Raw genomic sequence first — 111,820 nt, 5'->3', positions numbered from 1 at the left:
TGCAGCGGCGCGGGCAGTGCGGCCAGCAGCGCCGGCAGGGGCTCGGGCGGCGGCGCGTCGGTGGGCTCGGCCGACGGGGCGGCTTCGAAGTGCTCGGCCAGCCGCCATTGCCACAGGCGGCCCAGCCAGGCCAGCTCGCGGTCGATCTGGTCGCTGCTCATGGCGCGCTCCAGTCCACCTGCAGCGGCTGGGCCATCCAGGGCAGGCGGATCCATGCCAGGCCCCAGGGCAGGCGCGACAGCAGCAGGTCGAAGGCCTCGGGCAGCGGCCGCAGCAGCCAGCCCTCGCCCTGGCGCGAGAGCAGGCCGGGCCGCTGCAGAAAGCTGGTGCGCAGGCTGTCGACGCCGGTGCGGCCCAGCGCGCCCCAGTGGTCGATCGCCGCCGCCAGCAGCGCCTGCACCTCGGCCTGCTCCTGCGGGGTGGGTGGGCACAGCGGCAGCGGCCAGCCCAGATCGGGCGGGCAGCCCAGCAACAGCTTGACCACCGGCAACGCCCACTCGCCGTCCTCGGCCGGTGCCTCCGGGGCCTGGGCCAGCGCGCGCAGCAGGCCGCCGGCCCGCGCCAACGCCAGTGGGTCCCAGGCCTGGTCCGGGCGCGCCGGTGTGGGCACGTCACAGGCCCGCAACAGCGCCGGCACCCACGGGTGCAGCAGCACCAGGCCGGCCAGCGGCACCATCCAGCCCGGCTCGGCGCGGGGCTGCACGGCGCGGGCCAGCGGCCGGGCGGTGGGGGCGGTGTCGACCCCGGGCGGCGGGGCGGCGGGTGGGGGTGCGTTGCGGGGACGGTCCGGTGGGGTCGGCGTGCCGGCGAAGCCCTCCGGCCACAGGGCCTGGGCCAGCGCCGCGATGGACGGCGTCGTCGGGGCCACTGCGGACGGCCCTGCCGCGACGCCGCCGCCCGGCCCGGCGCTGTGCCAGGCCAGCCACAGCGCCTGCAGCGGGCCGCGCCGCGCCTGCGGCACCGAGGGCTGGGCCAGCCAACGGGCCAGGGCCGCGGGGGAGGGCGTCGATCCTTCGTGCACCGCGGCCGTGGCGGCGGTGACCGCCTGCTGGGCCTGCCACCAGGCCTCGCGCGCGGGCCCGGGCCACAGCGCCCACCAGCGCTGCCACCAGCCCAGCAGCAGGGTGGGATCGGTGGGCGGCGGCGCTGCGCGCCAGACGAGGCCGTCCTGCGCCAGCGCCTCGGCGGCGGCCTGCAGGCGCGGGCGCAGCGCCTCGGGCGCCAGGCCGCCCAGGGCCCAGGGCAGGTGGCCGGTGGCCAGGTAGTCGAGCAGCGCCTGGGCCGGCAACAGGGCGACGGTGTCGGCGGCCGCCTCGCCTGCGGGCGCTGCGCCACCCGGCCCGGCGGCCGCGGCGCTGCGCCGCAGGCCGTGCAGCTGCGGCGCCAGCTGGGCGCGCAGATGCTGCACCAGCGCGTCGGCCGGCGCCTCCAGCCAGGACGGATCCAGCTGCAGCTCGACCCGGGCCAGTTGCAGCCAGCCGCCGTCGTCCAGGCCGTCCAGCGCCTCACCCAGCGCCTGCTGCAGCCGCTCCTGACCGCTGACCAGGCGCTGGCGCAGCGCCAGCGCCTCGGCCGCGCCGGCCGCGCGGGCCTGCCAGCGCAGGCGGCGCACGCGGTGCGGCAGGGGTGCGAGCGGCGGGCTCACCGGTGATCAGCGCTGCAGGCCCAGCGAGAACTGCTGCAGGCGCTGCACCATGCCGCCCTTGGTGTCCGTGCCGCCCTGCAGCTTGCCCAGTCGGCCCTGCAGCTCCTTGCCGACCGTGCCGCCACCGACCTGGGCGATCGCCCCGGTGAGCAGCGTCGGCACGGCGGCACCGCGGCCGCCGACACCCACATCCACCTCGGTCACCAGCAGCTGCTGGGTGGTCTGCACCACCGCCTCGGCCAGCTGGCCGCGCAGGTCCTGCAGCAGGGTGTCGGCGCGCTCGCGCTCGGCGCTCGACAGCTGGCTCGACGCGGCCAGCGTCTGCGCCTTGCGCACGTCTTCCTGCAGCCGGCCGACGCGCTCGGCCATCATGTCGACCAGGCCGTTGCCGGTGTCGAAGGTGAAGCCTTCGAGCTTGCCCGGCAGCAGGGTGTACTTGAAGACGCCGTCGAGGTAGCTCTTCTGTGCATCGAACTGCGCCAGCCAGTCCTTCTGTACCTCGGCGCGCACCACGCTGACGCGGTCGTTCAGCACCATATCCAGCGGGCGGATGATGCGCACCGCGCGTTCGCGCAGCAGGTCGGGCCGCCACGGCAGCACCTGCAGCGGCGGCAGGTCGGGCTCGTCCTCGTCCTCTTCGGGCTCCCAGTGGTCCAGCGCCAGGTCGGTGATGACGCGGCCCTGGTCGTCGTAGACCAGCACCAGGGTGCCGCCGCGCGGCACGCCGCCGGCATGCACGGCGCCCGGGTTCTCGGCCAGGAAGTTGGGCATCAGCAGGCGGTCGTCCTGCTGCGCGTCGCGGTGGTCGATCAGCTGGTCCAGCCACTGCAGCCAGTGCGGCCGGTTGCTCAGCAGCAGGCCGTCGTGCGCGGCGCTGAAATCGGTGCGCGCCACCGTGCCCAGATCGGAGCGCGTCTGCGCCACCTGGCCCAGCGTCTGGCCCCACTGGAAGATCCAGTTCGGTGAGGTGCCGCCGCCGCCCAGCGCGCGGTAGTCACCGTAGCGGCGCGCCTGCAGCACCGGGGCGCTGTCCTTCTGCAGCGTGCCCAGCCGGTTGGTGGTGTTGGTGGCTGCATCGATGACCGACACGCCTTCGCCCACGGTGCGCGGCACCGTGGTGTCATCGACCGCCTGGCGCAGCTGCTCGCTCTGCCGCTGGTGCAGCGCCAGGCCGTCGGCCAGCTGCACCTGCAGGTCCTGGCGCAGCAGGTGGTGGAAGCGGTGCAGGTCGGTCACCCGCACCGACGGCCGCAGCACCAGGCGGGCGCGGTCGGTGTGCAGCAGCACCGCGCGCACCGTGAAGGGCAGCTGGAACTGGCGGATCTGGGCGCGCAGCGCGTCGCGCACGCTGCGCACCGGCTGGCCGAGGTGGCCCTCGACACGGAAGAAGTCGTGGCCCAGCAGCACGCGAGACAGCGGCGGCGGCACGCCGCGCCGGTCGGCCGGCACGCGGTAGCCCAGGTTGCTCTGCTGCTGGCCGCGCGCCGCGCGCAGGTAGTGCCAGCCGGTCTGCAACGGGAACTCGCCGCTCAGCGTGTAGTACCAGGGAATGGCGCGCTCCTCCAGCGGCGCGGTGGCGGTGCGCGAGGGGGTCACCCGCAGCGTGGTGTCCTGCGGCCAGACGAAGGCGCCGACCAGCAGGTGCAGCTTCCAGATCAGGAAGCTGGCGTGCGCCGCGGCCTCGCGGGTGCCGGCGCTCGAGGGCGCCGGGTACAGACCGCTGCGGAACTGGCGCGGTGCGCCCAACTGGCCCAGCAGCAGGTGCTTCGGGAAGGCGCCCAGCTCGGGCAGCAGCACGCTGTCGTCCAGGAACAGCTGCTCGCGCAGCGCGCCCCAGGTGTCGACCAGGTCGCCCAGGTGCTCCAGCCACAGCGGGCCGCCACCGCTGCGCGACGCCGCCTCGGTGCGCCGCTGGCGCAGCCGGGCCACCCAGTCCAGCGGCGCGCTGGCGTTGCCGCACAGCGCGGCCACGCGCTCGCCGAAGGTCGAGGCCAGGGCGCTGAACGCGGTGGCCAGGGCCTCCAGCGTGGCGTCGCCGGCCGTCAGGCAGGCCTGGGCCAGACCCTGGGTGCTGTTCAGGCCCTGCAGCCGCGGGGCGGTGGCCTGCACCTCGGGCAGCGCGCGGGCGCGCTCGCAGGCGGGCAGCAGCGCCTGCTCGCCCTGCTGCAGCGCGGCGGCGTCCTCGGCCGAGCACAGCAGCCAGCGCAGGCGGTGCAGCGCGTCGCGGCCGAGGTTGTCGCAGTCGGTGCCGTTGCACAGGTCGGGGTCGTTCTCGACGCTCTCCATCAGCGCCACCACCACGCGCCCCGGCAGCGCGCCGGGCAGCTCCATCAGCGGCCGCGTGCGCGTGTCCTCGTCGCCCGGGGCCACCAGCTCGACCAGCTCGCGCATGGTCTCGGGGCCGGTGTAGAAGGGCTCGTAGCGCGGGGCCTCGCGGTCGTAGGGGCGCCAGGACGAGAACTGGGTGGTCTCGGCCAGCTCGATCAGGTCGCCGTCGGTGCTCAGGCCCAGGCCGCGGGTGATGCGCACGCCGGCATCGGTCAGGGCCACCTGCAGGCCATCGACCAGGCCCACGCCGATCAGGCGCACGCGGGTCAGCCGGCCCTGGTCATCGAACCAGTCGGACAGGCGGTTGAGCTGGCCATGGGTGAGCACCTGGTCGGGCTCGAACACCGGGCTGCCGTGCGACAGCGTGGCGAGGCTTCTCAGGACGGCGGATGTGGTGGCCATGGTGGCACTCCTCAGGCCAGGGGGGGCGGGGGTTCGGTGCCCAGCGCGCTGCGGCCGAGCACGAAGGCGGGCCGAGGCAGTTCGGCCACGCAGTCGGTCAGGCGCTGCGCCGGGTGGGTGTTGCGCACCTCGGTGACGGCGCGCAGGAAGCGCGTCAGCACCTGCGCGCGCGGCGGCGCCGCCGCGCCGGCGTGCAGTGCCAGCCAGTCGCGGTAGGCGCCCTCGAACTCGGCCATCGCCAGCGGGCTGGCCCAGCAGATGCGCGGCAGCAGGTGGGCGGGCACCTCGCGGCGGATCTGCTGTTCGGCGTGGGCGCGGAAGGCCGGGTGGGCGAAGCGGCCGGCGTAGGACGGCAGCACGATCAGCAGGCGCCAGGAATAGGGGTCGTCGCCGTCGCAGTCGCCGCAGCCCTCGTCCAGGCAGGGCTGCAGCAGCGGGTCGCCCGGCTGTTCAGGACGCAGCAGCGGCAGCTCGATCAGGTACAGGCCCTCGCCGCTGTAGTGCTCGCGCAGGTAGCGCTGCAGGTGGCTGATGGCCTGCTCCATCGCCTCGGGGCCGGCGAAGTACTCGATGCGCCGGGCGATCACCTCGCCGCCAGCGTCGACGATGTTGAAGTAGTGCCGCCCGTCCAGTGTCTGGCGGCGCTGGTAGCCGTCGGCGCCCTGGGCGCGTTCGACCGCGGCCATCATCTCGGCCTGCGCGGCCTCGGGGCTGGCGTAGTGGGTGCTGGACGACAGCAGGATCTTGCCGCTGACCGCGTCGCGCACGCGGAAGCGGAACTCGTCGCCGGGCGTGGCGTCGACCTCGGCATAGGTGTCGTGCGCCACCACCGACAGGCTGCGCCGCTGCGGGTTGGCAATGCCCAGCAGACGCGCCAGCCGGCGCTCCAGGCCGCTGATGTTGTCGCTGTTCCAGAGCATCTCGGGCTCGCGCCGGTGCTGCTGGTAGGCCAGGCCGCGCTCGGCGCCCAGGCGCGGCAGCTCGGCCAGGAAGCGCGCCCGCTCGATCAGCGCATCCAGCCCGCCGCCGCTGCCGAAGGCCTGCTGCAGCGCCTCGACCTGGGCGCCCATGTCCTCGCCGGCGCGGGCCAGCAGGTGGTCGAGCAGCGCGGCCTGGCGCGGCCGGGGGTCGGGCTCGAGCAGGCGGGTCAGGCCGGCGTCGTCCAGCGGCTGCTCGGGCGTGTCCCGGTACAGCGCCTCGTGGCCGGGCAGCTCGCTCAGGCGGCGCGCCAGCAGCGTGGGCGGCGTGGCGCCTCCCATCCAGGCCTCGGTCAGCGCCTGCATCCGGGTGGGCGCCACCGAGTACAGCTGGGCCAGCTGCGCGGCCTGCGCCAGCTGGTTGGTCATCCACTGGTCGATGAACAGCAGGTAGCCCTGGAACTGGCGCACCCGCGCGTCCTGGTCCGGGCGCGCCAGGCCGTACAGCTCCGGGAAATCGTGCTGCAGCGGCCGGTGCGCGCTCAGGGGCCGCACGCGGCCGGCGGGTTGCGGCAGCTGCGGCTGGCGCAGCGTGTCGGTGATGGCATGGTCGGCGTCGAGCAGCGCCTGCAGCGCGCTGCGCACCTCCTCGGGCATCTCGGCGACATGCCAGCCGGCCACCACCAGGCCGCGCTGGCTCAGCACCAGCCGGCCGCTGTCCCAGGCCAGACGCGGGGCATGGCCGGGCCGCACCGGCAGCCGCCAGGGGTCGTCGGTGGGCAGCGCGAAGCCGTCCTCGCCCAGCGGCTGCAGGCGGATGTCACGCAGGCCCTCGACGCCGGGCACGTCCATCAGCGCATTGATCAGGTCCGACAGGCGCAGCATCGCGGGCAGCTCGCTGGCGTCGAGCTCGCCGTCGTCGAGGAAACCGTGGCTCAGCCACGGGCCTTCGAAGACCTCGTCGACACGGCGTGGCTGCCCGTCCGGGCCGGGCCGCGCCAGTGCCTCGTCCAGCGTCAGCGGGCGCAGCAGCGGCGCCAGCGTGCGGTGCGCGGTGTGCAGCAGCCGCGCCGCGGTGGTGCGGGCGTCGGCGCCGTCGGCCAGCGCCACCTCGGCGCACAGCGCGAAGCGCTGCACCGGCACGGTCTCGGGCGGCAGGAAGTCCAGGCACAGCGGCCGCCGCACCTGCAGCGCCGCCGCCGCCTCGGCCTGGCGCTCGGCGCGCTGTTCGGCGTTCAGACGCTCGTCGTACTCCAGCAGCGGCTGCCAGCGGCCCTGCAGGCTGACCGGGCGCTCGCCGGGCTCGCCCGAGGGCGTCTGCGCCAGCTCGCCAGTGCGCGGGTTCAGCCACAGCACCGGGCCGGGCACCTCGTGCAGCCAGGCGTTGCGGATGCCGTCGATGTCGATCAGGCATTTGCGCAGGTCGCGCAGCGTCCAGGGGGATTGCGGCAGCACGTCCTGCGCCTGCCAGAAGGTGGCGGCTGCGTCGCCCTGCGGCGCGCTGCTGGCCAGCCAGTCGGCCAGCGGCAGGCCGCCGCGGTAGGCCAGGTCGGCCAGCGCATGGCTGGCCAGCTCCAGCGTGGTGATGCCGGGGTCGTGCAGGTGGTGGTCGGTCCAGCGCGCACCGCACAGCGCGCGCAGCTGCGCCAGGCCGTCGGCGAACAGCGCGCGCCAGTCCAGCGCCGGTTCGGCGGCCAGGTCGGCACGGCGCAGCGGCACGGGCTCAGACATCGCCGGTCTCCTCGTCGATCAGGTGGCCGGGGGCCGAGACCAGGATGCTGTCGGGCGTGTCGGCCACCGCCTCGGCCAGGTCCTCGCCGCCATCCATGTGCAGCGAGAAGCGGCTGAGGTAGTCCACGCCGGGCAGCTCCTCGACCAGATCGAGCAGGGCCGAGCGCCACACCGCGCCGCCGAAGCCGGGCTGGCGCGCGGCATCGGCCAGCCAGGGCGACAGCGCGCGCTGCAGCGCCGCGTCGATCTGCGGCCGGTACAGGCTGAACACCACGCCGGGCCGCAGCTTCACGCGGCAGCGCACCTGCAGCACGCGGCAGCGCGGATTGACCACATGGGTCCGGGTGCCCGGTGCGCTGCGCGCCTCCAGGAAGGCCTGCACCGACTGCAGCGTGTCCAGGTCGGCGCGCGGCTGCAGCGGGTCGGCGGTGTGGCGCTGGCGCAGGTCGGGCACCACCACCACCAGGCGGTGGCCCGGCGCCTGCCAGTGGCCGCCGGGGCGCGCGTGCGGGATGCACTGCACCCGGTGCAGCCCGGGAAAGGCCTGCAGCACCAGGCGCTCGACGTCCCACGGCGTGATCGCCCGGCCACGGTGGCGCAGGCGCTCGGCCGCACGGCGGCGCAACGCCGCCGGGGTTTCGGGCGCCTGGCCGCCAAAGCTCTCGAAGGGCTGGGCCACGCCCTGGACCGCGGCCATCGGCGTCACCAGCTTGCCGATGCTGCCGGCGGGCAGGGGCAGCGCAAAGCGCGCCGGATCGTGGGGGGCGGCATCGGCGCGCACCTCGACGCCGTTGCTGGCCACCAGGCGCAGCCGGGCCGCGCTGCCGGCCGGGGTCAGCCAGCACGCGCGCAGCCAGACCAGGCCGCTGGCCTGGCGGGTGTGCTCGCGGCTGGTCTCGGGCGGCAGCGTGAGCTGCACCAGGCCGCTGCGGCGCAGGTGGGCCGTGGTGTCCAGCGCCAGCTCGGCCGCGCCCAGCGGCCGCCACTGGGTGTCGCACAGCACCGACCAGGCGATGCGCGGCGACGGGGCCTCGGGGTCGGCACTGCCGTCCTCGACCTGGCACAGCAGCGACACCGCATCGCCCGGCGCCAGCGCGTCCAGGCCGATGCACAGCTCCAGCGCATGCGGGTGAGCCGGCAGCAGGCCCGGCGCGCCTTGCGGCGCCCAGGGCAGGGTGGCACGCAGCCAGGCGTGCTCGCGCACCGGGCCGAAGGCATCCACCTGGTAGAAGGCCAGATCGGCGCCGCTGAGGCTGGCCTCGTCGGCCTGGTCCAGCGCGCAGCGCGCGCTGGCCGCGGTGTAGTCCAGCGACAGACCGCGCAGCTGCGGTGTGTAGGGCTCATTCAGCGGCTGCACCGGCGGCGCGTCGGGGTCGCGGATCTGGCTCAGCAGGTGCGCCACCGCCTGCTGACGGTGGGCGGTGTGCAGGAAGTCCTCGCCGTCCAGCTCCAGCGCGATCTGCCCGGCCGGCACCGCCGGCGACTGGCCGCGCAGGTGCAGCTGCAGACGGCGCACCGGCTGCGCCTGCATCGCCCGCTCGGCCTGCAGCCGGGCCTGCCCGCTGCCCGACTGCAGCAGGCGCTGCAGCGGCCAGTCCAGGCGCAGCGGGAACACCGGCACCGGCGGTTCGTTGTGCAGCACGCTGGGCAGCAGCGGGCTGGGGCGCAGGGTCACCGGGGCGTCGGTGGAATGGCCACGGCCGTCGGTGTAGCGCAGCCGCGCCGCCACACCGTCGGCGATGCGCGAGCGCTCCTGGTAGCCGGCGTACCAGCTCGACAGGCTGGCCGGCGCGCCATGCCAGTCCAGCGTCAGCGACAGCGACTGCAGCGGCTTGGCCAGTGCCTCCGGGCAGCCGATGCGCAGCCGCGAGCCCGGCACCGGCTGGGCACCGAAGGGCATGAAGACCTTCTTCGGGTCGAGTGCGCCGTGGTCGTTCTCCAGCGCCAGGCCGCGCAGGCCCTGCACCTCGACCTGCAGCGTGGCCGCCTGCAGGCGCAGGCCTTCCAGCGCGGCCCAGGGGGACAGGCCAGGGCGCAGCTCGACCCCCGGGGCCAGCAGCAGCTGCAGCACCGGCGTGCCATCGGGGAAGGCCGACAGGTGCAGCGCCTGCTGGTGCGCCACCACCGCCGGCTGGTCCGGCGACAGCACCAGCACCAGGCGCCAGCCGCTGCCGTGGGCCGAGACCTGCGGCTGCAGCGGCCCGATCCAGCCCTTCGGCCCGCTGAGCCAGGCCTGCAGGCCGGCCGCGACCTCGGCCGGCGTGGCGGCGCTGCTGCCGATCAGTTCCAGGTCCAGCCGGATCTCGCGCCGGCCCTCGGCCAGCGCCAGCATCGGCGAGGTGATCGCGAAGCCGACCGGCGCCTCCGGCGCCGCCGGCCCGCCGCCCGGGGCCCAGCCGGGTGCGCCTGCGGCCAGTGGCGCGCCCAGGCCATCGGCCGAGTCGGCCCGCGGCGCGAAGCGCAGCCGGCCACCGTCGCGCTGCAGGCCCTGCAGCGAGCGCACCTGGGCCGGACCGATCGGCGTGTCGCGCAGCGGGCGGTAGAGGCGCTCCACGCCCTGCGCGTCGGGCCCGGCACTGAAGACGCGGGTGGTGTCGCACAGCTGCGCCAGCGCGCCCTTCTTCAGCGTCAGGCGCAGGTGGGCGTGGTCGGGATGGGCCGGCTCGGGGGCGAAGCCCAGTGCGGTGCGCAGCTGCCAGTCGAGGTGGGCGGCGCCCAGCGCGTTGAAGCGCTCGCGCGAGGCCTGCTGCAGCCGCGCCAGGGCCAGCCACAGCGCCAGGTGCGGCGGCACCTGGCCGTCGCGCGCGTCGGCCAGCTGCTGCCAGGCGGTGCGGTCGAGGTCGGGGAACAGCGCCGACCAGCGGCCCTCGTCGCCGCCATCGGGCGCCGGCAGCGCGATGTGCGCGGCCAGCGTGCGGGCCTGCTGCATCAGCGTGGCGGCGTCGCGCGGGTCCAGCGGCGCGTGGGCCGGGTCGGCCGCCGGCCGGTCGCGGTCGGCCTGGCTCTGGCCGCCCTGGGCGGCACTGCGGCGCAGCAGGTCGTCGAGGGCCATGGCCTCAGCCCCGCTCCACCGGCCCGAGCACCGGGCGGTGCTCGCTGGCGTCGAGGTCGTAGAAGGGATAGACCAGGTTGAAGCGCGAGTTGGTGCTGCGCACCCGGTAGTCGAGCTGCACCTGCAGGCGGCCGGGCTCGGTCTCGCGCACGTCCAGCGCCAGCAGCTCGATGCGCGGCTCGTGCACCAGCAGCTGCACCTTGATCTGCTCGGCCAGCTCGGTGCGGCGCGTGGTGTCCAGCGGCTCGAAGAGCATCGGCCGCAGGCTCAGGCCCCAGCCGGGGCGCAGGAAGCGCTCGCCGGCCACGGTGCCGAACAGGATGCGCAGCGCCTCGTGGATGTCGTCCTCGCCCTCGCGCATCTGCACGCCGCCGGCGCCGAAGGCCGGCGGGAAGCTCCAGCCGCGGCCGAGGAAGGCCAGATCGTCGTCGCCCGGTGTGCTCATCGCCAGGTCCTCAGCCGATGATGACCGTGGGCGCGCCCACCACCACCGCGGCGCCGCAGACGCAGGTGTCGCCCACGCGCAGGGCCGGCTTGCCGCCGATGAACACCGTGGCGCTGCCGGCCACGAAGGGGCTGACGGTGGGCTGGTGGCTGTTGGGCGGCAGGCTGCAGACATGCTGGTCGCCCAGCACGGCCGCCGGCATGCCGCCGATCAGCACGGTGGGCACGCCGGGGCCGACCACGGTGCCGCCGTGGCTGCTGAGATCGGCGATGCGGGCGGCGGGGGGCATGATTGGGCCTTTCAATTGAGCTGCAGCAGGCTGCCGGCCAGCACGGTGAGGGCGCTGCTGCGCAGCTGGGCGCCCGCCGTGCCTTCCAGCTTGAGCTGGCCGCTGACCTTCAGCGTGAAGTCGCCGTTGACCTGCTGGCTCAGCGAGGTGGTGGTCTCCAGCGTGGTGGCCGCGGCGCTCTTGAGGGTGATGCCGTCATCGTCCAGGCGCAGCTCGTTGCCGGCCTGGTCCTTCAGGCTGATCACGCCCTCGTCGTCGCTCAGCACCAGCTGGCGGCCACCGGGTGTGGACAGCGTGATCGCCTGGTGCTCGTCGTCGAAGCGCATCTCCAGCCCCTCTCGGCTGCGGTAGACACGCGCCGGGTTGGCGTCGGCGGCGGGCTCGGGGGCGGCGCGCTGGCTGCTGTGCAGCGCCCCCAGCAGCACCGGGTGGCGCGGGTCGTTGTCGAGAAAGCCCAGCACCACCTCGTCGTCCAGTTCGGGGCGGAAGACGAAGCCGCGCTGCGGGCCGGCCTCGGGGCGCGCCACGCGGGCCCAGACGCCCTCGCCGTCGGGTTCGATCAGCGGCAGGCGCACGCGCACCCGGTCTTCGCCCAGCGGGTCCTCCAGCGAGGTGACCACGCCCAGCTGCAGGCCCTGCACCGGCGCCAGCAGGGCCGGCCGCGGCGGGGTCTGCAGGCGCTGGTCCAGCGCCTGGTCCTCGCCCAGGCCGCCGAACTGCAGGTGGGTGCGCCAGCCGCTGGTGCTGTCCATGTCGTGGCGCACGCCGCTGACCTGCAGCCGCCCGCCAAAGCGCGCGCCGGTGCCGCTGAGCGTGACCACGTCGCCCGGGTGCACCTGGCCCAGGCCTTCGCACAGCGCGCGGCCGCAGAGCTTGTCGGCGCGCGCCCGCGCCCACAGGCCGTCGCCCAGCGCCTGCGCCTCGTCCGCCGACAGCGTGCTGTGCGGCAGCGGCCGCGCCGGGTTGCCGTGCACGCGCGCCAGCGCCGCCGGGTCATGGCTGCCGCCGCCGGTCTCGGTGGGGGCCTGCGCGGCGGCGGTCTGCAGCGCCTGGTCCGGCGCCGACCAGTGCGGCACCGCGATGCCCGCGGGCTGCACTCGCGCGTCGACCTCCAGGTCCAGCTCCAGCAGCGTGGCGCCGTACTGCAGCTGCAGCACCGGCTCACCCTGGGTGCCGGGCCGCGCCAGCTTCAGCGCCCCCGGACGCGGCAGCACCACCAGGCCGTTGGCACGGGCACGCGCCAGGGCGAAGTCCCAGTCGCTGCAGCCGGTCTGCACCAGCTGTTCATGGCGGGCGGCGGTGTCCTCGACCTCGACCGTGTCGCCGCAGGCGCCCAGCAGGCTGCGCAGCAGCTCGGCATCGGTCTGGTCGCGCCAGACCGCCTGGCGGGCCTGCTGCGCCAGCGTCATCGGCGCGGCGCGGCATTCGACGATCAGCTGCGCCGGGCTGTCGCCGCGCACGCGGATCTGCTGGCGCACCACCACGCCCTTGAAGAGCAGCTGGCGGTCATCCTGCGCGCCGGCCGAGACCTCGATCGCCTGGCCGGGGGCGAAGCGGTCGCCGTCGGTCAGCGCGAACTGGCCGGCCGAGGCCGAGCCGTCCAGCCACACCAGCCGCGCCCAGGCGATGTGGTTGGCCTGCAGTGTGATGCTGCAGGCCATCAGCTGCTCGGTGCGCGGCAGATCCTGGCCGCCGGCGCGCACCGTGAACTCGCGGTGGCCGCTGCTGATCGGCAGGCTGCGCTCGGTGGTCTCGGGCATGGCGGGGTGTCCGTGTCAGCGCTGCAGCGGCGGGAAGCGCAGACGCTGGCCCGGGCTGAGCAGGCGCGGGCTGTCCAGGTCGTTGGCGCGCGCCACCAGCGGCGCCAGCGCCGGGTCGCCGTAGATCTGCTGGCACAGCGCCGGCAGCGTGTCGCCGGCGCGCACGGTGCGCAGGTGGGTCAGGTCGGGCGACTCGTCCTGGGCAATGGCCACGCGGGTCTGGTCGTCGCTGGCGTCGGCGAAGCTGGCGGTGACCACCGCGCGCAGCGGCACGCCATCGGGCTTGAAGAGCTTGTAGGCGATCGAGGCGCTCTTGAGCACGCAGCGCCGCACCGCCAGCGTGCCCCAGGTGAGCTTCAGATGGTTGGGGCGGTGGATGTGGCCGTTGTAGCCGGTGACGGTCTGGAACAGCGCCACCTGCTCCTGCACGTCCACCTTGTGGCCGTTGGCGCCGGTGCCGTCGATGAAGAAGGCCAGCGACAGATCGCCCGGCTTGCTCTTCTTGAAGTTCATCCGGCTGCCGGTGGTGCCCGCGCCCTGCGCGGCGTCCCACTCGAACTCATAGCCCAGCGTGATCTCGGCCGGGTTGACGTAGGCGGTGAACACCGCCACCGGCTCGCCCGCGCAATCCGGCGCCTCGAAGGCCTTGATCAGCAGCTTCTCGAGTTGTCCGCTGTCGCTCACCAGTGTCTCCCCGGGGGTGGCCGCTCAGGGTTCCTGGCGCTGGCGCAGCACCTCGAGCACGCGCTCGACGCACTCGGCCACCAGCGACTGGCGCTGGGCGCCGCTGTCGCCCGCGGCCGGGCTGCCGCCTTCGGCCGATGGGGACGTGGCCTCCACCGCGATCACCACCTCGTCGATCATGATCGGCATCGCTGCTCTCCCGGGTTCAGGCTTCCAGGCGGAAGCGCTGGTAATACAACTGCATCGACTCGACAGCCACGGTGTTGCTGCTGGCGTTGAGGTCGGCCACCGACCAGCGGGTGGGGTAGGCCTGGACCAGGTGCCAGGTCATCAGCGCCTGGTGCTCGGGGCCCAGCAGCTGCACCTGCACGTCCATCGGCTCGACATCGAGGTCCTCGATCGCCCGCCGCGCCCAGTTCCAGATCGCCGAGCGCAGCAGCAGGCCGCGCTTGAGCGTCAGCTCGGGGTACTTGCTGCGGCCGGGATACTTCTGCACGAAGCGGTTCTCGCCGCCTTCGGGCACCTCCTCGGTCGACAGCTCCACGGCCAGCCCGCCCACCTCGGTGAAGCGCACCTCGTCGGCCGGTCCCTGCAGCGCAGGCACCTCGACGCGGAAGTGGAAGCCGACCGGCGGCGTGTACATCGGCGCCTCAGGCGTTCTCGACGTCCAGGCCCTCGTGGGCCAGCTCGATGGTCTCGATCGCCACCTCGTTGCCGGCGGCCTTGAGCTGCGGCCCCTCGACCTTGACCGGGAAGGCGTTGTGCAGCTTCCAGGTCATCACCGGCTCGTGGTTCTCGTTGAGCAGGCTGATCACCACGTCGCGGCGCTCGGCGGTGTTGAGCTTGATCGTCTGCAGCCACTTGAAGAAGTCGTTGTCGCTCTTGATCACGCCGCGCTTGAGCGTGACGTTGCTGAACTTGCGCAGACCGGGCATCTTGATCGACGAGTACTCGGGGAACGAGCCGTCGCGGTACTCGATGGCCTGGTTCTCCTGGGTCAGGCCGGTGACCTCGGAGAAGCCGATCCGCGTGCCGCCCCACTGGACGGTGAAGTGGAAGACCGGCAAGGGGTACTGTGCGGGCATGGCGTGCTCTCCTGATGGGGATGAGGGGTGTCAGGGCGCGGAGGGGCTCAGGACGTCTGCAGCTTGTGCGAGAAGCGCAGGATGATGAATTCGGCGGGCCGCACCACGGCCATGCCGATCTCGACGATCATCCGGCCCTCCAGCACGTCCTGCGCGTTCATCGTCTGGCCCAGGCCGCAGCGCACGAAGAAGGCGTCCCTGGTGGTGGCACCGGCCAGCGCGCCCTCGCGCCACTTCTGCGTCAGGTAGTTGTCGATCATGCCGCGCACCTTGACCCAGGTGTTGGCGTCGTTGGGCTCGAAGACCGCCCAGTAGGTGCTCTTCTTGACCGACTCTTCCACCATGTTGAAGAAGCGCCGGACCGACACGTAGCGCCACTCGTTGTCGTTGCCCGCCAGCGTGCGCGCGCCCCAGACCAGCGTGCCCTTGCCGACGAAGGCGCGGATCGCGTTGACCGACTTGCCGGCCACCGCGTCGACGTTGAGGCGGTCGGTGTCGTCGCTGTCCAGCGCGTAGGCCGGCGCCACCACGCCGTTGAGGCTGACGTTGGCGGGCGCCTTCCAGACGCCGCGCTGGTTGTCGACCAGGGCGCAGATGCCGGCGATCGCGCCCGAGGGCGGGCAGGGCGTCAGCGAGGCCGACACGGCGCGCACCAGATCGCGGTAGGCGGCGAAGTTGTCGAGCAGCTGGCGCTCGGTGTTGGCGCGCAGCGCCGGCACGGCGGCATCCAGCGCGTCCAGCGCCGTCAGCAGGCTGCTCATCGGTGCCTGCAGCAGGGCCAGCAGCGCGGCGCGACGGCCGTCGGCCGCCGCGGCGGTCAGCGCGGTGTTGCTGGCCGGCGTGGCCAGGGCGGCGTCGAAGGCGGCTTCGGTCGGGTTGGGCACCGCTGCGTTGGCCGGGTCATAGACGACGCCGGGCAGCGCGTCGAACTCCTTGTCCAGCGCCACCAGGGTGCTCAGGGCCGGCGCGATGGTCGCGGCCACCGCGGCCTGTACCTGGGTGCGCAGCGCGGCGTGGGTGAAGGCGTTGCCGCCGTTGAGCATCGCGTCGACCATGCTGAGGCAGCGCAGCAGCGCGGCGAAGACCGGCGCCGGGCTGCCGTCGGCCGGGCCGCCCTGGTAGGCGGTCAGCGCGGTGGTGACGGCGTCGCGCACCGCCAGACCGGGCGCGCCGGCGCCGATCGCGTGCAGCGCCGCCAGCCGGCCCTGGTCGACCAGCAGCGCATCCATCGCCGCGACCAGCGCCACCACCGCCGGGTCGCCGGTCAGCGAGGACAGCGCCACCGCCACCGGCGGCGCGCCGCGGCGCAGCTTGCCGACGATGTCGCTGTAGCCCACCGGTTTGGCATAGGCCAGCTTCAGCCAGGGCGAGTAGGCGGCGCCGTACTTCAGGTGGTTGATGCCGATGCCGTTGCGCAGCGCGGCCACCGCGGTGTCATGCGCCGCCTTGGTGGTGGCCAGGCCGGTGTCGAGCAGGGCAATGCGGTCGCCCAGGCGGCCGCACTGCGCCAGCGCGGCCATCTGCACCTGGGCCCGGGCGTCGTCGGCCAGGCCGGCGGCGTCGGGCGTCAGCAGCAGCGTGGGTTCGTCCACCGCGGCGATCGCGGCCAGGCCCTCGATCAGGTCGGCGGCCGCCAGCGGATCGGCGTGCCGCCCGACCGAGACGATCCAGGCCGGCCCGCCGCCGTTGTCGAAGAACAGGCGCAGCGCGTCGTACAGGTAGCGGGTGTTGTTGGCACCCAGCGTGACCGACTGGAAGCGCCCGCCGGCATCGATCTGGATGGTCTGCACGTCCAGTGCCGGCGCGCCGCCGAACAGCGACTCGTACTCGAGCAGCGAGATGACCCGGGTCGGCACGCCGTCCAGGTCGTTGTCGATCATGCGGGTGGCGCGGGCGGTGTATCCGATGAAGGCGGGGATCGCGGTCTCGACCTCTGCCACCGAAGGCGGAAAGACCGAGATCTCCTCGACATAGACGTCCGGCGTGCGGTAGGTGGCCATGGTGCGTGCCTTTCGGGGTTCAAGGGGCGAGGTGGACGACGAACTGGGCGTCGCTGCGCGCGGCGCCGGGCTGGGGCAGGTGTTCGATCAGCAGGCGCTGGTCGCTCTGCAGTTGCAGGCGGTGCTCGGGGCGCGAGCGGCGGGTCTGGCTGCGCTGGGCCTCGAAGAGGACGACCTGGGCGCCGGGCGGGGCACTGCCCAGCAGCATCGCCGCGGGCAGCCGGGCGCTGTCGGGCGGATCGCCGCTCCAGTCGTCGATGCGGGTGAAGCCCAGGCGCTGCGGTGCCGGCAGGCCCGGGGTGGCATCGCTGACCTGCAGGCTGGCCATCTCGGGCGCGGCCCAGCCGCGGCCGACCACGTAGTAGCGCAGCACGTCCTCGCGCGGCTGCAGCGTCAGCTGCCAGTGCGCCGGCTGCTGGGCGAAGGCGTCGTCCAGGCGCAGCGCCACCAGGCCCCAGGGCGCGGCAGCGGCCAGCGCGGGCTCGATGCACAGCCAGCGCTCGGCCAGCAGCGCGGCGCTGGCCGGGTCGCGCTCCTGCCAGCGCAGCAGGCCGATCGGCAGGTCGGTGCTGAAGGCGGGCGCGGCCTGTGTGGCCGACAGCCGGCCGCTGAGCAGCGGTTGGCCCGCGCCATCGAGCAGACGCCAGTCCAGCGGCCGCTCCGCGCTCACCGGCTGCAGCCGCGGGCGGCGTCCACACAGCTCGACATCCAGCGGTGCCGCGTCCAGCGCCGCTGGAGCCTGGCTGTTGCGCCAGCAAGGGCGCTGCGCCGGGCTGCCGGCGGGCGCGGCGGGCAGCGGCGGACGGGTGTAGCGGTCCAGTCCGGGATCCAGCGGCTGCAGGCCCAGCAGCAGCGTGCGGCCGTGCAGCGGGCCGGGCGGTGGGTCGTCGTCGTGCTGCTCGGCCAGCAAGGCCCACAGGCCGCGCAGCTCGCGCGCCAGCGCCTGACCGCCGCCCAGCAGCGCCGCGCTGCTGGGCGGCAGCAGGAAGCGCATCAGCCCGCCCGGCGGCTCGGCAAAGAAGGCGTGGCCCACGTCCAGCGTGCCCAGCACATGCAGCGACTGCTTCATCGGCCCTCCACCCGGGTCTCGATGTGCAGGATCGGGCTGCCGCTGCCCAGCGGGTCGTCCTCGCGCAGCTCCAGCAGCCGCACGCGGTACACCGCCGAGGGCAGCTGCCGGGTGCCGATGCAGGACCACAGCTGGTTCATCTGCTCCAGGCTCAGCGGCATCATCTCGATCGTCAGCCGCTCCAGCCCCGGCGGCAGCCCCGGCGAATCGGCTGCCGTGTGGATCGGCTTGGCGTGGAAGCAGCGCACCGCCAGCGCCAGCCGCGCCAGCGCCACGTCGTAGGCCAGGATGCGCGCGGCCACCACCACCACCAGGTTCAGGCGCAGGGGCGGCGGGCGCTGCAGTTCGCGGCCCTGCACCACCACGCGCTCGGGCAGCGGCTCGCGCAGCGCACGCTCTTCCTCGACCTGGAACAGGCTGATCGCCAGGTTGCCGTCGGCGATGACCGGGTTGCCGGTGTCGCTGACCAGGCGCGACGGCACCATGCGCACCAACTCGCCGTCGCCGGTGCGGCGCAGCATGAAGGTGTTGACTTCGTCAGCGAGGAAACGCAGGACGGCATCGAACATGCCGCGGTTGTAGGCCGGTCCGGCCCCGGCCGCCCTCCCCTGCCTGTGGGGGGCGGGGTGGCCGGCGGCTTGCGTCAGCGCAGCATCGGCGCGTCGGGCAGCTCGTTGGGGTTGGCCTGTTCAGCGCGCAGCGGGAAGTGCTCGCGCAGCAGCGCGTCCAGCGCGTCGATGATGGCCAGCAGGCCGGCCTCGCGACGGCCCTCGCGCAGCGCGCTGCCCAGGCCGTCGACCAGCGCCTGCCACTGCGCCGGCGGCACGCGCTCGGTGATGCCGCGGTCGGCCACCAGCTCGATCGCCTGCTCGGCCAGCAGCAGGTAGACCAGCACGCCGCAGCGCTCGGCGGTGTCCCACACGCCCAGCTCGCCGAAGCAGGCCTGCGCGCGTGCGCGGGCGCTCACCCCCCGGCGCAGTGCCGCGGCCGGCAGGGCGCGCTCGATGCAGACACGGATCTCGCCGCCGTGGCCGGCCTCGCTGGCGGCGATGCGCTCGGCAATGCGCTGTCGCGCCGCGCGGTCCAGCCAGCGGCCGTCACTGCCCAGCGCATGCCAGGCATGGCGTCCCCAGCGCATCAACGGGCTGCCCATCGCCATCTCCTGCTCACCAGCGCCCGGAGGCGCCACCGCCGCCGAACGAGCCACCGCCGCCGGACGAGAAGCCGCCGCCGCCACCCCCCCCGAAGCCGCCGCGCGCCGCGCCGCTGAGCACCAGGCGCAGCGCCTCGCCCACGCCCAGCGCCGTGACCAGCGCCAGCACCAGGCCGGCCACCAGGCCCACGCCCAGGCCGGCCAGCCACCAGCCACCGGCCACGCCGGCACCGCCCATCAGCAGCGCGCCAGCCCCAGGGCCGAACATCGCCCGCACCGCCGAGATCGCCAGCGGCACCGCCAGCAGCGCCCACCAGATCCAGGACGGCAGCGCCGGCAGGCCATTCAGGCCCTGCACACGCGGCGCGGCCGAGGGCGTCGGCAGGCCCTCGCCCGAGATCCGGCCGATCAGCTGGTCCACCGCCAGGTTCAGGCCGCCGGCGTAGTCGCCCTGGCGGAAGGCCGGCACCATCGCGCGGTCGATGACCTGCCGTGCGGCCAGGTCGGGCACTGCACCCTCCAGCGCGCGGGCCACCTCGATGCGCGCCACCCGGTCGTCCTTGGCCACCAGCACCAGCAGGCCGTCACCGACGCCGCGGCGGCCGATCTTCCACTGATCGGCCACGCGGAAGGCGTAGGCGGCGATGTCCTCGGGCGCCGTGCTGCGCACCATCAGGATGACGATCTGCGGCCCCGACTGCGCCTCGAAGGCGGCCAGCTTGGCCTCCAGCGCCTGCTGCTGGGCGGTGCTGAGCGTGGCGGTCTGGTCGATCACCCGCGCGCTCAGCGCCGGCACCGGCTGCGGCGCCTGGGCGAAGGCGCCGCTGGCCAGCAGCCAGCCGGCCAGCAGCAGCCAGCGCAGCAGGTGGGTCATCGCTTACTTCGCGGAGGCCGGCTTGTCGAAGCTGACCGCCGGCGGCTGGCTGATCGCCGCCTCGTTCTCGACGGTGAAGCTGGGCTTGGGCTGGTAGCTGAAGACCATGGCCGTGAGGTTGCTGGGGAAGCTGCGCGCCAGCACGTTGTAGGTCTTCACCGAATCGATGTAGCGGTTGCGCGCCACGGTGATGCGGTTCTCGGTGCCTTCGAGCTGCACGCGCAGGTCCTGGAAGCCCTGGTTGGCCTTCAGGGTGGGGTAGTTCTCGCTGACCACCATCAGGCGCGACAGCGCGCTGCTGAGCTGGCCCTGCGCGGCCTGGAACTGCTGGAAGGCCTGCGGGTTGTTGATCAGCTCGGGCGTGGCCTGGATGCTGGTGGCGCGCGAGCGCGCCTCGATGACCTTGGTCAGCGTGTCCTGCTCGAAGCTGGCCTCGCCCTTGACGGTGGCGACGATGTTGGGGATCAGGTCGGCGCGGCGCTGGTACTGGTTCAGCACCTCGGACCAGTCGGCCTTGACCTGCTCGTCCAGGCGCTGGAAATCGTTGTAGCCGCAGCCGCCCAGGCCCAGCGTGGCGGCCAGCAGGCTGGCGCTGGCCGCCAGGCGCCAGGGGGAGCGGGAGGAGATGAGGCTCATGCGGGTCCTTTCGAGGAAGCCAACGGAGGCATAGATGAGGGTGGCGGCGCGTGGATCAAGGGCGCTGGCTGCGGATCCAGTCGGCGACGATGCGCTCGAGCACCGGCAGCGGCACCGAGCCGTGGTCCAGCACCGCCTGGTGGAAGCGCCGGATGTCGAAGCGCTCGCCCAGCGCCTGGCGGGCCTGCTCGCGCAGCGCCAGGATGCGCATCTGGCCCAGCTTGTAGCCCAGGGCCTGGGCCGGCCAGGCGATGTAGCGGTCGACCTCGGCGGCCATCTCCTCGTGGCCCATGCCGCAGCAGGCGGTGATGTAGTCGATCGCCTGCTCGCGGCTCCAGCCCAGCGCGTGGATGCCGGTGTCCACCACCAGGCGGGCGGCGCGCCAGGCCTCGTAGCTCAGGCGGCCGAAGCGGCTGTAGGGGTCCTGGTACAGGCCCAGCGATTCGCCCAGGCCTTCGGCGTACAGCGCCCAGCCTTCGCCGTAGGCCACGTGCCAGGCATGGCGGCGCCATTCGGGCAGCTGCGTCAGCTCCTGGGCGCGGGCGCTTTGCAGGTGGTGGCCGGGCACGGTCTCGTGCAGGAACAGCACCTCCATCTGCCAGATCGGCCGCTGGTCCAGCGCCACGACGTTGGCATTGAACCAGCCGGGCCGGCTGTTGTCGGGGCTGCCGCCGCTGTAGTTGTCGGCCATGCCGGCGCCCTGGTCGGACGGGATCGCGCGGATGCCATAGGGCTGGCGCGGCAGCGTGGCAAAGAGCCGCGGCAGCGCCGGGTCGACCCGCTTGGCCAGGCTGCGGTAGCCGTCCAGCAGCGCCTCGGCGCTGCGGTGGAAGAAGCGCGGGTCGGTGTAGAGAAAGCGAACGAAGGCGTCGAAGTCGCCAGCGAAGCCGGTGCTGGCGCGCAGCGCGTCCATCTCGGCGCGCAGGCGCTTGACCTCGGCCACGCCGATCGCGTGGATCTGCGCCGGCGTCAGGTCGGTGGTGGTCTGGTCGCGCACCAGCAGGCGGTAGACCTCGGCGCCGCCGGGGCGCAGCGACAGGCTGCCGTTGGCCGGTGCGGCCGGCAGCAGCTCCTCGGCCACCGCGCGGCGCAGCGTGCGCAGCGCGGGCGCGATGCGTTGCTCGATCAGCGCCTCGGCCTCGGCCGCCAGGGCTGCGCGGCGCGCGGGCGTCACCATCACCTCGGGGCCGGCGGCCAGCAGGCGCGCCATCGGCTCGAAGGCTGGCTGCTGCCGAGGCGGCAGCGCCAGCTGGCCGTCGAGCTGGTCCAGCAGGCGCTGCAGCGAGGCCCGGTGGCTGACCCAGCCCAGCTTCAGCCCTTCGCGCGCCAGCGCCAGGTCCTGGTCCACGCGCGCCGGCCAGGCCGCCAGCCGGGCCAGCACGCGGCGGGCGTCGGCCTCGCTGGTCATCGGCATGTCCTGCAGCACGCCCGACAGCGCCAGATGCGGGCCCGCCACCCCGGACAGCACCAGGGTCCGCAGCACCGGGTGGCGCTGCTGCTCGATGGCCAGCGCCAGGTCGTGGTGGAAGATCTCCCAGGACAGGCGCTCCTCGCCGCGCAGTTGCCGGGGGTCGATGCGCCGCAGGCGCTGCATCAGCTGGCGCTCGTGGGCATCGGCCGCGTCCAGCGCGGCGGGGGAGTGGTCGTCCCAGCGCTCGCCGGCCTCGACCACGCCCAGCGACGAGGCCCACTCGGGCTGGTGGCGCATCTGCCAGCGCCAGTGGTCGTCGAACAGGCGCTGCAGCTCGCGCGAGGCGCTGGCGGCCTGGGCCAGCGTGGCGGCCAGTCCCAGCAGGGCGGCGCACAGCCAGCCGCGCCAGTGCAGGCGGTGGGGGCGGGTGATCATCAGCATCGGCCAAGTATCGCCCGGCGATAATCGCCCCATGTTTGCCCCCCTCGCCAACGACTGCTTCCTGCGCGCCTGCCTGCGCCAACCCACGCCGCACACCCCGATGTGGCTGATGCGCCAGGCCGGCCGCTACCTGCCCGAGTACTGCGCCACGCGCGCCAAGGCGGGCAGCTTCATGGGCCTGGCCACCAACGTGGACTACGCCACCGAGGTGACGCTGCAGCCGCTGGAGCGCTACCCGCTGGATGCCGCCATCCTGTTCTCGGACATCCTGACCGTGCCCGACGCGATGGGCCTGGGCCTGAGCTTCCAGCAGGGCGAGGGTCCGAAGTTCGCCAAGATCGTGCGCGACGAGGCGGCCGTGGCCGAACTGGCCGTGCCCGACATGGCCAAGCTACGCTATGTCTTCGACGCCGTCACCTCGATCCGCAAGGCCCTGAACGGCCGGGTGCCGCTGATCGGCTTCTCCGGCAGCCCCTGGACGCTGGCCTGCTACATGGTGGAGGGCGGCGGCTCGGACGACTACCGCCAGGTCAAGAGCCTGATGTACAGCCGGCCCGACCTGATGCACCGCATCCTCGAGATCAACGCCGATGCGGTGGCCGCCTACCTGAACGCCCAGATCGATGCGGGCGCCCAGGCGGCGATGGTCTTCGACAGCTGGGGCGGTGTGCTGGCCGATGGCGCCTTCCAGACCTTCTCGCTGGCCTACACGCGCCGCGTGGTGGCGCAGTTGCAGCGCGAGAAGGACGGCCAGCGCATCCCGGTGATCGTCTTCACCAAGGGCGGCGGGCTGTGGCTGCAAGAGATCGCCGACTGCGGCGCAGACGTGGTGGGCCTGGACTGGACCGTCAACCTGGGCCGCGCCCGTGCCGCCGTGGGCCACCGGGTGGCGCTGCAGGGCAACCTCGACCCCAATGTGCTGTTCGCCCCGCCGGCCGCGGTGCAGGCCGAGGCCATCAAGGTGCTCGACAGCTTCGGCCGCCCGCAGCGCGCCGATGGCGGCTGGGACGGCCACATCTTCAACCTGGGCCACGGCATCAGCCAGTTCACCCCGCCCGACCATGTGGCGGCGCTGGTGGAGGCGGTGCATCGGCACTCGCGCGCGCTGCGGGCCTGACCCACATCACGGGCCTCTGCGCTGACGCAAGGCGCAGCGCATGCGGCGACGCGAAGGAGGGGGTAAGTGAGTGCTCAGGGCTTGACTTATCCCCAAAGCTGCGGCAGCGAGCGTGACCGGACCCTGGGGCTGTCACGGATCCGTCAAACGCTAGGCGTTTCGTGGTAAGTGGTTGATTTGCAATGGCTAATTCGCCGTGCTGCGAAACGGGGCAATCCAGGCCGGACCACGGTGGATCAAGCACTTGCCGGGGTCCAGGACAGCTTTCCCACAAAGTTATCCACAGAAAAAGTGGGCAACTTGGAAAACGCTTCACAATCAGAGACTTAGACGCATCAGCTGATGTGGATTTCAGGTGTCGGCGCCAAGTCGAGGCTGTGCGGTGATGCGCGTGTCTGTGGCGGTCGAGACACCGCAGTACGCCGGATTGGCGCCCTGCCTGGACTACCTGAGTGAGCAGCCACTGTCACCAGGAACCCTGGTGCGCGTGCCCTTGGGTCAGCGCGAGGTGCCCGGACTGGTCTGGGACACCGACCCTGGGGCGCCGCCGTGCGACGAGCACCTGCTCAAGCCCGTGGCCGAGGTGCTGCAGGCCCTGCCGCCGCTGGGGCCGGCCTGGCGACAGCTGGTGGACTTCAGCGCCCGCTACTACCAGCGCGCGGTCGGCGAGATCGCGCTGGCGGTGCTGCCGCCCGAACTGCGCCGGCTGGCATCCGACGGCCTGGACCGCCGCCTGGCCAAGCTCGCCCGCCGCCCGCCGCCGGACGCGCAGGTCCCCACGCCCGAGCGCCCGGCACTGAGCCCGGGCCAGCAGGCGGTGCTGACCACGCTGCTGCCCGCCTGCCGCGGCGAGGCCCCCCCCGCCACGCACCTGCTGCACGGCGTCACCGGCAGCGGCAAGACCGAGGTCTACCTGCGCTGCGCCGAGGCGGCGCTGGACGCCGGCCGCCAGGCCCTGGTGCTGGTGCCCGAGATCAACCTGACGCCGCAGCTGGAAGCCCGCTTCGCCCAGCGCTTCCCGGGCCGCCGCCTGGTCACGCTGCACAGCGGGTTGACGCCGGCCCAGCGCCTGCAGCACTGGCTGATGGCCCACCTGGGCCAGGCCGACCTGGTGCTGGGCACCCGCCTGGCGGTGTTCTGCCCGCTGCCGCGCCTGGGCCTGGTGGTGGTGGACGAGGAACACGACCCCAGCTACAAGCAGCAGGACGGCGCGCGCTACTCGGCGCGCGACCTGGCCGTCTACCGCGGCCACGCCGAGCGGGTGCCGGTGCTGCTGGGCTCGGCCACCCCTTCGCTGGAGAGCTGGCTGCATGCGCAGAGCGGCCGCTACACGCTGCTGTCGTTGCCCGAGCGCATCGGCCAGGGCGAACTGCCCCGCGTCACCCTGCTGGACATGACCCAGCAGCCCAAGCCGCCGGCCGGCCGCGAGGCGCCGCCGCTGGCTGCGCCACTGCTGCAGGCGATGCGCCAGCGCGTCGAGCGCGGCGAGCAGACGCTGCTGTTCCTGAACCGCCGCGGCTTTGCGCCGGTGCTGGGCTGCAGCGCCTGCGGCTGGAAGAGCGGCTGTCCGCATTGCAGCGCCTGGCGCGTGTTCCACAAGCGCGACCGCAGCCTGCGCTGCCACCACTGCGGCTTTGCCGACCGCGTGCCGCGCGCCTGCCCGGACTGCGGCAACCTGGACATCGAGCCGATCGGCCGCGGCACCGAGCGGCTCGAGGAGCAGGTGGCCGAGCTGCTGCATGACATCGAACGCCCGGGCGGCGGCGCGGTACGGGTGGCCCGCATCGACGCCGACAGCACGCGCCTGAAGGGCAGCCTGGAGGCGCAGCTGGCGGCGGTGCATGCCGGCGAGGTGGACGTGCTGGTCGGCACCCAGATGGTGACCAAGGGCCACGACTTCCGCCGCGTCACGCTGGTGGCCGCGGTCAACCCGGACGGGGCGCTGTTCACCTCGGATTTCCGCGCGCCCGAGCGTCTGTTCGCGACGCTGATGCAGGCCGCCGGCCGCGCCGGCCGCGACGCTGAAGCTGCGGCGCGCAGCGAGATGTGGATCCAGACCTGGAACCCCGGCCACGCGCTGTTCGCGGCGCTGCGCGCGCACGACTTTGCCGCCTTCGCCAGCAGCCAGCTGGCCGAGCGCGAGATGGCCGGCCTGCCGCCCTACAGCCACCTGGCGCTGCTGCGCTGCGAGGCGCGCGACCCGGCGGTGGCCGAGGCCTTCCTGCGCGCTGCGCGCGAGGCCGCCCGCGCGCTGATGCCCCCCGAACTGGCCGATGAGCTGGTGGTGTATTCGCCGGTGGCGCCGCATGTGGCCAAGGTGGCCGGTTTCGAGCGGCGGCAGATGCTGCTCGAGGCGCGCTCGCGCGCCCGGCTGCAGTGGCTGCTGGCGCAGTGGTCGCCGCAGCTGGGGCCGCTGCGCGCCGCGCACAAAGGCCTGGCGCGCTGGGCCGTTGACGTCGACCCGCTGGATATTTGAGCCCCCAGGCTAGGCGCTGCGCGCCGTCGCCACCCCCCAAGGGGGCTCCGCGGGCCTTGGGGCGGCCCGGCGGCCCGCGGTGTCGGCCCCCGGGCTGCGGCTCAGCCGAGTTCGGCGCGGCGCGGCAGGTCGGCGCCGCGGCGGCTGCAGGTGATGGCGGCGGCGCGCGCGGCGAAGTCCAGGGTGGCCTGCCAGCCGCTGGCATCCAGGCTGCGCAGGCCCGCGGGGCTCAGCGCGCCGCGCTCGGCCAGGGCGGTCAGCATCGCGGCCTGGAAGGTGTCGCCGGCGCCGACGGTGTCGACCACGGCCACCCGCACCGGGGCGGCCTGCAACTCGCCCGCGCCGGTCCAGGCCAGCGCGCCCTCGCCGCCGCGGGTGACCACCACCGCCGCGGCGCCGCTGCCGCGCCAGCGCTGGGCCAGCTCGGCCAGCGGCACGCCGGGGTAGAGCAGGCCCAGGTCCTCGTCGCTGACCTTCAGCAGGTGGGTGCGCGCGGCCATCCAGTCCAGCGTGGCGCGCCAGACCTGCAACTCGGGCTCCACGTTCAGCCGAACGTTGGGGTCGTAGGCGATGACGCGCCGGGTGTGCTCGCGCTCGACCAGCGCACGCTGGGTGTCGGCGGTCTCGCCCACCACCATCGCGTAGGAGCCGAAGTGGATCGCGCGGGTCTCGGCGGGCAGGGTGTCGAGCACGCTGGCCGGCAGTCGCCGGTCGGCGCAGCGATCGCCATAGAAGCTGTACGAGGGCACGCCGCGCGCGTCCACGCCCACCAGGCTGAGCGTGGTGGGCGCGTCCAGCCGGGCCAGGCAGCGCTCGTCCACGCCCTCGTCGCGGAACGCGCGCAGCAGGCGCTCGCCCAGGAAGCCGGTGGACAGGCCGCCCATGAAGGCGGTGGGCTGGCCCAGGCGCACCAGGCCCACGGCCACGTTGAACGGCGAGCCGCCGATGCGGGCGTCCAGGCCCAGGCCGGTGGGGGTGTCGCCAGTGGCGAACACGTCGAACAGCGCTTCGCCGCAGACCACGAACATCATTTTCTCCTTGAGCAGTTGCGGCCGCAGACGTTTGCAGCCCGCCGGCATGGTGCCGCCCGGCCCGAACGGAAGCATCGGGGTTTTCCATTAATCAATCCACTTGATTTATTTAAACAAGGCGCCCACACTTCGCTCCGCGTTCCTCGCTGCGGCCCCCGACCGGCGCCGCCCACACCGAACCTGACCGGAGACACCACCATGACCCAGACCCTGAAGATGCTGTCCGTGGCCGCTGCCCTGAGCCTGGGCGGCGTCGCCTACGCGCAGTCGCAGCCGGTGATCGGCCTGATCACCAAGACCGAGACCAACCCCTTCTTCGTGAAGATGAAGGAAGGCGCCGCGGAAGAGGCCAAGAAGCTGGGCGCCAAACTGCTGACCGGCGCCGGCAAGACCGACGGCGACAACGCTGGCCAGGTCACCGCGATGGAGAACATGATCGCCGCCGGCGCCAAGACCATCCTGATCACGCCCAGCGACTCCAAGGCCATCATTCCCGCCATCAAGAAGGCGCGCGACAAGGGCGTGCTGGTGATCGCGCTGGACAGCCCGACCGACCCGGTCGACGGTACCGACGCGCTGTTCGCCACCGACAACTACAAGGCCGGCGTGCTGATCGGCCAGTACGCCAAGGCCTCGCTGGCGGGCAAGCCGGCAAAGATCGTCACGCTGGACCTGTTCCCCGGCCATCCGGTCGGCGCGCAGCGCCACAACGGCTTCCTGCAGGGCCTGGGCCTGCAGAGCTTCGACGCCAAGAACAACGAACTCGCCAAGCCCGCCGAGGTGGTCTGCATGGCCGACAGCTTCGGTGACCAGGCCAAGGGCCAGACCGCGATGGAGAACTGCCTGCAGAAGGCGCCCGACGTCAACGTGGTCTACACGATCAACGAACCCGCCGCGGCCGGTGCCTACAACGCGCTGAAGAAGGCCGGCAAGGAGAAGAACGTGCTGATCGTCAGCGTCGACGGCGGCTGCCAGGGCATCAAGGACGTGGGCGCCGGCAAGATCGCCGCGACCAGCCAGCAGTACCCGCTGAAGATGGCCTCGATGGGCGTGGCCGCGGGCGTGGAATACGCCAAGAGCGGCAAGAAGCCCAGCGGCTACACCGACACCGGCGTCACCCTGATCGCCGCCAAGGCGGTGGCCGGCGTCGACAGCAAGGACGTCAAGACCGGCACCGACCTCTGCTGGGGCACCAAGTAAACCGCTGAGACCAGACACCGCCGCGGGGCCCGCAGAAGGTCCCCGGCGGGGCTGCCGCATCCCTCGTCGCCACTGGAATCCGCCATGGACACCCTGAAGAGCAAACTGCCGCCGATCGGCCAGCTCGGGCCCTTCATCGCCCTGCTGTTCGCCTGCGTCTTCTTCGCCAGCACCACCGACAACTTCCTCAGCGGCCAGAACCTGTCGCTGATCCTGCAGCAGGTGATGGTGGTGGGCGTGATCGCCATCGGCCAGACGCTGATCATCCTGACGGCGGGCATCGACCTGTCCTGCGGCATGGTGATGGCGCTGGGCTCGATCGTCATGACCAAGTTCGCAGTCGACCTGGGCTGGCCCTGGCCGCTGGCGATCGCCGCCGGTGTGGCTGCCACCGCGCTGTTCGGCCTGATCAACGGCCTGCTGGTCACGCGCATCAAGCTGCCGCCCTTCATCGTCACGCTGGGCACCTTCAACATCGCCTTCGCGATCACCCAGCTGTACTCGAAGAGCCAGACCGTCACCGGCCTGCCCGACGAGATGACCGCGCTGGGCAACACCTTCGCGCTGGGCGGCGCCCAGGTGGCCTGGGGCTCGCTGCTGATGGTGCTGCTGTACCTGGGCTTCTGGTGGTGGCTGCGCGACACCGGCGCGGGCCGCCACGTCTACGCGGTGGGCAACAGCCCCGAGGCCACGCGCCTGGTGGGCATCCCAACCGAGAAGGTGCTGCTGCAGGTCTACGTGATCGCCGGCGTGCTGTACGGCGTGGCCGCACTGCTGGCCGTCAGCCGCACCGGCGTCGGCGACCCCAACGCCGGCAAGACCGAGAACCTCGACGCGATCACCGCGGTGGTGCTGGGGGGCACCAGCCTCTTCGGCGGCCGCGGCCTGATCCTGGGCTCGCTGGTCGGGGCCATCGTCATTGGCGTGCTGAACAACGGCCTGACCCTGATGGGCGTGGACTCGGTCTACCAGGTGCTGATCACCGGCATCCTGGTGATCCTGGCCGTGACCGTGGACCAACTGTCTCGCAAGGGAGGGCGTTGAGATGACCCAACCACTCGTTCTGCAGGCCAAGGGCCTGGTCAAGCGCTACGGCCAGGTCACCGCGCTGGACGGCGCCGACTTCGAGCTGCGCGCCGGCGAAATCCTGGCGGTGATCGGCGACAACGGCGCAGGCAAGTCCAGCCTGATCAAGGCGCTCTCCGGCGCCACCATCCCCGACGAGGGCGAGATCCTGCTGGATGGCCAGCCGGTGCGCTTTCGCAACCCGATGGACGCCCGTCGCGAGGGCATCGAGTGCTGCTACCAGGACCTGGCGGTGGCGCCGGCGATGACCATCGCCGAGAACCTGTTCCTGGGCCGCGAGCTGCGCCGCGAGGGCTTCCTGGGCAACGTGCTGCGCATGCTCGACAAGAAGAAGATGCTGGAGACCGCGGTCGAGCGCATGGCCGACCTGAAGGTGGGCATCCGCTCGATGACGCAGGCGGTGGAGACGCTCTCGGGCGGCCAGCGCCAGTGCGTGGCGGTGGCCCGCGCGGCGGCCTTCGCACGGCATGTGGTGATCCTCGACGAGCCCACCGCGGCGCTGGGCGTGAAGGAGGGCAACATGGTGCTGGAGCTGATCCGCCGGGTGCGCGACAAGGGCCTGCCGGTGATCCTGATCTCGCACAACATGCCCCATGTCTTCGAGATCGCCGACCGCATCCACGTCGCCCGGCTGGGCAAGCGGGCGGCGGTGCTGAACCCGAAGAAGATCAGCATGAGCGACACCGTGGCGGTGATGACCGGCGCGATGAAGCCCGAGGACATTCCCGCCGACTGTCTGGCCTGAACACGGACCATGAAGCCCCCACGCTCACTTCGCTCGCGCCCTGCAGGCCGCGCGCTGGCCGAAGCCAGCGCCGTTCGTCTGGCGAGCGCCGTCCGCCGGACGCCGCATGTCCGGACTCACCCCCCCAAGGGGGCGCAGGCCTCCCATGGGGCGACCCGGCGGGAGGCCTGACGCCATGCTCAAGGGAATCGACCCGCTGCTCACCCCCGAGCTGCTGAAGACGCTGGCCGAGATGGGCCATGGCGACGAGATCGTCATTGCCGACGCCAACTTCACCGCGCTCACGCTGGCCCAGGGCAAGCCGGTGATCCGGCTGCCGGGCGCTGATGTGGAGCGCGCCGCCCGCGCCGTGCTGAGCCTGCTGCCGCTGGACGCGATGGTGGACCAGCCGGTGGCCTACATGCAGGTGGGCGGCACCGAGCCGCCCTACCGCAGCGCCCAGCAGCGCCGGGTGATCGGCATGCTGGCCGACCAGGGCCACGCGCAGCCGGCACAGTGTCAGCCGACCGAACGCTTTGCGTTCTACGATCGGGTCCGCCACGCCCATGCGATCGTGCTGACCGGGGACCTGCAGCCCTGGGGCAACTTCCTGTTCAAGAAGGGCGTGCTCGGAGAAGAACTTGTCCCCTGATGCCCGCACCGCTGCCAAGGAAGGCGCCGAGGTCCGCCGCCTGCGGCCCCGCGGCTCCAGCCAGGGCGGCCTGCGCCAGTACAACGAGCGCGTGGTGCTGCAGGCCATTCGCCTGCATGGCGCGCTGCCCGGCGCCGAGATCGCCCGCGTCACCCACCTGACCGCGCAGACGGTGTCGCTGATCACCAAGCGTCTGCTGGACGATGGCCTGCTGCTCAAGGGCACGCCGCAGCGCGGCAAGGTGGGCCAGCCGTCGGTGCCGCTGGCGCTGGACCCCGATGGCGCCTTTGCGGTGGGCGTGAAGATCGGCCGGCGCAGCATCGACGTGCTGTTGGTCGACTTCGTCGGCACCGTGCGCCAGCGCTGGTCGCGCTCCTACCGCTACCCCGAGGCCGGCGCGCTGCTGGCCTTCATCGACGAATGCCTGGCCGAACTGCGCAGCACGCTGCCCGAGGCCTGGCTGCCGCGCGTGCAGGGCCTGGGCATCGCCATCCCGTTTTCGCTGGGCGGCTGGCGCACGCTGCTGGACATGCCGCCCGAGGTGGGCGAGGCCTGGCAGGCGATCGACTTCGCTGCCGAGGTGCAGCGCCTGAGCGACTGGCCGGTGACGCTGATGAAGGACACCGCGGCCGCCTGCGTGGCCGAGCTGGTGGCTGGCCGCGGCCGCAGCATCAGCAGCTTCCTGTATGTGTTCCTGGCCACCTTCGTGGGCGGCGGGCTGGTGCTGGACAGCCACCTGCGCAGCGGCCTGCACGGCAACGCCGGGGCGATCGGCTCGATGCCGCTGGGCCTGCCAGCGGCCGGCCAGGCCTCGCCCGCCCAACTGCTCAGCGAGGCCTCGCTGCTGCAGCTGGAACAGCGCTTCGCCCAGGCCGGACTGGCGCTGGAAGCGGCCGGCGACGAGCGCGCGCTGCAGGCCCCCTGGTGGCCGATCACCAGCGCCTGGCTGGCGTCCACCGGTGCGGCCATTGCGCTGGCGATCAACAGTGCGGCCTGCCTGCTGGACATCGAGAACGTCATCATCGACGGCTCGATCCCCGCCGCGCTGCGCGACGCGCTGCGCCAGGCCACCGAACAGGCGCTGGACCGCTACGACTGGCAGGGCGTGACCCGGCCGCAGCTGCTGCCGGGCACGATCGGCTCCGACGCGCGCGCGCTGGGCGGCGCGCTGCTGCCGCTGCACGCCAACTTCGCGCCCGACCGGGCGCTGTTCCTCAAGGCGGAAGGCGGCTGAGCCCGGCGCTCAGATCGCCACCATCTTGCTTTCCCACTCGAAGGTGACCTTCAGCTCGCGGCGCATCGGCGGCGTGCGCACCGCCAGCGTCAGCGCGGGGTCGGAGAAGTCCGCCAGCAGCGGCGGGCGGGGCGACTCGAAGTAGGGGTGGTAGGCATCGCGCGCGGCGCGCGGCGCGACCTCGTCGAACTCCTCGCGGCTGCCACAGACCTGGATCAGCGCCGGCACATGGCTCACGCCCGCCGCCAGCAGCGCATGCAGCCGGTGGTGGCCGTTGTTGACCAGCAGGCGCCGCCGGTGCAGCAGCACGTTCACCAGGTTGGTGCTCTGGCCCAGGAACAGGCCCACCATCGCCTCGGGGTGGCCGCGCACCGGCAGCTCGGGCCGCTCGGCGCCCATGAAGCAGCGGGTGTCCAGCATCCGGGTGTCGTGGGTGTCGCTGACGAAGACCATCTCGCGCGGACCGCGGTGCACCAGGCGCAGGCCGGCGTCGGCGTCACCGCCCTGCAGCGGCAGGCACAGCGCCGCCAGCGCCGCGGGGCCGGGTGGCGCGCCGGCGCTCAGCGCGTCCACCGTGGCGCCGGTGAGCGAGTACTGCGAGGCCATCAGCTGCGCCAGCGGCACCATGCCGAAGGCCACCGGCACCGCGTCGAAGGTGCGCTGCACCGCTGGCGTGGCGATCACCGCCTCCACATGCGCCTGCACCTCGGGCGGCAGGGGGCGCACCACCGGCTCATCGGCGCGGCCGGCCTCCTCCCGCGACAGCCGCTCCCAGCGCGGGCCGGCGGCGCGCCAGGCGTCGGCCAGGTCCATCGGGCGCAGGTCCGGGCTGGCCGGGAGCTGTTCCATCCAGCGCAGCAGCCGCGAGAGCTGGCCAGGCGCCAGCAGGCACAAGGTGCTGTGGCGCGCATCCATCGGTTCAGGGCAAACAGCGGTAACGCTCATGTGTGCAGAATGTCACAATGACAGAGCAGTAACACAATTGGGGATTGTCAACGAGTAACACCCTCGTGATGATCCGCACCTCGATAACCCTCCCACGAAAGGAAGCTCTGATGCGCGTCCTGACTCTTGAAGAGATGGAAAAGGTCTCCGGCGGCTGGGGCTGCTGGGGCGGTTGGGGTGGCTGGAACCGCGGTCACGGCGGTTGCAGCCACGGTGGCAGCAGCCATCACGGCTGCAGCGGTCATGGCAGCAGCAGCAGCAACCACTGCACGCCGCCGTCGCCGCCGCCTCCTCCGCCGGCTCCCCCGCCGGTGCCCTGAGGTCCCGCGACCTGATCCGCGGCGGACCGGCCGGGTGCCGTCCGCTGTCCAAGGGCCCTCTGGGGCCCTTTTTCATGGGCTGCCCCGGCGCTTGCCCCCACAATCGGGCGCCGTGCCAGACCTCGAACCATGTCCTCGACCCCGCCTGATTCCTCCCTGTTCCGTGCCGAGGCCGTGGCCGCCCGCGCGCCGCGTCAGGTCGGCGACGTGGTGCTGTGGCCCGGCGCTTCGTCGCGCTGGCTGGCGCTGCTGGCCTGGGCCCTGCTGCTGAGCCTGGCGGCGCTGCTGGTCTTCGGCCAGTACGCGCGGCGCTCCACCGTCAACGGGGTGCTGCTGCCCGCCGCCGGCCTGATCCGCCTGGCCGCGCCGCAGGCGGGCACCGTCATCGAGTCGCAGGTGCGCGAGGGGCAGGTGGTGCAGGCCGGCCAGCTGCTGTTCGTGCTGTCCGATGACCGCGGCGGGCCGGGCGACGAGGCCTGGCAGCGCCAGGTGGCCGAGCGCATCGCCACCCGCAAGGCCTCGCTGGAAGCCGACCTGCGCCGGGTGGAGCTGGCCGAGCGCCTGGAATCCGGCCAGCTGGCGCGCCGCATCGACACGCTCAAGGCCGAACAGGCCCAGGCCCAGCGCCAGCTGATGCTGCTGCGCCAGCGTGCCCAGGGCGCCGATGAGGCCACCCAGCGCTACCAGTCGCTGTTCCGCCAGGGCTTTGTCTCGCGCGACGAACTGCTGGCCCGCGAGACCCAGCAGTCCGAGCTGCAGGGCCAGGTCCAGGCGCTGCAGCGCGACCTGCTGGCGCTGGAGCGCCAGCTGCTCGAGGCCCGGCGCGAGGCCGACACGCAGAAGACCCGCAGCGCGATCCAGCGCGGCGAGCTCGACCGCGAGGCCCAGCAGGCCGGCCGCGAATACACCGAGATCGAGGCGCGCCGGCGCGTGCAGGTCAGCGCCCCGGCGGCGGGCCGCATCTCGCAGCTGCGCGCCGAGGTGGGCCAGAGCGTCGAGGCCGGCCGCCAGCTCGCCCAGCTGGTGCCCGGCGACAGCGCGCTGGTGGCGCGCTTGTATGTGCCCAGCAGTGCCGCCGGTTTCGTGCGGCCCGGCATGCCGGTGCTGCTGCGCTACGACGCCTTCCCGTACCAGAAGTACGGCCAGCACCGCGGCGAGGTGCTGTCGGTGTCCGGCGCCGCCGCCACACCGGCCGAGCTGGGCGAGGCCGCCTGGCGTCCCGAGTGGGCTGCCGAGCCGCTGTTCGCGGTCACCGTGAAGCTGCCGGCCCAGACCGTGGAAGGCGCGGCGCTGCCGCTGCAGGCCGGCATGCGCGTCGAGGCCGATCTGCTGCACGAGTCGCGCCGCCTGTACGAATGGATGCTCGAGCCGCTGCTGGGCGTCAAGGAACGCATGCGCACCGAATGAACGCCGCCCCCACCACCCCGCCGTCCTGGCTCGACCGCCTGCAGATGGGCTGGACGCAGCGCCTGGTGCCGGTGCTGCAGACCGAGGCCGCCGAGTGCGGTCTGGCCTGCGTGGCCATGCTGCTGGGCCACCATGGCACGCTGACCGACCTGGCCACGCTGCGCAGCCGCCACGGCGCGTCACCGCAGGGCATGACGCTGGCTGATCTGTCGCGCGTCGCCCAGGCCGAGCACCTGGCCACCCGTGCGGTGCGGCTGGAGACCGACGAGTTGTCGCAGCTGCGCCTGCCCTGCGTGCTGCACTGGGACCTGGCGCATTTCGTGGTGCTGGTGGCGGTCGAGGGCACGCGCTGCCGCATCGTCGACCCGGCCAGCGGCGAGCGGCGGATCGGCATGGACGAGCTGTCGCGCCGCTTCACCGGCGTCGCGCTGGAAGCCTGGCCCGACAGCAGCTTCGTGCCGCGCGAGGAGGCGCAGCCGGTCTCGGTGCGCCGCCTGATCGGCCGCGTCGAGGGGCTGACGGCCACGCTGTGGCGCGTCTTCAGCGTGTCGCTGCTGCTGGAGGCGCTGGCGCTGGCCAGCCCGCTGTTCATGCAGTGGGTGGTCGACCACGTGGTGGTCTCGCGCGACACCAGCCTGCTGGGCACGCTGGCCATCGGTTTCGTGCTGCTGCTGCTGGTGCAGCAGGTCTTCACCGTGGCCCGCGCCTGGCTGGTGCTGCGCGTGGGCACGCAGCTGCGCGTGCAGTGGCGCAGCAATGTGCTGCAGCACCTGCTGAAGCTGCCGCTGGACTGGTTCGCGCGGCGCCACCTGGGCGACGTGATGTCGCGCTTCGGCTCGGTGTCCAACATCCAGCAGGTGCTGACCACCACCTTCGTCGAGACCGCGCTGGACGGCCTGATGGTGCTGTTCACGCTGGGCCTGATGCTGCTCTACAGCCCCTGGCTGACGCTGTTCGCGGCCCTGGCCGTGCTGGCCTATGCGCTGCTGCGCGCGCTGCGCTACCGGCCGCTGCGCGAGGCCAGCGCCGAGCGCCTGGTGCGCGGTGCGCTGGAGTCCAGCCACCTGCTGGAGACCGTGCGCGGCATCCGCACGCTGCGCCTGTTTGACCGCACGCCCGAGCGCATGGCGGCCTGGCAGACGCTGATGGTGGCCGAGGTCAACGCCGGCCTGAAGGTGCAGCGCCTGGACATCGTCTACCGCACCGCGCGCCGCCTGCTGACCGGCCTGGCCGGCCTGGGCCTGCTGTGGCTGGGCGCCCGCGAGGTGATGGCCGGCACGCTCAGCGTGGGCATGCTGCTGGCCTTCCTGGCCTACCGCAGCCAGTTCGACAGCCGCTTCGGCGAGCTCATCAACAAGTACTTCGACCTGCGCATGCTGCAGCTCGATGCGCAGCGCCTGTCCGACATCGTGCTCACCGCGCCCGAGGCCGAGGGCCCGGCGGTGGCGGCGCCGACGTCCGCACAGCCGCCGGCGATCGAGATCGACGGCCTGGCCTTCCGCTACGCCGAGGGCACGCCCGAGGTGCTGCGCGGCCTGTCGCTGCGCATCGCGCCGGGCGAGTCGGTGGCGATCACCGGGCCATCGGGCTGCGGCAAGACCACGCTGCTGAACCTGCTGCTGGGCGTGCATGCGCCGCAGCGCGGCGAGATCCGCATCGACGGCCAGCCGCTGCCCACGCTGGGCCTGGCGCGCTGGCGCGCCCAGGTGGGCACGGTGCTGCAGGACGACACCCTGTTCGCCGGCTCGATCGCCGACAACATCAGCTGCTTCGACCCGCGCCCCGACCCGGCCTGGATCGAGCAGTGCGCCCGCCTGGCGGCGGTGCACGAGGACATCGCCCGCATGCCCATGGGCTACCACAGCCTGGTGGGCGACATGGGCAGCACGCTCTCGGGCGGCCAGCGCCAGCGCGTGGTGCTGGCGCGTGCGCTGTACCGCCGGCCGCGCGTGCTGATCCTGGATGAGGCGACCAGCCACCTGGACCTGGCGCGCGAGGCCGAGGTCGGCTCGGCCATCGCCCGCCAGCCGATGACGCGCATCCTGGTGGCCCACCGGCCGCAGACGCTGGCGCTGGCCGACCGGGTGATCGAGATCGGCGAGGGCGGCGTGCTGCGCGACGAGCCCGCCGCCGACTACGCGGCCCGCCAGGGACTGGCGCGCGGATGAGGCGCCCGCTCGGTCTGCTGCTGCTGGGCCTGTGGGCGGCTGCCGCCCCCGCCCAGGGCCTGCGGCTTGACCCGCAGGCGGTCGAGCCGCCAGCCGCCGCGGCCCCGGCCACGGCGCCGGGGCTGGACAGCCTGCAGCTGGGCGCCGGCTGCGCCGCCGAGGCACCGCGCCCCACCGCCTGGAGCCTGCCGGCGGCGATCGAGGGGGTGGTCTGTCACGCGCTGGGCGTGCGCCGCGGGGCCGGGCTGGTTCAGCAGGCGCGTGCCGCCGACCGGGTGGCCGGCCAGGCCTGGTGGCCGGCGCTCAACGCCGCCGGCGGCGTGGACGCCCGCAACGGCTACGGCCAGTCGGCCTTTGCCGAGTTGCGCGCCGACATCGTGCTGTTCGACTTCGGCCAGCGCAGTGCGGCGGCGCGCGAGAGCGGCGCCGCGCTGGCGGCCGCCTTGGATGCCCAGCGCGCCGAGGTGCTGACCGCGATCGGCCAGGCGGCGCTGCTCTACACCACCGCCCAGGCGGCGCAGGACAAGGTCGATGCGCTGGCCGGCGTGCTGCGCCAGGCCGAGGCCAACAGCCAGCTGGTCGAGGCCCGGCGCAGCGCCGGCGCGGCCAGCCTGGCCGAACGCTACCGCGCTGACACCGCCACCGCCCAGGCGCGCGCCGAACACGCGCGCGCGCTGGGCGCCTGGCTGGTGGCGCGTGGCACGCTGGCGGTGGCGTTGGGCCTGCCCGCCAGCGAGGTCATCGAGCTGGAAGCCGGCCCCGTCACCGACGAAGGCGACGCGCCCGACCTGGACGCGCTGATCGCCGAGGCGCGCGAGCGCCACCCGCAGGTGCTGGCCGCGCGCGCCCGCCTGGCCGAGGTCCAGGCCCGCATCGACGGCGCCCGCGCCGGGCGCTGGGGCAGCATCGGCGCCAGTGCGCAGACCGGCCGCACCCGCTCCAGCAACGACCTGCAGGTGCGCAGCGTCACCACCGGCTCGCTGAGCTGGTCGCTGCCGCTGTACGACCGCGGCGTGACCAGCGGCCGGGTGGCCGACGCCCAGGCCCAGCAGCAGGTGCGCCAGGCCGAGCTGGCCGACGCCCTGGCGCAGACCGAGGCGCTGGTCTGGGAGCAGGGCCGGCTGCTGCAGTCCGAGCGCCACGCCTGGCGCGAGATGCGCCGCGCCCGTGACAGCGCCGAGGCCGCGCTGCAGGCGGTGGCCGAGCGCTACCGCCTGGGCGTGGGCGGCTTCGGCGACGTGCTGCAGGCCCAGGACGCGCTGGCCCAGGCCAGCCTGCAGTGGGCCGACAGCCGCGCCGCCTGGCTGCGCGCCCGCTGGCGTCTGGCGGCCGCGGTGGGCCGGCTGGGGCCGCTGGCCTTCGAGTGAGGCGCAGGCGCTCGGCACGCCCCGGACAGCAGGGCTGCCAAGCCAGGCCTCAGCGCAGCGGCAGCCAGCTGGCGCGGTCGATCACCCGCTCGAACTGCAGACCCTGGCGGCCGAACAGGCGGATGTGCAGCTGCTGCGCGTCGACATCGACCAGGCCATAGTTCTCACGCGGTGAACCCAGCACCACCGCCAGCTTCACCGCGGCGCCGGAAGACGTGGCCTCGTGCAGCGGGAAGCCGCCGGTGTGGAAGGCGTCCAGCTCGTTGCGGTGGATGTCGCCGCTGAGCATCAGCATGCGGCGCGCCGCAGCCTCGCCCAGCAGCCAGGCGCTGTCCTCCTCGTAGCGCTTGTAGCCGGCGAAGGTGGAGCCGCTGGCGAACAGGTGCACCGCGTCGGCCGGCGCAGCGGCAAAGGCCTTGGACAGGCGCTGGCGCTGGGCGCTGCCGAACAGCGCGCGCCGGGGCGGGCCGAAGATGCTGTCGTCGGTGCGCCAGGTGCGGCCATCGCTCAGGTGCAGCCACAGGTCTGGCGCCAGCGCCAGGCTGGGCGTGGCCAGCGGCTGCGCCGGCTGGGGCCACAGCCGCGCATCCTGGCTGTCCTGCGGGAAGGCCGGGCCGGCCAGGCGGGCCGAGAGCACCTCGCGCCACAGCGTCTGCGCCGCGGTGCTGAGCGCGATCTTCTCGACCTGCTCGGGGCGCTGCGCCAGTGGCGCGCCGCAGGCGTCGTTCCACAGGAAGTCGTGGTCGTCCCAGAGGCTGTGCACGCGGCCGTCGGCGGGCATGCCGCGCACCAGTGCCGCGAAGCTCTTCACCGCCAGCTGGGCGCGGTAGCGGTCGACCAGCCAGTCGGCGAAGGCCAGCGTGTCCATCTGCTGCGGCGGTTGCGGCGCGCCGATGTCCAGGTAGACCGAGTCGCCCAGCAGCACCAGGTGGTCAGGCTGCTCGGCGGCGATCCGCGACCACACCGGCTGGGTGGTCGAGACGGTGGTGCAGAAGCAGGAGGCGAAGGCGATGCGCATCAAGCGTCCTTCCAGAGGGATGAGTGACCGATCAGCGCCGCCCGAACATCATCTGCCGCGCCAGCGCCGCCTTCAGCGGCGGCAGCGCCTGCACCGCGGCCAGGCCCAGGCCGCGCAGCGTGGCCAGGCCCGGGGCCTGCCAGGTGAAGCTGCGGGCGAGGAAATCGGTGCTGGCGATCGTCGCCCAGCGGTCGGGGGCGCGGGCCCATTCGGTGCGGCGCAGCGCCTGGTCCAGGTCGGGCGCGTGGCGCAGCGCATCGACCAGGCTGTAGGCGTCGCGCAGGCCCAGGTTCAGGCCCTGGCCGGCCACCGGGTGCAGGGTCTGTGCCGCGTTGCCGATGCGCACGCAGCGGCCCTGCACCAGCGTGGTCTCGGCGTTCAGGCCCAGCGCGAAGCGCTTGAGCGGTGACAGCGCCAGCGCGCGGCCGGCGCCGTCGGGCAGGCGGTGCTGCAGCACGGCCAGGCGCTGGGCATCGTCCAGCGGCGCCAGCGGGTCGTCGTCGGTGGCCACGCACCACACCAGCGCCGCCTGGCGGGTGCCGGCGCCATCGCCGGGCGCGGCGGGCAGCGGCAGCAGCGCCAGCGGGCCTTCGCGGGTGAAGTGCTCGAAGGCGGTGCCCGGCGCGAAGCCGGCGTCCAGCGTGACCTGACCGACCCAGGCCTGCTGGCGGTAGTCGTGGCTCAGCGCCTTGCGGGCCTGGTCGGCGAACACGCCGCCCTCGGCGATCACCGCCAGGTCGGCGGTCTCGGCGATGCCGGCGTCGATCTCCACGCCGCCCGCCACCGGCTTGACCGCGGCCACCGGCCGGCCCAGGTGCAGCGCGGCGCGCTGCGGCGCGGCCGCGCAGGCGGCCTGCCAGGCCTGCTGCAGCGGCGCCACCAGCGCGCCGTAGCGGATCACCGCGCCCAGCTGCGGCACGGCCTGCTCCTGCGCGCTGATGCGCACGGCGGCCTGCAGTGGACCGCGCGACAGCGTGGGCGGCGCCTGGCTGACGCGCACCTCGGTGATCGGCTGCGCGGCCGCGGCGGGCCAGGCCCCCAGGCGCTCCAGCAGTTGCACGCTGCCCAGCGACAGCGCCAGCGTGCGCGGGTCGGCCGCGACATCGCGCTCGGCGGGCCGGGCGTCATACACCGCCACCTGCGCGCGTGGCAGCAGTTGATGGGCCAGCAGGGCCAGGGTCAGACCGGCGGGGCCGGCGCCGACGATGGCCAGCCGCAACGGTCGGTCGGCAGGGGCGTTCATGGCGCGTATTATTTGCCCGGCCGGCGCGTTGGCCGGTGTTGCCACGGAGGGCACAGACACCATGGGTCTGATGGATTTCATCAAGAAACAGTTCATCGACATCCTCGAGTGGACCGAGTCCGGCGACGGCGTGCTCGCCTGGCGCTATCCGATGGCCGACAACGAGATCCAGTACGGCGGCTCGCTGACGGTGCGTGAGAGCCAGATGGCGGTCTTCGTCAACGAGGGTCAGGTGGCCGATGTCTTCGGCCCCGGCATGCACAAGCTGACCACGCAGACGCTGCCGGTGCTGACCTACCTGAAGAACTGGGACAAGCTGTTCGAGAGCCCCTTCAAGAGCGACGTCTACTTCTTCAGCACCCGCCAGCAGGTCGACCAGCGATGGGGCACGGCGCAGCCGGTGACGATCCGCGACAAGGACTTCGGCGCGGTGCGCCTGCGTGCCTTCGGCAACTACGCCTACCGCGTCGCCGACCCGAAGAAGTTCCACACCGAGATCTCCGGCACCCGCGACCGCTACACCGTCGAGGACCTGGACGGCCAGTTGCGCGGCCTGATGCTGCAGCACATCTCGGACGCGGTGGCCGCCTCCGGCATCGCCTTCCTGGACCTGGCGGCCAACCAGATCGAGTTCGCGAAGCAGCTGCTGGCCGCCACCGCGCCCTCGTTCGAAGCGATCGGCCTGAAGCTCGAGTCGGTGACGCTGCAAAGCGTGTCGCTGCCCGAGGAGCTGCAGAAGATCCTCGACCAGAAGATCGGCATGGGCATGGTCGGCAAGGACATGGGCGCCTTCATGCAGTACCAGACCGCCCAGGCCATCCCGAAGCTGGCCGAGGGCGTGGGCCAGGGTGGCGGCATCGCTGGCGACGCGATGGGCCTGGGCGCCGGCGTGGCGCTGGGCCAGGTGCTGGCGCAGCAGCTGAGCCAGGGCCTGCAGGCGCAGCCGGCCGCCGCTGCGGCGGCTGCGGCGGCCCGGGCGGCCATGGGCGCCGACGAGGTGATGGCCACGATCGAGAAGCTGGCCGAGCTCAAGGCCAAGGGCATCCTCACCGAGGACGAGTTCGCCACCAAGAAGGCCGAACTGCTGAAGAAACTGTAGACCCTTGAGGCCCCCAGGCTTGTCGCTGCGCGCCATCGCCACCGCCCAAGGGGGCTCGCCCTGGCGTGGCGCTGCCCGGCGCCTGGGTGGGTCGCCCCCGTAGATGTCCACGACCCCTGCTCCCCAGCGCCGCTGGCAGGCGCTGTGCCCTGGCTGCGGCGCGCCGGTCGAGTTCGCCTCGGCCGCGTCGGCCAGCGCCGTCTGCAGCTTCTGCCGCAGCACCCTGGTGCGCGACGGCGAGGCGCTGCGCCGCATCGGCGTGGTCTCGGAGCTGTTCAACGACCACAGCCCGCTGCAACTGGGCGTCAGCGGCCGCTACCACGGCGAGCCCTTCACGCTGGTCGGGCGGCTGCAGTACCGCTACGCCGACGGCACCTGGAACGAGTGGCATGCGCTGTTCGAGGGCGAGTCCGGCAAATCGGCCTGGCTCAGCGAGGACAACGGCGCCTATGTGATGGCCTTCGACCAGCCGGCGCTGCAGCCCCCGCCGGCCTGGACCGATCTGGAGGTGGGCCGGCGCGTGCTGATCGGCGGCGATGCCTGGCGCGTGGCGTCACGCATCCAGGCCTCGCTGATCGCCGCCGAGGGCGAACTGCCGCGGCCGCCGCGCCTGGACGGCAGCTTCCCGGTGGCCGACCTGCGGATGGAGAACGGCGCGGTCGGCACGCTCGATGGCCAGGTCTCGGGCCAGCCGCAGTGGTCGATCGGCCAGCGTGTCGGCCTGGCCGACCTGGCGCTGCGCGGCCTGAAGGAGGGCGCCTCGCAGGCCTCCCTGCAGGGCCGCACGCTGGCCTGCCCGAGCTGCGGCGCCTCCGTGGTGCTGAACCTGGGCACCACGCAGTCGGTGACCTGCGGCCAGTGCAAGTCGGTGATCGACGTGTCCGCCGGCATCGGTGGCGACCTGGCGCACTACCAGCAGGCCAACAGCGGCGCCAGCGGCCGCGGGCCCGGCATTCCGCTGGGCGCCAGCGGCCGCCTGGCGGTGGACAGTGCCACGCCGATCGACTGGCAGGTGGTGGGCTTCCAGGAGCGCTGCAGCCTGCCCGAGGACGACGAGGACGACCGCGAGTTCTGGCGCGAGTACCTGCTCTACAACCGGCAGGAGGGCTTTGCCTTCCTGTCCGACACCTACAGCGGCTGGAGCGTGGTGCGCCCGATCACCGGCGTGCCCGAGACGCGGCTGGGCGAGGTGGCCTGGCAGGGCCACACCTACTGGCGTGTCGAGGAACCCTACCGCGCCACCACCACCTGGGTGCTGGGCGAGTTCTACTGGCAGGTGCGCCAGGGCGAGTCGCTCGAGGTCACCGACTACCGCGAACGCGACGGCGAGGGCGTGCTGGCCAGCGAGCAGTCCGACACCGAGCTGGTCTGGTCGGCCGGCCGGCGCCTGCCCAATGCCGAGGTCAACAGCGCCTTCGGTCTGGTCGGCGCGGCGCCCAGCGCCGCCGCGGCCGGGGCCAGCCGGCCGGTGGCCGCGCAGAGCCTGGGCAGCCGCATCAGCCACGGCCTGATCGTGATGGTGGTGGTGATCGTCGTGATGCTGCTGCTGGCCCGCTGCGACGGCAGCGACAGCGCCTGCGACGCCCAGCGCCAGACCTTCGGCGAATCCAGCGCCGAGTACCAGCAATGCCTGCGCAGCCAGCGCAGCGGCGGCGGCTTTTCCAGCGGAGGCAGCTCGTTCGGCGGCTACTCCAGCGGGGGCGGCCACAAATGAAGGAGAAGCCCGATGGAAATTGATGCCCTGAAACCGGCGGTGATGCTGGCCTCGGTGGTTTATGCCGTGATCGGCGTGGTCGTGCTGTGGCTGGCCTTCGTCGTCATCGACAAGCTCACCCCCTACCAGCTGTGGGAGGAGATCGTCGAGAAGAAGAACCTCGCGCTGGCGCTGGTGGTGGCGGCGATGTTCATCGCCATCGGCCTGATCGTCGCGGCCGCGATCCACGGCTAGTGAGGGCGGATCGCGCCGCGGCGCGCATCCATCCGGCCGAGCTGCTGCTGCTGGCCTCGGTCTTCGTCGTCGCCGCCTGCGGGCTGGTGTACGAGCTGGCCGCGGGCGCGCTGGCCAGCTACCTGCTGGGCGACTCGGTGCTGCAGTTCAGCACCGTGATCGGCGCCTACCTGTTCGCGATGGGGCTGGGCAGCTGGCTGAGCCGCTATGTCGAGCGTGAGCTGGTGGCGGTGTTCCTGCGCGTGGAGCTGCTGGTGGGGGCGATCGGCGGGGGCATGCCGGCGGCGCTGTTCGTCGCGCACTCCAGCCTGCCGGCCAGCGCCAGCGCCGAATTCCGGGTGCTGCTGTACGGCCTGGTGGGCGTGATCGGCGTGCTGGTGGGGCTGGAGATCCCGCTGGTGATGCGCCTGCTCAAGCGCCAGTTCAGCGAGCGCTACGTGCTGCGGGACCTGGTCTCGCAGGTGCTGACCTTCGACTACCTGGGCGCGCTGGTGGTGGCGGTGGCCTTTCCGCTGCTGCTGGTGCCGCACCTGGGCCTGATCCGCACGGGCCTGTTCTTCGGCCTGCTCAATGCGGCGGTGGCGGTGTGGGCGCTGTGGCTGTTCCGCGCCGAGCTGCCGCACTGGCGCCGCACCGCGCTGGCCTGCGCGGTGGTGGTGGCGCTGCTGCTGGCCGGCTTCGCCGGCGCGAACCGCCTGACCACCTGGGCCGAGGACCGCTTCTACGGCGAGCAGACGATCTACCGCGAGACCAGCCCCTACCAGCGCGTGGTGGTCACGCAAGGACCGGCGGGCACGCGGCTGTTCCTCAACGGCAACCTGCAGTTCCACTCGCGCGACGAGTACCGCTACCACGAGGCCCTGGTGCACCCCGCGCTGGCCGCGCAGGGGGCGCCGCGGCGGGTGCTGATCCTGGGCGGCGGCGACGGCATGGCGCTGCGCGAGGTGCTCAAGCACCCGTCGGTGGAGCAGGTCACGCTGGTCGAGCTGGACCCGCGCATGACCCAGCTGTTCCGCGACGAGCCTCGGCTGGCGGCGCTCAATGCCCATGCGCTGTCCTCGCCCAAGCTGCGCCTGGTGAATGCCGACGCCTTCACCTGGCTGGAGAGCCACGACGAGGTGTTCGACGCGATCGTCATCGACTTCCCCGACCCCACCAACTTCGCGATCGGCAAGCTCTACAGCACCAGCTTCTACACCCTGGTCGACCAGCACCTGGCGGCCGGCGGCTATGCGGTGGTGCAGACCACCTCGCCGCTGATCGCGCGCCAGAGCTTCTGGACCGTGGTGGCCACGATCGAGGCGGTGGGCCTGGGCGCCACGCCTTACCACGCCCATGTGCCCAGCTTCGGCGAGTGGGGCTTCGTGCTGGCCAGCCGCCGGCCCTGGCGGGCACCGACCGCGCTGCCGCCGGGCCTGCGCTTCCTGAGCCTGGACGGCCTGCCGGCGCTGTTCCACTTCCCGCCCGACATGGCGCGGGTGGACGCCGAGCCCAACCGCCTGTCCACCCAGGGCCTGGTCCACACCTTCGAGGCCGAGTGGGGACGGGTGCACCAGTGAGACGCCGCGCGCTGCTGTCCGCCGGCGCCGCCGCCGCGCTGGCCGGCTGCCTGCCCGCGCCCGAGGTGCTGCTCGCCAGCCGCTGGGTGGGCGTGGCGCCCGAGCGTGGCCACCGGCTGCGCGCGCCGCGGCCCGCCCGCGCCGACGGGCCGCTGCGCCGCGTGGGCGCGCTGGTGCTGGGCGGTGGTGTGTCGGGTCTGGCGGCGCTGCGGGCGCTGGTGGAAGGCGGCGTCGACGACGCCCAGCTGCTGGAACTGGATGACGCGGTGGGCGGCAACAGCCGCGGCCACACGCTGGCCGGCAGCGGCTGCCCGATGGGCGCGCATTACCTGCCGGTGCCTGGCGCCGCGGCGCCCGAGGTGCGCGAGTGGCTGCAGCAGATCGGCCTGTTGCGCATGACGCCCCGCGGCCTGCAGCCGGACGAGCGCCACCTGTGCCACGCGCCGCAGGAGCGCCTGTTCATCGACGGCGCCTGGCAGGACGGCCTGCTGCCCTCGGCCGAGGGCCGGCCGGCCACGCGGGCGCAGTACCGGCGCTTCGCCCAGGCCGTGGCCGAGGCGCAGCGCGCACTGCCGTTCGCGATGCCCACCACCGGCCTGGCCTGGCAGCCCGGACATGCGGCGCTCGACGCACAGCGCTTCGACCAGTGGCTGCAGGCGCAGGGCCTGGACGACAGCCGCCTGCTGGGCCACCTCGACTACTGCTGCCGCGACGACTACGGCGCCGGCATCGCCAGCGTCTCGGCCTGGGCCGGGCTGCACTACTTCGCCAGCCGCCACGGCTTTGCGGCGCCGGGCGAGGAGGCGGCCGAGCGCGACGCGGTCTTCACCTGGCCCGAGGGCAACGCGGCCCTGGTGCGCGCGCTGGCCACGCCGCTGGCGCCGCGCCTGCACCTGGGCCGCACCGTGCTGGCGGTCGAGGTGGGCCGCCACGCGGTGCAGGTGCAGGCCTGGAACGAGGCGCAGGACGCGCCCGAGCGCTGGCAGGCCGAGCGGGTGGTGGTGGCGCTGCCGCTGCACGTGGCCCAGCACCTGGTGCAGGGCCTGGACGCGCCGCGCCAGCGCGCGCTGCGTGAGACCGCGCTGGCCACGCGCCACGCGCCCTGGCTGGTGGCCAACCTGCAGCTGGACGCCTGGCCGCTGGCGCGCACCGGCGCACCGCTGGCCTGGGACAACGTGCCCTTCCTGCCGGCCGGGCGCTCACCGATGCTGGGCTATGTGCATGCGCGCCATCAGTCGCTGCGCACGGACGCCGCCGCCGAGCCTCCGGTGATCACGGCCTACCTGGCGCTGCCCGAGACCGAGCGCGGCCGGTTGCTGAGCGGCTCGGCCGCCGACTGGACCGCCGAGGTGCTGGCCCACCTGGCGCCGCTGCACCCCGACCTGGCCCAGCGCCTGCGCCAGGCCGACCTGACGCGCTGGGGCCATGCGATGGCCATCCCGGCGCCCGGCGTGGCGGGCCAGCCGGCCCGGCGCGCGCTGCGCGAGCCGGTGGGCCGCGTGGCCTTCGTCCACACCGATCTGGCGGGCTATTCGGTGTTCGAGGAGGCCTTCACCTTGGGGGCCCGGGCCGGTCGGACGCTGGCGCGCCTTGGGTAGACTGGCGCGCAGGGAGTCTCGAATGAATATCTTCAAATGGGGTCTGGGCGGACTGCTCGTGGCCTTCTTGCTGCTCAGCGCCTGGCGCTGGCGCGATGCGGCCTGGCTGGCCCCGCTGATCGGCCGCAGCGCGCCGCCGCCCAAGGCCATCGTCTTCGACAACGGCACGGTGCGGGCGCAGCCGGCCTCCGAGGCGGCGTCGGCCGAGGTGATCGCCCTGCCGGTGCCCGGCGGCATGCGCAAGTGCGTGAAGCGCGGCGAGGTGATCTACACCGACCGCCCCTGCCCGCACGGCATGAAGGAAGCCGACATCGACAGCAGCCGCTTCAACCCGGTGCCGGGTCGCTGAGCGCCTGCAGCGCCGCCAGCTGCGCGGGCGTGCCCACGTTCTCCCACGCGCCGCTCAGCACCCGGCCGCCCAGGCGGCCGCGCGCGGCGCTGGCGAACAGCAGCGGCCCCAGCGCCGCGCGGGTGCCGGCCGCCACGCCGTCCACCAGCCGGGGCCGGCACAGCGCCAGGTTGGCATAGGTCCAGGGGCGGGGTTCGTCGCGGGTCAGGCGCTCGCCGGCCAGCGCGAAGTCGCCGCGGGTGTTGAAGCCGGGATTGGGCACCACCCACAGCCAGGCGTCGTCGTCGCTGGCCGCGAAGCCCTCGGCCTGTGCGGCGTCGAAGCGGAAGTCCGGGCACCAGATGTCGCCCGAAACCACCCAGAAGGGCTCGTCGCCGCGCGGCGCCAGCCAGGGCAGGGCGGTGGCGATGCCGCCCGCGGTTTCCAGCGCGCCGCCCCAGGCCTGGCCCTCCATCGAGTAGTGGATGCGCAGACCCCAGCGGCTGCCATCGCCCAGCGTGGCCGGGAATTGGTCCTCCAGCCAGGCGGTGTTGATCACCACCTCGCGCACACCGGCCTGGGCCAGCGCCTGCAGGTGGTGGGCGATCAGCGGCTGGCCGCGCACGGGCAGCAGCGGCTTGGGGCAGGTGTCGGTCAGCGGGCGCATGCGCTCGCCGCGGCCGGCGGCGAGGATCAGCGCGCGCGGCGGCGCGGCAGGGCTCATGCGGCCAGTGTAGGGGCCGCGGCGGCGCGCTTCAGCCGCGCAGCGCGCTGAGGTAGTTGTCCGGCGTGTGGTCGCTCAGCAGCCGGGTGGCGATCTGGCCGGTGAAGAGCCAGCTGAGCTTGCGCAGCGGGCCGTCCTGGGTCAACGCGTCGAACTGGTCCTGGCGCACCTGGACGTCGGTGGCGCCAGGGCAGGGCCGCCCCAGGCGGTCGATGTAGAGCCGCTGGCCAGCGTGCTGGTAGCCCTGCGGCGCGCGCGCCAGCACCTCGGCCGGGTCCCAGCCGGCGTGGCCGCCCCAGCCGTCGGCCATCGCCATCGCGGCGCGTGCTGCGGTGGTCGACCACAGCGCCTGCCAGCCGCTGCTGGGCGGCAGCGTGCCCTCGTGGCCCGGCGGCACCATCGGCACCAGGTCGATCGCCTGCACGATGCGGGTGTGGCGCTCGCCCAGGCGAGCGTCCAGCGTGCGCGCGAACACGGCGTCGCCCACCCGCGGGCAGCCGATCGTGACCAGGCGGTCGGCGCCCCAGGCCGAAGCCAGCAGCACCGCCAGCGCGCCACCCAGGCTGTGGCCGCAGATCAGCAGGCGCCTCTCGGGCCGCAGCGCCGCCAGCGCCGGACCGACCTTGGCATGCGTCAGCACCTTGTGCGCGGCCAGCGCGAAGCCGCTGTGCACCTGCGCCCCGGGCACCGCGGCCCACTGGCGGGTCCAGGCCATGGCGTCGATCAGCACGTCGCGCCGCCAGGGCTGGGTGCCGCGCAGCGCGGCGATCAGCCAGCCGTCGGCGTGGGTGGCCAGCAGGCCCTGGGTGTCGGTGGCGGGGTCGTCGAAGAACAGCGCCTCCTGGGCGCCGATCGCCGCCAGGGCACGCGCGCGCGCGCCGGCATCGCCCAGGTAGGCGATGCGCGCCGCCGCGGCGCCCAGCAGCTCGACCGAGGGCCGGGCCGGCAGCGTCGGCATCGGGCGGCGTTCGGGGTGGAACAGGGCGCCGGGGTCGCGGGTGTAGTCGGGCATGGGCATCTCCTGGGTGCGATCTTGCCGCGTCCGCGCTGCCTTGGCACTCCAGCGGGTGCGGGGGATACAGTGCCGGCTGTGTCCCTTGACGTTCGCGCACCATGGCCTTTGCCGACACCTTGAAGACCCTGCCCAGCGTTGCCCACCTGGCGGCGCTGCACCTGATCGACGCCGAGGGCCACACCGTGGCCGTGATCGAGAACCGTCCCGGCCAGGCCGGCTCGGTGGCGGTCTACCACGCGCTGTCGCAGCGCCATGGCGGGTGCATCGACGCCGCCGCCGCGGCCGCAGGCCTGCTGCTGTACGGCGAGCACACCGAGGACGCGCGCCAGCGCCCCGGCGCCCACCCCAACATCGACCGCCTGCTGGCGCTGCTGGGCAGCACGCAGGTGCTGCAGGTGCGTCTGATCAGCGCCTGATCAGACGCCGAACCAGGGCGCCGCCTGCTCGCGCAGCCGCTGCGGCACGCTGCCGGCCACACCCACCGCGGCGCGCCCCGCCTGCTGCTGGCGGAACACCGCCTGCACCTGGGCGGGCGTCACCGCGTCCAGGCGTTCCAGCCACTCGCCGTCGGCACGCAGCCGGCCCAGCGTGAAGAGCTCCTGCACCGCCTGCTCCAGGCGGCGCGCCGGCTGTTCCTGCTGGCGCAGCGCGCGCAGCCGCAGCTGCTGGCGGGCGCGCGCCAGCTCGGGCGCCTTCGGGCGCGTTTCGGCGTGGCGGCGCAGCAGCGTGGCCACCGCGTCCAGGTATTCCAGCGACTGCGCCGGGCTGGTGGCCGCCTCGACGATGAACTGGCCGCCAAAGGGCAGCAGGTCGGCCGAGCAGGCCACGTGGTAGGCCAGGCCGCGGCGCTCGCGCACTTCATCCAGCAGCGGCGAGCTCATGCCCTCGCCCAGCAGCGCCGCGGCCAGCACATGGGCCAGGTGGCGGTCGTCGTCGGGCGTGGGGGCCGGATAGCCCAGGACCAGCTGCGTCTGCGAACTGCCGCCCAGCCGGTACTGGCGCCAGCCGCCCTGCCAGGGTGCGCGCGGCAGCGGCTGCGGCGTGCCGGCGGGCATGGCACCGAAATGCCGCTCGACCAGCGGCACCAGCGTGTCCAGATCCACCGGCCCGGCCGCGGCCACCACCACCTCGCTGGCCACATACTGGGTCTGCAGGTAGGCCAGCAGGTCGGCGCGCGTCAGGCGCTCGATCGTCGCGCGCTGGCCGATCACCGGGCGCGCCGCCGGGTGCATCGCGCCGTAGCAGGCGCGGTCGAAGGCCAGGAAGGCCATCGTCACCGGGTCTTCCTCGACCTCGGTCAGCTCGTGCAGGATCACCTGGCGCTCGCGTTCCAGCTCGTCCTCGGGCACGCTGGGGTGCAGGATGATGTCGGCCAGCAGTTCCACGAACAGCGGCAGGTCGGCCGCCAGGCCGTCCAGGTGGTAGGCGGTGTGGTCCTTGTCGGTGTGGGCGTTGAGCTCGGCCCCCAGCGCCTCGGCGGCCAGGTTGATCGCCTGGCAGCTGCGTGTGGGCGTGCCCTTGAAGGCCATGTGCTCGACCACATGGCTGATGCCGGCCCAGCGGCGCGGCTCGTGCAGGCTGCCGCTGCGGATGAAGACCGACAGCGACAGCGTCTGGCGCCAGGACATGGGCAGGGCCAGCACCCGCAGGCCATTGGCCAGGGTGCTGTGCTGGGTGGGGGACACGGCAGGGCTCGTCACCCGCCGCACTGTGCCAGATGAGGCCCGCTGGGGCCGAACGCAGGGGCATCGTTCCATGCGAATTCCGCATAGATGGGGCGATTTTCTTGCGCCTGGTGGAATGCAACCGCACCATACGCAAGATTCAACCCATTCAATCGAGGAGACTGCGATGCCCCCCCACGACCTCTCGCCCGCCGAACAGGCGCTGCGTGACGCCGCCCTGGAATACCACCGTGCGCCGACGCGGGGCAAGATCGCCGTCACCCCCACCAAGCCGCTGTCCAACCAGCGCGACCTGAGCCTGGCCTACTCGCCCGGCGTGGCCTATGCCTGCCTGGCGATCGAGGAAGACCCGTCGCTGGCGGCCGACTACACCTCGCGCGCCAACCTGGTGGGCGTGGTCACCAACGGCACCGCGGTGCTGGGCCTGGGCAACATCGGGCCGCTGGCCGGCAAGCCGGTGATGGAAGGCAAGGGCTGCCTGTTCAAGAAGTTCGCCGGCATCGATGTGTTCGACATCGAGCTGGCCGAGCACGACCCCGACAAGCTCGTCGAGATCATCGCCGCGATGGAGCCCACGCTGGGCGGCATCAACCTCGAGGACATCAAGGCGCCCGAGTGCTTCTACATCGAGAAGAAGCTGCGCGAGCGCCTCTCCATCCCGGTCTTCCACGACGACCAGCACGGCACCGCGATCATCTCGGCGGCGGCGCTGCTCAACGGCCTGGAACTGGTGGGCAAGCAGATCGACCAGGTCAAGCTGGCGGTCTCGGGCGCCGGTGCAGCGGCCATCGCCTGCCTGGACCTGATGGTGCAGCTGGGCGTGCAGCCCGCCAACATCTTCGTCTGTGATTCGAAAGGCGTGATCCGCGAGGGCCGCGGCGACAGGCTGGATGAATCCAAGCAGCGCTACTGCCAGAAGACCAGCGCCACCACGCTGGCCGAGGTGGTGGCCGGCGCCGACGTCTTCCTGGGCTGCTCCACCGCCGGCGTGCTGACGCCCGAGATGGTCACGACCATGGCGTCGCAGCCGCTGATCCTGGCGTTGGCCAACCCCGAGCCCGAGATCCGCCCCGAGCTGGCCAAGGCCGCGCGGCCGGATTGCATCATCGCCACCGGCCGCTCGGACTACCCCAACCAGGTCAACAACGTCCTGTGCTTCCCCTACATCTTCCGCGGCGCGCTGGACTGCGGCGCCAGCCGCATCACCGAGGCGATGAAGCTGGCCTGCGTGCACGAGATCGCCGCGCTGGCCAAGGCCGAGGCGAGTGACGAGGTGGCCGCCGCCTACGCCGGCAAGACGCTGCGCTTCGGCCCCGAGTACCTGATCCCCACGCCCTTCGATGCCCGGCTGATCCTGCGCATCGCGCCGGCCGTGGCCAAGGCCGCGCAGGAGTCCGGCGTGGCCACGCGGCCGATCACTGATCTGGACGCCTACCGCCAGTCGCTCAGCCGCTTCGTCTCGCAGACCGGCATGCTGATGCGGCCGGTGTTCATGGCCGCCAAGGCCGCGCCGGCGCGCGTGATCTACGCCGAGGGCGAGGACGAGCGCGTGCTGCGCGCGGTGCAGGTGGTGCTGGACGAAGGCCTGGCCAAGCCCATCCTGGTGGGCCGTCCGGCGGTGATCGCGATGCGCATCGAGCGCGCCGGCCTGCGCCTGCAGCCCGGCGTCGACTTCGAGGTGGTCAACCCCGAGGACGACCCGCGCTACCGCGCCTGCTGGGAGGACTACCACCGGCTGATGGCGCGCGAGGGCGTGTCGGCCGAGGCCGCCAAGGCCGCGCTGCGCCGCTCCAACACGCTGATCGCCGCGATGCTGCTGCGCCGCGGCGACGCCGACGCGATGCTGTGCGGCCTGGTCGGGCGCTTCGACGCCCATTTCGAGCATGTGCAGGCGGTGATCGGTGCACGCCCCGGCGCCCAGGTGCTGGCGACGATGAACGCCATCATGCTGGACCAGCACACGCTGTTCATCGCCGACACCTTCGTCAACGAGCAGCCCTCGGCCGAGGCCCTGGCCGAGATCGCCCAGATGGCCGCCGACGAGGTGCAGCGCTTCGGCCTGCCGCCCAAGGTGGCCTTCCTGAGCCATTCCATGTATGGCAGCTCCAAGCGCGAGAGTGCCCGGCGCATGCGTGCGGCGCGCGACCTGTTCGTGCAGCGCGCACCGCAGATCGAGTGCGACGGCGAAATGCATGGCGACGCCGCGCTGTCCGAGACCATCCGCCAGGCGGTGCTGCCCGACTCGACGCTGCATGGCTCGGCCAATGTGCTGGTGCTGCCCAACATCGATGCCGCCAACATCCTGTTCAACGTGCTGAAGGTCACCGGCGGCCACGGCGTCACCGTGGGCCCGATCCTGCTGGGCGCTGCCGCCCCGGCGCACATCCTGACACCCTCGGCGACGATGCGCCGCGTGGTCAACATGACGGCGCTGGCCGTGGCCGACGTGGCGGCGGCGCGCACGCGCTGAGCGAGGCCTCCTCCAGCCGGGGGATGGCGGCCGCCAGGCGGGTGGCGCACAGTGCAGCCCGGCCCCCGGCGGGTCTGGGAGAGACCGCATGAAGCGCTCGATGGGACTGGAGATGCTGCCCGCGCTGCACGGCGATGCGCTGCTGCTGCGCTGGCATGACGGCCGCCGCCCACGCCAGCTGCTGGTCGACGGTGGCCCGATCGGCGCCTATGGCGCGCTGCGCGCCGCGATCGATGCGCTGCCCGGGCAGCGGCTCGAACTGGTGGTGCTCAGCCATGTCGACACCGACCATGTCGACGGCCTGCTGCGCCTGTTCGCCGAGCCCACGCCCTGGCCGTTCAGCGTGGCCGATGTCTGGTTCAACGGCTGGACCCACCTGATCGAGGCGGGCGCCCAGGAGCGGCTGGGCGGCAAGCAGGGCGAGTTCTTCGCCGCGCTGATCCAGCAGCGCCTGCCGCCCGACACCTGGAACCGGGCCTTTGGCGGCCATGCCGTGCGGGTGCCCGCCACCGGTGCGCTGCCCGAGGTGACACTGCCCGGCGGCCTGAAACTGACCCTGCTGTCGCCCACCGATGAGGGCCTGGTGGCGCTGCACCGCGCCTGGCGCACCGACCTGAAGGGCCAGGTCGTGCCCGGCGACTTCGACAGCGCCTGGGCGGCGCTGGCCACCCAATCACGCTACCTGCCCGAGGCCGGGCTGCTCGGCGGCGGCGCGACCACCCGCCCGGCGGGGTCGACCCGGCTGGACGCCGCGCCCGCCAATGGCTCCAGCATCGCCTTCCTCGCCGAGTTCGGCCGGCGCAGCGCCCTGCTGCTGGCCGATGCCCATGCGCCGGTGGTCTGCGCCTCGATCCGCCGCCTGCTGGCAGCGCGTGGCCAGTCGCGGCTGCGCGTTGACGCGATGAAGCTGGCGCACCACGGCAGCCGCGGCAACACCACCGCCGAGCTGATGGCCCTGGTCGAGTGCCCGCGCTACCTGGTCAGCACCAACGGCGACCTCTTCGGCCACCCGGACGAGGAGGCGCTGGCCTGCATCCTGGCGTCCTCGCAGCCGGCGCGGGTGCAGCTGTGCTTCAACCACCTCAGCGACACCACCCGCGCCTGGGCCGATCCGGCGCGCCAGCAGCGCCTGGGCTACGACGCGGTCTTTCCGGCCCCGGGCACCGAAGGGCTGGCCGTGCACTGGTAACTGCGTCGTACCTGTCTCTGCGGATAATGGCCGCATCACACCACACACGGCGCGGCACACCGCCCTCGCGCCACAGGAGACCTCCCCCATGCCCCGCGCCACCAAGATCGTCGCCACCCTCGGCCCTGCGTCCAGTGACCGCGAGGTGCTGGAGCGGCTGCTGCGCGCCGGCGTCGATGTGGTGCGGCTGAACTTCAGCCACGGCAAGGCGCAGGACCACATCGACCGTGCAACGCTGGTGCGCGAGGTGGCCGCCCAGGTGGGCAAGCCGGTGGCGCTGATGGCCGACCTGCAGGGCCCGAAGATCCGCGTTGGCAAGTTTGCCGAGGGCAAGGTGATGCTGGTCAACGGCCAGTCCTTCGTGCTCGACGCCGCGCGCGCCGAGCCCGGCGACCTCGGCGGTGTCGGCCTGGACTACAAGGAGCTGCCGCGCGATGTGAAGCCCGGCGACACGCTGCTGCTCAATGACGGCCTGATCGTGCTGACCGTCGAGGCGGTCCGGGGCGAGCAGGTCCACACCATCGTCAAGATCGGCGGCGAGCTCAGCAACAACAAGGGCATCAACAAGCAGGGCGGCGGTCTGACCGCGCCGGCCCTGACCGCCAAGGACATGGAAGACATCAAGACCGCGATGTCCTTCCAGTGCGACTACCTGGCGGTGAGCTTCCCGAAGAACGCCACCGACATGGAGATGGCGCGCCAGCTGGCCAACGTGGCCGGCGAGCCCTACCGCCACAAGCCGGCGATGATCGCCAAGATCGAGCGCTACGAGGCCATCCCCCACCTCGAGTCCATCCTCAAGGCCTCGGACGGCATCATGGTGGCGCGTGGCGACCTGGCGGTCGAGGTGGGCAACGCCGCGGTGCCGGCGCTGCAGAAGAAGATGATCCGCATGGCGCGCGAGATGGACAAGATCACCATCACCGCCACGCAGATGATGGAATCGATGATCCAGAACCCGGTGCCCACCCGTGCCGAGGTGTCTGACGTGGCCAACGCGGTGCTCGACGGCACCGACGCGGTGATGCTCAGCGCCGAAACCGCGGCCGGCAAGTACCCGGTCGAGACGGTCGAACAGATGCACCTGATCGCGCTGGAGGCCGAGCGCGCCGAGGACGTGCGCCTGGACGCCAACTTCAGCGACCGCACCTTCGCCCGCATCGACCAGTCGATCGCCATGGGCGCGCTGTTCACCGCCCACCACCTGGGCTGCAAGGCCATCGTCGCGCTGACCGAGTCGGGCTCCACCGCGCTGTGGATGAGCCGGCACAACATCCACGTGCCGATCTTCGGCCTGACCACGCAGCCGCGCTCGGTGGCGCGCATGGCGCTCTACCGCAATGTGCGGCCGCTGCAGATGGAGAGCTTCACCGACCGCGATGCCGCGCTGGTGGCGGCCGAGCGCATCCTGGTGGGGCGCGGCATCCTGCGCCCGGGCGACACCTATGCCATCACCTGCGGTGAGCCCATGGGCTACCCCGGCGGCACCAACATGCTCAAGGTCTGCCGCGTCGGTTGATGCGCCACCAGGGTCGGGGACAGTCCGGCGACAGGGTGCGGGTCTAGAATTCGGCGAGTTACGGCGCGGTTACATCGACAGCGCGCCGCAGAGTTTTTCCACTTCCCCCTGAGGACCCTCCCATGGCTCTCGTCTCGATGCGCCAACTGCTGGACCACGCTGCCGAAAACGGCTACGGGATTCCGGCCTTCAATGTCAACAACCTGGAGCAGGTGCAGGCCGTGATGGCCGCCGCCGACGAGGTCGGTGCACCGGTCATCCTGCAGGCCAGCGCCGGTGCGCGCAAGTACGCGGGTGAGCCCTTCATCAAGCACCTGATCCAGGCGGCGGCCGAGATGTACCCGCACATCCCGCTGGTGATGCACCAGGACCATGGCACCAGCCCCAAGGTGTGTGCCGGCGCGATCGACCTGGGCTTCGGCTCGGTGATGATGGATGGCTCGCTGCGCGAGGATGGCAAGACCCCGGCCGACTTCGCTTACAACGTCGAGGTCACCCGCCAGGTGGTCGCGATGTCGCACAAGGTGGGCGTCACCGTCGAGGGTGAGCTGGGCTGCCTGGGCTCGCTGGAAACCGGCGAGGCCGGCGAGGAAGACGGCATCGGCGCGGTCGGCAAGCTCGACCACAGCCAGATGCTGACCGACCCGGAAGAGGCCGCCCGCTTCGTCCAGGAAACCCAGCTGGATGCGCTGGCCATCGCCATCGGCACCAGCCACGGCGCCTACAAGTTCACCCGCCCGCCCACCGGCGACGTGCTGGCGATCAGCCGCGTCAAGGAAATCCACGCGCGCATCCCCAACACCCACCTGGTGATGCACGGCTCCTCGTCGGTGCCGCAGGACCTGCTGGCCATCATCAACCAGTACGGCGGCAAGATGAAGGAAACCTACGGCGTGCCCATCGCCGAGATCCAGGAAGCCATCAAGCACGGCGTGCGCAAGATCAACATCGACACCGACATCCGCCTGGCGATGACCGGTGCGGTGCGCAAGTTCCTGGCCGAGAACCCCGACAAGTTCGACGCCCGCGAGTGGCTCAAGCCCGCCCGTGAAGCCGCCAAGGCAATCTGCAAGCAGCGCTACCTGGAATTCGGCTGCGAGGGCCAGGCCGGCAAGATCCAGGGCCTCACGCTGGTCGACATGGCGGCCCGCTACGCCAGCGGCGCGCTGGCCCAGCAGGTGCGCTGACACCCCCACGTTCTAGGGGCGTTATTCGGTGGGTCCACCCCCCTGTCCAAGGGGGGTAACGGGCTCGCCGCCTACAATCCAGGGCATCAGCCCACTGGATTGACATGGTCTCAGCGCTCCTCGAAAGCTCCCTGCATTCACTGCCCTTGCTCGCCCGCGGCAAGGTGCGTGACAACTATGCGGTCGGTGACGACCGCATCCTGATGATCGCCTCCGACCGCCTGTCGGCCTTCGACGTGGTGATGGGCGAACCCATCCCCGGCAAGGGGGCGCTGCTCACGCGCATGGCGCTGTTCTGGTTCGACCGCCTGGGCCATGTGGTGCCCCACCACCTGACCGGCGAGGACCCGCTGTCGGTGGTGGCGCCCGATGAGGTCGAGCAGGTGCGCGACCGCGCGATGCTGGTCAAGCGCCTGAAGCCGCTGCCGGTCGAGGCCGTGGTGCGCGGCTACCTGGCCGGCTCGGGCTGGAAGGAGTACCAGCAGAGCCAGTCGGTGTGTGGCGAGGCGCTGCCGGCCGGCCTGAAGAACGCGTCCAAGTTGCCGCAGCCCATCTTCACCCCGGCCACCAAGGCCGAGATGGGCGACCACGACGAGAACATCAGCTTCGAGGAGATGGTGGCCATCATCGGCCGCGACCTGGCCGAGCGCGTGCGCGCGGTGTCGATCCGCCTGTACCAGGAGGCCGCGGCCTTCGCGCTGACCAAGGGCATCATCATCGCCGACACCAAGTTCGAGTTCGGCCTCGATGCCGACGGCACGCTGACGCTGATGGACGAGGTGCTGACCCCCGATTCCTCGCGCTACTGGCCCGTCGAGGGCTACCAGGAAGGCGCGAACCCGCCCAGCTACGACAAGCAGTTCGTGCGTGACTGGCTGGAGCAGGCCACGGTGGATGGCCAGCCCTGGAACAAGACCGCCCCGGCGCCTGCGCTGCCGGCCGATGTGATCCAGCGTACCGCAGCGAAGTATCGCGAAGCGCTCGAACGCCTGACCGGCTGAAGACCGGCTCCAGGCAGGGAGGAGAGCGCCCTGTGTCCCGACTGATCGACGGTCTGGACGCGGCGATAGCCGCGTGCCGAGACCCCGCGCAGGCCGACTGCCTGCGTGCCGAGCGGGCCGCCGCCCAGGCCCGCTCGGGCCACCTGGCCGAGGCCCGCTTTGCCCTCAAGGGCCTGCGCGTGCTGACCCAGCGCCGCGGCCGCGAGGCGCTGGGCGCCTGGGTGCCCTTCCTGGCCGGCATGATCGAGCACTTCGAGGCCCTGTCCCCGCAGGCCTTCACGCATTTCGACGACGCCCGCCAGCGCGCTGCCGCCGTCGGCCTGCCGCGCCTGCAGGCCTTGTCGCTGGCCTGGATGGCGCTGTGCCACTTCAATGCCCGGCGCTTCGCGCCGATGGTCGACGCGATGGTGGCGGCCGGCCGGCTGGACACCGAGCGCGACCCGGGCGTGCAGGCCCGGCTGTGCCTGGTGCGTGCCGATGCCTCGCGCCTGGCCGGTCTGCACGAGCGGGCGCAGCGCCTGTACCTGAACGTGCGCCACTGGGCGATGTCGCAGGGCGACACCGCGATGCTCTCGGCCATGGCCCACAACCGCAACTCCGGCCAGGTCGACCGCCTGGGCCTGCTCGATGCACTGGGCGAGCGCCGCGAGGACGAGGCCCGCCGCGCGCTGCTGGAGGCCGACTCCTGCAGCCAGCTCGACCTGGGCCTGGGCAACGAGGGCCTGGGGGCCATGCCGCCGGTGATGAAGGCACGCCTGTACACCGTGCTGCAACGCTGGGGCGAGGCGGTGGCGCTCTACGACGCGGCGCTGGACGAAGCCGCCGGCTCCGGCATGGCCGGTCTGGTGCCGCACATGGGCCTGAACCGGGCCTGGTGCCGCTGGCACCTGGGTGAGCGGCAGCGGGCCGAGCAGGAAGCGCGGGCACTGGCGCCACTGGTGGACCAGCAGCCCGACGCCGACGACCGCGCCGCCGGCCACGCCCGGCTGGCGGCCTTGCTGGCGCGCTGTGGCGACAGCGCGGCCTCGGCGCATCACCAGGCGCTGGCGCAGGCGGCGCTGGAGGAATTCCAGGCCTTCCAGGCGGCGCTGGCGGCCCAGCTGGCCCAGGTGGACGCCGTGCTGGGCGACTGAGCCGCCGGTGGGCCGAGCCCGGCCCGGCCTCAGAACAAGGCCATGCTCAGCTTGCGGCGGTACTGCTCCAGCACCGGATCCACCGGCGCCACGGCGGCCTTGCCGGTCACCTCCAGCGCGCCCTTGGGGGCCTCGCCGGCGGCCGGCTTGGCGGCCGGCTTGGTCATCAGCTCGAGGATGGCCACATAGGTCTTGCGCGCGGCCTCGTCGTTCCAGGCCTTGTCGCGCATGATGATTTCCAGCAGCTCGTCCATCGCCTGGGTGAAGGCGCCCACGGCGAACAGCACCTGCGCGGCCTCGAAGCGGGCCGCGAAGTCGCGCTTGTTGGCCGCCACCGCGGCCGCCAGGGCCTCGGGCGGGCGGGCCTGCTGCGCCGCCTCGCAGGCCTTGAGCCAGTGCTCGACGGCGGCGAAGCGGCTGTCGGACAGGACCTTGGCCGCCACCGGGTCGAAGGCGGCGCGCGCCTGGGCGATGCGCGACGGGTCCTGGCGCGCCACGCCCAGCAGCACCTTCAGGTAGTCCAGCCGGGCCACGTCGTTGGACGGGTCGATGGCCACCGCCTCCTGCAGCTTGGCGATCACGCTGTCGATGTCGCCGCCCTCGGCCAGCATCGCCTCGGCCTCTTCCACCTCGGCCTCGGCCTCCAGCGCATCCTCGGTGGGCACATGCTTGCCCAGGAACTCGCGGATCTGCGGCTCGGGGATGGCGCCAACGAAGCCGTCCACCGGCTGGCCGCCGACGAACATCACGCAAAACGGGATCGAGCGCACGCCGAAGGCCTGGCTCAGCTGACCGGCGATCTCAGGCTGCTCGTCGCTGTTGAGCTTGGCCAGCGTGAAGCGGCCGGCATATTCGGTCTCGAGCTTTTCCAGGGTGGGACCCAGCGACTTGCACGGGCCGCACCAGGGCGCCCAGATGTCGAGCAGCACGGGCTGCCGGGTCGAGGCGGTGATCAGCTCGGCTTCGAAGTTCTGCAGGGTGATGTCGATCATGTCAGGGCAGGCGAAGGGGAAAACAGGGCAGACACGGTGCGGACGCACCCCGGCAACGGGCGCCAGCCTAAAATCACGGCTTTTGCCCGACGGGAGCCTTGCAGCCTTGAACAGCGCCACGCCCGTGGTCGGCATCGTCATGGGGTCGTCCAGCGACTGGGACACCATGAAGGCCGCCGCCCAGATTCTCGCCGAGTTCGGCGTGCCCCACGAGGCCCGGGTTGTCTCGGCGCACCGCATGCCCGACGACATGTTCGCCTACGCCGAGCAGGCCCGCGAGCGTGGCCTGCAGGCCATCATCGCCGGCGCCGGCGGTGCCGCCCACCTGCCCGGCATGCTGGCTGCCAAGACGCCGGTGCCGGTGCTGGGCGTGCCGGTGGCCAGCCGCCACCTGCAGGGCGTGGATTCGCTGCACTCGATCGTCCAGATGCCCAAGGGCATCCCGGTGGCCACCTTTGCCATCGGCACCGCCGGTGCGGCCAACGCGGCACTGTTCGCCGTGGCCATGCTGGCCAACCGCGACGAGGCGCTGCAGGCGAAGCTGCTGGCCTTCCGGGCCGCCCAGACCGAAGCGGCCCGGGCGATGACCCAGGATCTGACATGACGAAGCCCCCACGCTCACTGTGTTCGCTGCCCCCCGAGGGGGCGCAGGCCTCCCTTGGGGCGGCCCGGCGGGAGGCCTGACATGCGCACCACCTTGCTGCCCGGCGCGACGCTGGGCGTGATGGGCGGCGGCCAGCTGGGCCGCATGTTCGTCCACGCCGCGCAGGCGATGGGCTACCGCACCGCGGTGCTCGACCCGGACGCGGCCAGCCCGGCCGGCCTGGTGTCGCACCAGCACATCGCCACCGGCTACCTGGACGAGGCCGGCCTGGCCACGCTGGCCGATGTGGCCGATGCCATCACCACCGAATTCGAGAACGTGCCCGCCGACGCGCTGCGCGCGCTGGCCGCGCGCCGCCCGGTGGCGCCGGCCGGCGATGCGGTGGCCGTGTGCCAGGACCGTGCCGCCGAGAAGGCGCATTTCGGCGCCTCCGGCGTGCCCTGCGCGCCCTACGCCGTGATCGAGACCCCTGAGCAGCTCGCCACGGTGGCCGACGATCTGCTGCCCGGCATCCTGAAAACCGCCCGCCTGGGCTACGACGGCAAGGGCCAGGTCCGCGTGGCCGACCGCGCTGCGCTGGCGGCGGCGTGGCAGGAACTGGGCCGCGTCGCCTGCGTGCTGGAGAAGCGCCTGGCGCTGCGGCTGGAGCTCAGCGTCATCGTCGCCCGCGGCGCCGACGGCCAGGTGGTGCACTTTCCGGTGCAGCAGAACCTGCACCGCGACGGCATCCTGGCGGTGACCGAGGTGCCGGCGCCGGGGGTGTCACCCGCCCTGGCCGCGCAGGCGGTGCAGCGCGCCGGCGCCATCGCCGCCGAGATGGGCTATGTCGGCGTGCTGTGCGTCGAGTTCTTCGTGGTGGACGACGGCGCTGGCGGTCTGGCCCTGGTGGCTAACGAGATGGCGCCGCGGCCGCACAACTCCGGCCACTACACCATCGACGCCTGCGACTGCTCGCAGTTCGAGGCCCAGGTGCGCTGCATGGCCGGCCTGCCGCTGGTGGCGCCGCGCCTGCACTCGCCGGCGATCATGCTGAACCTGCTGGGCGACCTGTGGTTCGACGCCGCGGGCACCGAGCGCGAACCGGCCTGGGACGCGGTGCTGGCGCTGCCCGGCACCCACCTGCACCTGTACGGCAAGACCAGTGCCCGGCGCGGCCGCAAGATGGGTCATCTGACCATCACTGCGGCGGATGCGGCGGCGGCGCGCGCCACGGCCGAGCGCGCGGCGCAACTGCTCGGCCTGCCGCCGCTCTGACCGGCATGTCGATCCGCGACGGCAGCGATCCCGCGGTGCTGGCCGAGGCGGCCGCCCGCCTGGCCGCGGGCGAGCTGGTGGCCCTGCCCACCGAGACCGTCTACGGCCTGGGCGCCCGCGCCGATGATGACGCCGCGGTGGCCCGCATCTTCGCCGCCAAGGGCCGCCCGGCCGACCACCCGCTGATCGTGCACGTGGCCGATGCGGCGCAGGCCGGCCGCTTCGCCGCCGCCTGGCCCGCGCGTGCGGCGCGCCTGACCCAGGCCTTCTGGCCCGGGCCGCTGACGGTGATCGTGCCGCGCGCCAGCGGCCAGGCCGCCGCCGCCGCGGGGGGACAGGACAGCATCGGCCTGCGCTGCCCTTCGCACCCGGTGGCCCAGGCGCTGCTGCGCGAGGCGGCCCGGCAGGGCGTGCCGGGCGTTGCGGCGCCCAGCGCCAACCGCTTCGGCCGCGTCAGCCCCACCACCGCCGCCCATGTGGCCGGCGAGTTCGACGACACGCTGCTGATCCTCGACGGCGGTGACTGCGAGGTGGGCATTGAATCCGCCATCGTCGATTGCACCCGCGATGACCGCGCCGTGCTGCTGCGCCCGGGCGTGCTGGGTCGCGCCGCGCTGGAAGCGGTGCTGGGTGAGCCGCTGGCCGCCCCGGACGCTGCCGTGCCGCGCGCCTCGGGCACGCTGGCCTCGCACTACGCGCCGCGCGCCCGCGTGCGCCTGATGGACACCGCCCCGCTGCGTGCGGCCCTGCAGGTGCTGGGCGCCCCGGCGCGCGGGGCGCCGCCGCCCGTGGCGGTATATTCCCGCATGGTGCAGGGCCTGCCCGCCGGCCTGCCCTGGCGCCGCATGCCCGACGATGCCGTATCGGCGGCGCACGACCTGTTCGCGGCCCTGCGCGCGCTGGATGACAGCGGCGCACCGCTGATCTGGGTCGAGACGCCGCCATCCACCCCCGATTGGGAAGGCGTGCGCGACCGCTTGCAGCGGGCCGCCGCCTGACCCCTTGTTCCCTTGCACACCGGAGACCTCATGACTGCATCCTCCCTGGCGGCCCGTCTGGCCCGCGCCGCTGGCGTGGCCCTGATCGGCGCGACGCTGCTGGCCGCCTGTGGCGGCGGCACCTCCCAGGTCGATCGGTTCGTCCCGGCGCGGGTGCTGAGCTTTGGCGACGAACTCAGCCGCCTCGAGGACAACGGCACCAAGTACAGCGTCAACGCGCTGACCACCACCACGCCCAAGACGATCGACTGCGGCACCAGCCCGATCTGGACCCAGTACATGGCGTCGACCGCCTACGCCAAGGTCTTCACCCAGTGCAAGGGCACCGCGACCTCGCCGGACGTCACCGCGATCCGCCTGGGCACCGTCGGCGCCCGCGTCGATGACGTGGTGGCGCTGATGAAGGCCCGCATCGATGCCGGTGACGTGCAGAACACCGACCTGGTCACCGTGATGGTCGGCATGCACGACATCATCGACCAGTACGCCCTGTACGACGGCACCAACGAGGCCGACCTGATCGCCACGCTGACCGCCCAGGGCAAGAAGCTGGCGGCCCAGATCAACACCGTCACCGGCACCGGCGCGCGCGTGCTGGTCAGCACCATCCACGACCTGGGCCTGAGCCCCTGGGCGCTGAAGGAGAAGGCCGACGTGGGCGATGACCGCCCGGCGCTGCTGACCCGTCTGGTCAACGCCTTCAACAAGGCGATGCGCCTGGACCTGATCAATGACGGCAGCAAGATCGGCCTGATGCTGGGCGATGACCTCAGCCGGGCGATGGTCCGCGTGCCCAGCGCCTACGGCCTGGGCGACGTGATCACGCCGGCCTGCCTGGAGGCCAACTGGAACAGCGCGAGCTGCACCACCGACACCCTGATCACCGCCGCCAAGGACAAGTCCGCCAGCTACCTGTGGGCCGACCAGGTGCGTCCGTCCTCGACCTTCCACCTGTACCTGGGCCAGCAGGCGGTGTCGCGCCTGGGCAACCTGCCGTTCTGAGCGCCCTGGGCCGGGCGGAGCCCGACCCGCTGCCAGGGGGGCCTCGCGCTGCCTGGGTCTCAATGGCTTCGTTGTGCATGAGTTGGCGCCGCCGCCTCGCCTAGAGCGGGCGCCCCAGCCCGACTCAGGGTTTTCTGCCTGACCTCGGTTTGCGAGGCGGGGATAGAGTGTCCGCTGGATTTTCGAACGACCGTTCGATTTTCGCGATACTGCACAGGAGACACCATGCCCCGTTCCCGTCTTGGCGCCTTGGCGCCGGCCAGCCTGGCGCTGGCATTCCTGCTGGCTGCCTGCGGCGGCGGCGGTTCCGACACCAGCACCCGTGCCGAGATCACTGCCGTCAAGGTCATGGGCGACAGCCTGGCCGACGTCGGGACCTTCGGCATCAAGTTCACGATCCAGGGCAACCCCACCTACCCGGACCTGGTCGCGCGCCAGTTCGGCGTGGACGACGGCTGCCCCTTCTTCGTCTTCACCGGCACCACCTTCGCGCCCAACCCGAAGACCGGCTGCACGAACTTCGCGATCGGCGGCGGCGTGATCAATGGCGCCGGCTCCGGCTACAGTGCGGCCGACCCGCGTGGCGTCGGCGTGCAACTGGCCACCGCGGCGACGGTGGGCTACGCGGCCGGTGATCTGCTGCTGATCGACGGTGGCGGCAACGACGCGGCCGCCCTGGTCAGCGCCTACCTGAAGGCCAGCAGCGACGGCGGCGCCGCCTACGTGGGCGTGCTGTCCACCGTGCTGACGCCCGAGCAGGTGGCCGCGGCCGTGGCCGGCGGCCAGACCGGCCTGGCCACCGCCGGAGGCAGCTACATGGTCGGCCTGGCCGACATGTTCTACAACATGGTCAAGGCGCAGGCGCTGGACAAGGGCGCCAAGCGCGTGGCGCTGATCAACATCCCCGGCATCACCAACACGCCGCGCTTCCAGATGGTGCTCGACGGCATCGCCGCCGCCTTCGGTGGCGGTGAGACCGGGGCCGCTGCACGCGCCCAGAGCGAGGCGCTGTTCAAGAGCTGGATCGAGGCCTTCAATGCCCGCCTGGCCAGCAAGGTGGCGGGTGACGAGCGCATCGCCCTGGTCGACATCTACACCTCGTTCAACGACGAGATCGCCAACCCGGCGCAGTACCAGCTGAGCAACGTCAAGGACACCGCCTGCCCGATCACCGGCATGGGCTCGGACGGCTTGCCCACCTACACCTTCGCCACCTGCACCGACGCCAACCTGGCGGCCAACCCGCCTGATGGCCTCACCGGTGCCGACTGGTACAAGAAGTACCTGTTCTCCGACGGCTTCCACCCGACGCCCTACGGCCACCAGCTGGCCTCGCAACTGATCGCGCGCACCCTGGCCCAGGCGGGCTGGCTGTGATCACCTCATCCGCAGGAGTCGTCCCCATGTTCCGCACCCCTCGCATCGCCCTCCTGGCCGCCGCCCTGCTGCTGGCCGGCACGGCCCAGGCCCAGTCCGCGGGCGCGCTGATCGGCCGCATCGGCGCCACCAGCATCCAGCCCAACACCAAGAGCGGCGACCTGACCGCGCCGTCCTTTCCGGGCACCCAGGCCGACATCGGCAATGACACCCAGCTCACCGCCGGCCTGACCTGGATGTGGACCGACAACATCTCGCTCGACCTGCCGCTGGCCGCCGGCTTCAAGCACGAGCTGACCGGGGCCGGCGCGATCGCCGGCGTGGGCAAGATCGGCGAGGTCAAGGCGCTGCCGATCACGCTGCTGGCGCAGTACCGCTTCTTCGAGCCCTCGGCCAAGCTGCGGCCCTATGTCGGCATCGGCCCCACCTATGCGCGCTTCTACAAGGCGCGCGGCACCGCCACACTGACCGGCCTGACCGGCGGCACGCCGACCAACCCGACCACGCTGGAGATGGACTCCAAGCTGACCTTCACCGCCCAGCTGGGCCTGTCGGCGGTGCTGACCGATCAGCTCGGTCTGGATGTGGCGGTGATGACCACGCCGCTGAAGACGCGCGCCACGCTGTCCACCGGCCAGACGCTGGACGCCAAGGTCAACCCGACCAGCTTCAGCGTCGGGCTGACGATGCGCTTCTGATCCGGCGGGGCGCCCGCCCCGCTCGGTGGGCCAGCCCGCTCAGCGGGCCAGACCGTCCGATGAGCCAGCCCGATCAGCGGGCTGGCGTGTCCCGGATCGCCCACTGCACCAGCGCGTCCAGCGCCGGCCGGCCGGCGCTGGCGTTGGGGTGGTTGAGCACCGCGACCAGCACATAGCGCCGGCCGCTGTTCGACAGCACATAGCCGGCCACCGCCGCGACATCGCGCAGCGAACCGGTCTTCAGGTGCGCCCGGCCGGCGGTGGCGGTGGAGCGGCGCAGCGTGCCGTCGGTGCCACTGATCGGCAGCGAGCCCATCAGCTCCGACATCACCGGCGAGCTCCAGGCCTGCTGCAGCAGCCGCGCCAGCAGCGCGGCGCTGACCCGCGTCTCGCGCGACAGGCCCGAGCCGTTGTCGATCACGACCTCCTTCGTCGCTTCCTCGCCCAGGCGCTCGCGCAGCCAGCGCCGCAGGTGCTCGCGCGCGTCCTCGGGGCGCACGCTGGCGCCCGCCGGCAGGCTGCGCGCGGCCAGCGGCAGCGTCAGGAACAGCTGCTCGGCCATCACGTTGTTGCTGAACTTGTTGATCTCGCGCACCACCTCCAGCAGCGGCGGCGAGGCCTGCTCGAACAGCAGCCGCGCGCCGGCCGGCACGCTGCCGTCGCGCACGCTGCCCGCCAGCTTGCCGCCCAGCTCGCGCCACAGCTGCTCGACCAGCCGGGCGTTGAAGCCCTTCGGGTCGGGGTGGGCCAGCGGCCAGCTCTTCTCGCCGCAGCTGCCGGGGAAGGCGCCGGCAAAGCGCAGCCGGGCCGGATCGCCCACGCTGGCCTTCAGCGCACCGCGCCAGTCGTCGCAGGGGCCCGCTGACAACGGCACCGTGGCGTCCACGCTGTAGCCGGCCAGGGGCGGATCGACCGTGACCAGCGCCTGGCCGTGGGCGGTATCGGGCACGAAGCCCAGCACCACCGCCTTGTAGTTCAGCATCAGCGCGTCGGGGCGCACGTTGTAGGGCCGGCTGGGGTCGCCGTCGAACTCGGCGGGCGAGGTCTCGGGCACCATGAAGGCGCCGCGGTCGAGCAGGATGTCGCCGCGGATCTCGCGCACGCCCAGCTGCTGCACCCGGCGCAGCATCAGCCACAGGCGCTCCTGCACCAGTTTCGGGTCGCCGCTGCCGCGGATCGCCAGCGAGCCGTCCAGCACGCCGCCCTGCAGCGTGCCGCTGACGAACACCGGCGTGCTCCAGGTCCAGGCCGGGCCCAGCTGATCCAGCGCCGCGTAGGTGGGCAGCAGCTTGAACACCGAGGCCGGGTTGATCGGCAGCTGCTCGCCCACCGCCAGCCGGCGCTGGCCACCTTCGGCCTCCAGCACCACGGCCGACAGCGCCGACTCGGGCAGCTTGGCGCGCTGCAGCGCCTGGTGGACTTCCGGAGGCAGCGGCGATTGCGCGCGTGCGGCCGGCGCCAGCAGGGCCAGCAGCAGCGCGCCGAGGGCAGGCAGGCGGTGCATCGCGGCATGATCGCACGGCTACACTGACGGCCATGCCCGCCCCGCCGCCCCGCCACCGCCGATGAGACTGCTGGCCCTCGACACCGCCACCGAGGCGCTGGCGGTGGCGCTGGCCGACGGCGCGTGGGGCCGCAGCGTCAACGCCAGCGGCGGCGCCCAGGCCTCGGCCACGCTGCTGCCCCAACTGCTGGACCTGCTGGCCCAGCGCGGCCTGGCGCCGGCCGACCTGCAGGGCATCGCCTGCGGCCAGGGGCCGGGAGCCTTCACCGGTCTGCGCACCGCGGTGTCGGTGGCCCAGGGGCTGGCGCTGGGCATCGGCTGCCCGGTCTGGCTGCTCGACAGCCTGCTGATCGTGGCCGAGGACGCGCGCCGGCAGGCGGACCAGGACGACGGCTTCGCGCTCTGGGTGGCGATGGACGCCCGCATGGACGAGGTCTACGCCGGCCACTACCGCCGCCAGGGCGGCCGCTGGCAGGTGCTGCGCGCGCCGGCACTGTACGACCTGCCCACGCTGGCCACGCTGTGGACCGCCGAGCCGCCGCCGGCCTGCGCCGGCTCGGCCCTCGACGCCTTCGGCGAGCGCCTGGCGCTGGGCGCGGCACGGCGCTGGCCGCAACAGGCCGACCGGGCGGCCGCGCTGCTGGCGCTGGCCCGCGAGACCGCGCAACAGTCCCCCGGCGTCGCGCCCGATCAGGCGCTGCCGCTGTACCTGCGCGACAAGGTGGCGCTGACCACCGCCGAACGCGAGGCGCTGAAGGCCGGGAGCGCCGCATGACGCTGCTGCTGCGCCGCTTGCGTGACACCGACCTGGACCGCGTCGCCGCGCTGGAAGCGCGCTGCCATGAATCGCCCTGGACGCGTGGCCAGTTCGCCGACTCGCTGGCCGCCGGCCACCTGGCCTGGGTGCTGGAGGAGCGCCGCACGCTGCGCGGCTACCTGGTGGCGATGCTGGGTGTCGACGAGATGCACCTGCTCGACATCACGATCGACCCTGTCTGCCGCGGCCAGGGCCATGCCCGCCGCCTGCTGACCGAACTGGCAGACGCCTGCCGCGCCGCCCGTGCGCCGCTGCTGTGGCTGGAGGTGCGCGAGAGCAACGCCGCCGCGCGCCGGCTCTACACCGCCTGGGGTTTCGAGTCGGTGGGCCGGCGCAAGGGCTACTACGCACGCGCCGACGGCAGTCGCGAGGACGCGCTGGTGATGCGCTGGGCCGTCCGCGCCGACGAGGAGGCCGCCTGATGGGCGCCGACACCCCCGCCCGCTGGGACGCGCGCCAGCGCGCGCTGCTCGAGGCCATGGGCGTGGTGCTCTGGACGCCCTCGGCAGCGCCTGGCGCCGCCGCGGCCGACACACCTGCGGCGCCGCCGGCCGAGGCCGTCCGGCCCGCCGCACCGCCGGTCGCGTCGGTCACGCCGGTGCGGCCGCCGGTCCGTCCGCCTCAGGCGTCGGTCGTCGCCGAGCCCAGCGCGCCAGATCCCGAACCCACCGCTGCGCCACGCGCCGACGCGGTGGCCGTGGCCCCGCCCGTCCGCGGCGAGCGCGCCGAGCGCATCGCCGCACTGGACTGGCCGGCGCTGCGCGCGGCCGTGGCCGCCTGCCAGGCCTGTGGCCTGCACGGCGGGCGCACCCAGACGGTGTTCGGCGTCGGCGAGGTGCCGGCGCACTGGATGGTGGTGGGCGAGGCCCCGGGCGAGCAGGAGGACCGGCAGGGCGAGCCCTTCGTCGGCCCGGCGGGCCAGTTGCTGGACGCGATGCTGCGCGCCATCGGCCTGGGCCGCGGCGCCAGCGACCCGGCGCACCAGGCCTACATCGCCAACACGCTGAAGTGCCGGCCGCCGCGCAACCGCAACCCGGCGCCCGACGAGCTGCAGCACTGCGAGCCCTTCCTGCAGCGCCAGATCGCGCTGGTGCAGCCGCGCATCATCCTGGCGATGGGCAAGTTCGCGATCCAGCAGCTCACCGGCAGCGACGAGCCGGTGGGCCGGCTGCGCGGCCGCGTGCACCGCTACCAGGGCGTGCCGGTGGTGGTCACCTACCACCCGGCCTACCTGCTGCGCCAGCCCAGCGAGAAGGCCAAGGCCTGGGACGATCTGCGGCTGGCGCGGCGGGTGTACGCGCAGGCTACTTCTTCGGCGCCTTGACCGGGCGGCTCCAGCCGCCCAGCGACACCTGCTTGGCCCGCGCCACGGTCAGCTGACCGGGCGGCGTGTCCTTGCTGACGGTGGAGCCGCCGCCGATCGTGCCGCCCGCGCCCAGCGTCACCGGCGCGATCAGCACGCAGTTGCTGCCCACGTGCACATCGGCCTCGATCACCGTGCGGTGCTTGTTCGCGCCGTCGTAGTTGGCGGTGATGCTGCCGGCGCCGTAGTTGACGCGCTCGCCCACCGTGGCGTCGCCCAGATAGGCCAGGTGGTTGGCCTTGGCGCCGTCGGCCAGCGTGGAGTTCTTGACCTCGACGAAGTTGCCGATGTGCACCTCGCGGCCCAGCCGCGCACCCGGGCGCAGGCGGGCGAAGGGGCCGATCAGCGAGCCGGCGCCCACCACCGCGCCGTCCTGGTCGCCGTCGATGTGGGTGAAGGGGTGGATCACCGCGCCGTCGCCGATCTGCGCGTTGCGGACCACGCAGTGCGCGCCGATGCGCACGTTGTCGCCCAGCACCACCGCGCCCTCGAAGATGCAGCCCACATCGACCTCGCAGTCCATGCCGTGGCTCAGCGTACCGCGCAGATCAAACCGCGCCGGATCCGCCAGGCGCAGGCCAGCCTCCATCAGACGGGTGGCCTCGGCGCGCTGGAAGCGGCGCTCCAGGTCGGCCAGCTGCGCCGGGCTGTTGACGCCCAGCACCTCGGTCTCATTCGGCGCGGTGGCGGCCACCACCGGCACGCCCTCGGCCACCGCCATCGCGACGATGTCGGTCAGGTAGTACTCCTGCTGGGCGTTGGCGTTGGTCAGCGCCATCACCCAGCGCTTGAGCGCCGCGGTGGGCGCGGCCATCATGCCGGTGTAGACCTCGCGGATCTGGCGCTGCGCGTCGCTGGCGTCCTTGTGCTCGACGATGGCCTGCACCTGCTCGCCCTGGCGCACGATGCGGCCATAGCCGGTGGCGTCGTCCAGCACCACGGTCAGCAGCGCCAGGCGCTCGCCGCCGCAGGCCTGCGCCAGCGCGCGCGCGGTGGCGGGCGAGATCAGCGGTACGTCGCCATTGAGGATCAGCGTGGTGCCGGTGTCGCCCAGGTGCGGCACCACCTGCTGGATCGCGTGGCCGGTGCCCAGCTGCGGCTCCTGGCGCACGCACAGCGCGGCATCGCCCACCGCGGCCTCGACCTGCGCCGCGCCATGACCCGTGATCACCAGGGTGCGTTCCGGGGCCAGCGCAGCAGCCCGGTCCAGGACATGCTGCAATAGGCTGCGGTCGGCCAGTCGGTGCAGCACCTTGGGTTTGGCCGAGCGCATGCGGGTGCCTTTGCCGGCGGCCATGATCACGATGTCAAGCGTCATTCGAAAACCGTGGTTCAGTCGCCCCGCCGACGTGGCCGGGCGAGGCTGGATTATCGCGACCCGGCGCGCCCTGCTGGCGCTGTCGCTGGTCGCGCTGGCCGGCTGCAGCGTGGTGCGCCTGGCCTACAACCAGGCCGACACCCTGCTGGCCACCTGGCTGGACCGCCAGTTCGACTTCGACCGCACGCAATCCGCGCTGGTGCGCGACGCCGCCACGCGCTGGCTGGCCTGGCAGCGCCGGGCCCAGCTGCCCGAGATGGCCGCCACCCTGGCCCAGGTGCGCCGCGACTGGGAGCGCCCGCTGGGCGCCGCCGACGTCTGCCGCTGGGCCGACCGGCTGCCCGGCTGGCTGGACGCCACCTGGCAGCAGATCCGCCCCGATGCGCTGGCCGTGGCCCGCCAGCTGGGCCCGGCGCAATGGACCCACCTGGAAGCCCACTTCGCCCGCGAGCGCCGCGAACAGGCCGAGGAGGCCGCCGACCAGTCGCCGGCCGAGCGCCGTCAGGCGCAGATCGACCGCCTGGCGGAGCGCTACGAGCGCCTGCTGGGCCCGCTGGATGCCGCCCAGCGCACCCGCGTGGGCCAGCTGGTCGACCGCCTGGGTGACGGCAGCGGCTGGGCCAGCGAGCGCGAGCGCCAGCAGCAGGAGCTGCTGGCCACGCTGCGCCAGCTGCCGGCGCTGCCGGCGGCCGATGCGGCGGTGCAGCTGGACGCGCTGTGGGCGCGCTGGCGCACCGGCACACCGGCCCAGCGCGCGCTGCGCGAACAGACCCAGCAGGCGCATTGCCAGCTGCTGGCCGAGCTGCAGGCCAGCGCCAGCCCGCGTCAGCGTGAACATGCCCGACGCCAATGGGCCACCTGGGAGGCCGATCTGCGGGCGCTGGCGGCCGACTGAGGCCGATGACCGAGCCCGACGACCGAGCCCGATGAGGGAGGCCGCCGAGGCCTCAGGGCCGCACGACCGAGGCCGAGTGCGGCTCGCCGCGGGCGGCCGGGAAGTCGTTCATCGACAGCAGGAACAGGGCTTCGAGCAGTTTGTCGTTGCCCGGCGTGGCGCCGGCGTTGCTGGCGCGGGCCTCGTACAGCGGCGTTCCGCTGGGGCCATCGCGCAGCAGCAGCGCCACCTCGCGGCCGTATTCGGGGTCGAGCGCGTTGCTCCAGCGCCAGCTGCTCCAGCCCGACCACGGGCCGTACCAGCGCACGCCGGGACCGAAGCGCCACCACAGCGGATCATCCCAGGGGGAGCGGGTCTGACGGCTGATGCGAGCGCCCACTTGTACCACCACATCCGGCTTGGCGCCCGGCGCGGCCGGCTGGAAGCCCTTGGCCTGCAGCGCCACCGTGGCCAGGCGCTCCAGACGGCCCTGCTCCTCGGGGTCCTGCTGCTGCGAGGGCAGGCGCTCGAAGGCGAAGCTGCCCGGCGCGCGGCCGGCCGGCCAGTCGCCGAAGCTGCTGACCTCGCCGCTGAAGGTGTTCAGGCTGGCACAGCCGCTCAGCGCGGCGGCGCCCAGAACAGCGATCAGCAGGTGGCGGCGGAGGGTGTTCGGTATGGCGTTCGGCATGGCGGTACTCCGATGCGTCAGATCACTCCCAACCCAGTCGAACGACCTGTTCGGCCGGGGCGTTGACCGGCTTTACACAGTCCTCGTCCTCGTCGAAGGCCTTGTCGCCCTGCGGATCAGGGCGGCCGGTGGCCTGCAGCGTCTGGAAGGGGTAGAGCTGGCGGTCCATCATGTGCGAGAGCGTGATGTTGCCCATCGCGGTCAGCATGTTGTCGATGCGGCCGGGGTACTGTTTTTCCCACTCGCGGATCATCTTCTTGGTCTGCACCCGCTGCAAGTTCTCCTGGCTGCCACACAGGCTGCAGGGAATGATCGGGAACTGTCGGTGTGCTGCCCAACGTTCGAGGTCGGTCTCGTCCACATAGGCCAGCGGGCGGATGACGACGAACTCGCCGTTGTCGCTGACCAGCTTGGGCGGCATGCCCTTGATGCGGCTGCCGAAGAACATGTTCATCAGCATCGTCACCACGATGTCGTCGCGGTGGTGGCCCAGCGCGATCTTGGTCGCGCCCAGCTCGCGCGCCACCCGGTACAGGATGCCCCGGCGCAGGCGCGAGCACAGGCTGCACATCGTCTGGCCTTCCGGGATGTGCTTCTTGACGATCGAGTAGGTGTCCTGGGTCTCGATGTGGAAGGGCACGCCCAGGCCGCTCAGGTAGTTGGGCAGCACCTCGGCCGGGAAGCCCGGCTGCTTCTGGTCCAGGTTGACGGCGACGATCTCGAACTTGATCGGCGCGCGTTTCTGCAGGTTCAGCAGGATGTCCAGCAGCGAGTAGCTGTCCTTGCCGCCGGAGACACAGACCATCACCTTGTCGCCGTCGGCGATCATGCCGAAGTCGGTGATGGCCTGGCCGACCTGGCGGTGCAGGCGCTTGCTGAGCTTGTTCATCTCGAAGGCGTGCTTCTTGGCCTTCTTCGCCTCATCCGAGGCGGTGTCGAGCGCGGGCGCGTCGGTGTTCATCGGTTCATTCCTTCAGGCCGAAGACCTCGACGCCCACGGCGTCGCAGTCCGGGTAGACATCGGGCTTGGCGGTCGACACGCGGGCGGCGCGCACCTTGGGGTGCGCCAGCATCATCGCCAGCAGGTCGTCGCACAGGGTTTCCTGCAGCTGGATGTGGCCGCGCGCCACGCGCTCGGTCACCCGGCTGCGGATGAAGTCGTAGTCAACCACCTCGTCCAGCTCATCGGCGCGCGGCGTCGACAGCGCCAGCGGCACGAACAGCTCGACGTTGATCAGCACGCGCTGGGCGCCCTGCTTCTCGAAGTCGTGCACGCCGATGTCGATCATCACCGCGTAGTCGCGCAGAAACAGGCGCCGGCAGCCGCGCAGGGCGGGGTGAAGCAGCAGGGAACTCATCGAGCGGGGTCCTGGGCCAGGAAGAGCACGTCGCGCGACTGGCCGGCCAGGTGCTGGCCGCCGTCGACCAGCAGCGTGCTGCCGGTGATCGCGGGGGAGTCGATCGCGAAGCGCACGGCGCGCGCGATGTCCTCGGGGGTGGAGGAGCGGCCCAGCGGCGTCATGCGCTGGGCGCGTTCATGTTCGGCCTGGGTCATCGGGCCCGAGGGCAGGGTCACGCCCGGCGCCACGCCCACCACCCGCACCGCGGGCGCCAGGGCCTGGGCCTGCAGCACCGTGGCCTCCTTCAGCGCCGCCTTGCTGAGCGTGTAGCTGAAGTAGTCGGGGTTGGGGTTCCAGAGCTTCTGGTCGAGCAGGTTGACCACGCAGCCGCTGCCGCCGCGCGCGCCCACATGCGCGGCCAGCGCCTGGGCCAGCCGCACCGGGGCGCCCACGTTGACCCGCCAGTGGGCGTCCAGCAGGGCCGGGCCGGCATCGCGGGCGTCGTCATACTGGAACAGGCTGGCGTTGTTGACCAGCGCATCCACCCGGCCGCGCGCTGCCACCGCGGCGGGCAGCAGCGCGTCGACCTGTGCAGCGTCGGCCAGGTCGGCCACCAGCACGGTGGTGGCCGCACCCAGCGCCTGGCAGTCGGCGGCGGTGGCGTCGGCCTCGTCGTGCGAGCGCCGGCAGTGCAGCACCAGGTCGTGGCCGGCCGCGGCCAGCTCCAGCGCGATCGCGCGGCCGATGCGGGCAGCGGCGCCGGTGACCAGGGTCACCGGACGGTGGGCGGGGGCAGGGGCAGCGGGCATGAAACCTAGAATCGCGGCCCATGACGAGCCAACCCGACAGTGTAGCCAGCGCCCTGGCGGCGCGCATCCGTGCGGCCATCGCCGAGGCGGGCGGCTGGCTGCCGTTTGACCGCTTCATGGCGCTGGCCTTGTACGAGCCCGGCCTGGGCTACTACACCAGCGCCCGGCGCAAGTTCGGGCTGATGCCGGACAGCGGCAGCGACTTCGTCACCGCGCCCGAGCTGTCGCCGCTGTTCGGCCGCGCGCTGGCGGCCCAGGTGGCGCAGGCCCTGGAGGTCAGCGGCACGCGCCAGGTGGTCGAGTTCGGCGCCGGCTCGGGCGCGCTGGCCGAGCAGCTGCTGGACGCGCTGGACGCGCGCGGCCTGCCGGTGGACTACGCGATCATCGACCTCTCCGGCAGCCTGCAGGCGCGCCAGGCCGAGCGGCTGGCGCGCTTCGCGCCGCGGGTGCAGTGGCTGTCGCGCTGGCCCGAGGCGATCCAGGGCGTGGTGGTGGCCAACGAGCTGCTCGACGCCATCCCGGTGCAGCTGCTGCACTTTGACGGCCAGACCTGGCATGAGCGCGGCGTGGTGGCCCAGGGCGAGGCCCTGGCTTTCGCCGACCGCCCCACCGCGCTGCGCCCGCCGCTGGACGCGCCCTTCGTGCCCGGCACCGTCACCGAGATCCACCCCCAGGCCGAAGGCTTCATGCGCACGCTGGCGCAGCACCTGCAGCGCGGCGCGGCCTTCTTCATCGACTACGGCTTTCCCGAGGCCGAGTACTACCTGCCGCAGCGCCACGGCGGCACGCTGATGTGCCACCACCTGCACCAGGCCGACCCGGACCCGCTGCAGCGCGTGGGCGAGAAGGACATCACCGCCCACGTCAACTTCACCGGCATCGCCCTGGCCGCGCAGGACGCCGGCCTGGCGGTGGTGGGCTACACCAGCCAGGCCCGCTTCCTGCTGAACTGCGGCTTGGCGCCGATGATCGAGGCCGCCGACCTGCGTGAACGGGCGATGGCCCAGAAGCTGATCACCGAGCACGAGATGGGCGAGTTGTTCAAGGTGCTGGCCCTGGCCAGCGCCGACCTGGCCGACTGGGTGCCGCTGGGCTTCACCGAAGGCGACCGGATGCACCGCCTCTAGTGCGGCGCCGGTCAACCCAGGACACGCCTCGGCCGTTGGCCCTGGATCCACCACAGGGAGAATGCATGACGAGCTGGATGCGCCACGGCGCCTGGGTGCTGGCCGCGCTGGCCACCACCGCCACCGCCGCGACGACCGCGGACGAGGTCCGCGAATGGCCCGCCAACACGCCGATCGAGGCCGAGTTCCACCTCTGGCCCGCCCAGGGCAAGACCGGCCGCGACACGCCGGCCTGGGACAATTACCGGCCGCAGGTGCACACCGGCGTCGGTGGCGACGTCACCTGTGCCATGAAGTTTCCCGGCGAGAAGATCGAGCCCGGCAGCACCCAGCGCGCCACGCTGCGCTGCCTGGATCCGCTGAAGGTGCGCGTGAAGCAGCCGCAGATCCGGGTCACCGAGGGCGGCCGCGTCGTTGGCGACGGCCGCCTGCTGCTGAACTGATCAGAGCTTGAACACGCCCACCGCCTGCACCAGCTGACGCGCCTGGGCGCGCAGGCTTTCGGCGGCGGCGGCGCTCTGCTCGACCAGCGCGGCGTTCTGCTGCGTGGCCTCGTCCATCTGGCTGACCGCCTGGCCGACGGTGGCCACGCCGGCGCTCTGTTCCTGGCTGGCGTGGCTGATTTCGGCGACGATGTCGGTGACGCGGCGGATCGACTGCACCACCTCGGCCATGGTCTGGCCGGCCTCGTCGGCCTGGCGGGTGCCGGTGTCCACGCGCTCCACGCTGGCCTGGATCAGGCCCTTGATCTCGCGCGCCGCGTCGGCGCTGCGCTGGGCCAGGTTGCGCACCTCGCCGGCCACCACCGCGAAGCCGCGGCCGCTTTCGCCGGCCCGCGCGGCTTCCACCGCGGCGTTCAGCGCCAGGATGTTGGTCTGGAAGGCGATGCCGTCGATGACGCCGATGATGTCGGCAATGCGGCGCGAGCTGCCTTCGATCTCGCGCATCGTGCCCACCACCTGCGAGACCACGTCACCGCCGCGGCCGGCCACCGCCGAGGCGCTCTGGGCCAGCTGGTTGGCCTGCTGGGCGTTGTCGGCGTTCTGGCGCACCGTCACGCCCAGCTGCTCGGCCGAACTGGCGGTCTGCTGCAGGTTGGAGGCGGTCTGCTCGGTGCGGTGGCTGAGGTCGGTGTTGCCGGCGGCCACCTCGGTGGCGGCCACCTCGATCGAGTCGGCGGCCTGGCGCACCTGGGTGATCAGGGCCTGCAGCCGCGACTGCATCATCTGCATGTGCTGCAGCAGCTCGCCGATCTCGTCGTGGCCATCGGTGGCGATCGGCCGGCCCAGCTGGCCCTCGGCGATGGCGGTGGCGGTGGCGTCGGCCTCGGCAAAGCCGCGGCGCAGGCGTGAGATCAGGTGCACGCTGGCCAGGGTGCCGGGGATGCCCAGCAGCAGCGCCAGCGCGATCATCAGCAGCGTGCCGCGGGTGTGCAGCACTTCCGCCTGCTGCACCGCGCTGCCGGCGGCGTCCACCTGGTACTGGCGCAGCGTTTCCAGGGCCTTCAGGTAGGCCTCGTTCTCCTGGCGGCCGGCCTGCAGGTAGGCGGCCATGATCTCGGGCGTGTACTGCCCGGCCTTGAGGGCATCGATGGCCTTGTTGACCTGGACCTGCCAGGCCTTGCGCCGGCTGACCACCTCGGTCATCAGCGCCTGCTCGGCCGGCTCGTGTTCACCGGCCTCGACCGCCGCCCAGGCCTGGTTGATCGCTTCGCGGCGCTGGCCGAAGTTGTCCAGGTGGACGCTGGCCGCATGGTCGTGCACGCCCTGCAGCGCGCCGGCCGGGTCGTGCTGGAACATCAGCAGGACTTCCATGCGGTTGCTGATCGTGGCCTGGGTGATCTTGGCCAGGTGTTCGGAGCGGGTCATGCGCAGGTCGTGCACGGTGTGCAGGTCGCTGCGGGCATTGCTCAGCGCCAGCCAGGCCAGGCCGGCCAGGCCGATGAAGCTGAGCCAGAACAGGACGATCAGGCCCTGGACAACGTGGACGATGCGCAATCTCTGGAACATGCAGGCACCAGGCAGGAACCGCCGACGGGCGGTGGACCCCAGGCTTATCGGCAGCGCGGCTGCGGAATGAAGGCCAGGGACCTGGGCGCGGTGTCCTTGAGGCCCATCTCGGCCTGGGCGCAGGCTCCGGTGGCGGCCAGCGGTCAGGCCGCGCTGTCAGAGCGCGGCGGCGACGGCGTCGGTGCGGGCGATGCGGATCGCGTCGGCGATGGCTGCGCCCTGGGCGCCGCGGGCCTGGGCCTGGGCGGCCACGGCGGCGGCATCGATCGAGCAGGCCTCTTCCAGCGCCAGCAGCAGCATCGGGCGGGCCGGGTAGGGCCGCTCGGCCAGGCCGGCGCGCCCGCGGGCGTCGGCCTCGCAGGCCAGCAGGGCGTCGGCAAAGCGCTGCGGGCGGCGGAAGGCGTCGCAGCGTTCCAGCAGGCGCACCACCGCGGCGGCGCCGAACTCGGGGCTGCGGTGGATGTTGGTGTGCTCGCGCGCCACCAGCATGGCCAGCTCGGTGGCCTCGCCGGTGGCCTTCAGGCGGCCGGACACCTGGCGCGCCAGGCGTTCGCTGCGTGCCTCGTGGGCAATGTGGCGCGGCCAGTCGGCGGGCGGGGTCTCGCCCTTGCCCAGGTCGTGGCACAGGCAGGCCCAGCGGGCCGGCAGCGAGGCACCCAGCGCCGCCGCGGCGTCGAGCACCAGCAGCAGGTGGGCGCCGGTGTCGACCTCGGGGTGGTGCTCGGCGGGCTGCGGCACGCCCCACAGCCGGTCGGCCTCGGGCAGCAGGCGCTGCAGGGCGCCGCAGTCGCGCAGCACCGTGATCATGCGCGACGGATGGTCTTCCATCAGCCCGCGCGAGAGCTCCTGCCACACCCGCTCGGGCACCAGCGCGTCGACCTCGCCGGCCGCCACCATCTGCTGCATCAGCGCCATCGTCTGCGGTGCCACGCTGAAGTCGGGAAAGCGCGCCGCAAAGCGCGCCAGGCGCAGGATGCGCACCGGGTCCTCGACAAAGGCCGGGCCGACGTGGCGCAGCACGCGCGCGGCCAGATCGGCCCGGCCGCCGTGCGGGTCGACCAGCGTGCCGTCGGGCGCCTGGGCGATGGCGTTGATCGTCAGATCGCGCCGCGCCAGGTCGTCCTCCAGCGTCACGTCGGGCGCGGCATGGACGACGAAGCCGTGGTAGCCGGGGCCGGTCTTGCGCTCGGTGCGGGCCAGCGCGTATTCCTCGTGGCTGTCGGGGTGCAGGAAGACCGGGAAGTCCTTGCCCACCGCCCGGAAACCGGCCGCCAGCATCTGCTCGGGCGTGGCGCCCACCACCACCCAGTCGCGGTCGTGCACCGGACGGCCCAGCAGGGCATCCCGCACGGCGCCGCCGACGACCCAGGTCTTCATCGGTGCCGGGCGCGCCAGGCGTCCAGTCGCGCGCACTGCTGGCCGGGCGACAGGTAGCCCGGCACCACCGCCGCCAGCGAGGCCGGCTGGATGCCCAGCGCCTCCAGGCCCGGCAGCTGGCCGCTGGCGACATTGGGCACCTGCATCGAGGCCAGGTTGTCACGCGTCATCAGCGGCTCGCCGGGCAGCCATTCCATGACCAGCGCCTGCAGCCAGGCCAGCGGGCCGGGCAGCGGCACGATGGTGCGCGGGTGGCCGGACAGCTGGCCGGCCAGGCGCACCAGCGCGGCCAGCGGCACGCGCTGCGGACCGGCGCATTCGATCGTCTGGCCGATGCTGTCGGGCCGGGCCAGCGCCGCGGCGATCGCTGCGGCCACGTCGCCCACCCAGACCGGCTGGAACAGGGCCTGCGCGCCGGCCAGTGGCACCACCGGCGCCACCGCCTGCAGCGCCGCGAACAGGTTGAGAAAGCGGTCCTGCGCGCCAAAGATCACCGAGGGCCGCAGCACCGTCAGATCCAGCCCCGCCTGGCGCAGCACGACTTCGCCGCGTGCCTTGCTGCGCAGGTAGCGCGAGGGCGCGTCCTCGGCCACGCCCAGCGCACTGACGTGCACCAGCCGGCGCACGCCGCCGGCCTGGCAGGCGGCGGCCAGGCGGCGCGGCAGCTCGACATGCACGCGCTCGAAGCGCGCTTCGTCGCCATGCAGCACCGCGACCAGGTTCACCACCGCGTCGCAGCCGGCCAGCAGGCGGCTCAGCGCGGCCGGGTCGTGCACATCGGCGGCCACCAGCTCGACCATCGGCAGCGACCGCAGAGTCACCGCGGCGGCCGGCCGGCGCGTGGGCACGACCACCCGGCAGCCCGGCGCCACGCGGGCCAGGTGTTCGCACAGGGCCCGGCCGACGAAGCCGGTGCCGCCCAGCAGCAGCAGGCGACGGGGAAGGGGGAGTGTGCTCATCAGGGCAGTTCGGAGTCGGCGGCGGGTGCGCCGGCGGCGCGCGGCCCGATGCTGGTGCCCAGGCGGGCCTTCAGCGCGGCCGGCTTGCCGGCCAGCAGGCCCGCATAGTAGGTGGCGTTGGAGAGGACTTTCTTGACGTAATCCCGGGTCTCGTGGATCGGCACGTTCTCGGCCCAGATCGCCGGCTCCAGCGTGGGGCCCTCGCGCCAGCGCCGCGGCCGCCCGGGCCCGGCGTTGTAGGCGGCGGCGGCCATGGCCTGCGAGCCGCCCAGGTCGTCGAGCACCAGCTTCAGGTAGGCGCTGCCGATGCGCAGGTTGGTGTCGCGCTCGGTGATCATCTCGGGGCGGAAGTCGCTCATGCCGATCTTCTTGGCGGTCCACTTGGCGGTGGCCGGCATCACCTGCATCAGGCCCGAGGCGCCCACCGCCGAGCGCGCATCCATGATGAAGCGCGATTCCTGGCGGATCAGGCCATAGACATAGGCCGGGTCCAGGCCGATCTCGCGCGTCCGGGCCAGCACATCAGCGCGCATCGGCATCGGGAAGCGCTGTTCCATGTCGATCTCGGCCTTGCTGCGGTCGCTGGTGTTGATGCAGCGGTCCCAGACCTCGCGCTCGCAGGCCCATTGCGCGGCGGCCAGCAGTTCGCGGTCGCCCATGCCCAGCAGCGAGAAATTCCACTCTCGCACGCCTTCACTGCGCAGGCCGATGGCGATGGCCAGCAGCGCGCGTTGCAGGCCGGCGTGGGCACGGACGGCCTCGCGCTCGGGCGCGGTGAGCGCGGCGGGACGCGGCGGCAGCGGCTGCGGCGCGCCCAGGTCCTCGGCGGCCAGCTGGCCATAGAAGCTCAGCTGGGTGGACAGGCGGGCCAGCGCTTGCTGGGCCTCGGCACGCTGGGCGTCGCCGTCGGTGCCGGCCTTGGCCAGGCCCTGCAGCGCGCGGGCGCGCCAGTAGACCCAGGTGGCATCCTCGCGGAAGCCGGGCTCCATCGCGTCGACCGAGCGCAGCACCAGCTGCCAGCGCTCGGGCGCCGGCGCCAGGCGCAGCGACGCGCGCGCCAGCCAGGCCAGGGTTTCGGGGCTCCAGTCGGGGTGATCGCCGTGGCGCTTGCCCAGGCTCTGCCAGGCCTTGCGGGTCCAGTCCAGGGCTTCAGGGCGCAGCGCCAGCGCGCCTTGCTTGGCCACCATCGCCCAGGCCCAGGCGCCGTGCTCGGGGCCCAGCACCTCGCCCCAGCGCTCGGCCAGCAGCTGCGCGGCGCGGTCGGGGTCGTTGGCGGCGATGCGGGCCAGCGCGATCGAGCTGATCTCGGCGCGCAGGTGGCCCAGTGCGCTGGCCTTGAGCCCCAGGTAGCGCGCCGGGTTGTCCAGCGCCTCGCCCAGCGGCCGGCTGGCCGCGTCGCCCAGGATGGCCGCAGCGGCGCGGGCCGACTTCACCCGGCCATATTCGGTGGCGTGGCGCACCTGGCGCCAGATGTCGTTGGCATCGAAGAGCCTGGCATCCAGGAAGGTCTGCGCCATCAGCAGGCAGCCGTCGCCGGGGTCGCGCTGGGCCAGCCAGGCGCGGCGCGCGGCGTCGACATCGACCTTGCCCGACTGCTGCTGCAGCACCAGGGCGTAGCAGCTGACCTCGCGGTCGTCGTTCATCCGGAAGCGCGGCAGGTCGCGCGCGAAGGCGGCCCAGTCGCGGCGCTTGCCGGTCTCGAGCAGCCAGTCATTGCGCAGCCGGTCTTCCACGTAGCTGCCCGGCCAGCGGCCGTAGAAGGCCTCGACCTCCTCGGCGCGGGCGTCGGTCAGGCGCGCCGTCAGCTCCCAGTAGTCGACCCAGGGCGCCAGCGGGTCGCGCTGCTCCAGTGCGCTGGCGCGCAGCGCGGCCAGGCGGTTCTTGTCCTTGCGGCCAAAGGCCTCGCGGGCCTGGCGCAGCAGGTCTTCATTGGGACGGGCCTGGGCGGCGGCCAGCGTGGGCAGCAACGCGCAGACGGCCAGGCCCAGCAGGGCGAGGCGGCGGAGGGACTTCGGGCAACGGAGCATCTGTTCTAGGGGATCCGGGGACGGCTGGATTTCAGTTTGACACGATTCGACCCCTTGCCAGGGATTGGTTCCTCTCGCGATCATCGGCGCGGGGCCGGCATGCCGGCCCCGACCATTCCTATCAACGTCGAAGGAGCCTTGCATGATCCCTCTGTCTTCGCGCCGTGCGCTGATGACCGCCGTCGCCATCGTCTGCTCGGCGGCTGGCCTGCCGGCCTGGGCCGGCCAGTCGGCCGAGTCGCTGGCCCTGGGGGCGCCGGGTGGCGCGCCGGTCACCGACCGCCTGATCGTCAAGTACCGTGAGGGCGCGCTCGCCACGGCCGCGATGGACCGCACCCAGGAGCTGGCCAACCGCTCCGGGGTGCAGCTGCGCGTGCTGCGCGACACCGCGCTGGGCGCCAAGGTGATCAAGATGGACCAGCGGCTGGCGCTGAAGGACGCGCGCCGCCTGGCGCGTGCGCTGGCGGCCGATCCGGACGTCGAGTACGCCGAGCCCGACCAGATCCTGCAGGCCCAGCTGACCCCCAATGACACCAGCTACGCCAGCCAGTGGCATTACTACGAGGCCACCGGCGGCCTGAACCTGCCGCCGGCCTGGGACAAGAGCACCGGCGCCGGTGTGGTGGTGGCGGTGGTGGACACCGGCTACCGTCCGCACGCCGACCTGGCCGCCAACCTGGTGGCCGGCTACGACATGATCGCCGACACCGCCACCGCCAACGACGGTGGCGGCCGCGACGCCGACCCCAGCGACCCGGGCGACTGGATCGCCGCCAACGAATGCGGCTACACGCACTCGGCGCAGAACAGCAGCTGGCACGGCACCCACGTGGCCGGCACGATCGCCGCCGTCACCAATAACGCCAGCGGCGTGGCCGGTGTGGCCTTTGGCGCCAAGGTGCAGCCGGTGCGCGTGCTGGGCAAGTGCGGCGGCTACACCTCGGACATTGCCGACGGCATCATCTGGGCCTCGGGTGGCACGGTCAGCGGCGTGCCCGCGAACGCCACCCCGGCGCGCGTGATCAACATGTCGCTGGGCGGCTCGGGCGCCTGCTCGACCACCACCCAGAACGCGATCAACGGCGCGCGCAGCCGCGGCACCGTGGTGGTGGTGGCGGCCGGCAACAGCAACGCCAACGCGTCCAACTTCAACCCGGCCAACTGCGCCGGCGTGATCACCGTGGCCGCGGTGGGCCGCACCGGTGCGCGCGCCTACTACTCGAACTACGGTGCGGTGGTGGACGTGGCGGCGCCCGGCGGCGACATGAGCACCGGCACCGCCAATGGCGTGTATTCCACGCTCAATGCCGGCACTTCCACACCGGGCGCCGACAGCTACGCCTACTACCAGGGCACCTCGATGGCCACGCCGCACGTGGCCGGCGCGGTGGCGCTGATGCTGGCGGCCAACCCGGCGCTGACCCCCGATGAGGTGGAAACCCGCCTGAAGGGCAGCACCCGCGCCTTCCCCGGCACCTGCAGCCAGTGCGGCACCGGCATCGTCGATGCCAGTGCCGCGGTCGATGCCGCCACCGCGGTGACACCGCCGCCCACCTGGACCGACGTCAACGAGGTGGAGTCGAACAACACGCGCGCCGCGGCGCAGACGATCACGCCTGACCCGGCGCGCGTGCTGGGCACGGTGGGCAGCACCAGCGACACCGACTACTACAAGATCTCGGTGGCCTCGGGCGCCACGGTGGTGGGCTCGCTGACGCCCAACGCCAGCGCCGACTACGACCTGTACCTGTACAACAGCAGCGGCACCCAGCTGGCCAGCAGCACGCTGGGCACCGGCGCGGTGGACACCATCACCCGCACCAACACCGGCGCGGCGACCACCTGGTACCTGCGGGTGCGCTACTACTCGGGCGGCACCGGCGCCACCAACGGCGCCTACACGCTGACGATCGACCGCTGAGCGGCGTGGCTCAGCGCTGGCGGCGGTAGGGCTCCTCGAAGTCGAGGAAGTCCTGCTCCGCCAGCGCGTCGGCCACCCAGGCGGCCACGCCCGGGCTGGCCCAGACGCGGTCCATGTAGGCCCGCACCGCGGCCGGCACCGGCAGCGCGTAGGTGCGCAGCCGGGCCACCACCGGTGCGAAGTAGGCGTCGGCGTTGCTGAAGTCGCCGAACAGGAAGGGGCCGCCACTGGCCTGCAGCGCCTCGGTCCACAGCGCGGTGATGCGGGCGAGGTCGGCCGCCACCGCCGGGTGCTCGGCCAGCACCTGGGCGCCCACCTCGGGCAGCGCGGCTTCGATGTTCATCGGGCAGTGCGAGCGCAGCGCGCCAAAGCCGCTGTGCATCTCGGCGCACAGGCTGCGTGCGCGGGCGCGCTGGCGGGCGTCGCGCGGCCACAGCGCGTGCTGCGGGAAGCGCTCGGCCAGGTACTCGGCAATCGCCAGCGTGTCCCACACCGCGAAGCCCTCGTCCACCAGCAGCGGCACCTTGCCGGTGGGCGACTTGCCGGCCAGCGTCTGCTTGAACTGGCTGCCGGGGTCGAAGCTGTCGAAGCGCACCATCACCTCGTCGAAGGGGATGCCGAAGTGGCGCGCCAGCACCCAGGGGCGCATGGACCAGGACGAGTAGTTCTTGTTGCCGATGTAGAGCTGCATGGGGCCTCCGTGGGTGACGCGTGATCGTAGGCCAGAGGCCGCCGGGCGTGGGTGAGCATTGCGCATCGCAGTGATGTCTCCAGCGCATGACCGCCCGCCGCCGGGCCGCCCCAAGGCGGGCGAGCCCCCCTGGGGGGTGGCGACGCCGCGCAGCGGCTAGCCTGGGGGCGCCATCCGAGCGCCCGCCGCCGGGCCGCCCCAAGGCGGGCGAGCCCCCCTGGGGGGTGGCGACGCCGCGCAGCGGCTAGCCTGGGGGCATCATCAATCCGGCAGGGCTTCTGTGTCGGGGTCGGGCACATCACCGATCGCCACGCGGGTCAGCACCGCCTGGGCGCGCACCCAGGCCATGAAGGCCTGCACCTCCGGGCGGGGCGGCTCGCCGGCGCCGGCCAGCGGCACCAGCCAGTACAGCCAGGGCACCGGCTGGCGGTGGGCCGGGCCGAAGGGCTCGACCAGGTCGCCGCGGGCCAGCATCTCGTGCACCAGGGCCAGCCGGGCCAGCGCCACGCCGTGGCCGGCCAGTGCGGCCTGCACCTGCTGGTGGGTGAAGTTCAGCGTGATCCAGCGCCGCGGCGCCAGGTGCCCCAGCTGTTCGGCGCCCAGCCAGGCGCCCCAGCCCAGCGCAATCGCCGGCGGCGTGCCGTCGTCCATCTCGATCAGCGTGTGCTGCGCCAGATCGGCCGGTGCGGACAGCGGCGGTGCCTCGCCGCGGGCGATCGCCTGGTGCAGCGCGGCGCCGATCACCGGGGTCAGCAGCTCGGGGAACAGGCGCTCGGAGCCGGCCGGGGCCTTTTCGGGGCGGCAGTGGCGCAGCGCCACATCCAGCTCGAAGTCATCGGTCTCGATCAGGCGGTCGGTGGCGGCGATGCGGATGTCGGCGCCGGGGTGGCTGCGTTCGAAGTCGGTCAGGCGCGGCATCAGCCACAGCGAGGCCATCGACGGGAAGGTGGTGACGCTGACCATCTCGCGGCTGCGCGACATGCGGATCTGGCGCACCGAGGTGTCGATGCGTGCCAGTGCCGGCGCCACCACGCGCAGCAGCGCCTGGCCGGCGCTGGTGAGGTCGACGCGGCGCGTGGCGCGGTGGAAGAGGGCGGCGCCCAGTTCTTCCTCGAGCGACTTGATCTGGCGGCTGACGGCCGGCTGGGTCAGGTGCAGCTCCTCGGCGGCAGCGCTGAACGACAGCAGCCGGGCGACGGCCTCGAAGGCGCGCAGGCCATCGAGCGAGAGCGGGCGGTGCGGCGGGCGATTCATGAGCGCTGATTATGAATCCGGTCCGGCGAATTCATTCGTCAAACCCACGCTCCACCTGCATGATTCAGCCACTCGCCAAAGGTTGGCGGCAGGAGATTGATGATGGAATGGCATCTGCGGCAGCGCCAGTCCTGGGACGTGGCGCACACCGGTTGGCTGGTGGCGGCGGGCGAGCCCGCCTGGATCACCCGCGAAGGCGACCCCGACGACCACGTGCTGGCCCGCGGGGCCGTGCTGCGGGTGGCCGCGGGCGAGCGGGTCCACCTGGGCCCCTGGCAGGAGGGCAGCCGCCCGACCGTGGTGTTCGTCGCCGCTCAGGACGGGGTGGGCCGCCGCGGTTTGGCCGACCGGGGGGCGCCGCTGCGCCGGGCCTGGGGCGCTTTCGGCGCCTTGGCCGCCTGGGCGCGCAGCGCCGCCTCCAGGGCCAGCCGGCCCCAGGGCTGCATCTGAGACGGCGCGTCCATCGCCTCGTCCGGCGCGCTGAAGTAGCGCAGCGCGCCATGCTCGCCCTGGGCGGTGACGTACTCGAAGCGGCGGCAGCTGGCGGCCTCGAAGCGCGGCTGCGTCGCGTCGTCGACCTTCAGGTACAGCACCTCGCGCATGATCAGCGCGACGAACAGCTCGTCCACATACAGGCCATGGCCGCCGAACATGCGCCGGCTGCGCACCGCGCCCAGCGGCGCCAGCAACTCGGTGCACCAGTTCACGAAGGCCTTGTCCGGCGTCATGCGGCCCAGTGTAGTCAGCGGCACGGCCCCTGGTCGACAATCGGGTGAACCAATGCCCGGGACCACCGCGCCATGACCCTGCCGTTCAAGCTGAACCTCGAACCCTCGCGCGACAAGGCCGTGCTGCGCAAGCAGCTGCAGGCCGAGCGCATGAGCCTGCTCGACCGCCACCAGCGCGCCAGCCACCTGCAGGAGGTGCTGATGGTCTGGCTGATCAGCCGCAAGGAAACCACCATCGGCGCCTACTGGCCGATCAAGGGCGAGTTCGACGCCCTGCCGGCGCTGTACCGCTGGAGCGAGGCCGAGCCCGGCCGGCGCATCGGCCTGCCGGTGATGAACCGCGAGACCAAGCAGCTCACCTTCCACGTCTGGTACCCCGGCTGCCCGATGGAGGAGGACGCCTACGGCATCCCCAAACCCAAGGACACCGAGTCCTTCCACCCCGAGCTGCTGCTGGTGCCCTGCGTCGGCTTCGGCCCCGGCGGCGTGCGCCTGGGCTATGGCGGCGGCTTCTACGACCGCACCTTGGCGGCGCTGGAGCCCGCCCCGGCCACCGCAGGGCTGGGCTACATGCACGGCTACCTGCCCTGGCTGCAGGCCGAGCCGCACGACATCCCGCTGGACGCGCTGTTGACCGAAGAAGGCGTGTTCTGGGAGCGTGATCCCGCCTGACGCCCCTTCAGCCTGCGTTAATGTGCAAATTGCACATTAATTGCAGCGCGGGAGGAAGGGTCCTCCTCGCACAGACGAGGAGGATGGACCATGAAGCATTGGATCACCGGCTGGGCCGGATGTGCGGCGCTGGCGCTGGCGGGCAGCGCCAGCGCCACGAGCTACCAGTTGATGGACTTTGGCAACCAGGGCAGCGGCCTGGCCACCGCCAACGGCCTGAATGCCATCGGTGACGGCGTGGCCACCGCCAGTCCCGGCGGACCGCTGACGGTCTACCAGGGATTCCGCACCGGCACAGGCGGCGCCCGGGCCCTGCAGCCGCTGCTGCCAGGCGAGTACACCCGCGCCTTCGGTCTCAACGACCGTGGCTGGGCGGTGGGCGACACCCGCCATGCCGACGGCTGGGCGCGCGCGGTGCTGTGGAAGAAGAACAAGCCGCAGGACCTGGGCAAGTGGCCTGGCATGTGGAACAGCGTGGCCCTGGCCATCAACCGCCAGGGCGACGTGGTCGGCTACAGCGACCACGGCGCACGCTACTCGTACGGCATCGTCTGGAGCGGCGGCACGATGCGCCAGGTCGGCCCGGGTCAGACCACCGCCAACGGCATCAACGATGCCGGCGAGGTGATCGGCAACCAGCGCCCCTACCCGTCGAACGGCACGCTCAACTGCTGGCACCAGCCTGCCGGCGGCAACGCCAGCTACCTGCCCAAGCTGGCGGGCAACCTGTGCTCGGTCGCGGCCATCAACCAGGCTGGCGAGATCGCCGGCGGCTCGATGGCGCCCGATGGCCGCTGGCACGCCGTGCTGTACCGCGCCGGCCTGCCGATTGACCTGGGCAGCCTGGGCGGCACGATGACGATGGCGACCGGCCTGAACGACCGTGGCGGCATCGTGGGCTATGGCCTGCTGCCCGACGGCAGCTCGCGTGCGCTGCTGTTGGCGCCCGGCACCAACCCGGTGGACCTGAACACGCTGCTCGACCCGGTCAGCGGCGCCGGCTACCAGCTGCTGCAGGCCGTCCGCATCAACGACAACGGCCAGATCGCCGCCACGGCCAGCAAGGACGGCACGACCCGCGCCGTGCTGCTGACGCCGCTGCCCTGATCAGCCCCGCAGCCGGTCCAGCCCGAACAGCGCCGACAGCTTGGCGTCCAGCGTAGCGGTGGGCAGCAGGCGCTTGAGCCACACCAGCTTGGCGCTGTTCGCGCCAGCGCGGTAGAGCGGGCCGGGCGCCGGCTGCGTCAGGTGGTCGGCCAGCCCGCGCACGAAGTCCGCGACCGGCGTGGCGCCCTTCTGCGAAGCCTGGGCGCGCTTGAGCACCGCCTTGGCGATCGGGGTGTAGAGCGAGCCCTCGGGCAACTGCACGCGCTCGCTGCCGGCGTCGCCAAAGCCCGAGACGATGCCGCCGGGCTGCACCGTGACCACCCGCACGCCGAAGGGCGCCAGTTCCATGCGCATCGCATCGGCCAGCGCGTGCAGCGCGGCCTTGCTGGCGCAGTAGGCACCGGCGAACGGCGTGGTCACCACGCCCGAGACGCTGCCGATGTGCGCCACGCAGGCCTGCGGCGCGGCGGCGCGCAGGCAGGGCAGCAGCGCCTGGGTCACGGCCACCGGGGCCACCACGTTGGTGTCGAGCTGCTGGCGCAGCGCCTGCGGCGTCAGGTCCATCACCGCGCCGAACTGGCCAAAGCCGGCGTTGTTGACCAGCAGGTGCAGCGCCAGGCCCTCGGCCTGCAGCGTGGCGGCGAGCGCAGCGATCGACGCGGCGTCGTCCACATCCAGCGCCATCGCCCGGGCGCCAGCGTCCACCAGCGGCTGCAGCCGCTCGGGCCGGCGCGCGGTGGCAATGACGCGCCAGCCCCGGCGCAGCAGTTCGGCGGCCAGCGCGGCACCGATGCCGCTGGAACAGCCGGTGATCAGGGCAGTGCGCTGGTTCATGCCTGGGGCGCCAGAAAGCGCCGCTCCCATTCGCTGATGTGGTTCAGGTAGCTGTCGTGCTCCAGCGCCTTGACCGCCAGATAGGCGCGCACGAAGTCGGCGCCCATCAGGCGCGCGGCGTGCGGGCTGTGCGCCATGCGTTCATGCGCGGCCAGGAAGGTGCGCGGCAGGCCGTGCGTCTCGTCGTAGCCATTGCCCTGCACCGGCTCGGTGGGGGCGAGCTCTTCTTCCAGCCCGGCCAGGCCGGCGGCCAGCGAGGCGGCGATCGCCAGATAGGGGTTGGCATCCGCCCCGGCGATGCGGTTCTCCACCCGCCGCGCCACCGGCGACGAGGTGGGCACGCGCAGGCCCACGGTGCGGTTGTCGCGGCCCCAGGCCAGCGTGGTCGGCGCCTGGCTGCCGCTGACATAGCGCCGGAACGAGTTGACGAAGGGCGCGTAGACCAGCATCAGGTCCGGCCCGTAGGCCTGCAGGCCGGCGATGAAGTGGCCCAGCGCGGGGGTGTCGGCGCCTGACGCATCGGTGAAGATGTTGCGGCCCTGCGCATCCACCACGCTCTGGTGCAGGTGCATGCTGCTGCCGGCCTCGCCGCTGATCGGCTTGGCCATGAAGACCGCGTTCAGGCCGTGCTGCAGCGCCACCTCCTTGGCCGCCAGCTTGAACAGGAAGGCCTGGTCGGCCACCGCCAGCGCGTCGCCGTGCAGCAGGTTGATCTCGTACTGGCTGCAGCCGACCTCGTGGATCCAGGTGTCGCCGCGGATGCCCAGCGTGTCGATCGCCGCATGGAAGGCGTCCCAGAACGGCGCCAGCTCATTGAGCAGGTTCAGGCTGAAGGCCGACTGGCCCACCTCGGCGCGGCCGCTGCGGCCCACGGGCGCGGTCAAGGGCTTCGCGGGGTCGGTGTTGGGGGCGGTAAGGTAGAACTCGATCTCGGGCGCCACCACCGGGGTCAGGCCACGCTCGGCATAGCGCGCCAGCACCGCCTGCAGCACCTGGCGCGGCGCGAAGGCGCAGGGCCGGCCGTCCAGCTCGATGCAGTCGTGGATCGCCATCCAGCGTGGCGTGCTGGCCCAGGGCACCGGGCGCAGCGTGGCCAGGTCGGGCACCAGGCGCACATCGGGGTCGGCGTCCGGGAAGATCGGGTCGTAGGAGTATTCGCCAGTGACGCATTGCATCGGGATGGCCTGCGCGATGCGCAGCTCCTGGCCGCGCGCGAAGGCGGCCGCGGGCATCAGCTTGCCGCGCGGATAACCCGAGACATCGGGGAACAGGCATTCGATGTCGCGCACGCCCAGCGCCCGGAAGCGCTCGGCCAGATCGTCGTGGGGGTGGGTGCTCATTTCACGCCTGCGGGCAGCGGCAGGCCCTTGTCGGTCATGACCGCCCGCAGGCGGTCGGGGTAGTCGGTGATGATGCCGTCCACGCCCCAGTTGATCAGCTCGGCCATGCGGGGCTGGTCGTTGATCGTCCAGGGGATCACGACCAGACCCAGGTCGCGCGCCTCCTTCAGCAGCGCCGGCGTCAGGTTGCGGTGGTGTACGCCCCAGATCACGCCAGGCGCGCTGCCGGCCGAGGCGCGGATGGCGCGCGGCACCGAGCCGCCGTGGTCCTTCACCAGGTGGCCGGCGGTCCAGGTGCCGTCGCGCACCGTGGAGTAATCGGGGAAGTCCATCGTCAGGTACATCGTGCGCAGCCCCGGCTGCTTCTTGTGCAGCCACTGCAGCGTGCGCCAGTCGAAGCTCTGCACCATCACCCGCTGGGTCATGCCGTGCGCGCGGATCACCGACAGCAGCGCGTCGACAAAGGGCTCGGGCGCCAGCGTGTCCTCGGGGTAGCGCGGGTCGAGCTTGGTCTCGATGTCGAAGTGGATGTCCTTGGCGCCCAGGCGCTGGACCAGCTCGAACACCTCGGCCAACGTGGGGATGCGCTGGCCGTCGATCGCCTGCTGGTCCGGGAAGTCGCGGCCATACTTGCTGGTCAGATCGTGGCGACCCACGTCGTGGGTCTTCACCGTGGCCAGCGGCAGGCGGTTGATCAGCAGGTCGTCGCGGGTGAGGAAGCGGCCCTCGGCATCGCGCGTGATGGCCTTGTTCAGCGCGCGGTCGTGGTGGATCACCACCACGCCGTCGGCGGTGACGGCAGCGTCCATCTCCAGTGTGGTGACACCCAGGCGGATCGAGCGCTCAAAGGCGGCCAGCGTGTTCTCCGGCCACAGGCCGCGGCCGCCGCGGTGCGACTGCAGGTCGAAGGCCGAGGCGGCGCCGGCCCACAGGGCCAGAACGATGGCGGCAAGGCGCAGGCAGGCGCTCATCGGGGCTATCTCCTGGATCGGCCTCAGCGCGGTGCCATCACCGCCGGCTGCACGCCGTGAGCGGCGAGTGTCGCAGGCAAAGGCGCTCCACGCACCAGGCTGGCCGCCAGCGCCGCGGCGCCGGCCGCGCTCTGGATGCCGTAGCCGCCCTGGCCGGCCAGCCAGAACAGGCCGCGCACGGCGGGGTCGGCGCCGATCACCAGCTCGCCGTCGGGCGCAAAGCTGCGCAGGCCAGCCCAGGTGTGGCGCGGGCGGCGGATCGTCAGCGTCGAGACCTCCTCGATCCAGGCGATGCCCAGCGCGATGTCCAGCTCCTCGGGCTGCACGTCGTGTGCCGCCACCGGGTCGGCATTGGCCGGCGAGCCCAGCAGCACGCCGGCGTCGGGCTTGAAGTAGCCGCGGTCGTCCAGCGCGGCCAGCACCGGCCAGTCGCGCGTGTCCAGGCCCGTGGGCGCATCGAAGGTGAAGGCGGCGCGGCGGCAGGGCTGGATGCGCTGGGGCGCGGCACCGAACAGCGCGGCCACCGGGTCGGCCCAGGCGCCGGCGGCGTTGACCACGCGCGCCGCCACCAGCGGCTCGCCGCGCGCCGGGTGCAGCCGCCAGCCATCGGCCACCCGTTCGGCGGCCTGCAGTGCGAAGCCGCAGTGCAGCGTCACGCCGGCGCGGCGTGCGCCGGCCAGGTAGCCCTGGTGCAGGGCGGCGACGTCGATGTCCATCGCATCGGCCTCCCACAGACCGCCGATCACCTGGTCGGGGCGCAGCACCGGCACACGGGCCAGCACGGCCGCGGCGTCCAGCGTCTCGACCCCGGTGCCGGTGGCCTGCAGCGCGGCGCGGGTCTCCTCCAGCAGCGTCTGTTGACCTGGCCCGGCCAGGTACAGCGCGCCGCGTGGCGACAGCAGCGGCACACTGCAGAAACCGGCGGGTGGCGATTCGTAAAAAGCCCGGCTGGCGCGGGTCAGCGCGCGCGCTTGCGGCGGGCCGTAGCTCTCCATGAACATCGCCGCCGAGCGGCCGGTGCTGTGCCGGCCGGGCTGGTCCTCGGCTTCGAGCAGCGCGATGCGCAGCGGCGGTCCGCCGTCCTGCGACAGGGTCCAGGCGAGCGAGGCGCCGGCGATGCCGGCGCCGAGGATGGCGATGTCGAACATCGCCCGATTGTCAGCCGGCGGCGCTCAGGCGCCGCGCCACTGTGCCATCAGCTGCGCCCACTTCGGCCGCACCGCGGCCAGGTGTCGCGCCTTGATGTGGCCGTAGCCGCGGATCTCCTCGGGCAGGCTGGCGATCTGCACCGCCAGCGGCAGCTTGTCGGCGCTCAGGCCGGCCAGCAGCTCCTCCACGGTGCGGCGGTACTCGTCGATCAGCGCGCGTTCCTCGCGCCGCTCGGGATGGCGGCCGAAGGGGTCGAGCGCGGTGCCGCGCAGGCCCTTGAACTTCACCAGCCAGCCCATCGCGGTGCGCACCCAGGGGCCGTAGGGCGCCTTGACCAGCTCGCCGCGCTCATTGGTCTTGGCGAACATCGGCGGTGCCAGGTGGTGCACCAGCTTCACCTCGCCGTCGAACATCGCCGCCACCTTGGCGGTGAACTCGGGCGCGGTGTGCAGGCGGGCGACCTCGTACTCGTCCTTGTAGGCCATCAGCTTGAACAGGTAGCGCGCCACGGCCTCGGCCAGGCGGGTGCTGCCGCCCAGCGCGGCCTCGCGCTGGCGCACCTGCTCGACAAAGGCGCGGTAGCGCTCGGCGTAGGCGCTGTCCTGGTAGCCGGTGAGGAAGTCCACCCGGCGCTGCAGCAGCTCGTCCAGCGACGGCCGCTTGACGAACTGGATCACCTGCCCGGCGATGTACAGCGCCCTCACCGCGGCCAGGTCATGGGCGCAGCGGCGGCCCCACTCGAACGCCAGCTTGTTCTTCTCGACCTGGGTGCCGTTGAGCTCGATCGCGCGCATCAGCGACGCATGGCTGAGCGGCACGCGGCCACGCTGCCAGGCGTAGCCCAGCATCAGCGGGTTGGTGTAGATCGAGTCGCCCAGCAGCTTGACCGAGACCTCTTCGGCATCGAAGGCCGCGAAATGCTCGGCACCCACGGCCGAGCGCACCGCGTCCTCGCAGCCGGCGGCCGGGAACTGCCAATCGGCGTTGCCAATGAAGGCGGCGGTGGGCGTGCGGTGGCTGTTCATCGCCACGAAGGTGCGGCCCGGCTGCATCGCGGTCAGCGTGGGCTTGGCGGCGGTGACGATGGCCTCGCAGCCGATCACCAGGTCGGCCTTGGCGGTGTCCACCTTGGTGGCCAGGATGTTCGCCGGGTCGTCAGCGATTTGCACATGGCTCCAGGTGGCGCCGCCCTTTTGCGCCAGGCCAGCGGCGTCCTGCGTGACGATGCCCTTGCCCTCCAGGTGCGCGGCCATGCCCAGCAGCTGGCCGATGGTGATGACGCCGGTGCCGCCGATGCCGGCGACGACGATGCCCCAGGCCTCGGGCGCCGCGGGCACCACCGGGTCGGGCACGGCCGGCATCGCCAGGTCCTTGCCGCCGGCCTTGGGCTTCTTCAGCGCGCCGCCCTCGACGGTGACGAAGCTGGGGCAGAAGCCCTTGACGCAGGAGAAGTCCTTGTTGCAGGTGTTCTGGTTGATCTGGCGCTTGCGGCCGAACTCGGTCTCCAGCGGCTCGACCGAGACGCAGTTGCTCTGCACCGAGCAGTCGCCGCAGCCCTCGCAGACCAGCTCGTTGATCACCACCCGCTTGGCCGGGTCGACCAGGCTGCCGCGCTTGCGGCGGCGGCGCTTCTCGGTGGCGCAGGTCTGGTCGTAGATGATCGCGGTGGTGCCCTTGAGTTCGCGGAACTGGCGCTGGATCGCGTCCAGTTCGTCGCGATGGTGCACCGTGACGCCGGGGCTCAGCGCGGCGCCCTGGTATTTCTCGGGCTCGTCGGTGACGATGACCAGCTTGGCCACGCCCTCGGCGATGAGGCTTTGCATGATCTGCAGCACCGAGTGGCCCTCGGGCCGCTCGCCCACGCGCTGGCCGCCGGTCATGGCCACGGCGTCGTTGTAGAGGATCTTGTAGGTGATGTTGACGCCGGCGGCGATGCTCTGGCGGATCGCCAGCAGGCCCGAGTGGAAGTAGGTGCCGTCGCCCAGGTTGGCGAAGATGTGCTCCTCCTTGGTGAACGGCGCCTGGCCCACCCAGGGCACGCCCTCGCCGCCCATCTGGGTGAAGGTGCTGGTGGCGCGGCCCGGCATCCAGTTGACCATGTAGTGGCAGCCGATGCCGGCCACCGCGCGCGAGCCCTCGGGCACGCGGGTGCTGGTGTTGTGCGGGCAGCCCGAGCAGAACCAGGGCGTGCGCTCGCCGGTGTTGACCGTCAGCGTGGCCAGCTCGCGCTCCTTGGCCTCGATCACGCGGATGCGGGCGTCCATGCGGGCGCGCACGTCGTCGGGCACGCCCAGCTTGGTCAGGCGCTTGGCGATGGCCTTGGCGATGATGGCCGGCGTCAGGTCGGCCTTGGCGCGCAGCAGCCAGTTCTCGCTGGGGTTGGGGCGGCTCCATTCGCCGCCGCTGTGGTCGGCGCTGTCGTCCTCGTCGAACTTGCCCAGCACGTTGGGGCGCACGTCGGTGCGCCAGTTGTAGAGCTCTTCCTTGAGCTGGTATTCGATGACCTGGCGCTTTTCCTCGACCACCAGGATCTCCTGCAGGCCCAGCGCGAAGTCGCGGGTGATGGTGGCCTCCAGCGGCCAGACCACGTTGACCTTGTGCAGGCGCAGGCCGATGGCGCGGCAGACATCATCCGTCAGGCCCAGATCGGCCAGCGCCTGGCGGGTGTCGTTCCAGGCCTTGCCGCTGGCGATGATGCCGTAGCGGTCATTCGGCGTGGCCACCACGTTGTGGTTCAGGCGGTTGGCGCGCACATAGGCCAGCGCGGCGTACCACTTGGTGTCCATCAGCCGGGCTTCCTGCTCCAGCGGCGGGTCGGGCCAGCGGATGTGCACACCGCCCGGCGGCATGATGAAGTCCTCGGGCAGGATGATCTTCACGCGGTCGGCCGACACATCCACGCTGCTGCTGGATTCGACGATGTCCTGGATCGTCTTCATGCCGGTCCACACGCCGGCGAAGCGGCTCATCGCGAAGGCATGCAGGCCCATGTCCAGGATGTCCTGCACGCTGGACGGGAAGAAGGTGGGCAGGCCGCAGGCCTTGAAGACGTGGTCGCTCTGGTGGGCGGCGGTGGAGCTCTTGGCGACGTGGTCGTCGCCGGCGATCGCGATCACGCCGCCGTGCTTGGCGGTGCCGGCCATGTTGGCGTGCTTGAACACATCCAGGCAGCGGTCCACGCCCGGGCCCTTGCCGTACCAGATGCCGAACACGCCGTCGTGCTTCTTCTGCTCGGGGAACAGGTCGAGCTGCTGCGTGCCCCAGACCGCGGTGGCGCCCAGTTCCTCGTTGACGCCGGGCTGGAAGACGATGTGCTGCGCCGCCAGGTGCTTCTTTGCCGCCTGCAGCGACTGGTCGTAGGTGCCCAGTGGCGAGCCGCGGTAGCCGCTGATGAAGCCGGCGGTGTTCAGGCCCGCGGCGGCGTCGCGGGCGCGCTGCAGCAGCGGCAGGCGCACCAGCGCCTGCACGCCGCTCATGAAGGCCCGGCCGGAGGGCAGGGTGTACTTGTCATCGAGCGTGACAGCTTCCAGTGACTTCAGCACGGAAGCGGGCAGCGGGGCGTTCATGCGGGGCGGCTCCTGTCAGGCATGGGCAGCCGGTGCCGGCTTGTGGCCGGGGCCGGTCCCACCGGGGTGTGGCGTGGATCGAGTGTAGGAGCGCTCGGCCGAGAAGTGCTTTCTTTCGATTGCCAAGTGGGGTGATCTGGGGAAACAATCTTGCTCAATTTGCTCATGATGGGATTGAAGATTGCCAGACGCTGAATATTCAGGGCAAACCCGGAGCGCCGCCCCGCCAGCGCTGGACCGCTACGACGTGGCCATCCTGGCCGCGCTGCAGCGCGACGCCCGGCAGTCCAACGCCGACCTGGCCGCCGCGATCGGCCTGTCGGCCGCACCCACCTGGCGGCGCGTGCGCCGGCTGGAGGAACTGGGCGTGATCACCGGCTACCGCGCCGAGATCGACCGCCGCAAGATCGGCCTGGGCGTGCTGGCCTTCGTGCGGGTGGATACCGAGCGTGACAACGCCGAGAGCACCCGGGCGCTGGAGGCGGCCATCCGCGGCCTGCCCGAGGTCATCGCCTGCCACTACATCAGTGGCGCGGGCACTTTCGAGCTGCAGGTGCTGGTGCCTGACCTGGACGCCTACTCGCGCTGGACGATGGAGACGCTGTTCAAGCTGCCCAACATCAAGGACCTGCACACCAGCTTTTCGCTGGGCGAGGTCAAGGCCGGGGCTGCGCTGCCGCTGGGTCACCTCTAAAGTCTGGCGCTGGCGCGCCGATCAACCCGTCCATGCGCGGGTCCCTCCACAGCATCGGCCAACAGCTGCTCGGTCCACCGGGCCGCCGCCGCATGCGCGTGCAGCAGACGCTGCTGGGCATGCCGGCGCTGCTGCTGATGCAGATCCTGCTGCTGGTGGAACACCGGGTCAGCGGCGCGGCGCTGGGCGAGCTGGGCTGGTACGCGGCCATCACCTGGAGCGGCTGTGCGGTGTTCTACGGGCTGGTGCGCAGCGGCTGGAGCGAGCGGCTGAGCGCCGAGGCCTCGCTGAGCCTGCCGCAGATGGCCTTCGCCATGGGCTGCGTGGCCTGGGCCTACTGGCTGGCGGGCCCGCTGCGCCCGGCGCTGCTGCTGCTGATGCCGCTGACGCTGAGCTTCGGCGTGTTCGCGCTGGACGACCGGCGGGTGCGCACGCTGTCGGCGCTGGGCATCGTCGGCGTGGGCGGCGTGGTGGCGCTGCGCCTGCCGGCGCAGGCCGCCTGGCCCGACGTGGCGCTGGACCTGTCGATGTGGCTGTTCACCGCGGTCACGCTGGCCTCGATTGGCGTGCTGGCGCGGCGCCTGGCGTGCATGCGCGAGCGCCTGCGGGCGCAGAAGAGCGAGCTGCGCGACGCGCTGGAGCGCATCCAGCTGCTGGCCACGCGCGACGCGCTGACCGGCCTGCTCAACCGCCGCGCGATGATGGAACAGCTGCAGGCCCTGGCCCGCAGCCGCCAGCCGATGACGCTGGCCCTGGCCGACCTGGACCGCTTCAAGCAGATCAACGACGAGCACGGCCATGCGGTGGGCGACCGCGTGCTGCAGGCCTTCGGCCAGCGCGCCCAGCAGATGTTCGGCGAATCCGGGCTGGTGGCGCGCTGGGGCGGCGAGGAATTCCTGTTCGCCATGCCGCACGCCGACGAGACCCTGCTGCGCATGCTGCTGGAACAGCTGCGCAGCACGCTGGCCGGCTCGGCCCATGAGGGACTGCCGGTGAGTGTGCGCATCGGCTTCTCGGCCGGCGTGGCGCGTTGCCAGGCGCTGACCGACCTGGAGGAGGCGATCGAGCGCGCCGACCAGGCGATGTACCGCGCCAAGGTGGCTGGCCGCGGCTGCACCAGCAGCCTGGCCGTGGTCCAGGATCCGGCCCGGGAGCCCGCGTGAGGGCGGGCCTGATCCTGGTGACGCTGTTGGCTCAGGTGGCCTGGGCTGCGCCAAGTGCGGGTGACGAGTGGGTGGTGCTGCTGCGCTGGCAGGTGATGCCGCCCGCCGCGCCAGGCGCCGACCGGCACTGGTCCACCGCGTCCGCCCCCCCGGCCGCAGCCGCCGCCGACTGGCCCGCGCTGCGCCTGCGCCCCGGCACCACCGCCAGCTGGCGCCAGGACCGCTGGCACACCGACACTGACACCCCTGTCGCCACCGGCTGGACCCCGCAGGGGCCGGTGGTCTATCCCGCCGAACGGCGCCGTCCCGAGCCGCAGGCCCTGCCGCTGCAGGCGGTGTCGCTGCAGGCCCTGCCGACGCGCCGCCGCGCCGAGCTGAACCTGGCCTGGTCCGCGACCTGGCCGGCGGCAGATGCCGACGGCAGCAGCGAGGCCCGCGGCACGCTGACGCTGCCTCCAGGCCGCTGGGTCACACTGGCCGAGTGGGCGCCGAGCGCGCTGCCGGGTCCGGCGGCGAACGGGGATCGCTCCTGGTCGACCCCGTCGGCCCGACCGGCGGGCTGGCGCCTGCAGGCGCGCGCCGAACGACCCTGAACCGCCCGGTCGCCAGCGGTCTGACTGCGCGTTGACCCGGGGCTTGCCGGTGAACTTTCCGCCCGCACCTACAATCCGAGCCCACTGCGCGCGCCGGCCCCGGCGCGCCGCGCTGTTTCGCCCGGCCATTCCGGCGGGCCCCCGTCATCCGAGGATCCCTTCGTGTTCATCTCCAATGCCTATGCCCAAGCCGCCGCGCCCGCCGCGGGCGGTGCCTCCAGCCTGATGCAGTTCCTGCCGCTGGTGCTGATGTTCGTGGTGCTGTACTTCATCATGATCCGGCCCCAGATGAAGCGCCAGAAGGAGCACAAGGCCATGATCGATGCACTGGCCAAGGGCGACGAGGTCGTGGTCTCCGGCGGCATCCTGGGCAAGGTCACCCGCCTGGGCGACAGCGTGCTGCATGTCGAGGTGGCCAATGGCGTGGAGATCCAGGTCCAGCGCCCCTCGATCGTGCAGGTGCTGCCCAAGGGTTCGCTGAAGTAAGCCGACCCCCTCTTCCTCCCTCACGAGGCGCGGGCCGGCTGGCCCGCGACATCCGCGCATGAATCGCTATCCCTGGTGGAAATACGCGCTGCTGGCCCTGGCGCTGGTGGTGGGCCTGATCTACACGCTGCCCAACTTCTTTGGTGAAGCGCCGGCGGTGCAGGTCTCCAGCGGCAAGGTCACGCTGAAGGTCGATGCCTCGCTGCAAGGCCGGGTCAGCGAGGTGCTGAGCGCCGCCGCGATCCAGCCCGACTTCGTGCAGTTCGAGGGCAACTCGGTCAAGGCGCGCTTCGCCAGCACCGACATCCAGATCAAGGCCAAGGACGCGCTGAACAAGGCGCTGAACCCCGACCCCAATGATCCGTCCTACATCGTCGCGCTGAACCTGGTGTCGCGTTCGCCGCAGTGGCTGACCCGCCTGCATGCGCTGCCGATGTACCTGGGCCTGGACCTGCGCGGTGGCGTGCACTTCCTGATGCAGGTGGACATGCGCGCCGCCCTGACCAAGAAGGCCGACTCGATCGCCAGCGACGCGCGCACCATGCTGCGCGACAAGACCATCCGCCACGCCGGCATCTCGCGCGAGGGCAACAGCGTCGTGATCACCTTCCGCGACGCCGCCACCCGCACCCAGGCGCGCAACGTGCTGGAAGGCAACCTGCCCGACGTGCAGTGGGCCGACACCGCGGCCGCCAACGGCGACCCCGTCCTGAGCGGCACGCTCAAGGAAACCTCGGTGCGCAAGGTCCAGGAGGCGGCGCTCAAGCAGAACATCACCACGCTGCACAACCGCGTGAACGAACTGGGCACCTCCGAGCCGGTGATCCAGCAGCAGGGCCTGGACCGCGTGGTGGTGCAACTGCCAGGCGTGCAGGACACGGCGCGCGCCAAGGACATCATCGGCCGCACCGCCACGCTGGAGGTGCGCATGGTCGACGACTCGCCCGAGGCGGCGGCGGCCGCCACCGGCGCAGCGCCGGTGCCCTTCGGCACCGAGCGCTACGCCGAGCGCGGCGGCGGCCCGCTGATCGTCAAGCGCCAGGTGGTGCTGACCGGCGAGAACCTCACCGACGCCCAGGCCGGCTTCGACGACCAGCACCAGCCCGCGGTGCACCTGACGCTGGACGCCAAGGGCGCGCGCATCTTCAAGGATGTCACCCGCGAGAGCGTGGGCAAGCGCATGGCCATCCTGCTGTTCGAGAAGGGCAAGGGCGAGGTGGTGACCGCGCCGGTGATCCGCTCCGAGATCGGCGGTGGTCGGGTGCAGATCTCCGGCCGCATGACCACCCAGGAAGCCAACGACACCGCGCTGCTGCTGCGCGCAGGCTCGCTGGCGGCGCCGATGGAGATCATCGAGGAGCGCACCATCGGCCCGAGCCTGGGCCAGGACAACATCGAGATGGGCTTCAAGAGCGTGGTCGGCGGCTTCATCGCCATCGCCGTCTTCATGTGCCTGTACTACCTGCTGTTCGGCGTGTTCAGCTCGCTGGCGCTGGCCTTCAACCTGCTGATGCTGCTGGCGCTGCTGTCGATGATCCAGGCCACGCTGTCGCTGCCAGGCATCGCCGCGATCGCGCTGGCGCTGGGCATGGCGATCGACTCCAACGTGCTGATCAACGAGCGCGTGCGCGAGGAGCTGCGCGCCGGGGCCTCGCCGCAGGCGGCGATCCACGCCGGCTACGAGCGCGCCTGGGCGACCATCCTGGACTCGAACATCACCACGCTGATCGCCGGTCTGGCGCTGCTGGCCTTCGGTTCGGGCCCGGTGCGTGGTTTCGCGATCGTGCACTGCCTGGGCATCATCACCTCGATGTTCTCGGCGGTGATGTTCTCGCGCGGCCTGGTGAACCTCTGGTATGGCCGCCAGAAGAAACTCAAGTCGGTCTCGATCGGCCAGGTCTGGCGCCCCGATGGCGCCGAGCTGCCGGCCGTCGCGGCCGAGACCGACAAGCCCTGAGCGGACAGGAGACACAGCATGGAATTCTTCCGCATCCGCAAGGACATCCCGTTCATGCGCCACGCGCTGGTGTTCAACGCCATCTCGGCGCTGACCTTCGTCGCGGCGGTGTTCTTCCTGGCCACGCGCGGCCTGCACCTGTCGGTGGAGTTCACCGGCGGCACGGTGCTGGAGGTGGCCTACGAACAGACGGCCGACCTCGGCAAGGTGCGCCAGACCGTCGAGACGCTCAAGCTGGGCGAGGTCCAGGTGCAGAACTTCGGCACCTCGCACGACGTGATGATCCGCGTGCCGGTGCGCGGCGACATCAAGCAGACCGAGGTGTCCAGCAAGGTCTTCGGCGCGCTGTGCACGGCCGAGCAGGGCAAGGTGGTCGATCGCCAGTACACCACCGACAAGGGCGAGCAGGTCAGCCGCCAGGCCTGCGATGTGGCCGGGCACGAACCGGTCAAGCTCTCGCGCGTGGAGGCGGTGGGCGCCTCGGTGGGCGACGAGCTGGCCCAGGACGGCGCGATGGCGCTGCTCTTCGTGGTGATCGGCATCGTGATCTACCTGGCCTTCCGCTTCGAGTGGAAGTTCGCGGTGGCGGCCATCCTGGCCAACCTGCACGACGTGGTCATCATCCTGGGCTTCTTCGCCTTCTTCCAGTGGGAGTTCTCGCTGTCGGTGCTGGCGGCGGTGCTGGCGGTGCTGGGCTACTCGGTCAACGAGTCGGTGGTGATCTTCGACCGGATCCGCGAGGCCTTCCGCAAGTACCGCAAGATGACCACGGTGGAAGTGATCGACCACGCGATCACCTCCACGATGAGCCGCACCGTGATCACCCACGGCAGCACCCAGATGATGGTGCTGTCGATGCTGCTGTTCGGCGGCCCGACGCTGCACTACTTCGCGGTGGCGCTGACGATCGGCATCCTGTTCGGCATCTACTCGTCGGTCTTCGTGGCCGCGGCGATCGCGATGTGGCTGGGCGTCAAACGTGAAGACTTGCTGAAAGCTGTGGCGTCCGGCAAGGATGGCGACCCCAACGACCCCAATGCCGGGGCAGTGGTGTAGTAGAGTCAACGGGTCTTTGTGCCGACCCGTCCCATGAGCCCTGCGAGTGCCGCGTTGACGCCTCTGGTTGACCAGGCGCGGCAGCGGTTTGTCGAAACCCTCACCCAGGATGCTGCGGCCCTGGTGACCGCGGTCACCGAGGGCGCGCATCAGCTGGCCGATCAGCCCGCCGAGCGGGCGGTGGCACAGCTGCGTTTCGACATCGTGCAGGAGCTTCGCCGCAACGGCCTGGGCTGGCCGGCGCGCCTGAAAGACCATCTGCAACGCATGCTGGAACCCAGCGCCGCGGTCGATTCGGCGTCGGGGGCCTTGCTGAGTTCGCTGCAGGGCCAGAAGGACCTGTCCCTGGTCGACGACGCCACCGTGCGCCGCGAGATCGCCGTGTCCCGGCTGACGCTGGCCGTGATGGACCAGTGCACCTGGGAGGTGGCCGACCTGCGCGCCCGCTTTGTCAGCACCAGCGGCCAGCCCGACTTCCCCGATGACGACGTGCTGCGCCCCCAGGTGATGGCGCGCTGCCTGGTGCGCTCCTGGCTGGCCTGCGACCTCAGCCTGGACAGCTGGCAGCAGCTCGAATCCGTGCTGCACAAGCGCCTGGCCCAGCGCGCCCAGGAGGCCTACCACGAGGCCAACCGCTGGCTGGTCGAGCGCGGCGTGGTGCCCGAGATCGACCTGCGCCCGTTCATCCGGCGCTCCGACGGCACGCCCACCGCGCCGGGCGCGCTGGATCCGCTGGACGCAGCTCCGGCGGCCGCGGCAGCGGCCGATGCGCCGGTCTCGACCCGTTCGGGCGGCGCGGCCGCGGGGCCCTCATCGGCATCGTCCACGCCCTCGTCCTGGCGGCGCCTGTTCCCGGCCTCGCCTGAGGGCGCTGGCGGGTCCACGGGGGGTGGCGGCGCGGTGGGTGGCGGGGGCGGAGGTGCGTCTGGTGGTGGTGCCCCCTCGGGTGGCGGCACCGTGATGGGCGGCGCCGGCGGTGTGTACGTCGGCGGCGGCGATGGCGACACCCGCAGCGGCCCCGGCAGCACCGCCTACCGTCGCCGCATGGACGAGGAAACCCGCATGATGACCCGCCCGGTGGCGGGTCACCGCATGCCCACCGACGTCGTGCTCGAGCAGTTCGGCCAGATCGTCGAGCGTCACCTGCCCGGCTTTCTGGATACGGTGCAGGCCCAGCCGGCCTCGGCGCAGCTGTCGGCGGCCATGGCGCGCGCCCAGCAGCAGGTGGTGGCCGAGAGCGACGCCGCGCAGGCGCCGGGCGGCGGCGGCGCGCCCAGTCCGGCGATGGTGCTGCGCGACCTGCAGGAGCGCAGCCGCGAGCTCAAGTCCGCCGCCGCCACGCCGGCCGAGCGCGCCACGATCGAGCTGGTGGCGCTGCTGTTCCAGAGCATCCTGACCGATGACCGCATCCCCGCCACGATCCGGGTCTGGTTCGCCCGGCTGCAGATGCCGGTGCTGCGGGTGGCCATCGCCGAGCCCGATTTCTTCTCGTCCGAGGAGCACCCGGCGCGCCGCCTGATCGACCGCATGGGCGCCTGCGTGATGGGCTTCGAAGGGGCGGGCAGCACCGAGGCCGTGGGCCCGGCGCTGGAGGCCGAGATCAAGCGCATCGTGCAGGTGGTCGAGGCCTTCCCCGACACCGGCCGGCGCGTCTTCCAGACCGTGCTCAACGAGTTCGAGAAATTCCTCGAGTCCTACTACGCCGACCACGACGCGACCACCCGCATGGGGATCTCGCTGGCGCAGCAGGTCGAGCAGCGCGAGACGCTGGCGATCCAGTACACGATCGAGCTGCGAAAGCTGATCGCCAACATGCCCATCCACGATGGCGTGCGTGACTTCCTCTTCCACGTCTGGGCCGATGTGCTGGCCACCACCGCGATCCGCCACGGCCCGCAGAGCGACGCGCTGATCCAGGTGCGCGAGGCGGCGACCGAGCTGATCTGGACCGCCACCGCCAAGACCACGCGCGAGGAACGCGCCCAGGTGATCCGCCGCCTGCCGCCGCTGCTGGCCACGCTGCGCCAGGGCATGAACGCGGTGGGCATGTCGGCGCAGAAGCAGGAAGAGTCGATCAAGGCGCTGAACCTGGCGCTGACGGCGGCCTTCGGCGCGCGCGCGGCCACCATCTCCGACGAGCAGTTCGAACACCTGAAGCAGCGCCTGGAGACCATCGAGGAGCTGCTGCCCGACGACGATTTCGAGATCGACGACAGCTGGATCCTGGACGAGGCCAACCACGGCAGTGATGGTCTCGAGGTGGTGGGCGACGGCGGCTCGATGCCCGGCCCCGCGATGATCCAGTGGGCGATGCAGCTGGCCGTGGGCGACGCCTTCCGGCTGGAACACCGCGGCCGCCAGGAGACCGTGCGCCTGGTCTGGCAGGGCATGCACCGCCAGCTGTCGCTGTTCTCGGCCGGGGGCGGGCGCTGCCTGCTGTTCCAGAAGGCGCGCCTGGCGGCCTACCTGCAGGCGGGCCTGTTGCTGCCGGTGCAGGAGGAATCGCTCACCGCCAGTGCCACGCGCGAGGCGCTGCGCCGCATCGAGGCCGATCCGGGCCGCTTGCTGGCCGCTTCCTGAGCGGCGTGACTCGGCGCGCGGCGCCGGGGGTCAGTGGATGACGCGGTCCTCGGGAACGTCGAACAACTCGTCCAGCACCAGCGCGTCGGGCTCTTCGCCGCGCGACCAGAACAGCATCAGCAGGATGATCTTCAGATCGTCCAGCGGCAGCGGGCCTTCACCGGCCGCCATCGCGCGGTCGATCGCCTGCTCGCGCAGCTCGGGCGTCAGCACCCCGGCCGACTCCAGAAAGCGCAGGAAACCCAGGCCCTGCGGACCGAGCTGGTCTTCCTCGCGCGGCAGGTAGATCCGCTGGCTCAGCGTGGCCGGCGCCGCCAGCAGCGGCGTGACGGCGCTGTCCAGGCCATCGAGCCACTGCAGCGCGTCATGGATCTCGTCGGACTCGAAACCCACGGCCGAAAGCTTGCGCCTGAGCTGGTCGGGCTCCGGGCAGGCCTCGGGCCGCCAGTAGTTTTCGTAGAGGTAGACCAGCACATCGAACATGCGAGGATCATAGCCGCTGGGCCGCGCGCCCCAGCCGGGCGAAACAGGGCCTCGCCGGGGTGCTCTTCCGGCCCTTGCCCGGCGCCGGCTCAGGCCCGGCCGATGCGCTGGAAGCGGCCGCCCGGCAGCCGCGCCACCCGACCCGCCAGCTCCAGCGCCAGCAGCCGCGCACTGAGGGCGGCTGCCGGCCAGCCGCAGCGCGCCTGCAGCGCGTCCAGGCCCAGGGTCTCGTCGCCCAGCGCACCCAGCACGGCACGGTCGCCAGGGTCGGCGGCATCGGCCCGGTCGGCAGGCGCGGTGGACGGCCCGGGCGCCGGCACCGACCCGGCATGGGCGGGCAGCGCCTCGAGCAGTTCCTCGACGCTGGTCACCAGCGCCGCGCCCTGGCGGATCAGCTGCAGGCAGCCCTGGGACTGCCGGGCATGGATCGGGCCGGGCAGGGCGAAGACCTCGCGGTTGGCCTCCAGCGCCAGCCGGGCGGTGATCAGCGAGCCTGACTTCAGCGCGGCCTCCACCACCAGCGTGCCCAGGCTCAGTCCGGCGATGATGCGGTTGCGCAGCGGAAAGTGCGCCGGCAGCGGCGGTGTGCCCGGCGGGTGTTCGCTGAGCAGCGCGCCGTTGTCGGGGATGCGTGCCGCCAGCGCGCGGTGGCGCGTGGGGTAGACGATGTCCAGGCCACAGCCGGTGACCGCCACCGTGCCCCCCGGGCCGTCCAGCGCCCCCTGGTGCGCCGCGCCGTCGATGCCCGAGGCCAGGCCCGACACCACGCACAGGCTGCGCCGGCTCAGCCCGGCCGCAAAGTCGCGCGCATGCGCCAGACCGGCCGGCGTGGCCTGCCTGCTGCCGACGATGGCCACCGACGGCGCCGCCAGTCGCCAGGCGGGCCCCTCCAGCCACAGCAGCGGCGGCGGGTCGGGGCTGTCCAGTAGCAGCGGCGGGTAGTCCGGATCGCCCCAGGCCAGCACCTGACGCTGGGGCCCCCCCTCGAGCCAGCGCAGGCTGGCGTCCCAGGCGGCATCGGCGGCGGCGTCGCTGTCCTGGCGTGCCAGCAGGCCCTCGACCGCGGCGGCGCCCACCTGTTCCTGCCACAACGCCTGCGGGGCGTCGAGCACCGCCTGGGGGGAGCCGCAGGCGGCCAGCAGGCGACGCATGGCGCCGCGGCCCACGCCGCTGACGTGGCTCAGCCGCAGCCAGGCACGCAGCTCGTCCGGATCGACCATGCCCGCGGCAGCGGGTCGCCGCTCAGGGCTGGGTGACCAGATCGCCGCGGGTCACGGCGGTGTTGGACTGCAGCACCAGCGCATAGGACACGCGGTCGAAGACGCGGAAGACGAAGAGCTCGCCCACGCGGGTGTCGGGCAGGCGCATCACCGCGCGGTCGCCGGTGGTGGTGTCCACCGCGGTCTGGCCGGCGCGCCACAGCGCCAGCACGTGGCCGCGCTCCATGCCGTCCTTGGCGCCGCGGTTGATCGAGACGATCTGGTTCTGCCCGGCGTTCAGGCCATCGCCCTGCACGCCCACGATGCGCGCGGCCAGCATGCCTTCGGGCGAGTGCGGGGCGTAGGGTTCGAAGTCGCGCGGCGGCTGCGGCGCCAGGCGGTCGCCGACATTGGCTTCCTCGCGCAGCGACACCACGGTGAACGTGGCCGGCACCAGCTCGGCGGTCTTGCCGTCGGCCGAGGGGCGCACCTCGCCCGCGCGGACCTGCTCGACCACGCCCACGTGGCGGGCCTCGAAGCCGAGGATTTCGCCGGTCAGCGGGTCGGTCAGCGGCTTGGGTTCGCGGTAGAGCTGCCAGGTGCGCGCCTGCGAGACGTCGCCGCGCACGTAGGCGGTCTCGCCGCGCGACAGCAGCACGCGGCCCTCCTGGGTGGCGACGATGCGCGGCGCATTCACCAGGGTGTCGGCCTCCAGCACCACCGATTCGGTCAGGAACGGGCCGATCACGCTCATCGGCACCGAGCCGATGGCCGAGTCCTGCAGCGATTCAGGGCGCACCCGCGGCGACAGCTTGCCATCACCGCTGGATTCCACCGGCCGGCCCACGCGCAGCACGGCGCGGCCATTGCTCTTGTCCAGCCACAGCACCTGGCCGGGGTAGATCAGGTGCGGGTTGCGGATCTGCTCAAGGTTCATGCCCCACAGCTCGGGCCAGCGCCAGGGGCTCTTGAGGAAGATCTTGGAGATCGCCCACAGCGTGTCGCCGCGCTTGACGGTGTGGCTGTCGGGCGCGTCGGGGGCCAGCTCGGACAGCGGCACGCCGGCCTGCGCCACCTTCTGGGCGGTGCTGCGCTGGCCGTCGGTGACGGGGTAGTTGACGGCCGACGCCGGGCCGGTGACCAGGGCCCCGCACAGGCCGAGGGCACACAGCAGAGGAAGAAGGCGTGGCGAGGATCGGCTCATGGTTCGAGTCTCCCGGGCAATGAGCCGGAAATCAGTGGCAATGCAACAATCGGGGCCTGAGGGCCGTCCTGGCCGGGTCAGTCCCGCGAAAAGCTGAGAAAGCGTCGCAAATTCTGCCCCTAAAGCCTTGATGCCGCAATGAAATGCGGTGACGGCCGTCGCCCAGATTCGCCCCGCCCGCGCAGCGGCTGTTGTGTCTTGTCGACAGCCCGGCGCCCAACCGAGTCCCTCTGCCCCGCTTCCATGGCCCTGCTGAGCATCCTGCGCTACCCCGATCCCCGACTGCACACCGTGGCCCAGCCCGTGGCCGAGGTCGATGCCACCGTGCGCCAACTGGTCGACGACATGCTCGAGACCATGTACGCCGCCGAGGGCGTGGGCCTGGCCGCCACGCAGGTGGACGTGCACCGTCGGGTGATCGTGATGGACACCTCCGAGCAGCGCGACCAGCCGCTGGTGCTGATCAACCCCGAGATCACCTGGGCCAGCGACGAACTGCGTGTGGGCGAGGAGGGCTGCCTGTCGGTGCCCACCATCTACGACGAGGTGCGCCGCCACGCCCGGGTGCGGGTGCGCGCGCTGGGCCGCGACGGCCAGCCGCACGAGTTCGAGGCCGAGGGCCTGCAGGCGGTGTGCGTGCAGCACGAGATGGACCACCTGATGGGCAAGGTCTTCGTCGAGTATTTGAGCCTGCTCAAGCGCGACCGCATCAAGACCAAGATGCTCAAGAAGACCCGCGACGAGCAGGGGCGCCGCCGCTGATGGCCGCGGCTGCGGACCTGCGGGTCGGCTTTGCCGGCACGCCCGAGTTCGCCGCGGTGGCGCTGCAGGCGCTGCTGACGGCCGGCTTCACGGTGCCGCTGGTGCTCACCCAGCCCGACCGCCCGGCCGGCCGCGGCATGAAGCTGCTGCCTTCGCCGGTCAAGGCGCTGGCGCTGCAGCAGGGGCTGCCGGTGGCGCAGCCGCGCAGCCTGCGCCTGGACGGCAAGTTCCCGGACGAGGCCCGCCAGGGCCAGACTGCGCTGCAGGCCGCGGCGCTGGATGTGCTGGTGGTGGCCGCCTACGGCCTGATCCTGCCGGCCTGGGTGCTGGCCACGCCGCGCCTGGGCTGCGTCAACATCCACGCCTCGCTGCTGCCGCGCTGGCGCGGCGCGGCGCCCATCCACCGGGCGATCGAGGCCGGCGACGCCGAGACCGGCATCACCCTGATGCAGATGGACGAAGGCCTGGACACCGGCGCGATGATCAGCCGCCGCGCGCTGGCCATCCACGCCGACGACAGCACCGCCACGCTGCACGACCGCCTGGCCGCGCTGGGCGGCGAGATGATCGTGGCCGGGCTGCGCCAAGCCGCCGCCGGCCAGGCGCTGACCGCCACGCCGCAGCCCGCCGAGGGCGTCTGCTACGCCCACAAGATCGAGAAGGCCGAGGGCGCGATCGACTGGTCGCTGCCGGCGGCGGTGATCGAGCGCCGCATCCGCGCATTCGACCCCTTCCCCGGCGCCAGCTTCAGCTGCCAGGACGAGGTGGTGAAGTGCTGGCAGGCCCGCCTGGCGCCCGGCGTGTCCGGCAGCGCGCCGGGGACCGTGCTCTCAGCCGGGGCCGACCACCTGCGCGTGGCCTGCGGTGACGGCGCGTTGGACCTGCTGCAACTGCAGCGTCCAGGCGGCAAGCGCGCCCCGGTGGGCGCCTTCGTGCAGGCCCGCCCCGGCCTGGCCGGCCAGCGCTTGGCTTGAACTTTCCACAGCCCGCCCGCATCTGAGGCAGACCTGTCAACAACGGAGCCCCAGGCACCCACCATGTTCAATCTGCTGAAGACCGCCGTGCTGATGGCGGCCATCACCGCCCTGTTCATGACCATCGGCCAGCTGCTGGGCGGCCAGACCGGCATGATGATCGCGCTGGTCGTGGCGCTGGGCATGAACGTCTTCAGCTACTGGTTCTCGGACAAGATGGTGCTGCGCATGTACAACGCGCAGGAGGTGACCGAGCAGACCGCGCCGCAGTTCTACCGCATGGTGGCCGAGCTGGCCGCCAAGGCCGAGTTGCCGATGCCCAGGGTCTACCTGATCAACGAGGACGCGCCCAACGCCTTCGCCACCGGCCGCAACCCCAGCCATGCCGCGGTGGCCGCCACCACCGGCATCCTGCGCGTGCTCTCCGAGCGCGAGCTGCGCGGCGTCATGGCCCACGAGCTGGCCCACGTCAAGCACCGCGACATCCTGATCAGCACCATCAGCGCCACCATGGCCGGTGCGATCGGCATGCTGGCCAACTTCGGCATGATGTTCGGTGGCCGCGACTCGGAAGGCCGTCCGGCCAACCCGATCGTCTCGATCCTGGTGATGCTGCTGGCGCCGCTGGCCGCCAGCCTGATCCAGATGGCGATCAGCCGCGCCCGCGAGTTCGAGGCCGACCGCGGCGGCGCCGAGATCTCCGGCGACCCGGCCGCGCTGGCCTCGGCGCTGCAGAAGATCCACCGCATCGCCCAGGGCATCCCGCTGGAGGCCGCCGAGGCCCACCCCGAGACCGCCCAGATGATGATCATGAACCCGCTGTCGGGCGGCGGCCTGCGCGGCCTGTTCTCGACCCACCCGTCCACCGAGGAGCGGGTCGAGCGGCTGATGGCCCTGGCGCGCGGAGCGCGCTGACCCAGGATCCGCGCGGAGCGCGCTGACCCAGGATCCGCGCGGAGCGCGCTGACCCAGGATCCGCGCGGAGCGCGCTGACCCAAGTTCCGCACAGCGCGCGCGGACTCAAGTCCGGGCCGGTCCTGGCCGATAACCCGGTCACACCCCTCTGCCCGGACCCGACCATGCGCCCGATCCTGACCCTGTCCCTTCTTGCCAGCGCCCTGCTGCTGGCAGGATGCGACCAGCTGGGCATCGAGTCAGCGGCCGTGGTGGCCGAGAAGCGCTCGGCCGAGGGCAAGGCCATCGGCGGCGCCTGCCGCCATGCGGCCCGCGCGATCGAGGACTGCTACACGCTGAACAAGAAGGCCGACAAGGCCGCGGTCTACGCCGGCTGGCGCGACATGGACGACTACATGCGCGAGAACAAGCTCGAGCCCGTCCTGCCGCAGATCAAGCCCGAGCCCAAGAAGAAGCCGCCGCCCGCCGACGGCGAGGAAGCCGTGGCCGATGCCGGCACCGAGACCAAGGACGGCAAGGACGCCGCCGCGTCCGCACACGGCAAGCACTGAGTCCGGCCCCGCGGCCGCCGCCATAGGACAATGGCGGGATGCTCGATTCCTGGCGCCGCCTGCGGCGCGATCCTGATTTCCACGCCGGCGCGCGCGAGATGGCCGGCATCGCGCTGGGCATCGGCGCCTGGGGCCTGGTCACCGGCGTGGCCATGGTCAAGAGCGGACTGGGCGTGCCGCTGAGCCTGCTGATGACGCTGACCGTGTTCGCCGGCAGCGCGCAGCTCAGCGCACTGCCGCTGATCGCCGCCGGCGCGCCGATCTGGGTGGTCTGGGCCACCGCCGCCTGCGTCAACCTGCGCTTCGTGATCTTCAGCGCCGGCTGGCGCCCCTACTTCGCCCACCTGCCGCGCCGACAGCGCCTGCTGATGGGCTATGTCAGCGGTGATCTGAACTACGTGTGCTTCATGCGCCGCTACCCCGAGCCGGTGCCCGCGCCGGGTCAGCTGGCCTACTACTGGGGCGGTGTGGCGGTGAACTGGTGCGCCTGGCAGGCCATGTCCATCCTGGGCATCGTGCTGGCCGACCAGGTGCCCACCGAATGGGGCCTGGGCTTTGCCGGCACGCTGGCGCTGCTGGGCCTGACCGGCTCGCTGCTGACCGACCGCGCCACCTGGATCGCGGCGGCCGTGGCCGCCTGCGCCGCGGTGGCGGCCTATGCGCTGCCGCTGCGCCTGAACATCGTGGTGGCGATTGCCGCGGCGGTGGCCGTGGGCATCGTGCTCGACCACTGGAAGCCCGCGCAGCGGCCGGGGGCCGCATGACGGGCTGGGACACCGCACTCGCCATCCTGGGCCTGGCCGTGATCACCGTGCTGACGCGCAGTTTCTTCCTCATCCCCGAGCGCGAACTGCCCATGCCGGCGTGGCTGCGCGAAGCGCTGCGCTATGCACCGCTGGCCGCGCTGTGCGCCGTGGTGGCGCCCGAGATCGTGCTGACCCAGGGCCAGCTGATCCACACCTGGCAGGACGCCCGACTGTTCGCCGCCGCCGCCGGTGCGCTGTGGTTCTGGTGGCGCCGTGGCATCCTGGGCACCATCGTCTGCGGCACCGCCGTGATGTTGACGCTGCGCCTGGGCCTGGGCTGGTGAATCCCGATAATTCGATCTGTTGAACCCCCGAAGAGAGCCAAGACCATGAACGTGATCCGCTTCGCCGACCTCGTCGCCCAGGGCCGTGCCCAGGGCCAGCGCGTCTTCATCCGCGCCGACCTGAACGTCCCGCAGGACGACGCCGGAAACATCACCGAAGACACCCGCATCCGCGCCTCGGTGCCCTGCATCCAGCTGGCGCTGCAAGGTGGTGCCGCGGTGATGGTGACCTCGCACCTGGGCCGCCCCACCGAGGGCGAGTTCAAGCCCGAAGATTCGCTGGCCCCGGTCGCCAAGCGCTTGGGCGAGCTGCTGGGCCGCGAGGTGAAGCTGGTCGCCAACTGGGTGGACGGCGTGGCGGTAGAGCCCGGCGAGGTG

The 111,820-nt window shown here is 72.5% G+C and carries 100 protein-coding genes and 1 pseudogene (1 of these 101 cut by a window edge); 53 read left to right on the top strand and 48 right to left on the bottom strand.

The genetic code is table 11. From position 1 onward, the window contains the following. From KAK07_RS22495 to KAK07_RS22405, 19 genes are all read right to left on the bottom strand, one after another. Positions 1–161 carry the beginning of an ATP-binding protein gene (locus KAK07_RS22495; protein ID WP_210852455.1) on the bottom strand. Its footprint begins 1,162 nt before the window's first position, so 161 of the gene's 1,323 nt are visible here — the first part of the coding sequence; it begins with the start codon at positions 159–161; its stop codon lies off the left edge, out of view. After that, positions 158–1,645, bottom strand: a complete 1,488-nt coding sequence (locus KAK07_RS22490) for a contractile injection system tape measure protein (RefSeq protein ID WP_210863341.1) — start codon at positions 1,643–1,645, stop codon at positions 158–160. The genes KAK07_RS22495 and KAK07_RS22490 overlap by 4 nt, the downstream gene beginning before the upstream one ends. A gap of 6 nt (positions 1,646–1,651) precedes the next feature. After that, positions 1,652–4,375 (bottom strand): hypothetical protein, encoded by a 2,724-nt coding sequence (locus KAK07_RS22485; protein WP_210852451.1) that lies wholly within the window; start codon positions 4,373–4,375, stop codon positions 1,652–1,654. A gap of 11 nt (positions 4,376–4,386) precedes the next feature. After that, positions 4,387–7,023, bottom strand: a complete 2,637-nt coding sequence (locus tag KAK07_RS22480) for a contractile injection system baseplate wedge protein (protein WP_210852449.1) — start codon at positions 7,021–7,023, stop codon at positions 4,387–4,389. After that, positions 7,016–10,075: a baseplate J/gp47 family protein gene (locus tag KAK07_RS22475; RefSeq protein WP_210863339.1), complete on the bottom strand. Its 3,060-nt coding sequence runs from the start codon at positions 10,073–10,075 to the stop codon at positions 7,016–7,018. Before KAK07_RS22475 ends, KAK07_RS22480 begins: the two co-directional genes overlap by 8 nt. 4 nt (positions 10,076–10,079) lie before the next feature. After that, positions 10,080–10,520, bottom strand: a complete 441-nt coding sequence (locus KAK07_RS22470; protein ID WP_210863337.1) for a gp25 family contractile injection system sheath assembly initiator — start codon at positions 10,518–10,520, stop codon at positions 10,080–10,082. Positions 10,521–10,530: 10 nt separating this feature from the next. Next, positions 10,531–10,809: a PAAR domain-containing contractile injection system baseplate protein gene (locus KAK07_RS22465; RefSeq protein ID WP_210852438.1), complete on the bottom strand. Its 279-nt coding sequence runs from the start codon at positions 10,807–10,809 to the stop codon at positions 10,531–10,533. A gap of 11 nt (positions 10,810–10,820) precedes the next feature. Next, a complete protein-coding gene (gene vgrG / locus KAK07_RS22460) occupies positions 10,821–12,569 on the bottom strand; it encodes a type VI secretion system tip protein VgrG (RefSeq protein ID WP_210863335.1) in 1,749 nt (582 codons plus the stop codon). A gap of 15 nt (positions 12,570–12,584) precedes the next feature. Beyond that, positions 12,585–13,253, bottom strand: coding sequence for a CIS tube protein (locus KAK07_RS22455; protein ID WP_210852434.1), 669 nt, complete (start codon positions 13,251–13,253; stop codon positions 12,585–12,587). Between the two features lie 24 nt (positions 13,254–13,277). After that, the gene (locus KAK07_RS22450; protein ID WP_210852432.1) at positions 13,278–13,442 is read right to left on the bottom strand and encodes a DUF5908 family protein; all 165 of its coding nucleotides are present in this window, start codon (positions 13,440–13,442) and stop codon (positions 13,278–13,280) included. 16 nt (positions 13,443–13,458) lie between these two features. Continuing rightward, a complete protein-coding gene (locus KAK07_RS22445) occupies positions 13,459–13,896 on the bottom strand; it encodes a phage tail protein (RefSeq protein ID WP_210852430.1) in 438 nt (145 codons plus the stop codon). A 7-nt stretch (positions 13,897–13,903) separates the two neighbouring features. Next, positions 13,904–14,338 carry a phage tail protein gene (locus tag KAK07_RS22440; RefSeq protein ID WP_210852428.1) on the bottom strand — a complete coding sequence of 145 codons (435 nt, stop codon included), beginning with the start codon at positions 14,336–14,338 and terminating at the stop codon, positions 13,904–13,906. 47 nt (positions 14,339–14,385) lie between these two features. Beyond that, complete coding sequence (locus KAK07_RS22435) at positions 14,386–16,338, bottom strand: phage tail sheath family protein (protein WP_210863333.1); 1,953 nt, start codon at positions 16,336–16,338, stop codon at positions 14,386–14,388. Positions 16,339–16,357: 19 nt separating this feature from the next. Next, positions 16,358–17,407, bottom strand: a complete 1,050-nt coding sequence (locus KAK07_RS22430) for a hypothetical protein (RefSeq protein ID WP_210863331.1) — start codon at positions 17,405–17,407, stop codon at positions 16,358–16,360. Next, complete coding sequence (locus KAK07_RS22425; protein ID WP_210863329.1) at positions 17,404–17,976, bottom strand: contractile injection system cap protein; 573 nt, start codon at positions 17,974–17,976, stop codon at positions 17,404–17,406. The genes KAK07_RS22430 and KAK07_RS22425 overlap by 4 nt, the downstream gene beginning before the upstream one ends. Positions 17,977–18,050: 74 nt before the next feature. Further along, on the bottom strand, positions 18,051–18,560 hold the full coding sequence (locus KAK07_RS22420; RefSeq protein ID WP_210863327.1) for a TPM domain-containing protein: 510 nt from the start codon (positions 18,558–18,560) through the stop codon (positions 18,051–18,053). Between the two features lie 13 nt (positions 18,561–18,573). After that, positions 18,574–19,434: a TPM domain-containing protein gene (locus KAK07_RS22415; RefSeq protein WP_210863326.1), complete on the bottom strand. Its 861-nt coding sequence runs from the start codon at positions 19,432–19,434 to the stop codon at positions 18,574–18,576. A 3-nt stretch (positions 19,435–19,437) separates the two neighbouring features. After that, positions 19,438–20,070 carry a LemA family protein gene (locus KAK07_RS22410; RefSeq protein ID WP_210863324.1) on the bottom strand — a complete coding sequence of 211 codons (633 nt, stop codon included), beginning with the start codon at positions 20,068–20,070 and terminating at the stop codon, positions 19,438–19,440. 55 nt (positions 20,071–20,125) lie between these two features. Beyond that, a complete protein-coding gene (locus KAK07_RS22405; RefSeq protein WP_210863322.1) occupies positions 20,126–21,922 on the bottom strand; it encodes a DUF885 domain-containing protein in 1,797 nt (598 codons plus the stop codon). Positions 21,923–21,953: 31 nt separating this feature from the next. On the opposite strand from KAK07_RS22405, the gene hemE reads away from it, so the two are divergent. Continuing rightward, the gene (hemE, locus tag KAK07_RS22400) at positions 21,954–23,039 is read left to right on the top strand and encodes a uroporphyrinogen decarboxylase (protein WP_210863320.1); all 1,086 of its coding nucleotides are present in this window, start codon (positions 21,954–21,956) and stop codon (positions 23,037–23,039) included. Positions 23,040–23,424: 385 nt separating this feature from the next. Continuing rightward, positions 23,425–25,515, top strand: a complete 2,091-nt coding sequence (gene priA, locus KAK07_RS22395) for a replication restart helicase PriA (protein WP_210863318.1) — start codon at positions 23,425–23,427, stop codon at positions 25,513–25,515. Between the two features lie 101 nt (positions 25,516–25,616). Here priA and KAK07_RS22390 read toward each other — a convergent pair whose 3' ends face one another. Next, the gene (locus KAK07_RS22390) at positions 25,617–26,621 is read right to left on the bottom strand and encodes a carbohydrate kinase family protein (RefSeq protein ID WP_310740763.1); all 1,005 of its coding nucleotides are present in this window, start codon (positions 26,619–26,621) and stop codon (positions 25,617–25,619) included. A gap of 141 nt (positions 26,622–26,762) precedes the next feature. Between KAK07_RS22390 and KAK07_RS22385 the strand changes: the two genes are divergently transcribed. The 5 genes from KAK07_RS22385 to KAK07_RS22365 all read left to right on the top strand — a co-directional run bounded on the left by KAK07_RS22385 (position 26,763) and on the right by KAK07_RS22365 (position 31,442). Continuing rightward, the gene (locus tag KAK07_RS22385; RefSeq protein WP_247664557.1) at positions 26,763–27,746 is read left to right on the top strand and encodes a sugar ABC transporter substrate-binding protein; all 984 of its coding nucleotides are present in this window, start codon (positions 26,763–26,765) and stop codon (positions 27,744–27,746) included. Positions 27,747–27,830: 84 nt separating this feature from the next. Then, the gene (locus tag KAK07_RS22380) at positions 27,831–28,790 is read left to right on the top strand and encodes an ABC transporter permease (protein ID WP_210863314.1); all 960 of its coding nucleotides are present in this window, start codon (positions 27,831–27,833) and stop codon (positions 28,788–28,790) included. A gap of 1 nt (position 28,791) precedes the next feature. After that, entirely contained in the window at positions 28,792–29,577 is a 786-nt protein-coding gene (locus KAK07_RS22375; RefSeq protein WP_210863311.1) for an ATP-binding cassette domain-containing protein, read from the top strand. Positions 29,578–29,752: 175 nt separating this feature from the next. Further along, positions 29,753–30,208: an RbsD/FucU family protein gene (locus tag KAK07_RS22370; RefSeq protein ID WP_210863309.1), complete on the top strand. Its 456-nt coding sequence runs from the start codon at positions 29,753–29,755 to the stop codon at positions 30,206–30,208. Next, positions 30,198–31,442, top strand: a complete 1,245-nt coding sequence (locus KAK07_RS22365) for an ROK family protein (protein WP_247664549.1) — start codon at positions 30,198–30,200, stop codon at positions 31,440–31,442. Before KAK07_RS22370 ends, KAK07_RS22365 begins: the two co-directional genes overlap by 11 nt. Positions 31,443–31,451: 9 nt before the next feature. On the opposite strand, the gene KAK07_RS22360 is transcribed toward KAK07_RS22365, so the two are convergent. Further along, positions 31,452–32,357, bottom strand: coding sequence for a hypothetical protein (locus KAK07_RS22360; RefSeq protein WP_210863307.1), 906 nt, complete (start codon positions 32,355–32,357; stop codon positions 31,452–31,454). 479 nt (positions 32,358–32,836) lie between these two features. Here KAK07_RS22360 and KAK07_RS25870 point away from each other — a divergent pair, with 479 nt between their 5' ends. From KAK07_RS25870 to KAK07_RS22345, 3 genes are read left to right on the top strand one after another with little or no spacing between them, the layout of a single operon-like run. Next, positions 32,837–34,114 (top strand): HlyD family secretion protein, encoded by a 1,278-nt coding sequence (locus KAK07_RS25870; protein ID WP_210852393.1) that lies wholly within the window; start codon positions 32,837–32,839, stop codon positions 34,112–34,114. After that, positions 34,111–36,282, top strand: a complete 2,172-nt coding sequence (locus KAK07_RS22350) for a peptidase domain-containing ABC transporter (protein WP_210852391.1) — start codon at positions 34,111–34,113, stop codon at positions 36,280–36,282. Before KAK07_RS25870 ends, KAK07_RS22350 begins: the two co-directional genes overlap by 4 nt. Beyond that, positions 36,279–37,649 carry a TolC family protein gene (locus KAK07_RS22345; protein WP_210852390.1) on the top strand — a complete coding sequence of 457 codons (1,371 nt, stop codon included), beginning with the start codon at positions 36,279–36,281 and terminating at the stop codon, positions 37,647–37,649. Before KAK07_RS22350 ends, KAK07_RS22345 begins: the two co-directional genes overlap by 4 nt. A gap of 49 nt (positions 37,650–37,698) precedes the next feature. Here the strand turns inward: KAK07_RS22345 and KAK07_RS22340 are convergent, their stop codons facing one another. Both KAK07_RS22340 and KAK07_RS22335 read right to left on the bottom strand, forming a co-directional pair. After that, complete coding sequence (locus KAK07_RS22340; RefSeq protein WP_210863305.1) at positions 37,699–38,667, bottom strand: alkaline phosphatase D family protein; 969 nt, start codon at positions 38,665–38,667, stop codon at positions 37,699–37,701. A 31-nt stretch (positions 38,668–38,698) separates the two neighbouring features. Beyond that, positions 38,699–39,910: an FAD-dependent monooxygenase gene (locus KAK07_RS22335; RefSeq protein WP_210863303.1), complete on the bottom strand. Its 1,212-nt coding sequence runs from the start codon at positions 39,908–39,910 to the stop codon at positions 38,699–38,701. A gap of 61 nt (positions 39,911–39,971) precedes the next feature. On the opposite strand from KAK07_RS22335, the gene KAK07_RS22330 reads away from it, so the two are divergent. From KAK07_RS22330 to KAK07_RS22305, 6 genes are all read left to right on the top strand, one after another. Next, positions 39,972–41,009: an SPFH domain-containing protein gene (locus KAK07_RS22330; protein ID WP_210863301.1), complete on the top strand. Its 1,038-nt coding sequence runs from the start codon at positions 39,972–39,974 to the stop codon at positions 41,007–41,009. Positions 41,010–41,112: 103 nt separating this feature from the next. Next, entirely contained in the window at positions 41,113–42,723 is a 1,611-nt protein-coding gene (locus tag KAK07_RS22325; RefSeq protein ID WP_210863299.1) for a DUF4178 domain-containing protein, read from the top strand. Between the two features lie 12 nt (positions 42,724–42,735). Then, positions 42,736–42,957: a DUF350 domain-containing protein gene (locus KAK07_RS22320; RefSeq protein ID WP_210852380.1), complete on the top strand. Its 222-nt coding sequence runs from the start codon at positions 42,736–42,738 to the stop codon at positions 42,955–42,957. Next, positions 42,957–44,516 (top strand): polyamine aminopropyltransferase, encoded by a 1,560-nt coding sequence (locus tag KAK07_RS22315; RefSeq protein ID WP_210863296.1) that lies wholly within the window; start codon positions 42,957–42,959, stop codon positions 44,514–44,516. Before KAK07_RS22320 ends, KAK07_RS22315 begins: the two co-directional genes overlap by 1 nt. Further along, the gene (locus tag KAK07_RS22310) at positions 44,513–46,114 is read left to right on the top strand and encodes a flavin monoamine oxidase family protein (protein ID WP_210863294.1); all 1,602 of its coding nucleotides are present in this window, start codon (positions 44,513–44,515) and stop codon (positions 46,112–46,114) included. The genes KAK07_RS22315 and KAK07_RS22310 overlap by 4 nt, the downstream gene beginning before the upstream one ends. A gap of 22 nt (positions 46,115–46,136) precedes the next feature. Continuing rightward, positions 46,137–46,463 carry a hypothetical protein gene (locus KAK07_RS22305; RefSeq protein WP_210852367.1) on the top strand — a complete coding sequence of 109 codons (327 nt, stop codon included), beginning with the start codon at positions 46,137–46,139 and terminating at the stop codon, positions 46,461–46,463. On the opposite strand, the gene murU is transcribed toward KAK07_RS22305, so the two are convergent. Further along, complete coding sequence (gene murU / locus KAK07_RS22300; RefSeq protein ID WP_210852365.1) at positions 46,441–47,166, bottom strand: N-acetylmuramate alpha-1-phosphate uridylyltransferase MurU; 726 nt, start codon at positions 47,164–47,166, stop codon at positions 46,441–46,443. The genes KAK07_RS22305 and murU overlap by 23 nt on opposite strands. A gap of 31 nt (positions 47,167–47,197) precedes the next feature. Beyond that, a complete protein-coding gene (locus tag KAK07_RS22295; protein WP_210863292.1) occupies positions 47,198–48,178 on the bottom strand; it encodes a lipase family protein in 981 nt (326 codons plus the stop codon). Between the two features lie 101 nt (positions 48,179–48,279). Between KAK07_RS22295 and KAK07_RS22290 the strand changes: the two genes are divergently transcribed. Beyond that, entirely contained in the window at positions 48,280–48,597 is a 318-nt protein-coding gene (locus KAK07_RS22290) for a DUF2322 family protein (RefSeq protein WP_210863291.1), read from the top strand. Here the strand turns inward: KAK07_RS22290 and KAK07_RS22285 are convergent, their stop codons facing one another. Beyond that, positions 48,598–49,866, bottom strand: a complete 1,269-nt coding sequence (locus KAK07_RS22285; protein ID WP_310740762.1) for a M16 family metallopeptidase — start codon at positions 49,864–49,866, stop codon at positions 48,598–48,600. Between the two features lie 166 nt (positions 49,867–50,032). On the opposite strand from KAK07_RS22285, the gene KAK07_RS22280 reads away from it, so the two are divergent. The 6 genes from KAK07_RS22280 (at position 50,033) to KAK07_RS22255 (ending at position 58,365) form a co-directional block, all read left to right on the top strand. Then, positions 50,033–52,336, top strand: a complete 2,304-nt coding sequence (locus KAK07_RS22280; protein WP_210863287.1) for an NADP-dependent malic enzyme — start codon at positions 50,033–50,035, stop codon at positions 52,334–52,336. 88 nt (positions 52,337–52,424) lie between these two features. Next, on the top strand, positions 52,425–53,525 hold the full coding sequence (locus KAK07_RS22275; protein ID WP_210863284.1) for a ComEC/Rec2 family competence protein: 1,101 nt from the start codon (positions 52,425–52,427) through the stop codon (positions 53,523–53,525). An 88-nt stretch (positions 53,526–53,613) separates the two neighbouring features. Beyond that, a complete protein-coding gene (gene pyk, locus KAK07_RS22270) occupies positions 53,614–55,044 on the top strand; it encodes a pyruvate kinase (RefSeq protein ID WP_210863282.1) in 1,431 nt (476 codons plus the stop codon). A 122-nt stretch (positions 55,045–55,166) separates the two neighbouring features. Then, positions 55,167–56,231: a class II fructose-bisphosphate aldolase gene (gene fba, locus KAK07_RS22265; RefSeq protein ID WP_210852352.1), complete on the top strand. Its 1,065-nt coding sequence runs from the start codon at positions 55,167–55,169 to the stop codon at positions 56,229–56,231. A gap of 104 nt (positions 56,232–56,335) precedes the next feature. Then, positions 56,336–57,232 (top strand): phosphoribosylaminoimidazolesuccinocarboxamide synthase, encoded by an 897-nt coding sequence (locus tag KAK07_RS22260; RefSeq protein WP_210852350.1) that lies wholly within the window; start codon positions 56,336–56,338, stop codon positions 57,230–57,232. Between the two features lie 32 nt (positions 57,233–57,264). Beyond that, on the top strand, positions 57,265–58,365 hold the full coding sequence (locus KAK07_RS22255; RefSeq protein WP_210852348.1) for a hypothetical protein: 1,101 nt from the start codon (positions 57,265–57,267) through the stop codon (positions 58,363–58,365). A gap of 29 nt (positions 58,366–58,394) precedes the next feature. Here the strand turns inward: KAK07_RS22255 and KAK07_RS22250 are convergent, their stop codons facing one another. Then, positions 58,395–59,357: a tetratricopeptide repeat protein gene (locus KAK07_RS22250; protein ID WP_210852346.1), complete on the bottom strand. Its 963-nt coding sequence runs from the start codon at positions 59,355–59,357 to the stop codon at positions 58,395–58,397. A gap of 139 nt (positions 59,358–59,496) precedes the next feature. Here KAK07_RS22250 and purE point away from each other — a divergent pair, with 139 nt between their 5' ends. The 6 genes from purE to KAK07_RS22220 all read left to right on the top strand — a co-directional run bounded on the left by purE (position 59,497) and on the right by KAK07_RS22220 (position 65,290). Next, on the top strand, positions 59,497–59,961 hold the full coding sequence (gene purE / locus KAK07_RS22245; protein WP_210852997.1) for a 5-(carboxyamino)imidazole ribonucleotide mutase: 465 nt from the start codon (positions 59,497–59,499) through the stop codon (positions 59,959–59,961). Between the two features lie 81 nt (positions 59,962–60,042). Beyond that, positions 60,043–61,215, top strand: coding sequence for a 5-(carboxyamino)imidazole ribonucleotide synthase (locus tag KAK07_RS22240; RefSeq protein ID WP_210852344.1), 1,173 nt, complete (start codon positions 60,043–60,045; stop codon positions 61,213–61,215). A gap of 5 nt (positions 61,216–61,220) precedes the next feature. Further along, entirely contained in the window at positions 61,221–62,213 is a 993-nt protein-coding gene (locus tag KAK07_RS22235; protein ID WP_210852342.1) for an L-threonylcarbamoyladenylate synthase, read from the top strand. Positions 62,214–62,243: 30 nt separating this feature from the next. Next, the gene (locus tag KAK07_RS22230; protein WP_210852328.1) at positions 62,244–63,215 is read left to right on the top strand and encodes an SGNH/GDSL hydrolase family protein; all 972 of its coding nucleotides are present in this window, start codon (positions 62,244–62,246) and stop codon (positions 63,213–63,215) included. 225 nt (positions 63,216–63,440) lie between these two features. Then, the gene (locus tag KAK07_RS22225) at positions 63,441–64,592 is read left to right on the top strand and encodes an SGNH/GDSL hydrolase family protein (protein WP_210852325.1); all 1,152 of its coding nucleotides are present in this window, start codon (positions 63,441–63,443) and stop codon (positions 64,590–64,592) included. Between the two features lie 26 nt (positions 64,593–64,618). Continuing rightward, on the top strand, positions 64,619–65,290 hold the full coding sequence (locus KAK07_RS22220; protein WP_210852323.1) for an OmpW/AlkL family protein: 672 nt from the start codon (positions 64,619–64,621) through the stop codon (positions 65,288–65,290). Positions 65,291–65,363: 73 nt separating this feature from the next. Here the strand turns inward: KAK07_RS22220 and dacB are convergent, their stop codons facing one another. Beyond that, the gene (gene dacB, locus KAK07_RS22215) at positions 65,364–66,794 is read right to left on the bottom strand and encodes a D-alanyl-D-alanine carboxypeptidase/D-alanyl-D-alanine endopeptidase (protein ID WP_210852321.1); all 1,431 of its coding nucleotides are present in this window, start codon (positions 66,792–66,794) and stop codon (positions 65,364–65,366) included. 61 nt (positions 66,795–66,855) lie between these two features. Here dacB and tsaB point away from each other — a divergent pair, with 61 nt between their 5' ends. Genes tsaB through KAK07_RS22200 form a run of 3 tightly spaced genes read left to right on the top strand, consistent with a single transcriptional unit; the run spans position 66,856 to position 68,935 of the window. Next, positions 66,856–67,569 (top strand): tRNA (adenosine(37)-N6)-threonylcarbamoyltransferase complex dimerization subunit type 1 TsaB, encoded by a 714-nt coding sequence (gene tsaB / locus KAK07_RS22210; RefSeq protein WP_210852319.1) that lies wholly within the window; start codon positions 66,856–66,858, stop codon positions 67,567–67,569. Then, positions 67,566–68,033 (top strand): ribosomal protein S18-alanine N-acetyltransferase, encoded by a 468-nt coding sequence (rimI, locus tag KAK07_RS22205; protein WP_210852317.1) that lies wholly within the window; start codon positions 67,566–67,568, stop codon positions 68,031–68,033. Before tsaB ends, rimI begins: the two co-directional genes overlap by 4 nt. Continuing rightward, positions 68,033–68,935: a uracil-DNA glycosylase gene (locus tag KAK07_RS22200; RefSeq protein ID WP_210852315.1), complete on the top strand. Its 903-nt coding sequence runs from the start codon at positions 68,033–68,035 to the stop codon at positions 68,933–68,935. Before rimI ends, KAK07_RS22200 begins: the two co-directional genes overlap by 1 nt. On the opposite strand, the gene glmU is transcribed toward KAK07_RS22200, so the two are convergent. Then, positions 68,916–70,292 carry a bifunctional UDP-N-acetylglucosamine diphosphorylase/glucosamine-1-phosphate N-acetyltransferase GlmU gene (gene glmU, locus KAK07_RS22195; protein ID WP_210852313.1) on the bottom strand — a complete coding sequence of 459 codons (1,377 nt, stop codon included), beginning with the start codon at positions 70,290–70,292 and terminating at the stop codon, positions 68,916–68,918. The two genes, KAK07_RS22200 and glmU, sit on opposite strands and share 20 nt — an antisense overlap. Between glmU and KAK07_RS22190 the strand changes: the two genes are divergently transcribed. After that, positions 70,279–71,187, top strand: coding sequence for a DUF6279 family lipoprotein (locus KAK07_RS22190; RefSeq protein ID WP_210863280.1), 909 nt, complete (start codon positions 70,279–70,281; stop codon positions 71,185–71,187). The genes glmU and KAK07_RS22190 overlap by 14 nt on opposite strands. Before the next feature lie 52 nt (positions 71,188–71,239). On the opposite strand, the gene KAK07_RS22185 is transcribed toward KAK07_RS22190, so the two are convergent. From KAK07_RS22185 to KAK07_RS22170, 4 genes are read right to left on the bottom strand one after another with little or no spacing between them, the layout of a single operon-like run. Beyond that, a complete protein-coding gene (locus tag KAK07_RS22185; RefSeq protein WP_210852309.1) occupies positions 71,240–71,854 on the bottom strand; it encodes a DUF4136 domain-containing protein in 615 nt (204 codons plus the stop codon). Positions 71,855–71,876: 22 nt separating this feature from the next. Further along, positions 71,877–72,815, bottom strand: coding sequence for a tRNA 2-thiocytidine(32) synthetase TtcA (gene ttcA, locus KAK07_RS22180; protein WP_210852307.1), 939 nt, complete (start codon positions 72,813–72,815; stop codon positions 71,877–71,879). A gap of 4 nt (positions 72,816–72,819) precedes the next feature. Then, positions 72,820–73,212 carry a dihydroneopterin aldolase gene (locus tag KAK07_RS22175; protein ID WP_210852306.1) on the bottom strand — a complete coding sequence of 131 codons (393 nt, stop codon included), beginning with the start codon at positions 73,210–73,212 and terminating at the stop codon, positions 72,820–72,822. Next, the gene (locus KAK07_RS22170) at positions 73,209–74,003 is read right to left on the bottom strand and encodes an SDR family oxidoreductase (protein WP_210852304.1); all 795 of its coding nucleotides are present in this window, start codon (positions 74,001–74,003) and stop codon (positions 73,209–73,211) included. The genes KAK07_RS22175 and KAK07_RS22170 overlap by 4 nt, the downstream gene beginning before the upstream one ends. 20 nt (positions 74,004–74,023) lie before the next feature. Here KAK07_RS22170 and KAK07_RS22165 point away from each other — a divergent pair, with 20 nt between their 5' ends. After that, positions 74,024–75,130 carry a class I SAM-dependent methyltransferase gene (locus tag KAK07_RS22165; protein ID WP_210852302.1) on the top strand — a complete coding sequence of 369 codons (1,107 nt, stop codon included), beginning with the start codon at positions 74,024–74,026 and terminating at the stop codon, positions 75,128–75,130. Positions 75,131–75,195: 65 nt separating this feature from the next. Further along, on the top strand, positions 75,196–75,573 hold the full coding sequence (locus tag KAK07_RS22160) for a hypothetical protein (protein WP_210852300.1): 378 nt from the start codon (positions 75,196–75,198) through the stop codon (positions 75,571–75,573). On the opposite strand, the gene KAK07_RS22155 is transcribed toward KAK07_RS22160, so the two are convergent. The 4 genes from KAK07_RS22155 to KAK07_RS22140 form a co-directional block, all read right to left on the bottom strand. After that, the gene (locus KAK07_RS22155; RefSeq protein WP_210852298.1) at positions 75,574–77,139 is read right to left on the bottom strand and encodes a methyl-accepting chemotaxis protein; all 1,566 of its coding nucleotides are present in this window, start codon (positions 77,137–77,139) and stop codon (positions 75,574–75,576) included. It abuts the gene before it with no gap. Between the two features lie 156 nt (positions 77,140–77,295). Then, complete coding sequence (locus KAK07_RS22150; protein ID WP_210852296.1) at positions 77,296–78,516, bottom strand: multifunctional CCA addition/repair protein; 1,221 nt, start codon at positions 78,514–78,516, stop codon at positions 77,296–77,298. After that, on the bottom strand, positions 78,513–79,475 hold the full coding sequence (locus tag KAK07_RS22145; RefSeq protein WP_210863278.1) for a complex I NDUFA9 subunit family protein: 963 nt from the start codon (positions 79,473–79,475) through the stop codon (positions 78,513–78,515). Before KAK07_RS22145 ends, KAK07_RS22150 begins: the two co-directional genes overlap by 4 nt. Further along, positions 79,475–81,502 (bottom strand): lytic transglycosylase domain-containing protein, encoded by a 2,028-nt coding sequence (locus KAK07_RS22140; RefSeq protein ID WP_210863277.1) that lies wholly within the window; start codon positions 81,500–81,502, stop codon positions 79,475–79,477. Before KAK07_RS22140 ends, KAK07_RS22145 begins: the two co-directional genes overlap by 1 nt. A gap of 142 nt (positions 81,503–81,644) precedes the next feature. Here KAK07_RS22140 and KAK07_RS22135 point away from each other — a divergent pair, with 142 nt between their 5' ends. Beyond that, complete coding sequence (locus tag KAK07_RS22135) at positions 81,645–83,423, top strand: S8 family peptidase (RefSeq protein ID WP_210863275.1); 1,779 nt, start codon at positions 81,645–81,647, stop codon at positions 83,421–83,423. Positions 83,424–83,433: 10 nt separating this feature from the next. Here KAK07_RS22135 and KAK07_RS22130 read toward each other — a convergent pair whose 3' ends face one another. Then, the gene (locus tag KAK07_RS22130) at positions 83,434–84,114 is read right to left on the bottom strand and encodes a glutathione S-transferase family protein (protein ID WP_210863273.1); all 681 of its coding nucleotides are present in this window, start codon (positions 84,112–84,114) and stop codon (positions 83,434–83,436) included. A gap of 261 nt (positions 84,115–84,375) precedes the next feature. Further along, positions 84,376–85,368 (bottom strand): LysR family transcriptional regulator, encoded by a 993-nt coding sequence (locus tag KAK07_RS22125; protein ID WP_210863272.1) that lies wholly within the window; start codon positions 85,366–85,368, stop codon positions 84,376–84,378. A 99-nt stretch (positions 85,369–85,467) separates the two neighbouring features. On the opposite strand from KAK07_RS22125, the pseudogene KAK07_RS25930 reads away from it, so the two are divergent. Continuing rightward, positions 85,468–85,632: pseudogene (locus KAK07_RS25930) on the top strand (DUF2917 domain-containing protein); the annotation flags it as partial. 50 nt (positions 85,633–85,682) lie between these two features. On the opposite strand, the gene KAK07_RS22120 reads toward KAK07_RS25930, so the two are convergent. Beyond that, the gene (locus tag KAK07_RS22120) at positions 85,683–86,096 is read right to left on the bottom strand and encodes a TfoX/Sxy family protein (RefSeq protein ID WP_210863270.1); all 414 of its coding nucleotides are present in this window, start codon (positions 86,094–86,096) and stop codon (positions 85,683–85,685) included. Positions 86,097–86,168: 72 nt separating this feature from the next. Between KAK07_RS22120 and KAK07_RS22115 the strand changes: the two genes are divergently transcribed. Both KAK07_RS22115 and KAK07_RS22110 read left to right on the top strand, forming a co-directional pair. Continuing rightward, positions 86,169–86,768 carry a 5-formyltetrahydrofolate cyclo-ligase gene (locus KAK07_RS22115; RefSeq protein ID WP_210856498.1) on the top strand — a complete coding sequence of 200 codons (600 nt, stop codon included), beginning with the start codon at positions 86,169–86,171 and terminating at the stop codon, positions 86,766–86,768. A gap of 90 nt (positions 86,769–86,858) precedes the next feature. Next, positions 86,859–87,875: a hypothetical protein gene (locus KAK07_RS22110; protein ID WP_210863268.1), complete on the top strand. Its 1,017-nt coding sequence runs from the start codon at positions 86,859–86,861 to the stop codon at positions 87,873–87,875. On the opposite strand, the gene KAK07_RS22105 is transcribed toward KAK07_RS22110, so the two are convergent. Genes KAK07_RS22105 through KAK07_RS22085 form a run of 5 tightly spaced genes read right to left on the bottom strand, consistent with a single transcriptional unit; the run spans position 87,876 to position 95,735 of the window. Beyond that, positions 87,876–88,709 (bottom strand): SDR family NAD(P)-dependent oxidoreductase, encoded by an 834-nt coding sequence (locus KAK07_RS22105; protein ID WP_210863266.1) that lies wholly within the window; start codon positions 88,707–88,709, stop codon positions 87,876–87,878. It lies immediately after the preceding gene. Next, a complete protein-coding gene (locus tag KAK07_RS22100; RefSeq protein ID WP_210863265.1) occupies positions 88,706–90,049 on the bottom strand; it encodes a glutamine synthetase family protein in 1,344 nt (447 codons plus the stop codon). The genes KAK07_RS22105 and KAK07_RS22100 overlap by 4 nt, the downstream gene beginning before the upstream one ends. Next, positions 90,046–91,020: a glycerophosphodiester phosphodiesterase gene (locus KAK07_RS22095; protein WP_210863263.1), complete on the bottom strand. Its 975-nt coding sequence runs from the start codon at positions 91,018–91,020 to the stop codon at positions 90,046–90,048. The genes KAK07_RS22100 and KAK07_RS22095 overlap by 4 nt, the downstream gene beginning before the upstream one ends. A 23-nt stretch (positions 91,021–91,043) precedes the next feature. Next, on the bottom strand, positions 91,044–92,168 hold the full coding sequence (locus tag KAK07_RS22090) for an NAD(P)/FAD-dependent oxidoreductase (RefSeq protein ID WP_210863261.1): 1,125 nt from the start codon (positions 92,166–92,168) through the stop codon (positions 91,044–91,046). Between the two features lie 24 nt (positions 92,169–92,192). Beyond that, the gene (locus KAK07_RS22085; RefSeq protein WP_210863259.1) at positions 92,193–95,735 is read right to left on the bottom strand and encodes an indolepyruvate ferredoxin oxidoreductase family protein; all 3,543 of its coding nucleotides are present in this window, start codon (positions 95,733–95,735) and stop codon (positions 92,193–92,195) included. Positions 95,736–95,916: 181 nt separating this feature from the next. On the opposite strand from KAK07_RS22085, the gene KAK07_RS22080 reads away from it, so the two are divergent. The 7 genes from KAK07_RS22080 to KAK07_RS22050 all read left to right on the top strand — a co-directional run bounded on the left by KAK07_RS22080 (position 95,917) and on the right by KAK07_RS22050 (position 104,264). Beyond that, on the top strand, positions 95,917–96,429 hold the full coding sequence (locus KAK07_RS22080; RefSeq protein WP_210856491.1) for an Lrp/AsnC family transcriptional regulator: 513 nt from the start codon (positions 95,917–95,919) through the stop codon (positions 96,427–96,429). Between the two features lie 32 nt (positions 96,430–96,461). Further along, on the top strand, positions 96,462–97,592 hold the full coding sequence (locus tag KAK07_RS22075) for a GGDEF domain-containing protein (protein WP_210863257.1): 1,131 nt from the start codon (positions 96,462–96,464) through the stop codon (positions 97,590–97,592). Next, positions 97,589–98,185, top strand: a complete 597-nt coding sequence (locus KAK07_RS22070) for a hypothetical protein (protein ID WP_210863255.1) — start codon at positions 97,589–97,591, stop codon at positions 98,183–98,185. The genes KAK07_RS22075 and KAK07_RS22070 overlap by 4 nt, the downstream gene beginning before the upstream one ends. A 162-nt stretch (positions 98,186–98,347) precedes the next feature. Continuing rightward, on the top strand, positions 98,348–98,671 hold the full coding sequence (gene yajC, locus KAK07_RS22065) for a preprotein translocase subunit YajC (RefSeq protein ID WP_210801734.1): 324 nt from the start codon (positions 98,348–98,350) through the stop codon (positions 98,669–98,671). A gap of 58 nt (positions 98,672–98,729) precedes the next feature. Further along, a complete protein-coding gene (gene secD / locus KAK07_RS22060; protein WP_210863253.1) occupies positions 98,730–100,628 on the top strand; it encodes a protein translocase subunit SecD in 1,899 nt (632 codons plus the stop codon). Between the two features lie 18 nt (positions 100,629–100,646). Beyond that, positions 100,647–101,684, top strand: a complete 1,038-nt coding sequence (secF, locus tag KAK07_RS22055) for a protein translocase subunit SecF (protein WP_210856487.1) — start codon at positions 100,647–100,649, stop codon at positions 101,682–101,684. 33 nt (positions 101,685–101,717) lie between these two features. Then, on the top strand, positions 101,718–104,264 hold the full coding sequence (locus KAK07_RS22050) for a DUF1631 family protein (RefSeq protein ID WP_210863251.1): 2,547 nt from the start codon (positions 101,718–101,720) through the stop codon (positions 104,262–104,264). A gap of 30 nt (positions 104,265–104,294) precedes the next feature. Here the strand turns inward: KAK07_RS22050 and KAK07_RS22045 are convergent, their stop codons facing one another. The 3 genes from KAK07_RS22045 to KAK07_RS22035 all read right to left on the bottom strand — a co-directional run bounded on the left by KAK07_RS22045 (position 104,295) and on the right by KAK07_RS22035 (position 107,150). Beyond that, a complete protein-coding gene (locus tag KAK07_RS22045; RefSeq protein WP_210863249.1) occupies positions 104,295–104,747 on the bottom strand; it encodes a Smg family protein in 453 nt (150 codons plus the stop codon). 89 nt (positions 104,748–104,836) lie between these two features. Next, entirely contained in the window at positions 104,837–105,967 is a 1,131-nt protein-coding gene (gene dprA, locus KAK07_RS22040) for a DNA-processing protein DprA (RefSeq protein WP_210863247.1), read from the bottom strand. Positions 105,968–105,989: 22 nt separating this feature from the next. Next, the gene (locus tag KAK07_RS22035; RefSeq protein ID WP_210856483.1) at positions 105,990–107,150 is read right to left on the bottom strand and encodes a LysM peptidoglycan-binding domain-containing protein; all 1,161 of its coding nucleotides are present in this window, start codon (positions 107,148–107,150) and stop codon (positions 105,990–105,992) included. A gap of 243 nt (positions 107,151–107,393) precedes the next feature. On the opposite strand from KAK07_RS22035, the gene def reads away from it, so the two are divergent. The 7 genes from def to pgk form a co-directional block, all read left to right on the top strand. Next, positions 107,394–107,912, top strand: a complete 519-nt coding sequence (gene def / locus KAK07_RS22030; RefSeq protein ID WP_210856482.1) for a peptide deformylase — start codon at positions 107,394–107,396, stop codon at positions 107,910–107,912. Positions 107,913–107,929: 17 nt separating this feature from the next. Further along, on the top strand, positions 107,930–108,886 hold the full coding sequence (fmt, locus tag KAK07_RS22025) for a methionyl-tRNA formyltransferase (RefSeq protein WP_210863350.1): 957 nt from the start codon (positions 107,930–107,932) through the stop codon (positions 108,884–108,886). 63 nt (positions 108,887–108,949) lie between these two features. Then, on the top strand, positions 108,950–109,801 hold the full coding sequence (gene htpX, locus KAK07_RS22020) for a zinc metalloprotease HtpX (RefSeq protein WP_210856481.1): 852 nt from the start codon (positions 108,950–108,952) through the stop codon (positions 109,799–109,801). A gap of 164 nt (positions 109,802–109,965) precedes the next feature. Next, positions 109,966–110,352: a hypothetical protein gene (locus tag KAK07_RS22015; RefSeq protein WP_210856480.1), complete on the top strand. Its 387-nt coding sequence runs from the start codon at positions 109,966–109,968 to the stop codon at positions 110,350–110,352. A gap of 38 nt (positions 110,353–110,390) precedes the next feature. Beyond that, a complete protein-coding gene (locus tag KAK07_RS22010) occupies positions 110,391–111,116 on the top strand; it encodes an AzlC family ABC transporter permease (protein WP_210801747.1) in 726 nt (241 codons plus the stop codon). Beyond that, a complete protein-coding gene (locus KAK07_RS22005; protein ID WP_210856479.1) occupies positions 111,113–111,442 on the top strand; it encodes a branched-chain amino acid transport AzlD family protein in 330 nt (109 codons plus the stop codon). The genes KAK07_RS22010 and KAK07_RS22005 overlap by 4 nt, the downstream gene beginning before the upstream one ends. 45 nt (positions 111,443–111,487) lie before the next feature. Next, positions 111,488–111,820: phosphoglycerate kinase (pgk, locus tag KAK07_RS22000; RefSeq protein ID WP_210863245.1), on the top strand; the 333-nt coding region annotated here is incomplete at its 3' end.

The organism is Ideonella alba (assembly GCF_018069875.1).
Lineage (GTDB): Bacteria > Pseudomonadota > Gammaproteobacteria > Burkholderiales > Burkholderiaceae_C > Ideonella > Ideonella alba.
This window is presented reverse-complemented; position numbering and strand designations above follow the sequence as displayed.

What these genes read in the sequence shown, in the direction of transcription:
- KAK07_RS22425 (WP_210863329.1), bottom strand. Translation starts at nt 17,976, where the DNA reads ATGTTCGATGCCGTCCTGCGTTTCCTCGCTGACGAAGTCAACACCTTC.
- KAK07_RS22150 (WP_210852296.1), bottom strand. Translation starts at nt 78,516, where the DNA reads ATGAAGACCTGGGTCGTCGGCGGCGCCGTGCGGGATGCCCTGCTGGGC.
- KAK07_RS22335 (WP_210863303.1), bottom strand. Translation starts at nt 39,910, where the DNA reads ATGAACGCCCCTGCCGACCGACCGTTGCGGCTGGCCATCGTCGGCGCC.
- KAK07_RS22185 (WP_210852309.1), bottom strand. Translation starts at nt 71,854, where the DNA reads ATGCCGAACGCCATACCGAACACCCTCCGCCGCCACCTGCTGATCGCT.
- KAK07_RS22430 (WP_210863331.1), bottom strand. Translation starts at nt 17,407, where the DNA reads ATGAAGCAGTCGCTGCATGTGCTGGGCACGCTGGACGTGGGCCACGCC.
- KAK07_RS22135 (WP_210863275.1), top strand. Translation starts at nt 81,645, where the DNA reads ATGATCCCTCTGTCTTCGCGCCGTGCGCTGATGACCGCCGTCGCCATC.
- vgrG (WP_210863335.1), bottom strand. Translation starts at nt 12,569, where the DNA reads ATGCCCGAGACCACCGAGCGCAGCCTGCCGATCAGCAGCGGCCACCGC.
- KAK07_RS22375 (WP_210863311.1), top strand. Translation starts at nt 28,792, where the DNA reads ATGACCCAACCACTCGTTCTGCAGGCCAAGGGCCTGGTCAAGCGCTAC.
- KAK07_RS22160 (WP_210852300.1), top strand. Translation starts at nt 75,196, where the DNA reads ATGACGAGCTGGATGCGCCACGGCGCCTGGGTGCTGGCCGCGCTGGCC.
- KAK07_RS22125 (WP_210863272.1), bottom strand. Translation starts at nt 85,368, where the DNA reads ATGAATCGCCCGCCGCACCGCCCGCTCTCGCTCGATGGCCTGCGCGCC.
- KAK07_RS22450 (WP_210852432.1), bottom strand. Translation starts at nt 13,442, where the DNA reads ATGCCGATCATGATCGACGAGGTGGTGATCGCGGTGGAGGCCACGTCC.
- KAK07_RS22240 (WP_210852344.1), top strand. Translation starts at nt 60,043, where the DNA reads ATGCGCACCACCTTGCTGCCCGGCGCGACGCTGGGCGTGATGGGCGGC.
- KAK07_RS22380 (WP_210863314.1), top strand. Translation starts at nt 27,831, where the DNA reads ATGGACACCCTGAAGAGCAAACTGCCGCCGATCGGCCAGCTCGGGCCC.
- KAK07_RS22010 (WP_210801747.1), top strand. Translation starts at nt 110,391, where the DNA reads ATGCTCGATTCCTGGCGCCGCCTGCGGCGCGATCCTGATTTCCACGCC.
- KAK07_RS22175 (WP_210852306.1), bottom strand. Translation starts at nt 73,212, where the DNA reads ATGAGTTCCCTGCTGCTTCACCCCGCCCTGCGCGGCTGCCGGCGCCTG.
- pyk (WP_210863282.1), top strand. Translation starts at nt 53,614, where the DNA reads ATGCCCCGCGCCACCAAGATCGTCGCCACCCTCGGCCCTGCGTCCAGT.
- KAK07_RS22100 (WP_210863265.1), bottom strand. Translation starts at nt 90,049, where the DNA reads ATGAGCACCCACCCCCACGACGATCTGGCCGAGCGCTTCCGGGCGCTG.
- dprA (WP_210863247.1), bottom strand. Translation starts at nt 105,967, where the DNA reads ATGGTCGATCCGGACGAGCTGCGTGCCTGGCTGCGGCTGAGCCACGTC.
- KAK07_RS22445 (WP_210852430.1), bottom strand. Translation starts at nt 13,896, where the DNA reads ATGTACACGCCGCCGGTCGGCTTCCACTTCCGCGTCGAGGTGCCTGCG.
- KAK07_RS22435 (WP_210863333.1), bottom strand. Translation starts at nt 16,338, where the DNA reads ATGGCCACCTACCGCACGCCGGACGTCTATGTCGAGGAGATCTCGGTC.
- KAK07_RS22475 (WP_210863339.1), bottom strand. Translation starts at nt 10,075, where the DNA reads ATGGCCCTCGACGACCTGCTGCGCCGCAGTGCCGCCCAGGGCGGCCAG.
- KAK07_RS22085 (WP_210863259.1), bottom strand. Translation starts at nt 95,735, where the DNA reads ATGAACGCCCCGCTGCCCGCTTCCGTGCTGAAGTCACTGGAAGCTGTC.
- KAK07_RS22105 (WP_210863266.1), bottom strand. Translation starts at nt 88,709, where the DNA reads ATGAACCAGCGCACTGCCCTGATCACCGGCTGTTCCAGCGGCATCGGT.
- KAK07_RS22170 (WP_210852304.1), bottom strand. Translation starts at nt 74,003, where the DNA reads ATGCCCGCTGCCCCTGCCCCCGCCCACCGTCCGGTGACCCTGGTCACC.
- KAK07_RS22485 (WP_210852451.1), bottom strand. Translation starts at nt 4,375, where the DNA reads ATGGCCACCACATCCGCCGTCCTGAGAAGCCTCGCCACGCTGTCGCAC.
- KAK07_RS22140 (WP_210863277.1), bottom strand. Translation starts at nt 81,502, where the DNA reads ATGCTCCGTTGCCCGAAGTCCCTCCGCCGCCTCGCCCTGCTGGGCCTG.
- fba (WP_210852352.1), top strand. Translation starts at nt 55,167, where the DNA reads ATGGCTCTCGTCTCGATGCGCCAACTGCTGGACCACGCTGCCGAAAAC.
- KAK07_RS22360 (WP_210863307.1), bottom strand. Translation starts at nt 32,357, where the DNA reads ATGGATGCGCGCCACAGCACCTTGTGCCTGCTGGCGCCTGGCCAGCTC.
- KAK07_RS22250 (WP_210852346.1), bottom strand. Translation starts at nt 59,357, where the DNA reads ATGATCGACATCACCCTGCAGAACTTCGAAGCCGAGCTGATCACCGCC.
- htpX (WP_210856481.1), top strand. Translation starts at nt 108,950, where the DNA reads ATGTTCAATCTGCTGAAGACCGCCGTGCTGATGGCGGCCATCACCGCC.
- KAK07_RS22190 (WP_210863280.1), top strand. Translation starts at nt 70,279, where the DNA reads ATGTCAAGCGTCATTCGAAAACCGTGGTTCAGTCGCCCCGCCGACGTG.
- KAK07_RS22415 (WP_210863326.1), bottom strand. Translation starts at nt 19,434, where the DNA reads ATGACCCACCTGCTGCGCTGGCTGCTGCTGGCCGGCTGGCTGCTGGCC.
- KAK07_RS22110 (WP_210863268.1), top strand. Translation starts at nt 86,859, where the DNA reads ATGAAGCATTGGATCACCGGCTGGGCCGGATGTGCGGCGCTGGCGCTG.
- KAK07_RS22320 (WP_210852380.1), top strand. Translation starts at nt 42,736, where the DNA reads ATGGAAATTGATGCCCTGAAACCGGCGGTGATGCTGGCCTCGGTGGTT.
- KAK07_RS22090 (WP_210863261.1), bottom strand. Translation starts at nt 92,168, where the DNA reads ATGTTCGACATCGCCATCCTCGGCGCCGGCATCGCCGGCGCCTCGCTC.
- KAK07_RS25870 (WP_210852393.1), top strand. Translation starts at nt 32,837, where the DNA reads ATGTCCTCGACCCCGCCTGATTCCTCCCTGTTCCGTGCCGAGGCCGTG.
- KAK07_RS22230 (WP_210852328.1), top strand. Translation starts at nt 62,244, where the DNA reads ATGACTGCATCCTCCCTGGCGGCCCGTCTGGCCCGCGCCGCTGGCGTG.
- KAK07_RS22330 (WP_210863301.1), top strand. Translation starts at nt 39,972, where the DNA reads ATGGGTCTGATGGATTTCATCAAGAAACAGTTCATCGACATCCTCGAG.
- KAK07_RS22405 (WP_210863322.1), bottom strand. Translation starts at nt 21,922, where the DNA reads ATGCTGATGATCACCCGCCCCCACCGCCTGCACTGGCGCGGCTGGCTG.
- KAK07_RS22470 (WP_210863337.1), bottom strand. Translation starts at nt 10,520, where the DNA reads ATGAGCACACCGGGCGACGACGATCTGGCCTTCCTCGGCCGCGGCTGG.
- KAK07_RS22005 (WP_210856479.1), top strand. Translation starts at nt 111,113, where the DNA reads ATGACGGGCTGGGACACCGCACTCGCCATCCTGGGCCTGGCCGTGATC.
- KAK07_RS22155 (WP_210852298.1), bottom strand. Translation starts at nt 77,139, where the DNA reads ATGTTCCAGAGATTGCGCATCGTCCACGTTGTCCAGGGCCTGATCGTC.
- ttcA (WP_210852307.1), bottom strand. Translation starts at nt 72,815, where the DNA reads ATGAACACCGACGCGCCCGCGCTCGACACCGCCTCGGATGAGGCGAAG.
- KAK07_RS22420 (WP_210863327.1), bottom strand. Translation starts at nt 18,560, where the DNA reads ATGGGCAGCCCGTTGATGCGCTGGGGACGCCATGCCTGGCATGCGCTG.
- priA (WP_210863318.1), top strand. Translation starts at nt 23,425, where the DNA reads ATGCGCGTGTCTGTGGCGGTCGAGACACCGCAGTACGCCGGATTGGCG.
- KAK07_RS22290 (WP_210863291.1), top strand. Translation starts at nt 48,280, where the DNA reads ATGGCCTTTGCCGACACCTTGAAGACCCTGCCCAGCGTTGCCCACCTG.
- glmU (WP_210852313.1), bottom strand. Translation starts at nt 70,292, where the DNA reads ATGACGCTTGACATCGTGATCATGGCCGCCGGCAAAGGCACCCGCATG.
- KAK07_RS22260 (WP_210852350.1), top strand. Translation starts at nt 56,336, where the DNA reads ATGGTCTCAGCGCTCCTCGAAAGCTCCCTGCATTCACTGCCCTTGCTC.
- KAK07_RS22220 (WP_210852323.1), top strand. Translation starts at nt 64,619, where the DNA reads ATGTTCCGCACCCCTCGCATCGCCCTCCTGGCCGCCGCCCTGCTGCTG.
- KAK07_RS22280 (WP_210863287.1), top strand. Translation starts at nt 50,033, where the DNA reads ATGCCCCCCCACGACCTCTCGCCCGCCGAACAGGCGCTGCGTGACGCC.
- rimI (WP_210852317.1), top strand. Translation starts at nt 67,566, where the DNA reads ATGACGCTGCTGCTGCGCCGCTTGCGTGACACCGACCTGGACCGCGTC.
- KAK07_RS22145 (WP_210863278.1), bottom strand. Translation starts at nt 79,475, where the DNA reads ATGAGCACACTCCCCCTTCCCCGTCGCCTGCTGCTGCTGGGCGGCACC.
- KAK07_RS22225 (WP_210852325.1), top strand. Translation starts at nt 63,441, where the DNA reads ATGCCCCGTTCCCGTCTTGGCGCCTTGGCGCCGGCCAGCCTGGCGCTG.
- KAK07_RS22200 (WP_210852315.1), top strand. Translation starts at nt 68,033, where the DNA reads ATGGGCGCCGACACCCCCGCCCGCTGGGACGCGCGCCAGCGCGCGCTG.
- KAK07_RS22120 (WP_210863270.1), bottom strand. Translation starts at nt 86,096, where the DNA reads ATGACGCCGGACAAGGCCTTCGTGAACTGGTGCACCGAGTTGCTGGCG.
- KAK07_RS22015 (WP_210856480.1), top strand. Translation starts at nt 109,966, where the DNA reads ATGCGCCCGATCCTGACCCTGTCCCTTCTTGCCAGCGCCCTGCTGCTG.
- KAK07_RS22035 (WP_210856483.1), bottom strand. Translation starts at nt 107,150, where the DNA reads ATGAGCCGATCCTCGCCACGCCTTCTTCCTCTGCTGTGTGCCCTCGGC.
- KAK07_RS22370 (WP_210863309.1), top strand. Translation starts at nt 29,753, where the DNA reads ATGCTCAAGGGAATCGACCCGCTGCTCACCCCCGAGCTGCTGAAGACG.
- KAK07_RS22440 (WP_210852428.1), bottom strand. Translation starts at nt 14,338, where the DNA reads ATGCCCGCACAGTACCCCTTGCCGGTCTTCCACTTCACCGTCCAGTGG.
- KAK07_RS22295 (WP_210863292.1), bottom strand. Translation starts at nt 48,178, where the DNA reads ATGCCCGACTACACCCGCGACCCCGGCGCCCTGTTCCACCCCGAACGC.
- KAK07_RS22235 (WP_210852342.1), top strand. Translation starts at nt 61,221, where the DNA reads ATGTCGATCCGCGACGGCAGCGATCCCGCGGTGCTGGCCGAGGCGGCC.
- KAK07_RS22305 (WP_210852367.1), top strand. Translation starts at nt 46,137, where the DNA reads ATGAATATCTTCAAATGGGGTCTGGGCGGACTGCTCGTGGCCTTCTTG.
- KAK07_RS22275 (WP_210863284.1), top strand. Translation starts at nt 52,425, where the DNA reads ATGAAGCGCTCGATGGGACTGGAGATGCTGCCCGCGCTGCACGGCGAT.
- KAK07_RS22410 (WP_210863324.1), bottom strand. Translation starts at nt 20,070, where the DNA reads ATGAGCCTCATCTCCTCCCGCTCCCCCTGGCGCCTGGCGGCCAGCGCC.
- secF (WP_210856487.1), top strand. Translation starts at nt 100,647, where the DNA reads ATGGAATTCTTCCGCATCCGCAAGGACATCCCGTTCATGCGCCACGCG.
- KAK07_RS22115 (WP_210856498.1), top strand. Translation starts at nt 86,169, where the DNA reads ATGACCCTGCCGTTCAAGCTGAACCTCGAACCCTCGCGCGACAAGGCC.
- KAK07_RS22465 (WP_210852438.1), bottom strand. Translation starts at nt 10,809, where the DNA reads ATGCCCCCCGCCGCCCGCATCGCCGATCTCAGCAGCCACGGCGGCACC.
- KAK07_RS22340 (WP_210863305.1), bottom strand. Translation starts at nt 38,667, where the DNA reads ATGCGCATCGCCTTCGCCTCCTGCTTCTGCACCACCGTCTCGACCACC.
- hemE (WP_210863320.1), top strand. Translation starts at nt 21,954, where the DNA reads ATGTTTGCCCCCCTCGCCAACGACTGCTTCCTGCGCGCCTGCCTGCGC.
- KAK07_RS22130 (WP_210863273.1), bottom strand. Translation starts at nt 84,114, where the DNA reads ATGCAGCTCTACATCGGCAACAAGAACTACTCGTCCTGGTCCATGCGC.
- def (WP_210856482.1), top strand. Translation starts at nt 107,394, where the DNA reads ATGGCCCTGCTGAGCATCCTGCGCTACCCCGATCCCCGACTGCACACC.
- KAK07_RS22390 (WP_310740763.1), bottom strand. Translation starts at nt 26,621, where the DNA reads ATGCTTCCGTTCGGGCCGGGCGGCACCATGCCGGCGGGCTGCAAACGT.
- KAK07_RS22095 (WP_210863263.1), bottom strand. Translation starts at nt 91,020, where the DNA reads ATGAGCGCCTGCCTGCGCCTTGCCGCCATCGTTCTGGCCCTGTGGGCC.
- tsaB (WP_210852319.1), top strand. Translation starts at nt 66,856, where the DNA reads ATGAGACTGCTGGCCCTCGACACCGCCACCGAGGCGCTGGCGGTGGCG.
- murU (WP_210852365.1), bottom strand. Translation starts at nt 47,166, where the DNA reads ATGAGCCCTGCCGCGCCGCCGCGCGCGCTGATCCTCGCCGCCGGCCGC.
- KAK07_RS22165 (WP_210852302.1), top strand. Translation starts at nt 74,024, where the DNA reads ATGACGAGCCAACCCGACAGTGTAGCCAGCGCCCTGGCGGCGCGCATC.
- KAK07_RS22345 (WP_210852390.1), top strand. Translation starts at nt 36,279, where the DNA reads ATGAGGCGCCCGCTCGGTCTGCTGCTGCTGGGCCTGTGGGCGGCTGCC.
- KAK07_RS22385 (WP_247664557.1), top strand. Translation starts at nt 26,763, where the DNA reads ATGCTGTCCGTGGCCGCTGCCCTGAGCCTGGGCGGCGTCGCCTACGCG.
- KAK07_RS22045 (WP_210863249.1), bottom strand. Translation starts at nt 104,747, where the DNA reads ATGTTCGATGTGCTGGTCTACCTCTACGAAAACTACTGGCGGCCCGAG.
- KAK07_RS22050 (WP_210863251.1), top strand. Translation starts at nt 101,718, where the DNA reads ATGAGCCCTGCGAGTGCCGCGTTGACGCCTCTGGTTGACCAGGCGCGG.
- secD (WP_210863253.1), top strand. Translation starts at nt 98,730, where the DNA reads ATGAATCGCTATCCCTGGTGGAAATACGCGCTGCTGGCCCTGGCGCTG.
- KAK07_RS22325 (WP_210863299.1), top strand. Translation starts at nt 41,113, where the DNA reads ATGTCCACGACCCCTGCTCCCCAGCGCCGCTGGCAGGCGCTGTGCCCT.
- purE (WP_210852997.1), top strand. Translation starts at nt 59,497, where the DNA reads ATGGGGTCGTCCAGCGACTGGGACACCATGAAGGCCGCCGCCCAGATT.
- KAK07_RS22350 (WP_210852391.1), top strand. Translation starts at nt 34,111, where the DNA reads ATGAACGCCGCCCCCACCACCCCGCCGTCCTGGCTCGACCGCCTGCAG.
- KAK07_RS22075 (WP_210863257.1), top strand. Translation starts at nt 96,462, where the DNA reads ATGCGCGGGTCCCTCCACAGCATCGGCCAACAGCTGCTCGGTCCACCG.
- dacB (WP_210852321.1), bottom strand. Translation starts at nt 66,794, where the DNA reads ATGCACCGCCTGCCTGCCCTCGGCGCGCTGCTGCTGGCCCTGCTGGCG.
- KAK07_RS22480 (WP_210852449.1), bottom strand. Translation starts at nt 7,023, where the DNA reads ATGTCTGAGCCCGTGCCGCTGCGCCGTGCCGACCTGGCCGCCGAACCG.